94 protein-coding genes, 5 tRNA genes, 2 pseudogenes, 1 riboswitch and 1 other annotated feature (2 of these 103 cut by a window edge) are annotated in these 115343 nt (G+C 55.1%); of the genes and pseudogenes, 13 read left to right on the forward strand and 88 right to left on the reverse strand.

From position 1 onward, the window contains the following. On the forward strand, nt 1-106 hold the end of the coding sequence (aroD, locus tag DKB62_RS04110) for a type I 3-dehydroquinate dehydratase (RefSeq protein ID WP_107195771.1). 653 nt of this gene lie to the left of the window's left edge; only the last 106 of its 759 coding nucleotides appear in the window; its start codon lies beyond the left edge, outside the window; it ends in the stop codon at nt 104-106. On the opposite strand, the gene DKB62_RS04115 is transcribed toward aroD, so the two are convergent. The 5 genes from DKB62_RS04115 to DKB62_RS04135 form a co-directional block, all read right to left on the reverse strand. After that, entirely contained in the window at nt 101-1393 is a 1293-nt protein-coding gene (locus DKB62_RS04115; protein ID WP_232818764.1) for an MFS transporter, read from the reverse strand. The genes aroD and DKB62_RS04115 overlap by 6 nt on opposite strands. A gap of 184 nt (nt 1394-1577) precedes the next feature. Further along, nucleotides 1578-2801, reverse strand: coding sequence for an MFS transporter (locus DKB62_RS04120; RefSeq protein ID WP_107195773.1), 1224 nt, complete (start codon nt 2799-2801; stop codon nt 1578-1580). Between the two features lie 83 nt (nt 2802-2884). After that, nucleotides 2885-4813 carry an oxidoreductase gene (locus tag DKB62_RS04125; protein WP_107195774.1) on the reverse strand — a complete coding sequence of 643 codons (1929 nt, stop codon included), beginning with the start codon at nt 4811-4813 and terminating at the stop codon, nt 2885-2887. A 22-nt stretch (nt 4814-4835) separates the two neighbouring features. Further along, nucleotides 4836-5711: a shikimate dehydrogenase gene (gene aroE / locus DKB62_RS04130; protein ID WP_107195775.1), complete on the reverse strand. Its 876-nt coding sequence runs from the start codon at nt 5709-5711 to the stop codon at nt 4836-4838. Nucleotides 5712-5751: 40 nt separating this feature from the next. Next, nucleotides 5752-6594 carry a sugar phosphate isomerase/epimerase family protein gene (locus DKB62_RS04135; RefSeq protein ID WP_107195776.1) on the reverse strand — a complete coding sequence of 281 codons (843 nt, stop codon included), beginning with the start codon at nt 6592-6594 and terminating at the stop codon, nt 5752-5754. A gap of 197 nt (nt 6595-6791) precedes the next feature. On the opposite strand from DKB62_RS04135, the gene DKB62_RS04140 reads away from it, so the two are divergent. Then, on the forward strand, nt 6792-7676 hold the full coding sequence (locus tag DKB62_RS04140) for a LysR family transcriptional regulator (RefSeq protein ID WP_107195777.1): 885 nt from the start codon (nt 6792-6794) through the stop codon (nt 7674-7676). A 304-nt stretch (nt 7677-7980) separates the two neighbouring features. On the opposite strand, the gene DKB62_RS04145 is transcribed toward DKB62_RS04140, so the two are convergent. From DKB62_RS04145 to aroF, 8 genes are read right to left on the reverse strand one after another with little or no spacing between them, the layout of a single operon-like run. Then, complete coding sequence (locus DKB62_RS04145; RefSeq protein ID WP_107195778.1) at nt 7981-8484, reverse strand: shikimate kinase; 504 nt, start codon at nt 8482-8484, stop codon at nt 7981-7983. Continuing rightward, complete coding sequence (gene aroE, locus DKB62_RS04150) at nt 8474-9298, reverse strand: shikimate dehydrogenase (protein ID WP_107195779.1); 825 nt, start codon at nt 9296-9298, stop codon at nt 8474-8476. Before aroE (DKB62_RS04150) ends, DKB62_RS04145 begins: the two co-directional genes overlap by 11 nt. Further along, nucleotides 9276-10148, reverse strand: coding sequence for a prephenate dehydratase (gene pheA / locus DKB62_RS04155; protein WP_198643467.1), 873 nt, complete (start codon nt 10146-10148; stop codon nt 9276-9278). The genes aroE (DKB62_RS04150) and pheA overlap by 23 nt, the downstream gene beginning before the upstream one ends. 6 nt (nt 10149-10154) lie before the next feature. Further along, complete coding sequence (aroC, locus tag DKB62_RS04160; RefSeq protein ID WP_107195780.1) at nt 10155-11246, reverse strand: chorismate synthase; 1092 nt, start codon at nt 11244-11246, stop codon at nt 10155-10157. Nucleotides 11247-11249: 3 nt separating this feature from the next. Continuing rightward, entirely contained in the window at nt 11250-12533 is a 1284-nt protein-coding gene (aroA, locus tag DKB62_RS04165; protein ID WP_107195781.1) for a 3-phosphoshikimate 1-carboxyvinyltransferase, read from the reverse strand. 4 nt (nt 12534-12537) lie between these two features. Further along, nucleotides 12538-13605, reverse strand: a complete 1068-nt coding sequence (gene aroB, locus DKB62_RS04170; protein ID WP_107195782.1) for a 3-dehydroquinate synthase — start codon at nt 13603-13605, stop codon at nt 12538-12540. After that, nucleotides 13586-14476: a prephenate dehydrogenase gene (locus tag DKB62_RS04175; protein WP_232818765.1), complete on the reverse strand. Its 891-nt coding sequence runs from the start codon at nt 14474-14476 to the stop codon at nt 13586-13588. The genes aroB and DKB62_RS04175 overlap by 20 nt, the downstream gene beginning before the upstream one ends. 18 nt (nt 14477-14494) lie before the next feature. Continuing rightward, nucleotides 14495-15511, reverse strand: coding sequence for a 3-deoxy-7-phosphoheptulonate synthase (aroF, locus tag DKB62_RS04180; RefSeq protein WP_107195784.1), 1017 nt, complete (start codon nt 15509-15511; stop codon nt 14495-14497). Between the two features lie 493 nt (nt 15512-16004). Here aroF and DKB62_RS04185 point away from each other — a divergent pair, with 493 nt between their 5' ends. Further along, nucleotides 16005-17039 (forward strand): 3-deoxy-7-phosphoheptulonate synthase, encoded by a 1035-nt coding sequence (locus DKB62_RS04185; RefSeq protein ID WP_095629956.1) that lies wholly within the window; start codon nt 16005-16007, stop codon nt 17037-17039. 67 nt (nt 17040-17106) lie between these two features. On the opposite strand, the gene DKB62_RS04190 is transcribed toward DKB62_RS04185, so the two are convergent. The 5 genes from DKB62_RS04190 to DKB62_RS04210 form a co-directional block, all read right to left on the reverse strand. Continuing rightward, nucleotides 17107-17517, reverse strand: coding sequence for an amino acid-binding protein (locus tag DKB62_RS04190; protein ID WP_107195785.1), 411 nt, complete (start codon nt 17515-17517; stop codon nt 17107-17109). A 323-nt stretch (nt 17518-17840) separates the two neighbouring features. Next, nucleotides 17841-18728 (reverse strand): polysaccharide deacetylase family protein, encoded by an 888-nt coding sequence (locus DKB62_RS04195; RefSeq protein WP_107195786.1) that lies wholly within the window; start codon nt 18726-18728, stop codon nt 17841-17843. A gap of 20 nt (nt 18729-18748) precedes the next feature. Next, on the reverse strand, nt 18749-19522 hold the full coding sequence (gene yqeC / locus DKB62_RS04200; protein WP_087478540.1) for a selenium cofactor biosynthesis protein YqeC: 774 nt from the start codon (nt 19520-19522) through the stop codon (nt 18749-18751). Between the two features lie 30 nt (nt 19523-19552). Beyond that, a complete protein-coding gene (locus tag DKB62_RS04205) occupies nt 19553-20371 on the reverse strand; it encodes an FAD binding domain-containing protein (RefSeq protein ID WP_107195787.1) in 819 nt (272 codons plus the stop codon). A gap of 51 nt (nt 20372-20422) precedes the next feature. Continuing rightward, on the reverse strand, nt 20423-21145 hold the full coding sequence (locus DKB62_RS04210) for a suppressor of fused domain protein (RefSeq protein WP_232818766.1): 723 nt from the start codon (nt 21143-21145) through the stop codon (nt 20423-20425). A 170-nt stretch (nt 21146-21315) separates the two neighbouring features. Here DKB62_RS04210 and DKB62_RS04215 point away from each other — a divergent pair, with 170 nt between their 5' ends. Further along, nucleotides 21316-22248 (forward strand): carbon-nitrogen hydrolase family protein, encoded by a 933-nt coding sequence (locus DKB62_RS04215; RefSeq protein WP_107195788.1) that lies wholly within the window; start codon nt 21316-21318, stop codon nt 22246-22248. An 11-nt stretch (nt 22249-22259) separates the two neighbouring features. Here the strand turns inward: DKB62_RS04215 and crcB are convergent, their stop codons facing one another. Next, a complete protein-coding gene (crcB, locus tag DKB62_RS04220) occupies nt 22260-22640 on the reverse strand; it encodes a fluoride efflux transporter CrcB (protein WP_232818767.1) in 381 nt (126 codons plus the stop codon). A 196-nt stretch (nt 22641-22836) separates the two neighbouring features. Between crcB and DKB62_RS04225 the strand changes: the two genes are divergently transcribed. Together DKB62_RS04225 and DKB62_RS04230 are read left to right on the forward strand one after the other, a co-directional pair. Continuing rightward, entirely contained in the window at nt 22837-23043 is a 207-nt protein-coding gene (locus DKB62_RS04225) for a hypothetical protein (RefSeq protein WP_143747176.1), read from the forward strand. A 109-nt stretch (nt 23044-23152) separates the two neighbouring features. Continuing rightward, complete coding sequence (locus DKB62_RS04230; RefSeq protein WP_198643468.1) at nt 23153-23758, forward strand: GNAT family N-acetyltransferase; 606 nt, start codon at nt 23153-23155, stop codon at nt 23756-23758. A gap of 100 nt (nt 23759-23858) precedes the next feature. Here DKB62_RS04230 and sdaAA read toward each other — a convergent pair whose 3' ends face one another. The 7 genes and pseudogenes from sdaAA to DKB62_RS04265 all read right to left on the reverse strand — a co-directional run bounded on the left by sdaAA (nt 23859) and on the right by DKB62_RS04265 (nt 35756). After that, nucleotides 23859-24743, reverse strand: coding sequence for an L-serine ammonia-lyase, iron-sulfur-dependent, subunit alpha (sdaAA, locus tag DKB62_RS04235; RefSeq protein WP_107195789.1), 885 nt, complete (start codon nt 24741-24743; stop codon nt 23859-23861). A gap of 11 nt (nt 24744-24754) precedes the next feature. Beyond that, nucleotides 24755-25414 carry an L-serine ammonia-lyase, iron-sulfur-dependent subunit beta gene (gene sdaAB / locus DKB62_RS04240; protein WP_087478545.1) on the reverse strand — a complete coding sequence of 220 codons (660 nt, stop codon included), beginning with the start codon at nt 25412-25414 and terminating at the stop codon, nt 24755-24757. A 38-nt stretch (nt 25415-25452) separates the two neighbouring features. Beyond that, nucleotides 25453-29091 carry a helicase-exonuclease AddAB subunit AddA gene (gene addA / locus DKB62_RS04245; RefSeq protein WP_107195790.1) on the reverse strand — a complete coding sequence of 1213 codons (3639 nt, stop codon included), beginning with the start codon at nt 29089-29091 and terminating at the stop codon, nt 25453-25455. Next, on the reverse strand, nt 29057-32485 hold the full coding sequence (locus tag DKB62_RS04250; RefSeq protein WP_107195791.1) for a PD-(D/E)XK nuclease family protein: 3429 nt from the start codon (nt 32483-32485) through the stop codon (nt 29057-29059). The genes addA and DKB62_RS04250 overlap by 35 nt, the downstream gene beginning before the upstream one ends. A gap of 873 nt (nt 32486-33358) precedes the next feature. Continuing rightward, a pseudogene (locus DKB62_RS12950) lies at nt 33359-33604 on the reverse strand (hypothetical protein); the annotation flags it as partial. Nucleotides 33605-33826: 222 nt separating this feature from the next. Next, nucleotides 33827-34576: an IclR family transcriptional regulator gene (locus DKB62_RS04260; RefSeq protein ID WP_107195792.1), complete on the reverse strand. Its 750-nt coding sequence runs from the start codon at nt 34574-34576 to the stop codon at nt 33827-33829. Between the two features lie 115 nt (nt 34577-34691). Further along, a complete protein-coding gene (locus tag DKB62_RS04265; RefSeq protein WP_087478549.1) occupies nt 34692-35756 on the reverse strand; it encodes an ADP-ribosylglycohydrolase family protein in 1065 nt (354 codons plus the stop codon). Between the two features lie 270 nt (nt 35757-36026). Here DKB62_RS04265 and DKB62_RS04270 point away from each other — a divergent pair, with 270 nt between their 5' ends. Beyond that, the gene (locus DKB62_RS04270; RefSeq protein ID WP_107195793.1) at nt 36027-36914 is read left to right on the forward strand and encodes a mechanosensitive ion channel family protein; all 888 of its coding nucleotides are present in this window, start codon (nt 36027-36029) and stop codon (nt 36912-36914) included. Between the two features lie 63 nt (nt 36915-36977). On the opposite strand, the gene argH is transcribed toward DKB62_RS04270, so the two are convergent. From argH to DKB62_RS04310, 8 genes are all read right to left on the reverse strand, one after another. Then, nucleotides 36978-38411, reverse strand: coding sequence for an argininosuccinate lyase (argH, locus tag DKB62_RS04275; RefSeq protein WP_107195794.1), 1434 nt, complete (start codon nt 38409-38411; stop codon nt 36978-36980). A gap of 15 nt (nt 38412-38426) precedes the next feature. Further along, entirely contained in the window at nt 38427-39659 is a 1233-nt protein-coding gene (locus DKB62_RS04280; protein ID WP_107195795.1) for an argininosuccinate synthase, read from the reverse strand. Nucleotides 39660-39848: 189 nt separating this feature from the next. After that, nucleotides 39849-41036, reverse strand: coding sequence for an elongation factor Tu (gene tuf, locus DKB62_RS04285; protein ID WP_115759885.1), 1188 nt, complete (start codon nt 41034-41036; stop codon nt 39849-39851). Nucleotides 41037-41171: 135 nt separating this feature from the next. Then, nucleotides 41172-41248, reverse strand: a tRNA-Met gene (locus DKB62_RS04290). Nucleotides 41249-41253: 5 nt separating this feature from the next. Continuing rightward, nucleotides 41254-41329: transfer RNA gene (locus DKB62_RS04295), tRNA-Thr, on the reverse strand. 55 nt (nt 41330-41384) lie between these two features. Beyond that, nucleotides 41385-41460 (reverse strand) — tRNA-Met (locus tag DKB62_RS04300). A 6-nt stretch (nt 41461-41466) separates the two neighbouring features. Beyond that, a tRNA-Tyr gene (locus DKB62_RS04305) sits at nt 41467-41552 on the reverse strand. A 5-nt stretch (nt 41553-41557) separates the two neighbouring features. Then, nucleotides 41558-41633 (reverse strand) — tRNA-Thr (locus tag DKB62_RS04310). A gap of 194 nt (nt 41634-41827) precedes the next feature. Here DKB62_RS04310 and queG point away from each other — a divergent pair. Further along, nucleotides 41828-42748: a tRNA epoxyqueuosine(34) reductase QueG gene (queG, locus tag DKB62_RS04315; RefSeq protein ID WP_232818768.1), complete on the forward strand. Its 921-nt coding sequence runs from the start codon at nt 41828-41830 to the stop codon at nt 42746-42748. Here the strand turns inward: queG and DKB62_RS04320 are convergent. The 25 genes from DKB62_RS04320 to DKB62_RS04440 all read right to left on the reverse strand — a co-directional run bounded on the left by DKB62_RS04320 (nt 42710) and on the right by DKB62_RS04440 (nt 73354). Continuing rightward, the gene (locus tag DKB62_RS04320; protein ID WP_157949672.1) at nt 42710-43270 is read right to left on the reverse strand and encodes a YIP1 family protein; all 561 of its coding nucleotides are present in this window, start codon (nt 43268-43270) and stop codon (nt 42710-42712) included. The genes queG and DKB62_RS04320 overlap by 39 nt on opposite strands. Next, nucleotides 43267-44217: a signal peptide peptidase SppA gene (gene sppA / locus DKB62_RS04325; protein ID WP_107195797.1), complete on the reverse strand. Its 951-nt coding sequence runs from the start codon at nt 44215-44217 to the stop codon at nt 43267-43269. The genes DKB62_RS04320 and sppA overlap by 4 nt, the downstream gene beginning before the upstream one ends. Before the next feature lie 60 nt (nt 44218-44277). After that, nucleotides 44278-45612, reverse strand: a complete 1335-nt coding sequence (gene dnaB / locus DKB62_RS04330; protein WP_087477825.1) for a replicative DNA helicase — start codon at nt 45610-45612, stop codon at nt 44278-44280. Between the two features lie 15 nt (nt 45613-45627). Next, nucleotides 45628-47535 carry a Lon family ATP-dependent protease gene (gene lonC, locus DKB62_RS04335; protein ID WP_087477826.1) on the reverse strand — a complete coding sequence of 636 codons (1908 nt, stop codon included), beginning with the start codon at nt 47533-47535 and terminating at the stop codon, nt 45628-45630. 26 nt (nt 47536-47561) lie between these two features. Beyond that, on the reverse strand, nt 47562-48008 hold the full coding sequence (gene rplI, locus DKB62_RS04340; protein WP_087477827.1) for a 50S ribosomal protein L9: 447 nt from the start codon (nt 48006-48008) through the stop codon (nt 47562-47564). Further along, nucleotides 48005-50020, reverse strand: coding sequence for a DHH family phosphoesterase (locus DKB62_RS04345; RefSeq protein ID WP_107195798.1), 2016 nt, complete (start codon nt 50018-50020; stop codon nt 48005-48007). The genes rplI and DKB62_RS04345 overlap by 4 nt, the downstream gene beginning before the upstream one ends. Nucleotides 50021-50038: 18 nt before the next feature. Beyond that, on the reverse strand, nt 50039-50995 hold the full coding sequence (locus DKB62_RS04350; protein WP_107195799.1) for a YybS family protein: 957 nt from the start codon (nt 50993-50995) through the stop codon (nt 50039-50041). Between the two features lie 87 nt (nt 50996-51082). After that, on the reverse strand, nt 51083-52744 hold the full coding sequence (locus DKB62_RS04355; protein ID WP_107195800.1) for a ribonuclease J: 1662 nt from the start codon (nt 52742-52744) through the stop codon (nt 51083-51085). 383 nt (nt 52745-53127) lie between these two features. Then, nucleotides 53128-54033, reverse strand: coding sequence for a hypothetical protein (locus tag DKB62_RS04360; protein WP_107195801.1), 906 nt, complete (start codon nt 54031-54033; stop codon nt 53128-53130). A gap of 78 nt (nt 54034-54111) precedes the next feature. Continuing rightward, entirely contained in the window at nt 54112-54909 is a 798-nt protein-coding gene (gene thiD, locus DKB62_RS04365; protein ID WP_107195802.1) for a bifunctional hydroxymethylpyrimidine kinase/phosphomethylpyrimidine kinase, read from the reverse strand. Between the two features lie 26 nt (nt 54910-54935). Beyond that, nucleotides 54936-55421 (reverse strand): SixA phosphatase family protein, encoded by a 486-nt coding sequence (locus DKB62_RS04370; RefSeq protein ID WP_232818769.1) that lies wholly within the window; start codon nt 55419-55421, stop codon nt 54936-54938. 193 nt (nt 55422-55614) lie between these two features. Then, nucleotides 55615-56529, reverse strand: coding sequence for a lysophospholipid acyltransferase family protein (locus DKB62_RS04375; RefSeq protein WP_107195804.1), 915 nt, complete (start codon nt 56527-56529; stop codon nt 55615-55617). A gap of 10 nt (nt 56530-56539) precedes the next feature. Next, complete coding sequence (gene lpxD / locus DKB62_RS04380; protein ID WP_107195805.1) at nt 56540-57568, reverse strand: UDP-3-O-(3-hydroxymyristoyl)glucosamine N-acyltransferase; 1029 nt, start codon at nt 57566-57568, stop codon at nt 56540-56542. Between the two features lie 16 nt (nt 57569-57584). Beyond that, entirely contained in the window at nt 57585-58004 is a 420-nt protein-coding gene (locus DKB62_RS04385; protein ID WP_087477836.1) for an OmpH/Skp family outer membrane protein, read from the reverse strand. Between the two features lie 19 nt (nt 58005-58023). Then, nucleotides 58024-58953: a hypothetical protein gene (locus tag DKB62_RS04390; protein WP_087477837.1), complete on the reverse strand. Its 930-nt coding sequence runs from the start codon at nt 58951-58953 to the stop codon at nt 58024-58026. A gap of 9 nt (nt 58954-58962) precedes the next feature. Then, a complete protein-coding gene (locus DKB62_RS04395) occupies nt 58963-59448 on the reverse strand; it encodes an OmpH/Skp family outer membrane protein (RefSeq protein WP_087477838.1) in 486 nt (161 codons plus the stop codon). 22 nt (nt 59449-59470) lie between these two features. Then, a complete protein-coding gene (locus tag DKB62_RS04400; RefSeq protein WP_232818770.1) occupies nt 59471-60757 on the reverse strand; it encodes a hypothetical protein in 1287 nt (428 codons plus the stop codon). A gap of 13 nt (nt 60758-60770) precedes the next feature. Next, nucleotides 60771-63122, reverse strand: a complete 2352-nt coding sequence (locus DKB62_RS04405) for a BamA/OMP85 family outer membrane protein (protein WP_232818771.1) — start codon at nt 63120-63122, stop codon at nt 60771-60773. A 13-nt stretch (nt 63123-63135) separates the two neighbouring features. Continuing rightward, on the reverse strand, nt 63136-63711 hold the full coding sequence (locus tag DKB62_RS04410; protein WP_107195807.1) for a hypothetical protein: 576 nt from the start codon (nt 63709-63711) through the stop codon (nt 63136-63138). A gap of 139 nt (nt 63712-63850) precedes the next feature. Then, on the reverse strand, nt 63851-64489 hold the full coding sequence (locus tag DKB62_RS04415) for a sigma-70 family RNA polymerase sigma factor (RefSeq protein ID WP_107195808.1): 639 nt from the start codon (nt 64487-64489) through the stop codon (nt 63851-63853). Nucleotides 64490-64506: 17 nt separating this feature from the next. After that, entirely contained in the window at nt 64507-68808 is a 4302-nt protein-coding gene (locus DKB62_RS04420; protein WP_107195809.1) for a translocation/assembly module TamB domain-containing protein, read from the reverse strand. Nucleotides 68809-69015: 207 nt separating this feature from the next. Then, on the reverse strand, nt 69016-70542 hold the full coding sequence (locus tag DKB62_RS04425) for a TolC family protein (protein ID WP_087477844.1): 1527 nt from the start codon (nt 70540-70542) through the stop codon (nt 69016-69018). Between the two features lie 54 nt (nt 70543-70596). After that, a complete protein-coding gene (locus DKB62_RS04430; RefSeq protein WP_107195810.1) occupies nt 70597-71832 on the reverse strand; it encodes an MlaD family protein in 1236 nt (411 codons plus the stop codon). After that, entirely contained in the window at nt 71829-72581 is a 753-nt protein-coding gene (locus DKB62_RS04435) for an ABC transporter ATP-binding protein (RefSeq protein WP_087477846.1), read from the reverse strand. Before DKB62_RS04435 ends, DKB62_RS04430 begins: the two co-directional genes overlap by 4 nt. Before the next feature lie 8 nt (nt 72582-72589). Then, on the reverse strand, nt 72590-73354 hold the full coding sequence (locus tag DKB62_RS04440) for an MlaE family ABC transporter permease (RefSeq protein ID WP_087477847.1): 765 nt from the start codon (nt 73352-73354) through the stop codon (nt 72590-72592). A gap of 267 nt (nt 73355-73621) precedes the next feature. On the opposite strand from DKB62_RS04440, the gene DKB62_RS04445 reads away from it, so the two are divergent. Then, nucleotides 73622-74146 carry a nitroreductase family protein gene (locus DKB62_RS04445; RefSeq protein ID WP_087477848.1) on the forward strand — a complete coding sequence of 175 codons (525 nt, stop codon included), beginning with the start codon at nt 73622-73624 and terminating at the stop codon, nt 74144-74146. A 57-nt stretch (nt 74147-74203) separates the two neighbouring features. On the opposite strand, the gene DKB62_RS04450 is transcribed toward DKB62_RS04445, so the two are convergent. Genes DKB62_RS04450 through DKB62_RS04465 form a run of 4 tightly spaced genes read right to left on the reverse strand, consistent with a single transcriptional unit; the run spans nt 74204 to nt 76942 of the window. Beyond that, nucleotides 74204-74974 (reverse strand): serine hydrolase, encoded by a 771-nt coding sequence (locus DKB62_RS04450; protein ID WP_157949673.1) that lies wholly within the window; start codon nt 74972-74974, stop codon nt 74204-74206. 2 nt (nt 74975-74976) lie between these two features. After that, entirely contained in the window at nt 74977-75459 is a 483-nt protein-coding gene (locus DKB62_RS04455) for a Fur family transcriptional regulator (protein WP_107195812.1), read from the reverse strand. 12 nt (nt 75460-75471) lie between these two features. Continuing rightward, nucleotides 75472-76275: a metal ABC transporter permease gene (locus DKB62_RS04460; RefSeq protein WP_107195813.1), complete on the reverse strand. Its 804-nt coding sequence runs from the start codon at nt 76273-76275 to the stop codon at nt 75472-75474. Further along, nucleotides 76268-76942, reverse strand: a complete 675-nt coding sequence (locus DKB62_RS04465; RefSeq protein WP_087477852.1) for a metal ABC transporter ATP-binding protein — start codon at nt 76940-76942, stop codon at nt 76268-76270. Before DKB62_RS04465 ends, DKB62_RS04460 begins: the two co-directional genes overlap by 8 nt. Nucleotides 76943-77098: 156 nt before the next feature. Between DKB62_RS04465 and DKB62_RS04470 the strand changes: the two genes are divergently transcribed. Further along, nucleotides 77099-78007 (forward strand): metal ABC transporter substrate-binding protein, encoded by a 909-nt coding sequence (locus DKB62_RS04470; protein WP_107195814.1) that lies wholly within the window; start codon nt 77099-77101, stop codon nt 78005-78007. A gap of 46 nt (nt 78008-78053) precedes the next feature. Here the strand turns inward: DKB62_RS04470 and DKB62_RS04475 are convergent, their stop codons facing one another. From DKB62_RS04475 to recG, 16 genes and pseudogenes are all read right to left on the reverse strand, one after another. After that, nucleotides 78054-78692 (reverse strand): hypothetical protein, encoded by a 639-nt coding sequence (locus DKB62_RS04475; RefSeq protein ID WP_157949674.1) that lies wholly within the window; start codon nt 78690-78692, stop codon nt 78054-78056. Nucleotides 78693-78792: 100 nt separating this feature from the next. Beyond that, nucleotides 78793-80241 (reverse strand): sodium:solute symporter family protein, encoded by a 1449-nt coding sequence (locus tag DKB62_RS04480; protein ID WP_107195816.1) that lies wholly within the window; start codon nt 80239-80241, stop codon nt 78793-78795. Nucleotides 80242-80387: 146 nt separating this feature from the next. Next, nucleotides 80388-80604: a binding site (T-box leader), on the reverse strand. Nucleotides 80605-80703: 99 nt separating this feature from the next. Continuing rightward, a pseudogene (locus DKB62_RS04485) lies at nt 80704-81684 on the reverse strand (MFS transporter); the annotation flags it as partial. A gap of 18 nt (nt 81685-81702) precedes the next feature. Further along, on the reverse strand, nt 81703-81888 hold the full coding sequence (locus DKB62_RS04490; protein WP_157949675.1) for a hypothetical protein: 186 nt from the start codon (nt 81886-81888) through the stop codon (nt 81703-81705). A gap of 83 nt (nt 81889-81971) precedes the next feature. Next, nucleotides 81972-83057, reverse strand: a complete 1086-nt coding sequence (locus tag DKB62_RS04495) for a secretin N-terminal domain-containing protein (RefSeq protein ID WP_107195854.1) — start codon at nt 83055-83057, stop codon at nt 81972-81974. 38 nt (nt 83058-83095) lie between these two features. After that, entirely contained in the window at nt 83096-83548 is a 453-nt protein-coding gene (locus tag DKB62_RS04500; protein ID WP_107195819.1) for a hypothetical protein, read from the reverse strand. Nucleotides 83549-83633: 85 nt separating this feature from the next. Further along, the gene (galE, locus tag DKB62_RS04505; RefSeq protein WP_107195820.1) at nt 83634-84629 is read right to left on the reverse strand and encodes a UDP-glucose 4-epimerase GalE; all 996 of its coding nucleotides are present in this window, start codon (nt 84627-84629) and stop codon (nt 83634-83636) included. Between the two features lies 1 nt (nt 84630). Next, nucleotides 84631-86070: a glucose-6-phosphate isomerase gene (locus tag DKB62_RS04510; RefSeq protein ID WP_095629782.1), complete on the reverse strand. Its 1440-nt coding sequence runs from the start codon at nt 86068-86070 to the stop codon at nt 84631-84633. 235 nt (nt 86071-86305) lie between these two features. Next, on the reverse strand, nt 86306-87694 hold the full coding sequence (locus DKB62_RS04515) for an alanine/glycine:cation symporter family protein (protein WP_087477861.1): 1389 nt from the start codon (nt 87692-87694) through the stop codon (nt 86306-86308). Nucleotides 87695-87803: 109 nt separating this feature from the next. Continuing rightward, a riboswitch (glycine riboswitch) is annotated at nt 87804-87896 on the reverse strand. A 294-nt stretch (nt 87897-88190) separates the two neighbouring features. Continuing rightward, nucleotides 88191-88943 carry a 5'/3'-nucleotidase SurE gene (surE, locus tag DKB62_RS04520; protein ID WP_087477862.1) on the reverse strand — a complete coding sequence of 251 codons (753 nt, stop codon included), beginning with the start codon at nt 88941-88943 and terminating at the stop codon, nt 88191-88193. Then, complete coding sequence (locus tag DKB62_RS04525) at nt 88944-90194, reverse strand: glycosyltransferase family 2 protein (RefSeq protein WP_087477863.1); 1251 nt, start codon at nt 90192-90194, stop codon at nt 88944-88946. A gap of 19 nt (nt 90195-90213) precedes the next feature. Further along, nucleotides 90214-90888 carry a CDP-alcohol phosphatidyltransferase family protein gene (locus tag DKB62_RS04530; protein WP_095629784.1) on the reverse strand — a complete coding sequence of 225 codons (675 nt, stop codon included), beginning with the start codon at nt 90886-90888 and terminating at the stop codon, nt 90214-90216. Then, complete coding sequence (locus DKB62_RS04535) at nt 90885-91523, reverse strand: phosphatidylserine decarboxylase (RefSeq protein ID WP_087477865.1); 639 nt, start codon at nt 91521-91523, stop codon at nt 90885-90887. Before DKB62_RS04535 ends, DKB62_RS04530 begins: the two co-directional genes overlap by 4 nt. A 14-nt stretch (nt 91524-91537) precedes the next feature. After that, the gene (locus DKB62_RS04540) at nt 91538-92269 is read right to left on the reverse strand and encodes a WecB/TagA/CpsF family glycosyltransferase (RefSeq protein WP_107195821.1); all 732 of its coding nucleotides are present in this window, start codon (nt 92267-92269) and stop codon (nt 91538-91540) included. 21 nt (nt 92270-92290) lie between these two features. Further along, on the reverse strand, nt 92291-93748 hold the full coding sequence (gene guaB / locus DKB62_RS04545) for an IMP dehydrogenase (RefSeq protein ID WP_087477866.1): 1458 nt from the start codon (nt 93746-93748) through the stop codon (nt 92291-92293). Between the two features lie 111 nt (nt 93749-93859). Next, nucleotides 93860-95902, reverse strand: a complete 2043-nt coding sequence (gene recG / locus DKB62_RS04550; RefSeq protein ID WP_107195822.1) for an ATP-dependent DNA helicase RecG — start codon at nt 95900-95902, stop codon at nt 93860-93862. A gap of 135 nt (nt 95903-96037) precedes the next feature. Between recG and rpmB the strand changes: the two genes are divergently transcribed. Then, entirely contained in the window at nt 96038-96229 is a 192-nt protein-coding gene (gene rpmB, locus DKB62_RS04555) for a 50S ribosomal protein L28 (RefSeq protein WP_087477868.1), read from the forward strand. Between the two features lie 59 nt (nt 96230-96288). Here rpmB and DKB62_RS04560 read toward each other — a convergent pair whose 3' ends face one another. From DKB62_RS04560 to ccpN, 5 genes are all read right to left on the reverse strand, one after another. Next, nucleotides 96289-97371: a flavodoxin family protein gene (locus DKB62_RS04560; protein ID WP_107195823.1), complete on the reverse strand. Its 1083-nt coding sequence runs from the start codon at nt 97369-97371 to the stop codon at nt 96289-96291. 14 nt (nt 97372-97385) lie between these two features. After that, nucleotides 97386-98372, reverse strand: a complete 987-nt coding sequence (locus DKB62_RS04565) for a Rossmann-fold NAD(P)-binding domain-containing protein (protein WP_087477870.1) — start codon at nt 98370-98372, stop codon at nt 97386-97388. A gap of 1 nt (nt 98373) precedes the next feature. Further along, the gene (locus tag DKB62_RS04570) at nt 98374-103251 is read right to left on the reverse strand and encodes a nucleotidyl transferase family protein (RefSeq protein ID WP_107195824.1); all 4878 of its coding nucleotides are present in this window, start codon (nt 103249-103251) and stop codon (nt 98374-98376) included. Between the two features lie 65 nt (nt 103252-103316). Then, nucleotides 103317-104138, reverse strand: coding sequence for a pyruvate, water dikinase regulatory protein (locus DKB62_RS04575; protein WP_087477872.1), 822 nt, complete (start codon nt 104136-104138; stop codon nt 103317-103319). A gap of 1 nt (nt 104139) precedes the next feature. Next, nucleotides 104140-104781 (reverse strand): transcriptional regulator CcpN, encoded by a 642-nt coding sequence (ccpN, locus tag DKB62_RS04580; RefSeq protein ID WP_087477873.1) that lies wholly within the window; start codon nt 104779-104781, stop codon nt 104140-104142. Nucleotides 104782-104939: 158 nt separating this feature from the next. Between ccpN and DKB62_RS04585 the strand changes: the two genes are divergently transcribed. Then, nucleotides 104940-106016, forward strand: coding sequence for an IS30 family transposase (locus DKB62_RS04585; protein WP_115759886.1), 1077 nt, complete (start codon nt 104940-104942; stop codon nt 106014-106016). 123 nt (nt 106017-106139) lie between these two features. On the opposite strand, the gene ppsA is transcribed toward DKB62_RS04585, so the two are convergent. Then, on the reverse strand, nt 106140-108539 hold the full coding sequence (ppsA, locus tag DKB62_RS04590) for a phosphoenolpyruvate synthase (RefSeq protein ID WP_087477874.1): 2400 nt from the start codon (nt 108537-108539) through the stop codon (nt 106140-106142). A gap of 345 nt (nt 108540-108884) precedes the next feature. Here ppsA and DKB62_RS04595 point away from each other — a divergent pair, with 345 nt between their 5' ends. Then, complete coding sequence (locus DKB62_RS04595; protein ID WP_107195825.1) at nt 108885-110948, forward strand: transglycosylase domain-containing protein; 2064 nt, start codon at nt 108885-108887, stop codon at nt 110946-110948. A gap of 196 nt (nt 110949-111144) precedes the next feature. Here DKB62_RS04595 and pyk read toward each other — a convergent pair whose 3' ends face one another. From pyk to DKB62_RS04610, 3 genes are all read right to left on the reverse strand, one after another. Then, nucleotides 111145-112893: a pyruvate kinase gene (pyk, locus tag DKB62_RS04600; protein WP_107195826.1), complete on the reverse strand. Its 1749-nt coding sequence runs from the start codon at nt 112891-112893 to the stop codon at nt 111145-111147. A gap of 28 nt (nt 112894-112921) precedes the next feature. Continuing rightward, entirely contained in the window at nt 112922-113314 is a 393-nt protein-coding gene (gene mgsA, locus DKB62_RS04605; protein ID WP_232818773.1) for a methylglyoxal synthase, read from the reverse strand. A 202-nt stretch (nt 113315-113516) separates the two neighbouring features. After that, nucleotides 113517-115343, reverse strand: partial view of a M13 family metallopeptidase gene (locus DKB62_RS04610; protein WP_107195828.1) — the 3' portion only. 159 nt of this gene lie beyond the right edge of the window; the window shows 1827 of its 1986 coding nt (coding positions 160-1986); its start codon lies off the right edge, out of view; it ends in the stop codon at nt 113517-113519.

A 115343-nucleotide genomic window follows, 5' to 3' on the forward strand; every position in this document is an offset into this window, starting at 1 on the left:
CTCAGCCATGACATTCGGGTCTGCGAAAAAAGCCTCTGCACCAGGACAATTAGATATCACAGCTCTGCACTCCATATTGCATACCCTGCACGGCAGTAAATCATGAATGCTCTGATGCATCAATACGGTGAATATCGCCGACAATACAAAGGAGAGAAAAGACGCCGACAGCCGCCACGGCGCTGATAAATACCATAGCCCCGATGAATGAGTCTGTCACATGTACGATAAAGCCAATGACAATAGGCGTAATAATACCTGCCAAATTGCCGACAAAGCTGAAAACGCCGCCGGCAATACCCATGGACTCGGCAGGAGCTATATCACCGACAGTACTCCAAAGAATAGCCGCCATGCCTTGTCCAAAAAAAGAAACGGCCATAATAGCGATAATCACTGCAAGGGAATCGGCGTAATTTGCAGCCATGATCGACATGGAACAGATAAGGCCGCAGACAATAGGCGTTTTGCGTGCTTTCGACAAGGAAGAACCGCTGCGCAGCATATAATCAGACCAACGCCCGCCCAACAATACGCCGCACAGCGCTCCGGCATAAGGAATAACGGCATAAAACCCGGCCTGAATCATAGGAAGCTGCTTAGCCATAACCAAATACATAGGAAACCAGGTCAGGAAGAAATACATTGTACTCGTATTAGCAAATTGCCCTAAATAAATGCCCAATAACTGGCGATGTTTAAATAGCTCAAGGATCTGCGCTGCTGTAACCTTCTGTGCCGTGCCAGCCTTTTCAGCCTGCCCTCCGCCTTCCCGGATATAAGCTAGTTCGGCTTCATTGACGCCCTTGCAATCTTTAGGGTCACGATATAAAAGATACCAAAATAAACTGATAATAATGCCGACACAGCCTGTCACATAAAAAATTTCCCGCCAGCCGAAAGCCTGCAGAATCCAAAACAGCACTGGCGTCAAAAATGCCAATCCAATAAACTCGGCAGCAGTATAGATCGATGTCGCCGTAGCCCGTTCTCTATCAGGAAACCATGCAGATACGACGCGATTATTCGTCGGAAACGCCGGTGCTTCCGCAGCGCCAATGAGCATCCGTATGATAAACAGCGCGGTAAAACTGCTGCCCAAGCCCATAATCATCGTAAACAAGGACCAGAAAAACAAGGACAATGCATATGTAATACGCGGTCCAAGTCTTTCCAGTATATATCCGCCAGGAACCTGCATAAACGCATACGCCCAAGCAAACGCCGACAACAGCATGCCCATTGTTACAGCATTGAAACCAAGCTCAGCACTCATACTGGAAGCGGCAACAGCCATATTAGTCCGGTCCAAATAATTAATAGCCGTAAGAACAAAAATAAGCGACAACATAAACCAGCGTTTATTCGTCTTTCGGGGAATAGATTTTTCCACATGTTCCCATCTATTCATTATACTGCTCCTTTCTCTATCTCGGGGCCGTCTTTATTTGTTATATTTTTCACATTCTTAAGCAAAAAGAAAGTTACGCTGTACATCCTTGCACATATACAACCATATTGCCAGAAAATTAAAACAAGAATAATAGTAGGAGCTGAAGGCAGTTCCTACTATTATATTATGCGTGCCGTTTGCTGGAAATATTGACAAACAAGGCCAATAGTACACTCATCAACGTGACAGCACTATTAAAGAGGATCACGTATTCCGGCCCGTTATTTCCGCCCATAGAGGCAATAGAGCCGGCAGCAGATACGCCGACCCATGTCCCTATGCTGGACATGACCATGACGACACTGATAATCGTTCCTTTCAAATGGGGAAATAAGTCGCTGACAACAGCCGTTACCAGCTGCAGTACGCCGCCGGCTGCCGAATATCCAAGTACAAATCCGCCGATAATAGCAATAAGCGGATGATGGACAAAAAGCAAAACAATGAGCATCGTCAAGGCAATAGCCGGATACAGCAGCAATAGGCGAATAGACTTGATATACTTATCAACGACAGCGGCCGTGAGTAATACAGCAGCGACAATGCCAACAGAATAATAAGACTGGATAATCGCCGGATTCTCCATGCCTACCCATCGTCCAAATTCCTGATTGCAGTTAACCCATATCTGAAATGTCGCTGTCGTCGTAAAGCCCATGATGATGAGGGCAATGCTGGATGGCGTGAAATGAATCGCCTTTATTTCCTGCCAGAATGAGGGCTGGTCTTTCGAACTTTTGTCCGCTGCAGTCATTGCTGGAAAAGGCATGACAAAGGTCAATATCGTCAACACAGCACATAAGACAGGGAATACATAAAACAACGTCGTATACGGCATGTGATTCGAGGCGACGAACAAAATCAGCAGCGGTAAAATAAACTGACCGATGGCAACGAAAAGCTTCGTCAAAATGCTGGCGACAGCCGTCTTGCCGACGAAGATTTCCATAACTGCCGGCATTACGCCGCCGTTAGAAAAAGCATTAGCAATCCCGCCAATGAGACCGAATACGTATGCAGCCTGCAAATTAGTCGAAAATACCATGCCCAAAAAGAAAACTGCATAACAAATACTGCCGACAGCCGACACGATGCGCCGCCCTATCTTATCTGATAAGGGGCCTGATACGAAACTGCCAATCAGGCATCCTAACCCCAATGAAGCCGACACCCAGACGACGCCGCTGGCATCAAAGGCGCCATTCGCCAAAGTCGCCGCGCCCCACTGCGCGGCAAATTCCTGTTTGTACTGTCCCAAAATAGATGCGGCAACACCAAGAACCAGATAGTTAAGGTATAAGACGATAGCCGTCGGATATAGTCGTTTATGATTTTGTATAATTTCCATAAGGTACCTCCGGTCTATCCGGGCAGCTTTTCTTTTACCGAAAAGCTGCCTCTGAGACCTGCGTATATATACAGCAAAATACGTTAAATAGCTAATGCGGCATCGAACGCTTCGCCTGTAGCCAGCATAGCATTGCCCGGGGCCTTGACAGCTTCGCCGATGACGAAGACCTGCGGGATAACAGCGGAAAGTTCTTCTTCCAAGGGATTGTAGCTTCGTGAACCCATGGCCAGAACAATCGTGTCAAATCCGCGGATTTCACCTTCCGTACCATCAGCAGTCGTATAAGAAACGCCGTCAGCAAAGAACTGTTCAACTTTCGCACCAGGAAGGAGCTGCACATCATGCCGTTCGAAATCCTGGAAAATAAATAAACGGTTTTCAGCGCTTACATCACCGGCGATGGTATCCTTCATCTCAATTACAGTAACGTCATGATTGCGTTCCGCAAGGAATTCAGCAGCCTCACATCCAACCATGCCCCCGCCTACGACAAGAGCTTTTTTACCGACATGAACCTTGCCTTCCAGCATATCCTGAGCCGTTACATAGCCGCAGTCGGCAAGTCCGGAAATCGGCAGGATAAGCGGCTTAGACCCAGTAGCCAAGATGACGGCATCGGGAGCCATCTCCTTGATAAGCTCTGCCGTCGCTTCCGTATTCATCCGGATTTTTACGCCAGCGTCTTCACAGCTGACAATAAAGCTGCGGATAGCGCTCGTCAAGTCGCCCTTATCGGCCGGGAATGCCGCAATGTAGAAATTACCGCCCAACGTGCCGTTCTTTTCCAGCAAGGTAACGTCATGACCGCGAAGAGCGCAAACCTTAGCGGCATATAAACCGCCGGGACCGCCTCCAACAACGACGACCTTCTTCGGCACTGCAGCTTTCGTCAGCTCACCTTCCCGGCCCACAATCGGATTGACAGCACACGTAATCGGTTCGCCCTTAAACATTTTCGGCACGCAGCCCAACAGACAGCCAATACACGGAGTAATAAAATCGGAAGCACCGTGTTTCACTTTATTCGGCATATCCGGATCAGCAATGCTCTGACGGCCAAAGGCTACGATATCCGCGCGGCCTTCCCGTACCAGGAGTTCTGCATACTGCGGCTCCGTATATCTGCCCACTGTAATAACAGGTACTTCGACAGCCCGTTTGATTTCCGTAACCAATTCGGCACTAAAGCCGCCATGTACCGCACCGGGAGCCCACATAAATTCATCGTGGAGATGGACGGCGCGGCTGACGTGGAGCGCATCGACACCGCATTCCTCTGCTAAATACACTGCCACTGCAGCTGCGTCCTGCACGGTCTGGCCGCCTTCGACATCATCGCTGCCGTTAATCCGACACAAAATAGGCAATGTGCCGTTTGTCTTCTTGCGAATATTTTCAATGATCAGAGAAATGAGCCGCATGCGATTTTCAAAGCAGCCGCCGAATTCGTCAAGGCGATTGTTCGTCCGCGAGGAAATAAAAGTGCTGACTAAATAGCCGTGAGCACAATGCACCTCGACCATATCGATGCCGGCGCGCTGAGCGCGGGCTGCCGCGTCGCCGTAGCATTCGATGAGTTTGTAAATTTCTTCTCGGGAAATAGCCTGGGGGATTTCCCGGCCGCTCGACGGCGCAATAGCACTGGCAGCCTTCAGCGGATACCCTGTCAGCTTAGAATTGCCTTCCGGACCAGCATGCTGCAGCTGGATCGAAACTTTTGCGCCGTATTTATGACATTCGTCAGCGACAGCGCGGAAACTATCTATGGTATCGTCGGAATACAGGCAGGGCTTGCGGGGTCCGCCCTTAGCTTCTTTGTATACAACCGTCGATTCTATCGTAATAAGGCCGTAGCCGCCTTTGGCACGGGCACCGTAATATGCAACGGATTTACTGCTCAAGGAGCCGTCCGTATTGGCAAAATTATTGCCCATGGGCGGAACAGCGAAGCGGTTGGGAATCGTCACGCTGCCGATTGTAAGCGGCGAAAACATGGCTTTATACTTCATAGTTGTACCCTCTCCTTACCATTTATTCAGCAAAAAATTTTTCTTCTACTTCTTTGTAAGGCATATCCTGGCCCGTATACAATTTAAACGCCGCCACGCCCTGCCACAGCAGCATGCCGATACCGCCGATAGCAGCTTTACATCCTGCCTTCTGTGCTTCTTTGATTAAGATAGTTTCTCGAGGATTGTATACCGTATCGGCTACAACCAAATCGGGACGGAGATACTCAGGATGAATCAAGCTGTCATCATCGAGGGGCTTCATGCCCATTTTCGTCGCATTGACGAGAATATCCGCATCTGCAATGGCAGTCTTCAAAGCTTCAGCATTGGCCAAATCATCGACTTCGACATGGCAGGCCGGTACGGCTTCACTCAACTTAGCGGCAATATCTTCGGCATTGGCATAAAATTCATCTTTAATATTAAAAATCTTCAAATCAGCAGCTCCATCCAATGCTGTCTGTACGGCAATAGCCGTCGCAGCACCGCCGGCACCCAATAAGACAATTTTTTTCCCCTGTACGCCGACGCCGTGTTCCTGCAGATTTTTGACAAATCCGATACCGTCCGTATTATAAGCAACGAGCTTGCCTTCTTCTGTAATGACGACAGTATTGCTGGCTCCAATCAATTTCGCAGCCGGCGTGATTTCGTCAACATAATTCAGCACTTCCCGCTTGCAGGGCATGGTGACGTTAAAACCGCCGACGTTCAGCATTTTGAGAGCAGCAACGCCTTCGCCGACCTTATCGACGGGAATATCAAAGGCCAGGTATGCCGCATCAATACCCAGACGTGCGAAGGAATAATTGTACATAGCCGGCGAGCCGGAATGCCCTACAGGAGAACCGATCAATGCAAATAAACGAGTATGTCCAGAAATTCTTGTTTCCATGTTATATCACCTTTCATTTTAGAATATATTGTTTTATTCATTATTGGAGAGCTTCAGGCCAAACCGATTCCAATACGGTTTTTGTATGGTCATAATCATGAACAGCCGTTTCGGCAACGCCTTTTGCTAAAATATCATCGCTGATGACTTCAACGCCGATGACGGCCGGTTTAATGCCCTTATCCTTGATCATCTTGACAAAACCTGCCGTGTCGCCATATCCCGTGCCGGGCGCTACGCGGTCATGCATGGACTCATCGCGAAGAATAGCCGCTGCATATGGACGGGCCAGGACATCATTAATCTGAATGGACACGACCTTATCAGCAGGTACATCGGCAAGGATAGACGGATCATACGACTGGTTAGCCCGTACCCAGTGCCATGTATCAAGGATAAGCTTGGCATTATCACAACCAGACAGTTTTACTACATCCCAAGCTTTTTTGACATCGGGAAGACCGCTGTACGGCATAGGTTCTACACCGATGACCCATTTGCCGGCACGCTGGCATAATTCTTTCAATTTCTGCGCTGTATGCTCCACAGAATAATTCTCCATAAGACCGCAGTTGATATGCTGTACGCCGAACAATTCGCACATGTGGAAGCAAATTTGTTCTTTATACTTCTGCTCATACGAACGATGATTTTCGGCCCATTGTACAATGTATTCTACTTCCGTGACTTTCATATCATATTTTTTCAAAATTGCCAAAATATCTTCATCGTGAAGCCCTTCAGCTAACGCGTCGACATACGTTTCAGCACGAAGGCCGATTCCTTCAAAGCCGGCTTCTTTGGCAGCGCGCACGCGTTCTTCAAAGGTGCATTGGTCTCCTAATGACCAGGAACTAATCGTAATAGGGAATTTTTTTGACATCGTATATACATCTCCTTATATGATTTTCGTGAAAATTAGAACTATATATACTGCACAGATGCTATATGCATCACATGCATCACTAACTCTGTGAACATAGTAACATGTCAGTTCCCTATTAACAAATCAATCATTTTTATTTTTCCATAGATTACATCTATGTACTATGATATACTACAGCTAAGGAGGAATACGCTATGAATTTATCGCAACTTAGATACTTCGTAAAATTGGCCCACGAAAAGCATTATACAAAAGCAGCCGAGCAGCTCTGCATTACTCAACCCAGCCTGAGCCATGCTATTTCAACGCTGGAAAAAGAATTGGGAGTACAGCTATTTGAAAAGAAAAGCCGCAACACCGAGCTGACCTGCTGCGGCCGGCAATTTTTGACCGTTGCCGAGAATACGCTTAACGTACTGGATAACGGCATCCAAATGCTGTCCCGTGTCGCCAAAGGAGAGGGGCTGATTCGCGTCGGCTTTCTGAGAACGCTCGGCATTGAATACATTCCCGATATCATTTCCCACTATCGTGCGGCCCACCCGTCAGATAATGTCGAATTCACCTTTGAAGTCGACTTATCTCCGCAGCTGCTGCAGGATCTGCTGGCCCATAAACTCGATGTCGTCTTCGCCTCCAAGCCGGCAGCCGACACAGCATTTCACTGCACGGCTATCGAAAAGCAGGACCTCGTCCTCATCGTCCCTAAAAACCATCCTTTAGCCGGCCATTCTACCATCGACCTGAAAGACACGGCTGACTATCCGTACATTGTCTTCAATAAAAAATCAGGGCTGCGCCTCATCGTCGATACGATGCTGGAAAAAGCCGGCGTCACGCCCCGCATTGCCTATGAAATATCGGAAGATGAAGTCATCGGCGGCATGGTCGCTAAAAACTTTGGAATTGCCGTCGTTCCCTTTATGAATCTGCTCCTGCAGCTCGACGTAAAAATCCTGCCTATTTCCCATCCGCAGTATGAGCGCAAATTCTACATGATAACAAATAAGCAAATTTACCTGCCTCCTGTCGTTCAGCACTTTTGCGATTTTGTCATAGCGCACAGCAAAATTGACTAAAAACAAATATTTCTTTTGCCGAATTATTAAAAAATATCTATGTCAGTATAGATATTTTAAATAGAATCGACCAGACAATGTACCTATGCATTGTGAAAAAAACGCCGTAATCATCCCCCCTTTATTCCAACACAGCATTATATGAAACAAAAACCAGGCAGCGCCGTCTGTAAACGACGCTGCCTGGTCCGTTTATGGCTCCCCTATCTAGATTTCCGATACTGCGAAAACAAATTTATATCTGTCAATATAAAAAACAACAGTATCTGAATCCACTCCTATAAAACACTGCATCTTCTTCTATTTATATTGCCTTTATCAGCTCTTCTAACTCATTCAATACAAAAGAAAGTTCTTTATCATTTGCAATAGTATAGTCAGCCGCATTGCGGTATAAAGCAATGCGTTCATCGTACAAATCATAAACCTTCTGCTTCCCCTCTTTGAGAAGCGGACGGCTGGCTACATCGACGTCGGTGACGATGTCGTCTGGCGAGCGGTCGATAAAAACTACGACTCCCGACTGCTTAAATATCTGTATATTTACAGGACGCTTAATGACGCCGCCGCCGCAGGCAATAACCAGACCGCGCTTTGCAGCCAAGGCTTCAGCGGCTCTCGTCTCAGCGTCGCGGAAGTAGTCCTCGCTGATAGCAAACATATCCGGAATGGTCTTTCCTTCCAGCGCAACGACAAAATCGTCGGCGTCGATGAATTCCCGTCCCAGCCGGCTTGCCAAGGCTTTTCCGAAGGTTGTCTTGCCGCTGCCGGGCATGCCGATGATAACGATGTTTTTATCATTTTTCATATTGCTTTTCCATCTCCTTTGCTATCTCTTCAATGACAGCTGAATCAATACGCCGTTCCTGCCATATTTCTTCAGCACCTACAGCCTGAGCGACAAGCATATACATGCCATTCAGCGTCACTGCGCCATGCTTTGCTCCCCAGGCCAGGAGCTTCGTCGTCTTCGGATTGTAAATCAAATCGACGACGGCTTGGTATCCGACGACAACCGATTCCGGAACCGGCGACTCCTCTACATTCGGATACATACCGACAGGCGTACAGTTTACCAATATATCGCCACGGTGTTCTTCCAATTCATTATAACTAATAAGTTCAGCATGCAGCCCTGCCGCAAATGTTTCAAATTCCGTATCGTCTTGTATCCTCCGCGATACGATAGTCAGAGACGCCGCCTCCTTATCAGCCAAGCACTTCAAGATGGCCCGGGCCGCGCCGCCTGTACCGAGAACGACGCATTTTTTTCCCTGTACATCGATGCCGGCATGATCCAGCGAGCGGCCAAAGCCATGATAATCCGTATTATAGCCAAAATCGCCCTGGCTGGTCATATATATTGTATTGACAGCGCCAATGACATGGGCTTCCCTGGCAATATCATCCAGACACGGCATGACATCCCGTTTATAGGGAATCGTCACGTTGACGCCGGTATAGCCGCGCCGTTTCAGATCTTGCAGAGCCTTTGCCACTTCGCCTCGTTCTACTTCAATCAAATCATAGTCTCCATCTATGCCAAGGGCTTTGAAAATAAGCCTATGAATCGCCGGTGACTGGCTGTGTCCCAGCTTCTCACCAATGAGCCCGAGTTTCATGGCCAATTCCCTCCTTGTCTGACGGATAGTTTCCCAATATTTTAAAATATTTGCACGTTCTTTCCAGAGCCTGCAAGGTTCGGACAACGCCAGGATCTTTCATGCTGCCCATAACATCGATGTGAAAAAAATATTCAAATGGCCGACCTTCAATAGGCCGCGACTCCAGATGGGTCATATTCATATCGTTGTAGAAGAAATGCCCCAACACGTGATACAACGTACCCGGCGCATGATGAACAGTCAGGACAAGGGTAATCTTATCCGCCAGCCCCGACTCTTCCGAATGGGGGGCTATCACAAAAAATCGGGTAAAATTCGTCGGATTGTCGTTGACATCGCGCTCTAAAATAGTCAGGCCGTACATATCGGCAGCCGTACTGTTGGCAATGGCGGCAATATCATGACGCCGTTCCTTCTGTACAAATTGGGCGCTCTGCGACGTGCTGTAGTAAGGACACACCGTCCAGTCGGCATGCTTTGTCAAATACTTCCGGCACTGGGCCAATCCCTGCGGATGGGAATATACCGTCCGTATATCTTCTAATTTCGTGTCTCCATACGCCAGGAGATGATGCTCTACCTTCAAATATCGTTCGCCTACAATACGGCAGTCATACTTGTGTATCAAATCGTATACTTCCGTTATACCTCCTGTAGAGGAGTTTTCAATAGGCAGGACGCCGTAGCGCACCGTGCCGTCGGCCACGGCCTGCACTAAGTCAGCGAATTGCCCGTAGTATGTCGGCGTTATAGGCTTCCCGTCAAAATGTCCCATCATCGCCCGATAGCTGTATGAACCGGGAGTTCCGAAGCATCCGACAGGAATGGAATACTCGTCTGTCGCCATATATCTTCACATCCTTTTTTCTGTAGAAAGCCATACGTCCAATATTGCCCAGCTTGCCGCCGCCTCGACGACGGGCACGGCGCGCTGGACGATGCAGGGATCGTGCCGCCCCTTAATTTCCAGCGTGCAGTTTTCCTGTGTATCCGTATCTATTGTTTCCTGCAGGCGGCTGATGGACGGCGTAGGCTTGACAGCGACGCGGAACAGGACGGGCATGCCGTTGGTAATGCCGCCGTTGATGCCGCCGTTGCGGTTGGTCTTCGTCCTGACAGCGGCCCCGTCATAATAGAAGGCGTCGTTGGCCCCGGAGCCGCGCATGGAAGCCAGGGCAAAGCCGTCGCCGAATTCGATGCCCTTGACGGCCGGCACGGAAAACATCATATGGCTCAGAGCGCTTTCGACGGAATCGAAGAAGGGATTTCCCAATCCGGCAGGCAGGCCCGTAATCATGCATTCGATGACGCCGCCTACCGAGTCGAGGTCGCCCTTGGCTGCCATGATTTCCCCTTCCATTTCAGATTGCTTCGTCTTGTCCAATACGGGCAAAGTTTCTTGTTTCAGCGATTCAAACAGCGCTTCGTCTTCGCCCAGGGGATGAAAGGACGCGTCGCGGACCGAGCCGATTTGCAGGATATGCGCGCCGACGGCGACGCCGCGCCGCTTCAATATCTGCGAGGCCACTGCGCCGGCAAAGACCAGAGGCGCCGTCAGGCGGCCGGAAAAATGCCCTCCGCCGCGGAAATCGTTATATCCGCCGTAACGGATTTTGCCGCTGTAATCGGCATGACCGGGCCGCATGATATGGCGCAGCTGGTCGTAGTCCTTGGAGCGGTGGTCGCCGTTGCGGATGACGGCGCACAGGGGCGTCCCCGTCGTATAGCCGTTGAAAAAACCGCTCTGCACTTCAAAGGCGTCGGCTTCGGAACGAGCCGTCGACATAGCGTTTCGCCCCGGCGCGCGGCGGGCTATTTCCGTCCGCACAGCATCCCAGTCGATAGCTTCTCCTGCCGGCAGGCCGTCGAGGACGGCCCCGATAGATACGCCGTGGGATTCGCCGAATATGGTCAGGGCGGCGGACCGCCCGAATGTATTGTTCATGCCTTATTCCTCCACTCTGTATATCCCGCCGAGCTTGGCAAAATCCTGCCAGAAATCAGGATAGGATTTGCGCACGCATTCGGCGCCTTCGATGACCAGCTCGCCGCTGCAGCGCTGCGACGCAATGGCCAGGGCCATGGCGATGCGGTGGTCGTTCCAGCCGCTGACCCGGCCGCCGGTAAGGGCTCCTACACCGCAAATGATGAGGCCGTCCGGCTCTTCTTCTACGCAGCCGCCAATTTTATTGAGCTCCGTCGCAATGGCGTGAAGGCGGTCACACTCTTTCAGCCGCACGCGGGCTCCATGGATAATATGCGTCGTCCCCTGCCCGCAGGAGGCAGCCACAGCCAAAATCGGCACTAAATCGGGACAATCTTCCACGTCGATGACCTGACCCGTCAACTGCGACGGATGCGCCGCGATAGAATCCGTCTGCCCTATGACAGCGCCCATGCGCTGCAAAATGGAGACGATGACTTCGTCGCCCTGAGACGACGAATGGCGCAGGCCCAAGCATTCCACAGGGTGTCCCAGCGTCCCGGCTGCAAGCCAAAACGCCGCCTGCGAATAATCGCCTTCGACGGCGTATGTCCCGGCCATATACTGCTGATTTCCAGGAATATGAAACAGGCGGCCTCCATCCCATTGAACGTCAACGCCGTGACGGGCCATGCAGTCCAATGTCATGGTAACATAACTCAGCGATTCCAAGGGCGTCGTACTCTCCAGCACCGAGTCTCCGTCCAAAAGGGGAAGCATAACCAGCAGGCCTGTAAAAAACTGGGAGCTTACGTCGCCGGCCAGGGCGTATCGTCCTGGTTGAAGACAGCCTTCCACCGTCAGGGGAAGACCGCCTTCCGTCGGCTTGTAAGACACACCGTGTTCGTCGAATATGCGGTAGTACGGCTCCAAGGGCCGTTTGACAAGCTGGCCCCGTCCCGTATAGACGACGGTATTGCCGCTGTATAAGCCGATGGGAATCAAAAAGCGCAGGGTGGAGCCAGATTCGCCGCAATCAACAGTCAGCGCCTCCCCTTGTTTCGTCAGCCCGCCTTTGACGCGATACGCCGTCCGCCCTTCGTAGGCCGACGGGATTTCTTCAATCGAAGCGCCGAAGGCCTGCAGCAGCCGGCACGTCGCCTCAATATCCTGCGAGACGGAAATATTTTCTACGACGCTCTCTCCCTGAGCCAAGGCGGCACATATGAGCTCGCGATGTCCAATACTTTTCGACGACGGGACGACGACAGAACCGTGAAGACGCGTCGGCGTAATACGTATATTCATGAGGCTACTCTCCCTTGCGTATATATTTCGGCAGTTCGTCGGCCATTACCGGAAGAAGCTCACTTTGGCCGATAGCTTTAAGGATAATCAGCGTCATGCGGTTGCCCCGTTTCTTTTTGTCGTTGCCGATATAACGGAGCAAATCATCTGCCGAAGCCTGCACGTCTGTCGGCAGGCCATAGCGGCGCAGCACCTTGCAGAGCCGTTCAGTCGTTCCCGCTTCCGTCAAGCCCATGTGTTCCGTCACGCCGGTCAGCATAGCCATGCCGGCGGCAACGCCTTCGCCATGTGTATAATAGCCGTAGCCATAGCACCGCTCGATAGCGTGACCGATCGTATGACCGAAATTCAAAAGCATCCGTTCGCCCAAATCCAGCACATCTCGTTCAACAATGCGCCCTTTGGCCTCACAGCAGCGGCCGATGATATCTTCCCAATGACCGGATATCGTCTCGTCGTCTAAGGCTTCCAGCAAAGCGAACAGCTCTTCGTCGTGAATACAGCCGTATTTGATCACTTCGCCCATACCGTCGTGGATAAACCGCAGGGGCAGCGTCCGGAGCAGTTCCGGGTCGATGAGGACGCCTTTGGGCTGGTAGAAGCTGCCGGCCTGGTTTTTACCGCTGGGCAGGTCGATGCCGACCTTGCCGCCGACGCTGCTGTCTACCTGGGCGATAATCGTCGTCGGAATCTGGATAAAGGGCACGCCCCGCAGGAATGTAGCCGCGGCAAAGCCGCCCAGGTCGCCGACGACGCCGCCGCCGAAGGTGATGATATAGTCGCTGCGCGTAATGCCCGCGTCGGATAATTCCTGGTACAGCTGCAGGAGGGTCTCGGCGCATTTATATTTTTCCCCGGCGGGAAAGACGATGCGGCGCACGTTGTAATGCTCCTTGCGCAGGGCCTGTTCCAGCCGGTCGCCGTACAAGCCGTCGACCGTCGTGTCGCTGATGACGGCGAGGGTCTGCGATTTCGTCAAATTGCGGACGTACTCCCCGGCCCGGTCCAGCAGGCCGTTTTCGATATGAATATCGTAGGAATCTTTTCCTAAATCAATGTGTATGCTTTTCATGAACTAGTTCCCTTCTCCGCATGGCGGCTTGCTGCAAATACTGCGTAATGGCCGGCGTGTCTTCCCGGCGGAGCATGTCGGCAAAGGTCTGCAGGGCGTCGCCGAAGCGGTCGATTTCGTACAAGAGATTTTCTTTATTGGATAAAAACAATTTTGTCCACAGCGGCGCGTTGATATCGGCGACCCGCGTGCCGTCGCGGAAGCTGCCGGCCACGAAAAATTTGGTCATCGGGCTCATGGCCTCGCTGTTGACCAAGGCCGTAGCCAGCACGTGAGGCAGGCTGCTCGTGTAGGCGATGAGCTTGTCGTGCTCCTCCGGCGACACGGTGACGACGTGGGCGCAGCCTAAGGCGTAGGCCATCGCCCGCACCTTGCCGATGTGCTCCGCCTTATTGGCCGGGCTCGGCACGATGATGTAATTCGCGCCGTCAAAGATTTCCGCCTGCGCCATGCCGTAGCCCTTGCCTTCCCGGCCGGCCATGGGATGTCCCGATATGAAATCGACGCCTGCCGGCAACATCCCTTCGATGGTCCGGGCCATGTCGCCCTTGATGCCCGTCACGTCCGTCAGGATTGCGCCGTCCTTGAAATGGGCGGCGTTGCCGCGGATAAACTCCAGCATGGCGTCGGCGGCCATGCAGAAGATGAGCATGTCGGCCTGGGCCAGGAATTCCCCGCCGGCCTGATGGCCTTCGTCGATCACGCCGTCGGCGAGGGCCGCCTGCAGCGCCTCTTCGTCAACGTCGACGGCGATGAGCTTCGCCGTGCCCAAACGGCGCAGCCCTTTAGCGTAGGAGCCGCCGATGAGGCCTAAGCCGATAATTCCGATTGTCTGTTCCGTTGCAAAATTGCAGTCTCCCTGTTCCATCATATCCCCCTCGGTCTGCCGTTATAATTCCCGGCCTACGATAGGCGCCAGCTGGCGCAGCGAATCCATGAGCCGGGCAAACATATCCGGCGTAATGGACTGGGCCCCGTCGCACAAGGCCTTGTCCGGATTATTATGTACTTCTATCATGACGCCGTCCGCTCCGGCAGCGATGGCCGCCTTGGACAGCGCTTCTACCATCCACCGCTTGCCCGTCGCGTGGCTCGGGTCTACGACGATAGGCAGGTGGCTCTTATGCTTGACGGCCAGCACGGCGCTGAGGTCCAGCGTGTTGCGGGTGTACGTTTCAAAGGTGCGGATGCCCCGTTCGCAGAGGATGACGTTGCGGTTGCCGCCGGCCATGATGTATTCCGCCGACATGAGCCATTCTTCGATAGTCGCGCTGAGGCCGCGCTTGAGCAGGACGGGCTTGCGCGTCTTGCCGACGGCCTTGAGCAGCTCGAAGTTCTGCATGTTGCGGGCGCCGATCTGAATGATGTCGACGTCGTCTTTCAAGAATAAGTCGATTTTATCGGCCGACATGATTTCCGTAACGACGGGCAGATGGGCTTTCTTCCCTGCCTGGCAGAGCATGTCCAGCCCCTTGTCCTGGAGGCCCTGGAACGAGTAGGGCGACGTGCGGGGCTTGAAAGCGCCGCCGCGCAGCATCGTCGCGCCGGCGGCCTTGATGGCTTGGGCTACGCCTTCGATCTGCTCCGGCGTTTCTACGGAGCAGGGGCCGGCGATGACGGCCAGCTTCTTCCCGCCAATCTGTACACCGCCGACGTCGATGACCGTATCGGCCGGATGGAAGGTACGGCTGGCCCGCTTGTACGGCTCTTCTACGCGGATGACCTTGTCTACGTATTCATATCCTGCAATTTGCTCTCTATCGATAACCGACGTATTGCCGACTAATCCCAATATGGTTTTGCGCGCCCCCTTGCTGACGTCGATCTGAACGCCTTTGGCCTTGATGGAACTCATCAGCATATCGACGAATTCCTGCGGAGCATGTTGTTTCAATACGATAATCATAAATAAAAGACCCCCATTTCATCATAAAAAAAACAGGCTCACATGAGCCTGTCCCAAATGCAGTGTCAAAAGGTATATGCAGGTAGCTTATATTCCCCCTGCCGCTAAGCGATACGATTTGCCGAAGTTTCTTCTCATGCGGATGTCATGCCTATTCAATTCGTCGCAGCAAAAATAGCCAGCGCTAAAATAAAAATAGCCCCAGCTAAAGTATGTAAAGACGTATTCAATTGCATGGTTCACGAAGGATAGATTCTTCATGGCGATGCCGCTCCCTTTTGCAATATGCTGTATAATAATGCTATTATATACTCCGAAAAAGCCTCTTGTCAAGACGAGAGGCCTAATGTTTTTCACCTAGCAGGCTGTAAAATTGTCCTTTTGCCCTGAAAATATTTACAAAAGCTAAGTCTATGATATAATATGCTATAATTCGAGTATTAATCGCAAAAAGGCCGACCGGCCGAAACTGCTTACAGGAGGGAATAGTATTATGGCAATGCAAATTGAATTCATCAGAAAACTGCCGTCGCCGCAGGAGCTTATGGAACAGTTCCCCATTGACGACCGCATCCGCAGCATCAAAGCGCAGCGCGACGAGACGATCCGCCGCATCCTGACCGGCGAAGACGACCGCTTCTTGCTCATCATCGGGCCCTGCTCAGCCGACAACGAAGACGCCGTCGTCGACTACGCCCATCGCCTGGCCGCCGTGCAGGAAAAAGTCGCCGACACCATCTTCATCATTCCCCGCGTATACACCAACAAGCCGCGCACCATCGGCGTAGGCTACAAGGGCATGCTCCATCAGCCCGACCCGGAAGGCAAGGAAGACATGCTGGCCGGCATCATTGCCATCCGCGAAATGAACGCCCGCATCGTCCGAGAAACGGGATTCACCTGCGCGGAAGAAATCCTCTATCCGGAAATCTACCGCTACTTGTCGGACCTCCTGTCCTACGCCGCCGTCGGAGCCCGCTCCGTCGAAGACCAGCTCCACCGCATGATTGCCAGCGGCGTCGGCATTCCCGTCGGCATGAAAAACCCGCCGTCCGGCGATATCTCAGTCATGCTCAACTCCATCGCCGCCGCCCAGCACTCCCAGGAATTCCTGTTCCGCGGCTGGGAAGTCCGCACGAAAGGCAATCCCCTGGCCCACGCCATCCTGCGCGGCTACGTCGACAACTTCGGCAACAGCCTGCCGAACTACCATTACGAAGACCTGCACAACCTGCTGGAAGCGTACGCCGAACGGAAGCTGGCGAACCCGGCCGCCGTCATCGACACCAACCACGCCAATTCCGGCAAAAAATATCTGGAACAAATCCGCATTGCCAAGGACGTCATGCACAGCCGCCATATGTGCCCAGACATCCGCACCCTCGTCAAGGGCCTCATGATCGAAAGCTACATCGAAGACGGCAGCCAGAAAATCAGCGAAGGGACGTACGGAAAATCCATCACCGACCCCTGCCTGGGCTGGGAAAAGACGGAACGGCTCATCCTCGAGCTGGCCGACCTCGTATAACGTCAGACAGAAACATCCCCGCAATTCCTCGTGTCAGAGGAACTGCGGGGATGTTTTTTCATGCCTGTTAAATGGAATTGAGAAGGATATATCCCTTGCCGCGCAGAAACGTTTCCGTTTCGGGCTCGCTGGTCTTGAATACGGCTACGGGCGTCGACGTCTGGCGGTTGTACGAAATGTATAAGTAGTCGATCGATACGTTCGCTTCCTGCAAATTCGACAAAATGCCGTCCAGCGTGCCCGGCGCATCGGACATGTCAATGGCCAGCACCTTGTCCAGGCGGCACTGGTAGCCTGCATCCTGCAGGGCCTTCAGGGCCTTGTCCGGGTCCGTCACGATGAGGCGGATGATGCCGAATTCGGCGCTGTCGTTGGCCAGCATCGTATAAATATTGATGTGGGCCTGAGCCAAGACCGACGTGATGCAGCGCAGGGCGCCCTTCTTATTTTCGGCAAACAATGAAATTTGATTCAGCATGATAAGTCCTCCACTTCTCCACAAAAAAAGCAGGCTGCCATGAGCCTGCTCGAATCCATCTGTATGATGCTATACGCCGCTGAAAACGGGTTCCGCCGTCTTCCCTATGCCCATGTCCCCATTGTCTCTATTGTATTCTCCGTAGCCGAAATAGCCGGCGCTAAAAAAGCTCCAGCTAAAGTACGTAAAGACAGATGCAATTGTCATAGGCAAAGATGACAAAACCTTCATTTAGATGGTCTCCTTTGTGTAATAATTAAAATTTGTTGGTGCCATTGTATACCTAAACGAAGGTTGTTGTCAAGAAAAATTTAAACTATATCCTACCAGGCCGGCGGCGTCGACGGCGTAACGACGCGGAACGTATAGCCCTGCTGCTTCAGCATGGCGATGATGGGCGGCAGGGCCTTGACCGTCTCCTCATGGCCGGCAGCATCGTGCATTAATATGATAAGATGCGTATTTAAATACGGTCTGGCCGCCAGCTGGCTCCGCAGGTTTTCCACGGCCTTCGCCGCCGTTTTGCCCGTGCCGTCGGCATCGCCCGTCAAGGCGTTCCAGCCGACGTCGACGTAGCCTATATCCTGAATCGCCTGCCAGTATTCCTTCGTGAAGTGGCCGGCCGTACCGCCCGGCGCCCGGGAAATGACCGGCCGGACGCCGATGATATGGTAAATCATCTCTTCTGTTTTCAGCAGCTCGTCTATATAGGCCTGGGGAGAGCTGTACAATTTTTTGTAGTCGTGGCTGTACGAATGGACGCCGATGGCGTGGCCCGACTGATATATGCGGCGCACCACGTCGGGATAGCGGCCTACGTTCCGTCCGGTCAGGAAGAACGTCGCCCGTATATGCTCACGCTCTAAGATATCCAGTATTTTCTCCGTATTCGCCCGGTTCGGCCCGTCGTCAAAGGTCAGGTAGGCGACGTGGTCGCCGTAAAAGTAAGACCGCTTCGCGCCGTACGTCTGCGGCAATCCCTTGGCCCGGCGTTCCCGCGTCGTATACCGATCGTATACAGGCAGGTCGTTGTCCGCCGGCGGCAGGGAAAATTCATCTCCTACGTATACCTCCTTGGCCTGTCGTTCAAAGGGCAGGACGACGGACCGCACCCGGTCGAAGGAATGGCTCATGACGTGCATCGTAAGGCCGGCCGAAGCCAGGACGACGATGAGCACGCAGCCCAAGGCTAATTTCAATTTTGCTATCATATACTGTAAGCGCTTTCTTTCTATCTAGGTTCGTAGGAAACGTACTGGCGAATAGTGCAGGCTTCCCTGTAGCCGTCGGCCAATACGCTGGCGACCAGTCCGAAATCTTCCATTTCGTCCAGCAAGGCTTCCGTCATGCGGTGCTGCACGGCGTTATACCCCGTGCAGAATAAAATGCGGGCGCAGGGCATGCCGCGGAACATGCCGCGGGGATGCTTGATGAGCTTTGCCAGCATGGCCGGCGTAATGACGGCGCCCTGAGACCGGCCCATGATCATCGTCGCCGTTTCAATGCCTTCTACCTTTTCCGGAAGAAGCGAGTTTCCCAGCATTTGCAGGTTCAGCACGCCGATAATCGTATCGCAGTTTACCGGAACGGGCACGTCGTCGGGGAGAGGCGCTTTCAGCCATTTGCCCTTGGCTCCGTCTCCTTCAATGAGGATATACCAGGCCGGATGCCGTACCTTGAGCTGCTCGATGACCTTCGTCGGCAGGCCTGTGTAGCAGTCGTTGCCATCGAGGCCCCAAAACCAGGCCGGCACGCGGCCGTCGGCAATGCGGGCTGCGCAGAATGCTTCTCCTTTTTCGACGTCGGACGTGCAGATGACGTCGAAGGGCTCTACATTATCGATGTAAGCGCTGTCCATGGGGACGGTGCTGCTGATCATGATGGGCAGCTTGCTGTTGTGGCCGTATTTCCCCAGCCGTTCCAATACAGTCGTCTTGCCGCCGGCCCCGACGATTGCCGTAATGCCCGGCTTCAGCATGCGCAGCCACCGATTATCTTGATACATAGACGAATCTCCTCCTTTTGATGATGCCCTTTATCTTTTTCCGGCCTTCTGCAGCTGGGCGCTGCGGCCTTTCCACGCTTCCTTAATCAGCTTGCGGACCATGTCGACAGTCAGGCTCCGCCGTTCCTGCTCGGAGCAGGTACCGTAATTGGCAAAGTCCAATTCCTCGCTGGCCAGATGAGCCACGTTCTCCCGTACAGCCATCCCCTTTTCCGTCAGCTCCGCGCTGGCCGTTTCGGCAATGGCGGCGACGCCGGGACGGCCGCCCACGACGACGCGCCATTCATCGTCCAGGGCCGCTACGGCTCCCGTCAGGTACGGTTCGTCCGTCGGCAGCTTGCGATAGGCTGCAAAGGCCGTGTATACCTCTTCCTTCGCAATGACGACCTGCGAAACCATCTCCCGCATAGGCGGGCAGGGAATGTAGTCGGCAAGGTTCATGCGCCCCTTTCCTTCCAGGACGACGTCGACGCGCAGCGACATCAGCACGGGCAGCACGACGGAAAAGGGCGCCTTCACGGCGACGACTCCGCCAATCGTCGCTTTCTTCTCGTCGGAATTCTTGATATCCCGAATACACCGGCATATGGCGCCGCCGGCGATGGCCTGCACGACCGGCGATTTCTCCAAGTCGGCCAGCGTCGTCATGGCTCCGATAGCCACTTCGTCGCCGGCGTCGCGGATATACCGCAGCCCGGCCTTCGATAAGTCGACGATGAGGCCGTAATGGTCTTTCTTGTATTTTAAGCCCTGGGCTCCAGCCAAAAATACGGCGGAAGCGGCGTCGCGGTATACCTGGTACGCCTCTTCCGGGCTCTGCGGTACTGCAATCGTATCACTTGTAACCAAACTGGGTGCATCTCCTTTCTTGTTTATATATATTCGCTTTATCTTGTCTTTTTATTCATATGTGCCGCCGGCAGCCACATTGGCGCGGCGGACATCCAGGGCAAAGGAACCCCTGTTGCTTTCCAGAATTTCATCTATGACGGCGTCGACGCCGATTTCATCGCACAGATCCAGCTCTTCCTTATAGGCCAGGATCGGCATGAGCAGCTCGACCGTCGTGCCGTCGGCCATAGTCAGGGCCCCCAGCTCGCCTTCAAACTGGACGATGATGACGCCGGACAAGTCCGTCATCGGCGAAAAGGGCTCGCACGTCTCCGTATTGGGCAGGATAAACCCATAGGATATCCAGATTTGATGCACGTGGGGAAAGCGCCCCAGCTCCATGAGCATCCAAATCGGCCAGGCCGCGGCGTCGGTCAGGGCGACGTCCTTCCCCTTGCCGAAGGGCCAGTCTGCCGGCAAAATCATGCACAGCTCGCCGTACACCTCGTGGCCCATTTCCAGCCTGCCGGCGGGGTAATGCATGGGAACGGCGCTCATCCCTATCGTATGCAGGAGATAAAAGGGCTCCTCTACGGTCGGGTACAGCATTTCCACGCTGATGGGAATCGGGCTGGCCGTCGTGTCGGAAAAAACCTTCCATTCGCGGTGGGGAAACAGCTTATGAAAGTAGTCCTGCACCTGTTCGCCGTACTCGCCGTGACGAAGCGGCATGGGGCCGGCGTCGTTCATGGCGAAAAATCGCGAAGGTCGTTGTTGTATATCTATGCGCACTGTATCCCTCCTCACCAGTTCAGTCATATTATAGCATAAATGGCGGCTATATCCTATGTATAATATCCACATAGGAACGAGGCAATCGCGTCAAACTCGAAGGCCCCTCTTCGCAAACCGCCGTTTTATTGATACAATCAGATTATATTCATGCAAAGGAGGCCACACCTATGAAAATACTGAAAAAAAATCTGCGCGTCGCCGTCGTGCAGGCGTCGCCGGTCATGTTTGACAAGGACGCGACCCTCGATAAGGTCGTAAGCCAAATCGCCGAAGCAGGAACGCACGGTGCCGAACTCATCGTCTTTCCCGAATCCCTCGTCCCCTGCTATCCCTACGGGCTGACCTTCGGCTTCAACGTCGGCAGCCGGTCCGAAGACGGCCGCAAGGACTGGAAGATATACTACGATAATTCCGTCGTCGTCCCCAGCGCCGACACCGACCGCATCGGCAAGGCCGCCAAAGAAGCGGGGGCCTACGTCAGCATCGGCATTACGGAGCGGGACAGCACGAACTATTCCCTGTACTGCACAAACCTCGTCTTTTCTCCCGACGGCAAACTCGCCGCAAAGCACCGCAAGATAAAGCCGACGGGAGCGGAACGGTATATTTGGGCCGATTCGCACGACCCCGACACGTATTTTCCCATCACGGACACGCCGTGGGGCCCCATGGGCGCCCTTATCTGCTGGGAAAATTACATGCCCCTGGCCCGCGTCGCCTTGTATCAGCAGGGAGTCTCCCTGTATCTTGCTCCTAATACCAACGACAATCCCGAATGGCAGGACACGATCCGGCACATCGCCATCGAAGGCCACTGCTACGTCATCAACGCCGACCAGTACTTTACGAAGGCCATGTATCCTGACACGCTGTTGGCGAAAGACGAAATCGCCAGGCTGAAAGACGAAACGTGCATCGGCGGCAGCTGTATTATCGACCCCTACGGCCACTGCGTCACCGAGCCCGTATGGAATCAGGAGGCCATCATCTACGCCGACCTCGACATGGACGCCGTGCCGATGAGCCACATGGAGTTCGACGGCGTCGGCCACTATGCGCGGCCCGACATTTTAGAGCTTACCGTCCGCGACGGGAAATAAATCCGTTTCCCTTACCACAGCGCCGTCCCCGCCGCCAGGCCCAGCCAACAGAATAAAAACGCGCCGACAACATTCAGGCCGCCGTACAGCAGGGCAAAACCCATCTCGCCGGCCCGGATAAAGGTCAGCAATTCCATATTAAAGGTAGAAAAGGTCGTAAAGCCGCCGAGGACGCCCGTGACGGCAAAGAGCTTCACCGACGGCGGCAAGTCGGCCTGGGCCTGAAAATACATCATGAGCAGGCCGATGAGAAAAGAGCCTATGATATTGACCAAAACAGTCCCATAAGGGAAGGCGACGCCGCCGTGCGCGTTGGCAAGGAGCGTGACGGCATACCGCAGAGCGGCTCCGATGCCGCCGCCGACAGCCACGGCCAGTATATGCTGCATCATAAAAACCACTTCCTTAGTTTAGCGTATGACGTCCCTATTGTACCACGTTTTACTGCTCCATAAAATAGGAAAGGGCATAACAATACGCTGTGCCCAGCCCATAAATCCCTTGTAAAAGGGCAGGAAATATAGTAAAATGACAATGAATACATACGCCGCAGGCTAACAAAATTTATTTACGCAAAGGGATGACGCTATGAAAACACGATGTGTGGAGCTGAGTCAATTCGAATCTGAATTGCTTATCGCTTTTATGAACCAGCCTAAAGATACGCCGATTTCAGCAGGCTTGTGCCGTACGATTTACCGCCGCCTGGAAGGCCATCCGGCCTTCGCCCAAAGCCGCGTAAACGTATATGAAAAAAGCGGCGGCGCCGTTCGCGCCGCAATGGCTCAAAAATAAGTATACCCACGCTCATTCCCCCTCTGACGAGCTGCTGCACGTACGCCTTTGGCTGCTGCGGCAGCTCGTCTTATATTTAGATACCCCTTCAACAACACGGGAGGCCTTCATGAACCAAGACGACATCATCATCCGCGCGGCTTCGCCTGAAGACGGCGCAGCCCTTCTGGCGATTTACGCTCCTTATGTGCAGCATACCGCCATTACCTTCGAATACGCCGTTCCCAGCCTGGAAGAATTTACGGGCAGAATCGCCGCGACGCTGACTAAATATCCCTATCTCGTCGCCGAGCATCAGGGATGCCCTGCAGGCTACGCCTACACCGGGCCCTTTTCCGGCCGCGCCGCCTACGACTGGTCCGCCGAAACGTCGCTGTACATACGCCGGGACTGTCGCCGCCAAGGAATCGGCCGAAAGCTGTATGAAGCGCTCGAAGCCGTCTCGAAGGCGCAGCACATCGTCAATTTGAACGCCTGCATCACCTGTCCCGACGCCGACGACGAATACGTAACGCGAAACAGCGTCCAGTTCCACGCTCATATGGGATACGCCATGGTCGGGATCTTTCACAGCTGCGGCTACAAATTCAGCCGCTGGTACCACGTCGCCTGGATGGAAAAGTTTCTCGGCGATCATCCGGCCGTCCCCGAACCGGTCATCCCCTTTCCCGTCCTCCGTCCCAGGCTGCGCCGCATCCTGAACGGGCAAGAATAAAAAAAATCGTCCCTGCGCGATGGGCTTTCTCCTTGCCGGAATACCCAGTAAGGAAAAAACCTATCGCCGCGAGGACGATTTTTTTTATATCTCTATGCCGTTATTCGGCCATGGACCGTTCCAAGCGTTCGGCAATGGCCTTGCCTGTCGCCGTCTTAGCCAGGCCGCCGTCGGACGTTTCCTTCAGCGCGACGGGCATCATCCGGCCGATTTCGTTCATCGCTTCGATGACTTCGTCAGGCGGAATGACGCTGCGCACGCCGGCCAAGGCCATTTCGGCCGCCGTAATCGCCAGGATAGCGTAGCAGGCGTTGCGCTTGACGCAGGGAACTTCGACCAGTCCGGCTACGGGGTCACAGGCCAGTCCCAGCGTATTTTTCATGCAGAGGGCAAAGGCCTGCAGTATCTGGTCGTTCGTCCCGCCGGCCATTTCAGCGGCAGCAGCAGCGGCCATAGCGGCAGCCGTGCCGCATTCAGCCTGACAGCCGCCGACAGCGCCGGCCACGGAGGCGTTGCGCGATACGACGGCGCCGACGCCGGCAGCCGTAAACAGGGCGTTGACGCTCGTTTCCGTATCGACGTCCAGCTCTTCGGCCACGGCCGTCATGACGGCCGGCACGATGCCGCAGGACCCTGCCGTCGGGCAGGCGACGATTTTAAACATCTTGGCGTTAGCTTCGCTGACTGCCAGGGCGTAGACAGCCGCTTTCTTTGCCAGCGGCCCCAGCAGCTTCGGCGCCGCTTTCAGGAGCTTATCGGCGTCGCCGCCGACGAGGCCGCTTACGGATTTTTCCGTATCGTTCAAGCCGGCGTCGATAGATTCTTTAAATACGGCCAGCCGGCCTTCCATGCGGCTGCGTACGTCTTGTTCCGTCTGTTCCGACGTTTCCATTTCGTGGCGCACGACGACTTCCGACAACGACAGGTTGTGCGTTGCCGCCGCGTCCATCAGTTCGTGAAGGGTTTTGTATTCGTACTGGTACATATCCTAACCTCCTATAACGGCAGCAGCGTGACGACGCTTTCAATTCCGGAAATATTCTGAATCATGCTGACCATTTCCTGCGGAACCGGGCTGTCCGTGCAGACGATCATAACGGCCGACGCATTTTTAGCGCTGCGGAATACGCGCATGTTCGATACGTTGATGTGGCCGATAGCCAAAATCGTCGTAGCCTGGGCGATGACGCCGGGCTTATCGCGATGCACCGTAATCAGCGTATGCTCTTCGCCGCTGAGCAGGACGCCGGCGCCGTTGATCTCGCGGATTTCCATTTTGCCGCCGCCGAGGGACACGCCCAGCACTTCCATCTTCTTTCCCGTCTTGCCCGTCATGGCGATGCGCACCGTGTTGGGATGGTCTACCTCCGCTTCCGAGCGCTGAAATACGACGTTCATCCCCTGCTGGGCTGCCAGGTCAAAGGACGTGCGCAGGCGGACGTCGTCGGCTGAAAAGCCTAGTAATCCGGCGACCAGAGCCTTATCCGTGCCGTGGCCCTTATATGTCTTGGCAAAAGAGCCGTATAAGGTAATCACAGCTTCTACAGGCTCATCTTTCAGGATTTCCCGGGCCATGAGGCCGATACGGGCCGCGCCGGCGGTGTGAGAACTGGACGGACCGATCATGACCGGGCCGACTACATCAAAAACTCCCATACTATACCTCCTTGTACTCTTACCTATATGGATAAAATTTAAAATGGAAAGGCAATTTCTCTATCTAAATAAAAGCTGTATATGTACGCGCTGCCGACGGGAGCGCCGAGGACCTGCAAGGCAGCCTGGCGGTACAATGCCAGCTGCACGGCGTAGCGCCGCCGAAAGGCCTCTTCATCGGGCAGGCGGTCCGTCTTATAGTCGACGAGGACCCATTGGCCGTCCTGCCAAAACAGGCAGTCGACGACCCCCTGCACGAGGATTCGTTCCCCCTCTTCCAGGGCCGGCAAATACCCGCCGCCGGGCAGGAGCACGCTGAAAGGATATTCGCGCCGCACGTCGGAAGACAAGGCCATGCGCCGCCCCAGAGGGGAACTGCAGAAGCGCTGCACAGACGGCACGAAGACGAGCCGCAGCTCTTCTTCGGAAAACAGCCCGTCAGCCTGCCACGACGCCATCTGACGCCGTATATCCCCGTCGGTCATATCCGGCGTCAGCTGAATATACTGCATGACCTTATGCATAACCGTTCCTCGCCATGCGCCGCCGGCGCTGCCGTCTTGTTCCACAAGCCAGGGCGGCGTCGGGCCGAAGGCATCTTCGTCCTCGGCGATGCCGGCCAGTGGGGAAGCCGGCGGCTGTTCTTCCTCCATTGCTTCGGCGTAACGGAGGTTGTACTGCCGCTTGATTTCTGATACGGAAAATTTAGCCGCCGTCTCCGTCGCCGCCGGGTAGCCGTAAGTCCACGTCAGAGCTTGTTCCATCCACAGGGGCGCCGCCGTTCCCGTCGGCAGCCCCTCCTTCAGCCGGGCCAGGCGCGGTTCTTCCGCCGGTTCCCCTGCATCGGCCGCAGCCGCGCCGATACGGCTATGAATCGTTACCTGCCACAGCCCGCTCTGCCACGACGGCGCACCGCCCAAGAGCCAGGCCTCGCTTTCCGGCCGCGACGCGACGCCGGGAAGCACCCAGTCAAAATACGAACGGGCCCGGGCCGGATTGACCTGGCCGCGCCAGCGCTGCCAGTCCCGCTCCAAGTGAGACGTATGGCCCGTAAGGATTAATTTATCCCTGGCCCTCGTCATGGCTACGTAGAGAACCCGTTCTTCCTCCGCCGTGCTTTCCCAGCCGATCTGCGCGCAGATGCCGTTCCATAAAAGCGTCGGATAGGCCATGCGCCACTGGGCGTCGTACTGCTTCAGGCCGATTCCCAGGGTATTGTGAAACAAGATGAGGGAATGCATGTCCTGGCGGTTGAAGGCCTTGCCCATATCGGCGGCAATGACGACGGGAAATTCCAGTCCCTTGCTCTTGTGGATGCTCATGACGCGCACTACGTCTTCCCGTTCGCTCAGCACCTTGGCCGGAGCCAGGTCCAGCCCGTCTTCCTTCATCTTGTCGATGAGGCGCAGGTAGCGGAATATCCCGCGGAAGCCCGAAGTTTCATACTGCCGCGCCCTGTCGTACAGGGCCTGTAAATTAGCCTGCCGGACGGCGCCGCCGGGCATGCCGCCGACGTAGTCGTAGTAACCTGTATCACGATACAATTCCTGCAATGTTTCCGCCACGCCGTGCCGGCGGCTGTACGTCCGCCAGGCCTGCAGCTTGGCGCAGAAGCCCAGCAATCGTTCCTTTTCTTCTCCCTCTTCCAAGGATGCGGCGTATGCCGGCAGGTTCCGCCACAGGGACTGCTCTCCGGCCAGGCGCAGCTCAGCCAGCGACGGCTCGTCCATCGCCGCGATGGGAGAGCGCAGGACCGCCGCCATGGGCAAATCCTGTTCAGGATTGTCGATGCAGCGCAGAAGCGACAAGACGGTCTGTACCTCTATGGCCGCAAAATAGCCGCCGTTCTGCTCCGCATAGGCCGGGATGCTATGGGCCTGCAGGACGCGGAGCAGTACGTCCGCCTTCCCGGCCATGGACCGCAGGAGCACGACGATATGGCGATAGGCCAAAGGCTCCAGCGTACCGTCCTTGCAGGCGGCCATCTTTCCCTGTTCCTTCAGCCGGCAAATTGATTCGGCAATGACCTGGCATTCCTGCTCAAAGGCCGTCATGTCCCGTTCCGGCGTCTCTTCATCTGCCGGCGAGTCGTCCCGCGCCGTATCGACGATATGCACCTCGACAGGGCCGCCGACCCAGCGTTCGTCTTCCGGGGCGGTTCGTCCGGCATAGAGCCGTTCCCGTTCGCTATAGCCCATACCGGCGGCTTCTTCGGTCATCGTCCTGGCGAACACTTCGTTGACGGCGTCGAGGATATTCGGAGCGCTGCGGAAGTTCCTTCCCAAGTCGATACAGCGCTGCACGGCGTCGGCATCGCGGCTGAAAGACCTGTATTTTTCCAGAAACAGCGTCGGGTCCGCCAGGCGGAAGCGATAGATGCTCTGCTTGATATCGCCGACCATGAAGCGGTTGTCGCCGCGGGAAATCAAGGCCGTAATCAGTTCCTGCACGCCGTTCGTATCCTGATATTCGTCGATGAGCACTTCCTTATAGGTCTGGCGCAGTTCTTCCGCTGCCGCCGAAGGCACGGGATGATCCGGCTCCGACTGCGGCGACAGGAGAATCTGCAGGCAGAAATGTTCCAAATCGCTGAAATCGATCCAGCCCTTTTCCCTTTTCGCCGCCCCATAGGCCTCGGCGAAATCAGCCGTCAGCCGCACCAGCCCTTTCATGACCGGCGCCATCGCTCTCACGCCGTCCAGCCAGACGTCGGATGCAACGGAAAAATAAGGCGTCTGAAGGCCTTCGGCAATTTCCTTTTTCACGTCGCTGCGCACGGCCTTGCACTGTTCCCAGAAAACCTTATCTTCGTCAGACAGCTTGCGCAGCCCCTTTAAGCGGGGAAATTCTACGGCCATGACGGCTTTCCGCATATCGTCCCAGGCGGTGCGCTCCAGCACGCGCCGCAGTGAATCGGCTTCGGCGGCGAAATCGGCGTACGGGCCGGCAAAGGCCGGACGAGCCTTCATCTCGCCCAAGAGGCCTTCGTACCGTCCGAGCTGTTCCTCTACGCTGCTCCGCACCAGCTTTTTGACGGGATCGCACCAGGCCATTTCGTCGATAGACGCGCCGTCAGGCACGTCATAGGCTTCGGCCGCATCGTCCAGCCATTTCCGGGGCCAGGGCATGCTGCGCGAATAGTCGTACATGCGGCTGACCGTATCCATGAGTGCGTCGTCTCCCCGGTCATTGCCGAACATATCTGCCAGCGGATAGAGAAAGGGCGCTTTCTCTTCGTCTTCATAATAAGATAAAAACACGGCTTCCAGCACGCCCTTGCGCAGCAGGCGCAGCTCTTCCTCGCCGGCAATCGTCACGCGCGGGTCTATATCGATGGTATAGAAATACTTGCGTATGACGTCTTGGCAGAAGGAATGAAGCGTCGATATGTGGGCCGACGGCAGCAGCGCCAGCTGCCGCTCTACAGCCGCGTCGCCCGTATCGGCTAATACCTGGGCCAGGGCCGCGCCTACGCGTTCCCGCATTTCCGCCGCCGCCGCCTTCGTAAACGTCACGACCAGCAGCTCCGTAATGTCGACAGGATTGTCCTTGTCGAGAAGACGGCGGATAATGCGCTCTACGAGAACGGCCGTCTTGCCTGATCCGGCCGCGGCAGACAGCAGCAGCGTCTGCCCCCGGCTGTCAATGGCCGCCTGCTGTTCCGGTGTCCACGCCATGTTCGCTCCCTCCTTCGTCCAGTTTTTCCAGCAAATCCTCTTTCCGTATCGTCACGACGTCATAGCCGTTGTCGGGCAGCTGCGCGTCAAACCGGCAGACGGCGTGATAGGGGCAATAGCGGCACGGGCTGGCCTGCCCCAATAAAATAGGCCGCACGGCGATGTCGCCGCTGTCTATGCGGCCGGCGATTTCGCGAATCCGCGCAACGGCCAGCGTCAGCAGCTTCTGCCATCCCGCTTCATCGTACATCGTATGGGATACGTTGCTCAGGGTGCCGTCTTTTTTTAACCGCAAATTTAAAAATTCCGAATAGCCTTCCATCGACGTATCCAAGGCCGTCATGACCTGGCTGTTGTCGAGATAATATCCGCTGAGGCGGCTTTTTTTATCGTATAAGGTCTTCTTTTCCTCTTCGTCGGCTACGTGGTCCAGGGACGTCTTGTCGTTGCGGACGTAGCAGTACAAGATAGCCGCCGGCACGGCGTCTTCGCCCATGTTCAGAAGCGCTACGTACATGTATGTCAGGAGCTGCAGCTCCAGGCCGACAAATACCTGGCTCAAATCGAGCTGCTTCCGCCCCGATTTGTAGTCGATGACGACGACGTACTTGGCGTCGCCGTCCCGCATGGAATCGACGCGGTCGATCTGCCCGGTGACGATGACTTCCAAGCCGTCGGGCAAGGTAAAGCGCAGGGCCTCCCACGGGCTGCCCTTGCGGCCGAAGGCCTTTTCCAGCCCTTCCATATGAAACTGGGACGACTCGCTGAACTGGCAAAGACGCCGCACTGTCCGAGCCAGGGTTTGGATGAGTCGTTCCTTGATCTGCGCGAAATAGGCGTTGGACATGAGGATGTCGTGCTGTATATACGGGGCGAGCCGTTCCGTAGCCTGGCGGCATGCGGCCGGAATATCTTCCGCTCGGAGGTCGCGCCACTGCTTGTGTTCGCAAAGCAGGTCCTCGCCTAAGATGCGCAGCGCGCCGTGGACGAGCATCCCCAGATCGGGGGCGGAAAAGTGATACATTTGCCGTTCTTCCAGCAGCAGGCCGTAGCGGGCAAAATAGGCGAAGGGGCAGCTGCGGTACTGCTCAAATTTCGTAACGGAGCCCCGCAGGACGCCGTCGGGCGCGTACAGCCGCTTGACGAGCGTCGCCGGCAGCCGCAGGGGCTGATTGCGGTGAAACAATCCCTGCACGGACTGCGCCGCCCGCTCTTTCCAGCCGTGGCTGCAGGCCCAGTCGTACAAGGCCCACCAAACGTCGTCCGTCTCTTTGCCCTCTGCCGCAGGCCGCAGCATGACAGGCAGCCACGACAGGGCCGCCGGCAGGGACGTAATGAACTCGGCCTCACGTCCCCCTTCGATCATCCCCGTTTCATGGCCGACAGCATCGACATAGCCTTTTTCTTCTATCTGCCGAATCCACGACGACGGCTCCATCGCCCCGCCGTCGTCGCCGGCCAGAATATACGACAGGTGCAGCTGCTCTCCGGCCCGGCCGGCAGCCAGATAAAAGAGGAATTTTTCCTGGAACGAACGGAACCGGCTGTCCGGGCCGAGCCGGACGCCCAGGGCCTCCAGCTTCCGCCGTTCGGCGTCGTTCAGCATGCCTTCTTCGCTCGTGCGCTGGGGGAACACGCCGTCGTTCAGGCCGCAGAGGAAGACGACGCGGGCCTGCATGGTGTATCCCCGTTCGACCGACGTAAACGTAACGTGGTCCAGCGTCGGCGGAATCAAGCTGAATTTCAGCTGCTCCAGCCCGTCCTTTACGATCTGGGAAAACTCCTGCAGCGGCACGACGTCGTCGCCGCACACGCGGACGATTTCATGAAGGAAGGCGACGATGCGCTTCCAGACCTGCTCGTGTTCCTTTCCTTCAGCAGCCCGTCCGGCCCCTTCGTCATCGCGTTTCCACTGCTGCAGCGACTGGGGAACTCCCAGGTCGTACAGCCATCGGTACAGCAGCGTGCACCAATCTGCCAGGGAATGGTCTTCCTGCGCCTCTTCCCAGCACGGCCACAGGGCCTCCCATACGGCGCGGCGGATGCCATTGACATGCCGTATCGTTTCTTCTTCGCCTTCGTCTACGCCATGGCCTTCCTCGATATAGCGGCTTCTTCCGTACTGCCAGTCTTCGCCGGCCAGCCAATGATAGCCCCGGATACCGTAAGCCAGGCAATAGTTTTCCAAATCGTCGGCATCGCACCGACTGATAGGGAACAAGTCCGTCTTCAGCAGCTGAAACAACGGCTCGTGAGCCCATCGGGACGTAAACACGTCCAGCAGGGAGGAAATGGCCTCCGCCGCAGGATGGGACGTCATGGGACGCCGGTAATCGCTGAAAAAAGGAATGCCGTATTTGGCGAATATCTCCTCGGCAATATGGTAATAGGCCTCGCCGGTCCGCGCTAAAATAAGAAAATCGCGGTAGCGGTATCCCCGGCGGCACAAGGCCTGAATGCGGCGGGCCGCCGCGTCGAGCTCCAGTATCCTGTTTCCGCATTCCGTCAGTATCAAGCCCTTTACGGCCTCAGCCTGTACCGGCGGCACGGGACGGAAAAATTCATTCAAAAATACGGCCAGGCCCCCTTCGTCAGTCCCGGCGACGCGCCGTACCTCCAGGTGCGGGAATATGCGGCGCAGCTCCTGGTACACGGCATAGGGCCGGTGGAACAGGGCTGTTTCCCGACGCTGCGCCTCGACGCGGTCCGGGTCCATGGTCAGGGTAATCGTCACCTGCGCCGCCGTCTGCTCGATGGCCTGCAGCACTTCCAGCTGCCGCGGCGTAAACCACTGGAACCCGTCAACCCATACGTGAGCCCCCTGCAAAAAGGAATACGAAGGAATTTCCCTTGCCAGTACGGTCATCGTATCGTCGGCGCTGCCGAACCGTTCCTCTAAATAGGCCGTATACCCCTGATACAGCAGCGCGATATCCATGAGCTTGCGGCTCAAGGTCTGGCTGCCCAGCAGGGACGCGGCATGGCGCAGCATGTCAGGGCCAATGCAGAAGGAACGGCACTCGCCGATAAACCGGCCGGCCGTTTCTACGAAATTATCCTGCCGCGCCGCCGTCTGCAGCACCGTAAACTCGTCGGCGTGCCGCCGCAGCAGCCGCTGCAAGATGAGCTTCTGCGCCAATTCCGATACGAAGGCGCAGTCCTTGCCCTTTTCCTGAAATACGCGGTAGGCCAGCCGCGAAAACCCGACGATCTGCGTCCCCATAAAGCCCTTTTCCGGCAGCGACTCAGCAAACCGCCGCTCCGCGTTATACGACGCCTGATCGGGCACGATGAGCAGCGTGCGGCGGCCCTGGGCCGCTTCGGCCTTCATCTGCGAAAAGCAATATTCCGTTTTTCCGCTTCGGCCCTTGCCAAACAAAACAGTCAGCGCCACGGCAACTCCTCCCTTCCACTGTGCACTCTGAAATTACATTTTCAATTATTGTATCATATTTTCTGCACGCATAAAACCGAAATGCCCATGCAAAAAAAGTCCGGCAAAGCGATTCGCCTCTGCCGGATCTTCCAGTTTGTTATGCAATTATATAGCTGCGCAGGCCGATTTCAGAAACGGCGCGCGCCGCCGTTCTTCCCGATAGAGCCACTTCAAATCGTACGGTTCAAACACGACACGGCGGTATGCGTCTACGTCCATCATCGTTCCGTCCCAATCGGAGTGGATGTCGCCGTTCTGCTTGATCAGGATATCGTACAGGATATCGTAGGTCACGCCGTCTTTTTCATCCCGTTCCACAATGGTGCTGTACGGAAGGGTCTTGTGATAGGTCAGCTCCATCCCCTTGTAATCGAAATGGAAGCCGCAGCGCATACGGCAGCCGTCCAGCCCCGTATAGCGGGCGATGTACTTCAAATCGTGAAGGATCTTATCGTTCTTTTCGTCGTACAGGTTTTCCGGCGTCGTTTCCGTATAGTCGAAACGGAATTGGATTGACGCGCCGGGAATGGCATGGAATCGTTCCAAATAGGGGATTAAATCGCGGACCGGATAGTTTTTATACAGCACGCAGTTGATTCGGAACGGCACGGCCAGGCGCCCCAGCAATTCGTCGTTCGATTCTACGACATAATGCTGCATGTGGCGCGACACGTTGATGCAGGTAATCTTGTCCTTATTGCGCTGCGTAAAGGCGATGATATCGTCTTCGGTCTGAAACTCCGACACGGGCAGCGTCGTATTGATATATACCTTATGCGTACGGGGAATGCAGTCGAGCATATGCTGCAGCGAATCCAGGTCCGCGAAGGGCTCGCCCCCGGTAAACACAAAATCGCAGTACGGCGTAATGGCGTCCATGCGGGCGATGCTTTCGCAGATTTTTTCCGCCGAAAACCCTGTCATATCGGAATATTCTTCTTTATTAATGCAGAACGGGCAGTGATTGCGGCAGTTATACGGCACAAATACCGTCACCGTCGCCCCGCCTTCTCTTGTCTTGTACGGATGCCTGACGTGAACTGCCGGCTCCGCTGCTTCATGTATCATGCTGTTCATTTCTCTTTCGCCTCAACTCTTGAGCAGTCGCCGTCAATATGCTCCCACACCGCTTTGCCGCCGTAAGAATAAAAGGATTTTCATACGGCTCAAAGCAGACACACTGGCGCGGCTGCCCCTTTATCCACACTCCATTCTACCATAAAATTTCATTTCGTCCAATACATATTGCGTATTCTTTTATAGCATACATCGTATAGCAAATAATTCACATAACACATATTAGTGCAGGGCCTGGGTAATCTCGGCAGCCGTTTTCTTGACGGCCTGAATAATCTGCTCCTGCATGTCTTCCGTCACGCGGGATACCGGACCGGACACGCTGATAGCGGCGATGATTTCGTGATTTGAAAAAATAGGCGCGGCAATGCAGGTCATGCCCAGCTCGACTTCCTCCCGCTCGATGGCGTAGCCGTTGCGCCGAATGGCTTCCAGCTCCTTCAGCAGCTCGTCCCAGTCGGTAATCGTATATTCCGTAAACTTCTTCAATTTGCATCCTGCGTACCGGCGGCAGTATGATTCGGAAAAGGCCAGCAGGCATTTTCCCGACGCCGCGCAGTAACTGGGCCGGATCGCGCCGATAGGAGGCGCCATGTCGACGGTCTGGGGCGATTTGATTTTTTCCAGTATGACGTGCTGCGGATACGGCGCGTCGGACTGGACAAAGGTCGTCATGTGGACGCTCTCCTTGCATTGAAGGGACAGAGCCTTCGCATAGGGGTAGGCGACCTTTTGAAAGGATTCCTTTTCGCGGAACAGCATGCCCAGGGAGTACACCTGCAGGCCCAGCCAATACAGACCCGTTTCGCCGTCGCGGCGCACGAAGTCCCGCCCCTCCAGCGTATCCAGGGTCCGGCTCACAGTGCTCTTGTGCATTCCCATCTTCTTGCTGATCTGCGTAAGGCTCAAAGGCGCTTCTTCCTGTAAAAAGAGTTGAAGGATTGCCAGCGCCCGGTCAATTGATTCTATCATACGTTCCGCTCCTTCCTGCCAACAGCGTGCAGTTCCCGCCAACGCAATGGTTGTTGCGTCGGCGCAGTCTTACGTTTCATTATACGTACATTGGGAAGGATGTCAATATGTACGTTTACTCGTCCGTTTCCTTAGCTTCTGCCGCCGCAGAGCCGACGCCCTGTTCGTATAATCCCTTCGCCAGCCCCTGCAGGAGATCCAGGCATTCCATGTGGGTCAGCCAGTTCTTAGGCACGTCTTTCGCGCCGTACAACGCGCCGGCAATGCTGCCGCTGACGGCGCCGCACGTATCGCTGTCGCCGTCCTGATTGCAGGCCATGATGACGGCGTCCTTCAGAGAGGTCGTCTTCATGACGCAGTATAAGGACAAGGCCAGCGCTTCGTCGGCATTCCAGCCCAGGCCGAGCTTCTTCATGGACCGCACGGGGTTTCTGTCGCTCATAGCTTCGTCGACGGCTGCCTGCAAGGTCTTCCATAGTTCGACGCCGCCTTCTTCCTGCTGCAGACGCTCGAAAGCGCCAACAACGGCCTGCCCCAGCGTCTTTCCGGCGGCCAGCAGCGAAATGATGGCGCTGAACGTTCCCGCCGCTAAATAAGCCGTCGCGCCGCCGTGCGTCAGCAACGCCGCCCGGCAGCCCACGGCAAAGGCCGCGTCGGCATCGCCGGCATAAAACAATCCGACGGGCCCGGTCCGCAGGGCGGCGCTGCTCTTGCAGGCATTGGCTTTTTTCTCCTTCGTAAAGCGCAGCCCCGACGCCAGGGCAATCAAGCAGGCCTTGCCGGGGGCCCGGCGGGCAAACAGCAACGGTTCGCCCATGAGGTCGTATCCCAACGATTCTTCATGGGCCTGCTTTTTCATCCACCGCGCATGCTCGGGCCGGATAATCCGCTCGGTCTGGGTATAATACCAGCGCATGTAGGACCGGTACAGCCCTTCCTCCGGCGCAAGGCCGTCGTGCTTGGCCCAGAGCAGTCCGTCGGCCGTAAACAAGGCCAGCTGCGTGTCGTCGGAAATGATGCCCCGCTTGCCGTTCGCTTCCAATTTCAATACGGTCCGCAGCCCATAGGGGCCGTATTTCTTATGAATCGTCTTCAAATCGACATATTCGATGAGATACCCTAACGCATCGCCTGCCGCGCCGCCCAACATGCATCCTACAAACCGTTCCGCTCCGTCCATGGCTATACCTCCAAAAAAATCAAAAAAGACATTTACATTATCGCCATTATTAGATATAATATTAATTTTACACATATACAGTATACCAGATACTAGCGGTCATACGCAAATGATATCTTGACATAGACAGGCATCTCACTCGTACTTGCCTATTTTTGTATGATATATACCCCCATGGGATTACAAAAATCAGGCGAATCCTGTATAATGAACCGTAACGGCGTACTGCGGCGCCGTCAAAGGACTTTTGTTTTAAGAAAGGATCAAACTATGAATACATCTACTGCTACCGCGACGGCTGCCGTCGCCCAAGACGTAAAGGAACAGGTCGCCCAGGGCGTGACTATGCTGGACCGCATTACAAATCTGCTGATTGACCGCGGGCCGGACATTCTATTTGCTATCGTCATCTTCATCATTGGCCGGTATATTGCCAAGCTGCTGAAAAACATCGCCGTGCGCATGATGACCCACGCCAACTACGACCACACCGTCATCACCTTCGTCAGCCAGATCATTTATTACGCCGTCATGGCCCTCGTCGTCCTGTCCGCCGTCAACAAGCTCGGCGTACCGACGACATCCTTTATCGCCGTCTTCGGCGCCTTCGGCTTAGCCGTAGGCCTGGCCCTGCAGAACAACCTGTCAAACTTCGCCTCAGGCCTGCTCATCCTCATTTTTAAGCCCTTTAAGGCCGGGGACTGGGTCAATATCGGCGGCGTTGAAGGCAGCATCAAGGCCATTCAGGTGCTGAACACGGCCATCATCACCAAGGACAACAAAACCGTATTCATCCCCAACTCGCTCATCACCTCTTCCCAGGTCACGAACAGCTCCTACCTGGACGAACGGTTTATTCCCTTCCTCTTCGATATCAGCTACAATAACGACCATCACAAGGCAATCTCTGTCCTGAAGGATATATTCGCCAAAGACCCGCGCATCCTCAACAACGATACGATGGAAATCGGCATTAAAGAATTCGCCGACAACTCCGTCCGCATCGCCGCCTATCCCAAGGTGCGGCGCCAGGACGTCATTCCCACGACGTACGACATCATGTCGGCCGTAAAAGACGCCTTCGACGCCAACGGCATCGAAATCCCCTACCCGCAGCGCGTCGTATACGTACAAAAAGCGGAACAAAAAGACAATTGACATTCGCCGCACAGCAAAAAGGCCACCGCACCAAGCGATGGCCTTTTGTCATATCCTGTTTTACTATTTTAACAGTTCGTACACCGAGGCTACCGTATCGTTCCACAGCGCGGCTGTTTCTCCCTCGGCAGCGATAGCTCCGCGGCCGGCTTCGCACTGGCGCTTTACCGAGGCCGGCGACGTGCCGTTATACGTGTTGCGCTGGTTTACGCACGTTTCGATGTCCAAGAAATGGTGAATATCTTCGGCAAAGAGGGGGCTCATGGACTGCAGTTCGTCCAGCGTGAGCTGCTGCAGCACCTTTCCCTGCTCGATGCAGTAGTGGACGGCCTTGCCGACGACGGCGTGGGCTTCGCGGAAGGGCAGTCCCTTTTTGGCCAAATAGTCGGCCATGTCCGTCGCATTGGAAAAATCGCTTTCCAATACGTCACGCATATGCTGCCCGTTGACCGTCATCTTTTCGATCATGGCGGCGTAAATCGTAAGGGCAAATTTCAAGTTGTCGACGGCGTCAAACAGACCTTCCTTATCTTCCTGCATGTCTTTGTCGTAGGCCATGGGAATTCCCTTCATCATCGTCAGCACGCCCATGAGATGGCCGTAGAACCGGCCCGTCTTGCCGCGGACGAGTTCGCAGATATCGGGATTCTTCTTCTGCGGCATAATGGAGGATCCTGTGCAGTGAGAATCATCCAACTCAATAAACTTGAATTCCGACGACGACCAGAGGATGAATTCCTCCGACAGCCGGCTCAAATGCATCATGAGCTGGGCCGCAAATTCCAGGAAGGCGATGATGTAGTCGCGGTCGCTGACGGCGTCGAGGCTGTTGTCGTAAATCTTGCCAAAATGGAGCGTACGGGCCACGAAGGGCTGATCCAGGGGATACGTCGTGCCGGCCAGCGCGCCTGCGCCGAGAGGCATCATATCGGCCATATCCCAGGCGTATTTCAAATGAGCAAAATCACGGGACAGCATGGAGAAATAGGCCATCAGGTGATGACTGAACAAGATGGGCTGAGCCCGCTGCAGATGGGTATAGCCCGGCATGATGACATCGCCGTACTTCTCCGCCGCTTTGACGATGGATTCCTGCAGCTGGATCATCAACTTCGCAATCGCGGCGATTTCCCGGCGCACGTACATATGCGTGTCCAGCGCTACCTGGTCGTTGCGGCTCCGACCCGTATGAAGCCGTTTGCCCGCTTCGCCGATAGCGTCGGTCAGGCGCTTTTCGATATTCATATGAATATCTTCCAGCTCGACGGAAAATTCAAATTCACCTTGTTCAATTTGCCCGTAGATGGCCTTCAGCCCGGCTACGATGGCATCCTTATCTGCCGCAGAAATAATGCCCTGCCGTTCCAGCATCGTCGCGTGGGCGATGCTGCCGCAAATATCTTCTGCATACATGCGGCAGTCAAACTGGATGGAGGCGTTAAATTCTTCTACGCTTTTATCCGTGGCCTTCGTAAACCGGCCGCCCCATAATTTCATAGTACTAGTCTCTCCTTATTTTCCTGCTTTTTCTGCGTGCTGCTTCATGAGGGCCCGCATCTTGAGCGGCAGGCCGAAGAGGTTGATGAAGCCTTCCGCGTCGGTCTGATCGTATACGTCGTCTTCGCCGAAGGTGACGTATTCTTCGCTGTACAGGGAATACGGCGACGTAGAGCCGGCGCTCATGATGTTGCCCTTATAAAGTTTCAATTTAACCGTGCCCGTGACGGTTTCCTGCGTTTCGTTGACGAAGGCGTCCAGCGCTTCCCGCAGCGGCGAGAACCATTTGCCGTCGTATACGAGTTCGGCATATTTGTTGGCCACGAGTTCTTTATAATGGAACGTATCGCGGTCGAGGCAGAGGTATTCCAATTCTCTGTGCGCGTACATGATAATCGCTCCGCCGGGGTTTTCATAAATGCCGCGGCTCTTCATGCCGACCAGTCTGTTTTCTACGATATCGACGATGCCGACGCCGTTTTTCGCGCCGATTGCGTTGAGTTCCGTCAAAAGTTCGACGGCGCCCATCTTCTGGCCGTTGACGGCGACGGGAACGCCCTGTTCGAAATCAATCGTAACGTATTCGGGAACGTCGGGAGCTTTTTCCGGCGGCGTCGTGACCATGTATACCATATCCTTCGGCGCGTTGGCCGGATTTTCCAAATCGTCGCCTTCGTGGCTCAGATGCCAGATGTTCCAGTCCATGCTGTAGGGATAGGGATTTTCTTCCGATTTATAATCGATGGGCACGCCGTGTTTTTCAGCGTAAACCAATTCGTCTTCACGGGATTTCATATCCCACATTCTCCAGGGAGCGATGAGCTTGATTTCCGGAGCCAGGGCCTTTACGGTCAATTCGAACCGAACCTGGTCGTTGCCCTTGCCGGTCGCGCCGTGAGCGATGGCGTCGGCGCCTTCCTGCTTGGCGATTTCGACGAGTTTCTTGGAAATGAGGGGCCGGGCGAAGGACGTGCCTAAGAGATATTTGCCTTCGTATACGGCGCCGGCTTTTACCGTCGGCCAAACATATTCTTCCAGGAATTCCTTTTTAATATCCATGATGTATACTTTGGAAGCGCCGGAAGCGTAGGCTTTCTTTTCGATGGCTTCAAAGTCGTCGGGCTGACCTACGTCAGCGCAGGCCGCGATGACTTCCGCGCCGGCATAATTTTCTTTCAGCCAGGGAATAATAACGGACGTATCCAAACCACCGGAATAGGCTAAGACAATTTTTTTGATTTCACTCATGATAACTTCCTCCTCTATGCAACATACATGCTGTAACTGGTATTCTTGTCTACGGGTGTTAGTATACACCTATTTGAAATAATATGCAAGTATATTGCATAAATTTTTGTGAGATATTTAAAAAAAGAGCCGCAAGCCAATGCTTGCAGCTCTTTCTATGTCTTAATCTGCCCGTAATCTTACGGCGAATTACGCTTCGATTTCAGATACGACGCCTGCGCCTACCGTACGGCCGCCTTCGCGGATAGCGAAGCGGAGGCCCGGTTCAATAGCGATCGGCGTAATGAGTTCTACGTCCATCTTTACGTTATCGCCAGGCATGCACATTTCCGTGCCTTCCGGCAATTTGATAACGCCCGTTACGTCCGTCGTGCGGAAGTAGAACTGCGGACGATAGCCGTTGAAGAACGGCGTATGACGGCCGCCTTCGTCCTTCGTCAATACGTATACCTGCGCTTTGAACGTCGTGTGCGGATGAATCGTTCCCGGTTTTGCCAATACCTGGCCGCGTTCGATTTCCTTACGGTCGATGCCGCGGAGCAGTGCGCCGATGTTGTCGCCAGCTTCTGCCAAATCGAGGAGCTTACGGAACATTTCTACGCCCGTTACGACGGTCTGTTTCGGTTCGTCGGACAAGCCTACGATTTCGACTGCGTCGCCTACTTTAACCGTACCGCGTTCTACACGGCCCGTTGCTACGGTGCCGCGGCCCGTAATCGTGAATACGTCTTCGACAGGCATCAGGAACGGTTTGTCCGTCGGACGGTCCGGCGTCGGGATGTATTCGTCAACAGCGTCCATCAGTTTGAGGATAGACTGTTTTGCTTCTTCGTCGCCTTCGAGGGCTTTCAATGCGGAGCCTACGACGATAGGTACTTCGTCGCCGGGGAAATCGTAGGAGCTCAGGAGGTCGCGGACTTCCATTTCTACGAGTTCGATCAGTTCGGGGTCGTCAACCTGGTCGGCTTTGTTGAGGTATACGACGATAGCCGGTACGCCTACCTGGCGGGCCAACAGGATGTGTTCGCGAGTCTGAGGCATCGGGCCGTCAGCTGCGCTTACGACAAGGATTGCGCCGTCCATCTGAGCAGCGCCGGTGATCATGTTCTTAACATAGTCGGCGTGGCCCGGGCAGTCAACGTGAGCATAGTGACGGTTGTCCGTTTCATATTCAACGTGAGCCGTGTTGATCGTAATGCCGCGTTCACGTTCTTCCGGAGCCTTATCGATATCAGCATAGTCTTCGAATTTAGCATAGCCTTTTTCGGACAATACTTTCGTAATAGCAGCCGTCAACGTCGTTTTGCCATGGTCAACGTGACCAATCGTGCCGATGTTAACATGGGGTTTGGTTCTTTCGTAATGTTCTTTTGCCATTTTACTGATTTCCTCCTTTAGGAAAAAATTTACCATCTATATTGTATTCTATCACACAATACCTATTTTTGCTCTGTTTTCAGAAAAAAATAGTATTGCATATAGAAATAACCTCGTAAAACGAGGTTATAAATGTGGTGGCGGCTCGGAGATTCGAACTCTGGACACTGCGGGTATGAACCGCATGCTCTAGCCAACTGAGCTAAGCCGCCATGTTTGGAGCTATTGACCGGGATTGAACCGGTGACCTTATCCTTACCAAGGATACGCTCTACCGACTGAGCTACAACAGCTTACACCGTTCAAAGCACATATACAGTTTTTCTTTACTGCCTTGCAGTAAAAATTTGGTAGCGGGGGCAGGACTTGAACCTACGACCTTCGGGTTATGAGCCCGACGAGCTACCAACTGCTCCACCCCGCGATGATATGGTGGTGGGGGAAGGATTCGAACCTTCGAAGGCAGTCGCCGGCAGATTTACAGTCTGCTCCCTTTAGCCACTCGGGAACCCCACCATACCTGGAGCCGACAATAGGACTTGAACCTACAACCTACTGATTACAAGTCAGTTGCTCTGCCAATTGAGCTATGTCGGCGTGTCCTGTCTCACAGAACGTAATTGATTATACTTGATAATCTCGATTCTGTCAAGACATTTTTCAGAAGTTTTTTTCTTTCCTCAAAAGCTTTTCTTTTAAAGAAGTCTTTAAAACTGCTGACTTAGATAGTATACTATACTCTATAGAAAAAAGCAAGAGATAAATTCAAATTTTTTGGAGGATACTTCTATATGATAGACAGCACAGATATGAAACGGTTTGCCGCTGCCCTCGGCTTGGACTGCGTCGGCGTCGCCCCGGCCGATCTGCCCCGGCCGCCCTACGCCGAAGACCCGCCGTGCCCGCTGGCCGCCGGCACAGGAGACGAACGATACGAGCCGCGCCGCCTTCTCCCGTCGTGCCGTTCCGTCGTCGTCGTCTTAGTTCCCTATTATACGGCGCAGGCAGAACCAGGCAACCTCTCCCTCTATTGCCGGAGCGCAGATTATCATGTCGTCGTCCGTTCCTATTTAGAGCAAATCGCCGCGTACCTGCAGCGGCAATATCCCGGCAGCGAACAACGCTGCGTCGTCGATACGTCCCCGTTGTCGGACCGCTGGCTGGCCTATCAGGCCGGCCTGGGCTTTTTCGGAGACAATCGCTGCCTCATCAACGATACGTACGGCTCCTACGTCTTTATCGGCAGCGTCCTCACGTCCCTGCCCTTCGCGCCGGACCAGCCCCTGCAACAGGAATGCTCCCACTGCGGCGCTTGTCAGTCAGCCTGTCCGGGACAATGTTTTTCCGGCGGCGCTTACGATTACAGCCGCTGCAAATCGTATATTACGCAAAAAAAAGGCAGCTTTACGCTGCCTGAAATACAATGTATGGAAAAAACGCCGCTCATCTTCGGCTGCGACGTATGTCAGGAATCGTGTCCCCACAACGCCGGCGTCAAGGCAACGCCCCTTCCGGAATTTTATCGGAACCGCCTGTCACAGCTCTGCCCTTCGGATATCGAGTCGCTGTCCAACAAACAGTTCCAACAGGCCTTCGGCGACCGTGCCTTCGCCTGGCGCGGCAAAAAGGTGCTGCTCCGCAATCTGGAATACGCGGCTAACCCGGCCGCCGCGTCAGCTGAAAATCGAAACGACGGCAAAGACGACGTATAACAAGACGACGACAGCCAAGACGGCCACGGCGGCCAGGGGTAGCAGCAAGACGGCAATACTTCGTCCCGTTCCCATGGCGTACGTTTCTTTGACAGCCCATACGTCCAATACCAAAGCCCAGACCCCTGCCGCCAGCGACACGGCCTGCACCAGCAGCTCCGGCGCGACGAATACGAAGCTGCCGGCTAAGGTCGCCAGGTTGAGGGGGAGTTCCGTAAAGCAGAGGGCCGCCGCCAGGCTTTTCATAGACCCGTTTCGTCCGAGAAGGCGGGCGGCTCCATGATACAGCAAGATGCGCGCGGCAAAACAGAAGGCCGCACCGCCGTACATGGCTATGGCCGTCCACACTGCCGCATCCTGCCACTGCGCCCATACGGACACGACTGAAAGCATCACGGAAAGGGACCAGATGACGATTCCTTCGCGAAGGCGCTGCTCCGGAACGATGACGGCCAGCGTTTCCTTAGGCGATACGACGATGCCGTAGGCCAGGGCTAAGGCTTCTTCGATGTAATATCTCATTGCTGCCGCCCTCCTTTCCATATTATGAGGGGGAAGGGGATTCTCTGTCCGGCTTCATACAGCCCTTCGGCCAGAGAAGGCGCCGTGATCCGGCCGGACAGCAGCTGATCCCACGAAAAAGCGTCGTCGTACGTCACCGTCGCCACCTTGTCCGGATCGGCGTGAATCAGCGTCCCCGCATAGCCCAAGGCGTCGTAATAATTCCCCAGCTCGTCGACGAGGCCCGCCTCCTTTGCCTGCACGCCTGTAAACACCCGACCGTCGGCCAGGGAGCGCACCGTTTCGCCGTCCATATGGCGCTGCTCGGCCACGACGGCGACAAATTGCTCGTACATATCGTCGACCATATTCTGGGTCAGCCGCCGTTCCTCTTCGGTCATCGGGCGGAAGGGCGAGAAAATATCTTTATGGGGCCCCGATTTGATTTTTTCTTCCCGCACGCCCAGCTTTTCGCTCAGTCCCTGCACATCATAATACGACATATACACGCCAATGCTTCCCGTAATCGTCGAAGGATTGGCGTATATTTTATCTCCATAAGCCGCCAGCCAGTAGGCCCCCGACGCGGCCGTATCGCCCATGGATACGACGACAGGCTTGCCTGAATCCTTCAGCTTCTGCAGCTCTGCCGCCGCTTCCTGCGTCGCCGCCGCGCTGCCGCCGGGGCTGTTGACGCGCAGCAGTACAGCCTGTACGCTGTCGTCCTGCCTGGCCTTGCGGAACTGGCGCATCAGCGCGCCCGACGTCGTCGAAGACGGGCTTCCCCAAGCCATATCGGCGTCGTCGCCGCCGACAATGGGGCCATTGACGCGGATAACGGCTACGCGCGGCTCCTGATACAGCTTCCGCACGCTGTCCGAGCGGGACAGGGACCCGGCCGCGGCAACGGCAATAAACAGCACTGCCGCAACGACGCCGGCAATGCGGATTTTTTTCTTCTTTTCCATAGGGCCTCCTCTATACAAAAATAAGGGACGCAAGAGCGACGGCTCTCTATCCCTTACGTATTACAGACGGTCTTCATGGGTCGTATCCAAATTCAAGAATAAGGTATACTCGCCCTTGAAGTACAGCTTTACAGAACCGACGGGGCCGTTGCGGTGCTTGGCCAGTATGATTTCTGTAATGTGCTGATTTTCCGTTTCCTTATCATAATAATCTTCGCGATACAAGAACGACACGATATCGGCGTCCTGTTCCAGCGCGCCCGATTCGCGCAGGTCGCTGAGCATAGGCCGCTTATCCTGCCGGCTTTCTACGCTTCGGCTGAGCTGCGACAGGGCGATGAGGGGCACCTTGAGCTCCCGGGCCAGGGCCTTCAGCGAACGGGAAATTTCGGAAATTTCCTGCTGGCGGCTTTCGGAGTTGCGCCCCTGCATGAGCTGCAGGTAGTCGACGATGATCAGGTCCAGGCCGTGTTCCGCCTTGAGACGGCGAGCCTTGGAGCGCATCTCCGTCACGGAAATGCCCGGCGTGTCGTCGATATAAATGGGCGCCTGATACAATTTATCGCAGGCGTCGGTCAGCTTCGTCCACTCGTCGTCGCTGTTGAGCTGGCCTGTGCGCAGCTTCTGCGAATCGATGTGGGCGATCTGGCACAGCAGACGCTGTACGAGCTGTTCCTGAGACATTTCCAGGGAAAAGAAGGCCACGGTCTTATGCTGCTTTACGCCTACGTTCTGCGCGATATTCAAAGTAAAGGCCGTCTTCCCCATGCTCGGACGAGCCGCGACGAGGATTAAGTCCGACGGCTGCAGCCCCGACGTTAGGCGGTCTAAATCGCGAAATCCCGTAGGCAGGCCCGTAATACCCGCCTTATTTTCGTACAGCTTGGTGATCTTGTCCAGCGTTTCTTCGACGACGACGCCGACAGGCGCGAAGTCTCCCCGCCGCTTGCTCTCGGAAATCTGTAAGATACGCCGTTCGGCGTCGTCCAGCAAATCCTCCGGCTCTTTCTCGCCGTCGTAAGCCTCCGAGGTCAATTCGGTGCACGTCGTAATGATATTGCGGGCCAAGGCCTTTTCCGCCACGATATTGGCGTGATATTCGATATTCGCGGCCGTCGCGACCAAATTCGGCAGGCTGAGGATGTACTCCAGGCCGCCGACGTCGTCGAGCTTCTTCATGCGCCGCAGCTCTTCCGGCAGGGTGATGACGTCGACTTCCTTGTTGTCATGGTGCAGGTGCTCCATGGCTTCGAAAATCGTCCGATGCACTTCCCTGTAAAAATCGCCGGGCCGCAGCTTTTCCATGGCGGCTACGACGGCGTTATGCTCCAGCATCATCGCGCCGAGCACGGCCTGCTCCGCTTCTACGTTCTGCGGCGGAATCCGCTGCTCCATAGTATATGCACACTCCTACTTTACAAACATAACATCCAATACGTCCTGAATCGTTTCAGCGCAGCGTATATCCAAATCCAGATGGTGTTCCGGAATATCCTGCCCATTGTCCTTAGGAATGACGATGGCCTTCATGCCGGCCTGGCAGGCGCCGTAGGCCTTTTCAAATACGCCGCCGACGGGCTTTACCTGTCCCCGCACGGAAATTTCGCCCGTAACGGCCACATCCTGTCGGATCGGCGTCTGCGTAATAGCCGAGATGAGGGCCGTCGTAATCGCGCAGCCTGCCGACGGGCCGTCGATGTTCCCGCCGCCGACAAAATTGATATTGACGTCGTAATCGGACAGTTCCTTGCCCGTCACGCTGCGCACTACGGCGGCGGCGTTGAACATGGAGTCCTTGGCCATTGAGCCGGCCGTATCGTTGAAGCGGTAATAGCCCTTGCCGGCTTCACGGGCGGGAAAGGCGACGGCTTCGATTTCAATCGCCGAGCCTAAATATCCCGAAACTCCGAGGCCGAATATTTTCCCCACAGCCGGCACGTCGCTCGCCTTTTCCATGGCGTACGGCGTGAGGCGGCTGATCTGGGACACGCGGTGAATGTGATCCTTCGTGATGACGACGCCGTCCTTGCGGCCGGCCCGATATACGGCCAAGCCGTAAGCGTCGGCCAGAATATTGACGGCTTTGCGCCCTTCGATCGTAAAGGTGCTGATAAGGGCCGCCGCGCCGTCTTCCAAGACTGCGCCCAGCTCCTTTGCCGCGTTTTCTACGATAGTCTGTATATCCGACGGCACGAGGGGCTCGAAAAAGATTTCGGCGCAGCGCGAGCGAATCGCCGGATTGATTTCCCAGGGGCTCCGCGTCGTCGCCCCGATGAGGATAAAATCGGCCGGCGCGCCTTCGGCAAACAGTTTCTTAATATACTTAGGCACGTTCGGGTCTTCTTCGTCGTAATAGGCCGACTCGAACTTCACCCGTTTATCTTCCAATACCTTCAGCAGCTTGTTCAGCAGCATAGGGTCCATTTCGCCGATTTCGTCGATGAACAGGATGCCGCCGTGGGCCTCCGTCACCAGTCCCGGCTTGGGTTCGGGAATCCCCGTGTCGGCCAAATCGCGGCGCGCGCCCTGATAAATGGGATCGTGGACCGAGCCGATGAGGGGATTGGTCATATCGCGCGAATCCCAGCGCAGCGTCGTCCCGTCCGTTTCGACAAAGGGCGCGTCAGGTCCGAAGGGCGTAAAGGGAAGGCCTTTCGCCTCCTGCAGGACGATGCGGGCCGCCGTCGTCTTGCCTACGCCGGGAGGTCCGTACAGCAGAAGATGCTGCGGATACACGGAAGCCAGCTTGCTCTGCATCGCTTCTACGGCCCGTTCCTGGCCGACGACGGCGCTGAGCTTTTTCGGACGGACTTGCTCCATAATCGATTCGGACAGCTGTATCGTGTCGAGCTTCTGCAGCTCGGCCAGCTTGCGCTTCGTCTGCGGCGTCTCTACATCGTGCAGTTCTTCCTTGATAATCTGCATCTTGATTTCCTGCACGTATTCCTGCTGCTTTTCTTCCATCCGCTGGGAAATCTTCTTTTCCAGCCGCTCTTCCACAGCCTGGCGGGCCAGCATTTCAGCCAGTACGATTTCCAGCTCGTTCAATACGTCGATGACCTCGTCATCCTTCGGGATGCGGTCGTACGACGCGTTTTCATATACGAGGCGCTGCAGGCCGACCAGCCGCTGCCGCGGGTCTTCCGAATGAACATAGGACAGGGCGGCGTATTTACTGGCCCTGAGCACCATCTTTTCCGCCCCTATAAGACCAGTAAAAGCGCCGTAAAGCACGTTAACCTGACGGCGGAGCTCTTCCTCCGCCGTCGGTTCCAGATACTTATGGCGCTGTAACAGTTTATCAAGCAATTCTTTCATAGTATCCCCTTACAGTTTGTCGCAGCTTATCCTTCTACGACATGAACCTTGATGACGCTCGTAATGGTCGGATGAACGCGGATGACGACGTCGTACGTTCCCAGCGATTTAATGGGTTCCTTGATTTCGACTTTCTTCTTGTCGATGTCGATGTCGTACTGGGCCTTCGCCGCTTCGCTGATATTTTTGCCCGTAATCGCGCCGAATACCTTTCCGCCTTCACCGACCTTTACGGGAATCGTCAATTCTACCTTTTTCAGCTGGCTGGCCAGGACGACGGCTTCGTCGGACGCTACCTGGGCCTTATGCTTAGCCGCCGCCTGCTTCTGCTTCGCGTCGTTGATGTTTTCCGACGTGCCCGGCGCGGCTAATTTGCGGGGCAGCAGGAAATTGCGGCCGTAGCCTTCCGATACTTCTATGATTTCACCTTTTTTACCCAATTTTTTTACGTCTTGCAATAATATTACTTTCATTCTTTTTCAGTCTCCTTATTTTGATTGATTACGTCCCGCAGGGCCGTCATGACGTCCTGCTGCGCTTCTTCTACAGTACGCTCTTTGAGCTGCGCGCCGGCGACGGTGCGATGGCCGCCGCCGCCTAAGGCTTCCATGACGAGCTGTACGTTAATATCTCCCTTGGAGCGGGCGCTGACGCCGATATTGCCGTCAGGAAGCTCGCAGAACGTAAAGCTGGCGTTTACGTTGTCTATATTGATAAGCATATCGGCGATTTGCGCCGCTACAATGGTCGTGTTCTTTGTCCCCTTCGGGCAGGAAGCCATGGCCACGCCGTCTACGATGCGCGCCTCCGATAAGATGGCCGCCTTTTCCCGGACTGTCGTAAAGTCGGAGCTGAACAACTCCCGCACGATTTCCGGGTCGGCGCCGCTGCGGCGCAGGTAGGCTGCGGCGTCAAAGGTACGGACGCCGGTCTGGACGGCGAAGTTTTTCGTATCGACGATAATGCCGGCATACAGGGCCGTCGCTTCGATTTTTTCCAGCTCTACGTCTTCCTGATAATACTGGAGCAGTTCCGTGACGAGCTCGCTCGTCGAAGAGCTGGACGGCTCCGTATACGTCAGGAGGGGCTTCTTGATAAAGTCGGAGCTGCGGCGGTGATGGTCGATGACGACGCGCCGTTCCGTCTGTTCGATCAAGGCCGGCGCGACGGTCATGTCCGTCCGATGGGTATCGACGATAAACAGCAGCGTCTGGCTGTTGCACAGCTCTTCCGCCGTTTCCGCCGAAATGAGCAAGTCCTTAAAGGCCGGCACGTTGAGTATCTGCGTTTCCAGGCGTCGGATGGCGTCGGTCTGCTTGCTGATGACGATGTGGACGGGCTTGCCGATGATGCGGGCCATGTGAGCCACGCCGACGGCAGCTCCGATGCTGTCGTAATCTTCCCGTTCATGCCCCATGACCAGGACGAGATCGCTCGTGTCGATGAGTTCGCGTATCGCCTGGGCGACGACGCGGGCCCGGACGCGGGTATTCTTTTCGACAGACCGGGTCTTGCCGCCGTAAAAATGAGGCGAGCCGTCTTCTTCATATACGACGACCTGGTCGCCGCCCCGTCCCAAGGCCAGATCCAGCCCGGCCTGGGCCTTGTCGGCCAGCTCGTTGAAGTTGACCATGCCCTGGGTCACGACATCCTTCGGGCAAGCCGCCACGCCCATGCTGAGCGTAACGGGAATGCGGTTGACCGTATGGATCATGCGGATTTTTTCGAGAAAGGAAAAATTATCCTTCTTCAGTTCGTCGAGGGCCTCGCGGCTCAGGCAGGCGAAGTACTTTTCGTTGCCGTACGAACGGACGAAAGCTCCCAGCGACGTCAATTCGTCGATCAGGCAGTTGTTGACATTCGTCCACAGCGTCGTCTGCTGGACCGACGTCATGCCCTTGGCGACTTCTTCCATGTTGTCAATTTCAATATCGCACAGTACCGGCACGGAGGCAATACAGTTCATCTTCTGCGTTTCCGTGTCCGTAATATCTTCAAAATACAAGATGAGATAGTTGTCGTCTTCCGCCGCTTCCGTCTGCAAATACTTGTAGACGACGCGGTAATACCGCTTATCGATATGTTCGAAAAAGTAGCCGAATTTCCCCCAAAATTTATCGATATTTAAATTGGGCATAATATGATCCAGCTTCTGGTCGTTGTCGATATCGCCGATCCAGTCGCGGAACACGCTGTTAGCCCAGCAGAGGCTGGACTGCATATCGACGATGGCTATGCCGATGGGCAGATTCTGCACGGCGTAAGTCGACGCCTGGTCGACGCTTTGGGAAACGGCGTCGAAAAACTGACTGATTTCCCGATTGCGCTCGTTCGTATTTTTCCGCGTCAGCACGTAGGCCCCGATGATCAGTATCAGCGCCAGCAGCGCTATGACCCAATTATATACGGCGATAATAATCAGCAGCAAGACCGTAATGAGGAAAAAGGGCTCCTCGTTTCGTCTTGACAGCATTTCCTTCAGCATATGACTTCCCCCTGGGCATCACATCGTATTGCGTTTCTTGCGATAATTCAAAAGCATGTCCATCAATCCGGCGGCAAAGGCCGCGTAGGAAAACACGGGCATGACAAAAAACAAAATGATAATGAGCACCTGCAACCCCGTGCTGATATGAAACCGGCGGTCGAGGAAATAAAACAGGAAGGCCAGGCCCTGAATGCATATGAAGAAAAAGGCGACTTGATTCAAGTTGACGCCGGCGATGCTGAGCCACTCGATATCCCGCGTCGTCCCCCAATATTTCATGACCAATGCCAATACATATAAGTATATCACACTGCGCGAAATTTCCCAATAACGAATCGGCAAAAAGGGCTTAATGGAAAAACCTAAGCGAATGAGCACCAGCTGGGAAATCTTGACGTTGATATAGGCAATAACCGCCATGGCCAGGCATAAAAACATGGGAAGCATAGACGGCAGAAGACGCCGCACTTCTTCCAGCTGCATCCGCGCCTCGGCCAGCTGGATATCAGACATGCCGCTGGTTTTATACTGGGCGATCGTATCGGCGACGACCGTATCGAAGGCGCTGTAAATCGCCGCCAGCAAATTGATGTCGAGAACAATATACATAAGTGCGAGAAGAACGCCCGTGGCGGCAATGAGGGCCGCCGCTACGCAGGCCAGCATCTTGGCCGGCGCCCATTCATAGCGGAATCCGGCGCCGATAGCCAGGCCGACAGAGGCAAAGGTAATGAGCTGGGCAACTGCCGTCAGGGGATCGATGAAAATTCCCATGAGGATACCTACGACGACGCCGAGCAGCAGCGCCTGGCGCATGCCGTATTTCATATAGATAATCGTCATGGGAATAGGCATGATAAAGTACCCTACAAAGGAAAAGAAGGGCATAAAGGTGCTGAGAAGGGCCAGGATAAGCATGACAGCGGCAAAGCAGCCGGCAGTCGTAAGAGGCGTAATGCGCTTTTGTTCCACTGAATCATCTCCTTTCAAGAAAGGCATCTCTACCTGCATGGTAAACAGCGGAGGCGCGCTGGCCTCCGCTGTCTCCGCAGTATTGCATTATACTTCCATAATAATCGGCAAAATCATAGGCCGGCGTTTCGTCTTTTCATACAAGTACCGGCTCAGCGTATCGCGAACCTGCGACTTAATGACCGCCCATTCGCGGATGTTGCCGGCTTCGCACCGTTCGAGGACGGCGGCGACGCGGTCGTGAGCTTCGCTGATCAGCTCTTCCGAATCGCGGACGTAGACAAAGCCTCTCGATACGATATCCGGTCCGGCCAAAGCGTGGCTCGTCCCCTTCGCCAAGGTCATGACGACGATGACGACGCCTTCCATAGCTAATTGCTGGCGGTCGCGGATGACGATGTTGCCGACGTCGCCGACGCCGAGGCCGTCGACGAATACGCGGCCGGCGTTGACCCGGCCGGCTTTATTGCCGGAGCGGTTGGAAAATTCGAAAATCTGCCCGTTGTCGCCAATGAGGACGTGGCTCTTTTCGACGCCCATCTGCACTGCCAAATCGCCGTGCTGCTTCAGCATGCGGTATTCGCCGTGAACGGGAATAAAATACTTCGGCCGGATCAAATCCAGCATAAGCTTCAATTCTTCCTGGCTGGCATGGCCCGACACGTGAATTTTCTTATCCCGGCCGGCAACGACATTGGCGCCCAGCTTCATGAGGTTGTCGATAGTCCGGCTTACGCCCATTTCGTTGCCCGGAATCGGCGTCGCCGAAATGATGACCGTATCGCCCGGCATGATGCTGACGCTGCGGTGATTGTTGGAGGCCATGCGGGATAAGCCGGCCATAGGCTCGCCCTGGCTGCCCGTCGTCAGGATCAGGACCTGGTCGTCGGGATAACGTCCCAATTCGTCGGGCTCAATGAGCACGCCGTCAGGCACGTTCAGATACCCCAATTCGATGGCGATCTGCACGTTATTGACCATGCTGCGGCCTAATACGGTCACCTTGCGCTTAAACTGCACGGCCGTATTGATAGCCTGCTGAATACGGGAAATATTCGAAGCGAAGGTCGCTAAAATAATGCGTCCCGTCGCAGCCCGGAAGGCCTTGCGGAATGCGTGGCCTACAGTCGTTTCCGATTCGGTATAGCCCGGCCGTTCCGCGTTCGTGCTGTCCGACATGAGCAGCAGTACGCCGCGGCGGCCCAGGTCTGCAAACTTGTGGATGTCCATCGGCTGGCCGTCCACCGGGGTCAGGTCGATTTTAAAGTCGCCCGTATGGACGATCGTGCCTACAGGCGTCTTGAAATACAGGGCGCTGGCATCGGGAATAGAGTGATTGGTTCGGATAAAGCCCACTTTCATGCAGCCGATCTGTACTTCGTCGCCGTGCTGCACCTCGTTCAATTTGTAATTCGTAATGTGATTTTCCTTCAATTTGCCTTCAATGAGGCCGCATACTAATTTCGTCGCGTAAACGGGCACATTTACTTCATTGAGCAAATATGCCAAACTGCCGATATGGTCTTCGTGACCATGCGTAATGACGACAGCCCTCACCTTATCCCTGTTTTCAATCAAATAGCTCATATCAGGGATGACGAGGTCAATGCCAAACATATCGTCGTCAGGGAAAGACAGTCCGGCGTCAATTACGATGATGTCATTTCCGTATTGGATTACGGTCATATTCTTGCCGATTTCGCCCAAGCCGCCCAATGGAATGACCATCAGCTTTTCTTTCTTAGCCAATTTTTTTACCTCCTGTACTATGAAATTTTATCCGTTCTAACTGTGTATATTGGATTGCCCGTCGGCCTGCGCCGACCTATTCTCCCGTGCAGGCAATCGATGCCAACTGTCTTATCAAAGATGCTTGCGTTCAGATATAACGAACAATAATGGACTTACCCTTCTATCATATTTTCCGTTATTTCTCTTCCTATGTCAATAATATGACTGTAAAATTCTACAATTTAAGGAAAATTTTAGAGTCCCCTCGACTGCCCGTTCATATACTTGTCCCTATTCCATGCCGTGCCGCACCTGGTTTTATAAAAAAACAGCAGGACCGCAGCGACGATACCGCATGCGGCCCTGATGCCAAAACATATGTAGATGTCTTCCTGCCGCCCTTAGGCCGCTTCTGCCGCAGCACCGTCTTTATCGGATTCCGCCGCGTCGTCGGAGCCCGGAATCGTTCCCGGAACGGCCGCTTCCTTAACTTCTTTCGGAGCCGTCAAATCAGCGTCTTTCGGAAGGGGAGCACAGTCGATAGTCATGGATATTTCGCTGTACTTGATAAACTGTTCCATAATGGCTTTATTCGCGTCGGACGCGTCGCTTTCAGCCAACACTTCCTGCGCAACGGCGCGCATCTGCGGCGTCAAAGGCATCGTCACCTTGGAAATCCGCTTGGTCTTCGGATCGACGGTTACATTGACCGTTACGTCGCCCGTTTTCTGCAGGGCCTGAAGGACCTTTGCAAAGCCTTCGGCCTGTTCTTTCTTATAGCCGTCGGCAGCCCATTTTTCCTTGTCGCCTTCGCGGTACAGGCGGCTCGCGTCATATACGACATCGTACGAATTCTTGCCGGCTGCCGTTACGGATTTCACGCCGGCCAGTACGTTGTGGTCGCCATGGAAGCGCTTGGAAATGGGATCGGCGCTCTTCAATTTGCGGGTTGCCTTTTTCCACGCGTTGTCGGCCTTCGAATCTTCATAGTAGATGTGCAGTACGTCGCCGTCCTGTTCCACATAACTGTGGACGGTCTTCGTGTTGTTCAGGACCTTCGCTACAGCTTCGCTCTTCATCTGGAAGGGTTCAGCCTGCATATCGATGGTGTTGGTCAGGGACACATTGCCCAAAAAAGGCATTTCCATATTGACCTGCAGGACGTATTCGCCTGTCGGTTCAGCCATCATATTGCGGGCCGCTTCTTCGTATACCTGCGACGGAGACGCCGCGAATGCCGCGCCGCTGGCCATAGCCAGGGCCGCGACCGTACAAAGAGCCTTTTTTACACGCATTCTTAAATTCATATTTCATTCCTCCTTGCGCAATAATAACTATTCCCGGAAAAGCCGAGGGACTGCCGGGGAATAACCTGAACACAGAAGCTACATGCCCGCCTTGCGGTACAGGCTGTAGAAATGATGGATAGGCCCGTGGCCTTTGCCAATCGGTTCGGCGTGGCTGATGCCGTCGAAGACGTACTGCTTGGCCACCGCGACGGCGTCGGCCAGGTTCATGCCGTTCGCCAGATTGGAGGCGATGGCACTGGACAGGGAGCATCCCGTGCCGTGAGTGCTCGTGCTTTCGACGCGGCGGCCTTTGAAATAATGGAAGCCTTCGCCGTCGTATAAGATGTCCGTCGCATCTTCTACGCGGTGGCCGCCTTTGACCAGCACGGCCTTCGCTCCTAAGGCTGCGATGTCTTTGGCCGCCTGTTCCATAGACGCAAAATCATCGATATGACGTCCCGTCAGCACTTCTGCTTCGGGAATATTCGGCGTCAGTACGTCTGCCAGGGGAATCAACTCCTCCTTCAGCGTCTGTTCTGCTTCTTCGGCCAGCAGCCGATGGCCGCTCGTCGCCACCATGACTGGGTCGACAACGACAAAGGAAGGCTTGTACTGGCGCAGCTTGCCGGCAATGATGCGGATCGTCTCGGGAACGCTGACCATGCCGATTTTCACAGCGTCTACCTCTATATCTTCAAATACAGCGTCAATCTGCGATGCGATCATCTCCGGCGTCACGTTCATATATCCCCGCACGCCCTGCGTGTTCTGCGATACGACAGCCGTTATGACGTTCATGGCATAACAACCATGGGCGCAAAAGGTCTTGCAGTCCGCCGCCGCTCCGGCCCCGCCGGACGGGTCCGTCCCGGCAATCGATACTACGTGTTTCATAGGCTATACCTCCTAATTACTATCTATTATTTCTTTATCAGCTTTGCTGCCTTCGGGCTCATATACAGGAGCAGCGACGCCGTGCCCCCGTTGCTATCAAAGGGATCGTAATCAAACAAGGCCATGCTGCCCGTTTTGAACTGTATATCCAGACCGGTCCATGCCTTAGTCCATTGCTCTAAATAGGGCGAATGGCCGACAATGCACACGACCTCCCCGTCGCTCCCGCACAGAATATCCTTATAGACGGCGTCCAGATCACCGGCTGCAATGGCCGGATGGGTATGAAAAGCAGTATAGGGAATGCGCGTATCAAAAAACGCCGCCGTTTGACACGTGCGGATATACGGGCTGGCCCACAGGACGGTAGTCCCTTCGGGCCACCACAGCCGGGCGGCGTCGAGCATTGCCACAGCCTGCTTCTTGCCCTTTTCAATCAGTTCCCGCTTTTTATCGTCCATTCCGTCATGGTACGGCTCGGCTTTGCCATGACGCATCAAACAAACATACATGATTCGTCAATTCTCCTTTGCTCCCGCGTATTTCATTGTACATTGCTTTACGCGGCTACTTTGAGCTCCTGCGGCTCGCCTAATTTTTATTTATTATACCATAATTCAGCACGCATATATATTGTCCTGACCAAATTGTTAAAAAGCTGTAAAAATTGGCGCCGCCTACATTTCGGCAGCGCCAATGGATGAGCTAGTTCTGTTGTTCTTTCAGCTTTTGTTTCTCTTTATACCGTTTCGTCCATTTCCAGCGATTGTGAAGCCAGAACCATTCGTCGGGATACTTGCGGATATGCGCTTCCAGACGATCGTTCAGCTGCTGCGTAACGTCATATACGATCCGCTTCTTTTCTTCCTTCGACAGCGGCGCGTCAGACGTATAAGGCCGAATCGGCGGCAGCGCTTCTACGACGTAATGATAGGGCCTGTCTTCGTGAATGAAAATAGACAATATCGGATAGTTTTGTATGCCGGCCAGCTTCGCCGGCCCGTCGGCAGTCAAGGTGTCCCGGCCGAACAATTTGACCATGATGCCGGTATACCCCGGGTCCTGGTCCATGAGCAGACCGATATAATGCCCCTTGGCCAAAAACCGGACCATGTCGCGGATACCCGTCTTATACGTAACGTGCTGCTTCATCATCGCCCGGTATTCGTTGATGAACGTATCCGACCCCTTATTGTCCTGCTGCTGCGCCACCGATATGAGGGGATAACCGCTCATCGCCAAATACGCGCCGAGAAGCTCCCAGTTCCCTGCGTGAGAAGCCATAAAAATCGCGCCCTCGCCGCTCTCCTTGAGCTCGTCGAGATATTCTTTGCCATGAAATACGATTTTTTTATCGAGAATCTCTTTGTCGTACACAGGATAAGACAGCACCTCGATGATCATACGGCCGAAGCGCGTCGTGCTGGCTTTGGCAATCGCCATCGCTTCGCCGGCGTCTGTCGTAAGGCCGCATTCAAGGATTTGATCCCGCGCCAAGACCTTGCGCTTCTTCGGCACAAAGGTCCAGAAAAAGACGCCGAAAAACGAACCCAGGCCGCGGCGCATGAAAAAGGGAATATGGCAAATCAGAAAACTGAGGCATTTCATGAATGTATACATAGGCGTTCTCTTACACTCCCGCCTTCTTTTCTAATTCGGCAATTTTCTTTTCCAGCGCCTTGATCGTCTTGGCCATTTCAGGCAGGCGTTTGATGTAGGCCTGTGTACGGCTCCATTCGATGTGGGGACGGACGGGGAATCCGGCGTAGACCTTATTGCCTTCCATGTTGCCGGTAATCCCTGATTTTCCGGCAAATACGGCGTTGTCGCCAATCGTAACGTGCCCCGTGCAGCCCGTTTGCCCAGCAAAAATAACGTGGTGGCCGACCTTCGTGCTGCCGGCAATCCCCGTCTGAGCGATAATAAAGCAATCTTCGCCGATTTCTACGTTATGGCCCAGGTGGACGAGGTTGTCGATTTTAGTTCCCGCCGCTACCTTTGTCGAACCAAGCGTCGCGTTGTCAATACACGTGCAGGCGCCGATTTCGACGTCGTCTCCGATTTCGACGTTGCCGATTTGGGGAATGCGCGTATGCTTGCCGTCTTTCGTAGCAAAGCCGAATCCTTCGCCGCCGATGACGGCGTGGGCCCGGATAACGTCGCGTTCTCCCAGAACGCAGTTTTCATGGATAACGGCGCTGGGGAAAATCGTCGTACCGTTACCAATGGAAACGTTGTCGCCAATGAACACGTAGGGATAGATGATGCAGTCTTCGCCGATCTTGACGTTCTTTCCGATAACGGCGTACGCCATAATGGCGGCATTTGCCCCTACAGACGCGCTTTCATCGACAATCGCCGTAGGATGGACGCCCGATTGTACAGACTGGCGAGGATGAAACAGCACAAGGAGCTTGGAAAAAGCCAAGCGGGGATTTTCTACGATCACCAGGGTATTGTCGCCGGCAGGTACTTCTTTTTCAACCATAACGGCGCCGGCATGGACCTGGGGAAGATATTCCGTATAGGGATCGACGGCGAAGGTAATGTCCTGTTTCCCCGCTTCCGCCAACCCTTTAATATCCGAAATCACGGCGCTGCCGTCGCCAATCACAGTTCCGCCCAAAAATTCTGCTAATTCTTGCACTGTTTTTTCCACAATGTACACTCCTTTTTTACTGCAGCTTTGCAATTAACTCATCGGTCACGTCGATGCCGCCGTTAGGCACGGCTTCTTTCACCATGACGATGCCCACTTCTTTTTCTTTAGCTATTTCGCCCAAGTTCGTCTGAATATCCGACATAAACTGCCGCTGCATGCTGGCGGCAAAAATATTCAATTCCTGCTGCGACTGCTGCTGTTTCTTTTGGAAGTCTTCAGCCGACATCGTGCTCTGCGCCTTCTGCAATTCCTCCGTTACGGACTTTTGCTTTTCTTCCGTTTTTTCTTTATATTTCTGTACGAGCGGCGCTTCCTTCCGCACCCGTTCCAAGTCGACGACGCCGACCCGGTCTTCGCCGCCGCATCCGGCAAGCATGCCGACGCACAGGGTTAACAGCGCGGCAGCCGTCAGCCGCTTCCACATTGTTTTCATCGTACAAATCCTCCTACTATCAGCCTAATCTGGCAATAATATCGTCGGTAACATCCCGCGCCGTTCCCACGCCGGCATATTCGCAGAAAATCATCTCTATGCCCTGCTCGTGCGCGACGTCGGCGGCTCTTGTCCTGATATCTGCCAGGATGGCCTCTTTGACATCTTTCATTTTCTTTTCTTTAGCCTGCAGTTTTTCTTTCCACTGCCGGTTCCACTCTTCCGGCTCCGGCCGGTCCTGCAGCGCGCTCAGCTGTGACTGGAAGGCGCTGCGGCTGTCGTCGCGGCGTTTTTCCAAATCGCCTTTTACGGTCTTGGCGTATTCTTCCAGCTCTTTCTGCGCCTTTTCCCGATACGGAGCCATTTCCTTATCGATTTCCGCCGCCGTTTCGCCGCTGATTACTACGCTAGGTTCCGCCGATTTCAGCAGCTGCGCCAGCTCCGCTTCAGCGGCCTGCCGTTCTTCCTGGCTCAAGACCAGATTTTGCAACTTCAGCTGCAAATTGACGATTTTCAGCGAATCGGCATTCGAAATCATAGGCTGTGATTTCCTCTTTTCCTGCAGTATCCGGTCGTACTGCTGCTTCAGTCCGTTATTTAACTCCTGTTCCTTCAGCAGCACCTTGGCCTGCAGCTCCTGATTCAGCGCCGCCGTCCCGGCAGCATCCACAGCAGCAAACTGCTGCGACGCAATGCCTTCTGCCGCCGCCTTATGGGAGTAGTTCCACTGCTCAAACTGATATTGGGCAACCATGGCGTTGTATTCCAGCTCCAGCCGATGATATTCGCTGTATCTGGGATGACTCATAACCACGTGCTCCAGGTCGACATAGGCATACGACGGCCCTATCTCCGATACCTGATTTCGTTGTTCCATCGCACGCCAGCCTACGACTATGCAGGCGGCTATGACGACGGCGCCGATAACTGCCGCATATATCCGCTTCATGAGATCTCCTTATTTGGACTGAGAATCGTTCAGCTGCTTCGCTACTTGATCGGTAATGTCCGTACCGCCGTACAGGACGACGCGCTTATCTACGACGAGGCTGAGGCCCTTCGTGCTGGCGACGGAACCGATAGCCGTATCGACTTTATCCTTCATGCCCTTGAAGATTTCTTCCTGCTTCTGGTTCATTTCTTCCTGCATTTTCTGGAACAGCGCCTGTTTTTGTTCGTCCGTCATGTTCGCAGACTGTTCGTCAAACTGTTTCTGCATGTCTTCGCCGGCCTGCTGAAGCTGTTTCTGCGCTTCGACGGCGTCCTGATTATCCGGCGTGATGACTTTGCTCATATCGACGACGCCGATATTGCTCGACGGCGCGGCGTTTACGGGATTCCCCATCTGCATGACGGCTAAGCCGGCAATACTGAGAACGAAGACGACGGCGATTACGCCGGAAAAAATTTTAATATTTCGTTTTTTACCCATTTCTGACATCATAACGGCATGTACTCCTTTATGTTTACAAATATCCGATGACCCTGAGCCAATTGTCATGGTCGGATATGATATATTCTAACCCGATGTATTCGTGGACGCGGTAGGTCAGGCCGATTTCGTCCTCATGATTTGTCAAATCCCTGTCGAAGCGAAGCATCCATTTTTTGCCCAGGTACTGGCGCACCCATACGTGGCAGCTGTCGTCGTCCGTCTCGTACTGATAACCCAGACGGGTATATTTTCCCCAGCGGTAGAAGTAGCCGGGAATGATATTCCAATCGACGGAGCTGGGCATGAATTCCACCTGCGTATACACCTCGTGATGGCCGCCGATTTTGCGGCCAAAATGGGCTTTTAAAACCGTGTCGTCGCCGCTGTTGTCATCGCGGCCGACGTCGACGTAGGCCCCGGCCTGAACATCGTAAAAATCAGTTCGGGAACGCAGCTGGATCTTCATATTTTCCCCGATTTCCACGACAGGGTCAACTTTCAGCTTGTACTTGCGGATAACCCATTGGCTGTCTACGCTCCGGCGCAGGTCAGCCTGTATATCTCGTTCATGGCGGTGAACAAACGCCACGGGCAGGCCTTCCAGCCCGGCGTAGCGTTCTTCTATGTTCTTGCGGGCGCTGAGGAAAATCACCCTCGGCAGATGTTCCGCCTCGATCGCTACGTCTACGTTGCGCACTACGGGCAGCTTCGGCAGCAAGTAAATCTGCACCTCCGCCCTGCGCCCCGGCGTAATGGCGATATGGGGATAGAATTCCGGCAGCTGGCTTTCCAGCTCGCTTTCCATCACGGCTTTTATCGTGCCGTTCGCCCAGTCCAGGGCGTCGACAGGAAGGCCGACGAGGAGATTTTCCACGATAGACGAAGCATTGCGCAAATCACCGTCGGCCAGGCGGCGGCCCATATCGGGAAGGGCGCCGTAATCTACATGCATGGCAACAGACTGAATCGTCTCTCCCCACGGACGGATCTGCACGGCCAGCGTCGTGTCCTCGCCCGGCTGAATCTGAATCGACTCCACAGTGTATCCGATGAGGACCCGATTGACGATATCGTTGATAATCCGGTTATATTCCTCGCCGTTTGCCAGCACCTCGCCGCTGTCATGGGTCAGAAGCACGTGATTTCCTACGGTTTGAATACTGGCCGCTATGCGCTTCTGCACCAAGGGCGGCATTTTCTCCTGTACGGAGGAAACGCTGACGCTGACATGAGCGATGGGAGCCGCCCATGCGCCGCCAACACTGCAGCAGGCGCATACGGCTGCTCCCAAGCCCGCTCGAAGTATAGTCGCTTTCATTGGTCCGACAACATTAGAACTTGCCGCCGAAGCTGAAGTGGAACTTGCCGCCTTCATCGCCTACGCCGTAGTCAAGACGAATCGGGCCGATAGGCGTCGTGACGCGGAAGCCCAAGCCGCCGGCTACGTGCAGTTCGTCTTTATCATGGTACCAAGGAACCTTATCCGTGCCGCCCCAGGCGTTGCCGGCATCGACGAAGAATACGCCCTGTACTTTCTTAGCAATAGGATAGCGGTATTCGATCGTACCCAAATACATCTTATCGCCGCGGAATTCGTCGTCTTCATACCCGCGAAGGTTATCGGCGCCGCCCAGCGTGAACAAGTCGTTGTACGGCATGTCGCCATCGGCAATGCCGCCCATGAGGCGTACAGCGATGACGTGGGCATGGCCGACCTTGTAATACAGGCGATTTTCGACAATGAACTTAAAGTAGTCGAAATCGCCGCCCAAGCCGTTGCCGGCCCAAACGCCCGTAAAGGACAGGCGTTTGCCCCGCGTCGGGTCGAAGACGTTGTCGCGGTTATCGAATACATGAGACCAGCGCAGGCTGTTCGTACGACCGAAGTTGTCGTCCATGTAATCGTGATATTCCGGATGATCAGGATCCTTCGATAATTCAGGATAATTCAATCCACTGTTCCAGTCTTTGTACTTCGTTTCCTTCGTTTCCAAGGTTACGAAATCGCTGACGTATTCGCTGCGGACGCGGCCGTAGGTGATATTAAAGCCCCGGGTCTGGCGGTCATAGTCAGCCTTTTCATCACCATTTTCGTCGTAGTCGTTATAATCATTTTCGCGGTCGAACAAGCTGAAGCCGATGGAATCGCCCTGATCGTTGAGCCACGGATGGGTATAGGAGAAAATATAGTTCTTGTTGGAATTGGTTTCGCCGCCAAATTCCCACTGGATGCTGACCTTATCGCCTGTACCGCGCAGGTTCGTTTCGCTCAGACCCAGGATACCTACCAGGCCGTCCGAATCGGAATAGCCGGCGCCGATGGTAACGGTACCTGTTTTCTGTTCTACGACGTCGATTTCAACGATGACGTCCTGGGCGTTTTTCTGGCCCGGCAGAAGGCGGACGTTTACGTCTTCAAAGTAGCCCGTATTATAGACGCGCTGAATGCTTCGGCTGGCAACTTCGCGGTTAAATACGTCGCCCTTCTTGAAACGCAGTTCGCGGAGAATAACCTTATCACGGGTCTTCGTATTGCCCCGCAGGGAAATGTCTTCTACATGGACTTCGGAAATGCCGATGTGAAGAATCCCTTTTTCGTCGAGGCTGACTTCCGATACGCGGTTCAGCATGTAGCCAGCGTTATTGTACGTCGTATTGATAGCGGCAATGTCGCGGCTGACAATAGACGTATTGAGCACCGAGCCCGGCGTAATCGTAATGAGCTTTTTAATATCGCCGTCCGAAAGGGACTGATTCCCTGTGATTTCTATGCCGTTGACGACAGGATTCATCTGAACGGTGTAGTTCAGCATAACCCCTTCAGGCACGTTGGTAAAGGACGGCTTCACTGTAGAAAAAATACCTGTCGAGCCGATGACGTTCAAGTCATGGCGGATATAGGCCATATTGACGGCGTCGCCGACGCGCATAGCCAATCGCGGAAGGATGTTTTCTTCGATTTTTTCATCCGGCACCGGGCTGACCGTAACGGACGTAGCCGTCTTGTTGAGGTACGGCGCGACGTCGCTGTCCGATACGAGGCTGCCGTAGGGCAGGTTGACCCCGCCTTCCGGTGGAATGACAGCCATAGGATAATTGGGAACGCTCGTATCTACGACAAAATCGCCGATTCTGGCCGGAAACTGTACCGGCGTGCCCGGCAGTTTGGGAGCAGGCGCAGCAGGTGCAACCGGAGCTGCCGCAGGCTGAGCTGAAGCATCAGGCACTGCGGCCTGAGCCGTTCCAGCGGGAGCCGCTGTTTCCGCGGCCTGAGGCGCAGCTTCATATCCAGTACCTGGAACAGCAACAGGAGCAGCGCTTTCCTGGGAAGAAGCTTCGGCGGCCTTATGAATTTCTTCCGGCGTCTTGCCTTCAGCAATTGCTGCCAGCTCTTCCTCCGTTTCATACCCAGTCAGCCCCGATTGGGCTGCTGCCATCGTATCCTGCGTCGCCTTGTCGGCCCGCGCCGTTATCGTCGCGTTGACGGCCATCTTTTCAGTGCCCGACATTCCTGCGGCTGAAACGACATCAGCAGCGACGACGTCCTTGCCTACTGGTTCATATCCCGTCGCACCGGCAGCCGGAGCCGGCTGCGCCGCCGTTTCGTCGCTTGCCCATACCGGGCAGGTCATCATTGCGCTGGTCATCATCAAGACAAGAAGCTTCTTCTTCCGCGTATTCATACAAAACCTCCATTTATTTATTCTTTACGTCCGTACCGCGCAGGCTATGGCGCGCATCTCGTACGGCCTGCTGTATCTGCGCGTCTGTCAGCACCTCTTTCGGCGCCGGCGCGCTGCGTTGAATCGGCGCGGCAGCTTCTGATGCCGAAGCAGGCGCCGCTGCGTCATCGCGTTGTTCCTGCGAGGCTGTCGGCCTCGCCGCAGCGGCAGGCTCTGCCTGAGCCTGCCGTCCTGTATATGGTTCAGGCTGCGCCGCCGTCTTGGCCGGTACAGCCGGCAATTTTTCAGGAGACTGCTGGACTGCCGGTATGGCATCCCGCGCCGGCAACGCCGTCGAAGGGCTTTCCCTGGTCGCGGCATACCACAATCCGGCGGCCATGACGGCAATCCCCATGGCCGCTGCGACGCGAAGTTTAGCGCGCACCTTCAGGCCATGGCGTTTCCGCAGATTTTTCATCTCGGCTTCTGCCAGCATGAGATTCAGTTCTCCCTGGATTTCAGACTGGCGGTCAAAGGACTGCTCCGCTTTTTCCAGCCACATCTTAGCCGACCGGACATGTTCAGCTATATTATTGCCTGATTTTCCCATATACTGCTGACTCCTTTCTGAACATACCTATAGTATCCTGGCATAGGTCTTCGTTTGTAACAGAAAAAAATCAGCGAAATTTCTATATTACACGAAAAATACTCACTAAATCTTTATTTTTCTAAGGAAAACACCTCGGTTACTTCTTTTTGCAGTCGTGAATAAACTGACTGAGCATGCCGCGGATGCGGCGAATCCCCCGTTTCTGCAGGCGGTAGACATAAGGCAGGCTCACGTCCATGTCGCGGGCCAGGTATTTCTGCTGCTTATCCTGCAAATACACGCCCTCAAGGACGGCCTGCTCCTTCTGCGGCAGACGCTGCAGCGTCTTGGCTACGTGTTCAAACAGCAATCGGCGCCCCGTCTGCTCTGCAATATCTACGTCTTCGTCAGGAAGCATTTCCCGCAGCGTCAGTCCGTTTTCATCAGGCTCGTCGATGGACAAGGACGCCATGCTGCCTTCCTTATTCAGGTAGTCAACGATTTCTCCCCGAATGCGGTGTACGGCAAACAAAGGAAAAGCCACATTGCGCCGGTAGTCAAAGCGCTCGACGGCTTCGATGAGGCCGACCGTCCCTTCCTGCACGGCGTCAGGCAGCAAATCCGCCCGGATATGCCAGCGCATCGCCTCTTTGAATACGAGAGGCTGATATTGCTCGATGAGCTTTCTGCGGCTGGCCATATCGCCGTCGTCCTTGTACGCCTTCCATAAGGCCCGCTCTTCCTCCGGCGTCAAGAGGGAAATGCGCTTTAATTCTTCTAAATATCGTTCCAGCACGCTGTCCCCTCCTGTTCCTAATAGAATGAATAGCGGTACATGCCGCCGACAAAACTGTCGTCGTCGGACGTCCAGGCGTTGACGCTGAACCGGCTGCCCAAATCATACTGGGCGCCGAAACGGTTGTCGTCGTGATTTAACCCGAAAGCCGCCGTAAGCATGAAGTTATCAAACAGATATTTGCCCATTTCGATGTTGTAATAGTTGTTGCTTACATCGCTGTGCTTGTCGCTGAAATCCAAAGACCCGTTGGTAACGGTCAGCATGTCCAGATACAGCGCCTTTTCCAGCTCCTGCGTAATACCCAGGCTGTTCAGGGTCATGCGGATACCCGAACCGACGAGGGTACTCATGTCCTCGCTGTTCAGGGAGCTCTGCTGCTTACTGCTGCTGTTGCGCAGCGTAATCAAGGAAATGATCTGCTGCTTCGTAAGCGGCGGGTCCGACCGCAGCACCAGGTCCATATTTTCTACAGGACCTCGGAGCGTCAGCAAGACGCCGTACTGGCCGACGCGCGTGTTCCCTTCGATGTCGACAGACGGCAGGAACGAGCCGAACTGATTAAAGTCAGCCCGGGCTTTAGACAGGCGGAACGTCGTATTTAAGTAATAGACCGTCCCGCGCGACGCTTCGAACCGGCCCGACGGCATGGGCCATGTCGTCGATCCTCTGAAACGAGCAGAGCCATTTACCATTAAATCATATAATGCCGGATTATACAACCTTACTTTTTCCCCTAAGTTTACAGAAACGTCCAATTCCAACTCGGGAGCGCTGGAACTATCGGAAAAGCTCAGGGGTATATCCAGGGTCGTATTCGCTATATCGATAGAACCGCTTAGCTTAGGACCTCGCCGACCTTCGCCTAAGGTAAAGGTCCCGTTCAGCGGGCCTTTAAAGTAATCGCAGTCCAAGGCCAGGCGATTCAAAAACAGATTGCCTTCATACTTCGTCAAATGCCAGCCGTCCCAGGCGGCCTGGCCTTGGACGAAAACGCTGCCCGGATCCTTGGCGCCTTCTTTGTCCATCGTCGCCGAGGCGGTTACAGAGACGTTCTGGCCGCCAAATACGATATTGCCCGTAATGTGTTCCAGCGGATAGGTGACATCGCTGAACTGGATGGAACCGTCCTGCACGCTCACGCTGCCGTTTATCTGCGGCTCTGCCAGCGTGCCTCCCAGCTGCAGCTCCCCTTCGACGCCGCCCTGAGCCGACTCGACGGCAGGCGTCAGGACCGCTAAAATATCCAGCCCCGTGTTGTCGAGCTTGAGCGTCACATTCATCGGCTCGGCGCCCCGCCCGCCGTGAAGCGCGCTGACAGGTATGTCGCCGTAGGCCGCGACTTTATAGGGATCGCGGGCTAAATAGGCCTGATCGATATGTATATTTCCATCGCGGATGTTCAATAAGGCAAAGCCGTTGGTGAAGGATACGCCGTTAATAGCGCCGCCGTTCAGCTGCGCCGACACGTCGGCTTCCAAATCGTCGCCCGTACCGCCCAGGGCCGCGGCAAAATCAATGGGCGTATCGACGTCTACGTCAGTCTGCCCCAAAATATCCAGCAAGGCCCGGGACGGGAAATTGCGGGCCGCCACCTGCATATCGACGGGACCGTGGAAGGCATAAGTCCCCTTCGCGGCCAGCAGGCTGTCGCCGGTCTTCAGGGACAGCTTATTGACCTGTACCGTTCCCTTTTCCAGGCGAATATCTATATCTGCCGGTTCGACAGCTTGTCCGGCCAGCGACGCGTCCGTAATCTGCCCTATAATAGACGCTTTCGGATCAGACGCCGTCCCTTCCAAATCAATTTGGCCGTTTATATGCCCTTCTACCTTCTGTACAGGCACGGCGGCCAGCTTCAGGATGCTGGCGATGTCGCCGTTGCGAACGCCGGCCTGTCCGCGCATCCAACCGTCTTCCGTACGGTACAGCAGGTTCGCATCGTACGAGCCGCCGCTTTGGTCAAAGTGCAGATCCGTCAGGCGCACCAGCTTGTCATAATACGCAAAATCACCACGTACGTTCGTCAGCTCCATGCCGTTGATCGTAAGCGTATCAGCCCGCAGAGAGCCTCCGGCCGTCGGGTTGTCCGGCGTGCCGCCAATATGGGCGCTGACGTTGAACACGCCGCTCCGCGGCAGGCGGCTGCGCGGCATCATGCGGGAAATATCCAGTTTCTTTCCTTCAATATCCAGGTTCAAGGACTGGCCGACAGAGCCCTGTACGGATACAGACGCGTTGTACGACGAAATATCGCCGTTCGAAATATAAAGGACGCCCTGATCCAGGCGATAGTCGGCGCTGATATTTTTATATAAGTACCCGGCGTAGGAACCGCTGGTCAAGTGGAAGGTTCCCTCTGCGACCGGGTCGTCTATGGTTCCGCGAATCGACACGGTATTATCCGCCCAGCCCGTCATGGGCAAATCGCCCTGCCCAATCGCCGGCAGGAGTTTTTCCAGGCGCATGTGCTCCGTAGTCATCGTCCCGCTGACGGCTCGCGTATCTAAATCTACCGTTCCCGACAGTGTATGAACGCCGTCTTTATATCGCCAGTATGCAGCGGGGATTTCAATGCGACGGCCGACACCGCGAAGGGTTCCGTCGATAGAATCAAAGGCCAAGTGCTGAATCGAGCCGTTCCGCCCGCTGACAGACAGTTCCCACTGCAGGTCGGGGCCGTATACATGGCCTGCAGCCGACACAGAGCCGCTCATAGGCACGGAGGCGGCAGAGCTCAGCACGTCGAGGGACACGTTTTCTGCCGTAAAGGCAATGTTCGGCGCGCCCGTATGCATATCATAGGTACCGCCGCCCCGAATCGTGCCGCCGCCGACAGCCATGTCCAATTTCGACAGGGTAATAACTCCGTCGGTGTAGGAAAAATCGGCAGAACTGCGATCCGATTCTATGCCGTTGTATGAAAGGCCGTAGGCTTCCGCTCGGCCCAAGGCCTGCACCGTACCGCTCTGGAGATTGCCGGCCGCCTGGACTTCTGCCGAAACAGACCCCAATACAGAAACGGGGACCGCAGGAAGCTGCGACAAGTCGACAGACGCAGCCTTCGCCTCGGCGGTGAAATCGCCCGTATCGGCATGATAAGCGCCGCGGCCCGTAATCTCGCCTCCGGCGGCATGGGCTTTTAGATTTTCGATCTGCGCCACGTGGTCTGCGTAGGAAATATCCGCCACGCCGTCGTCGAGAAGCCAGCCGTCGTAAGCGACGTTCGAAGCGGTGAGCTTGCCCTTGCCGCTTACGTCGTCGGCCGTCCCCCACAGGGTTCCCTTAAATCCGACTGTACCGGAAACGGGAGCCGGTATAAATTCAGAAAAAGCGTCCAGCGCCGCACCCGGCACGTCGACGTCTATATTGAATACAGGAGACGCGCCGTTGGTCTTCACAATGCCGTCGGCCTGAAATTCCTGGCCGTTGATCGTCCCCGATACACCTTTCAGCAGCACATCGTCCGTCCCCAGGGAAACATGGCCCGTAAGCCCGTCTACGCTGAGGCCGTACGCGGCGGCTGCGCCGTCTGCAATGTCGGCCTGCCCCGATACGAAGAGGCCGTCTTTGCCGTCGGCTACCCGCGCTTTTACATTCTCGGCAGCGCCGCCGAGAATCGTCACGTCTACGTCCTTTGGAATAAAGGGAGCGGCATACGACGCGTCGATGCGTTCGGCCTGTATCGTCATATCATATTGCCGCGCCGACGTATACGTTCCCGAAAGAATCAGGTCGTAGCCGTCCAGCGAGGCATCGGCTGTCAAGGCGATGGCCTTGGGGTATTCGGCAAAGGACACAGAGCCATCTACGTCTTCCAAAGCCACCGTCCTGCCGCTTCCATCAGGCAGCAGCACGCGCACGACGCCGTCGCTCAGGCGCACGACGCCGTAAAAATCTGCGCCTCTTTCCGTATCACTCGGTTTAATAAGGGCAGCAACATTCCACGAGCCGTCTTCATTTTCCCAGAGATGCACTACGGGCTTGTCGACGGCTACTGTATCCAGCGACGCCAATACGTTCCCATCCCATAGAGAAGGCAGTATTTTGACGGGATTGACATACACGTCGATATCTTCGCTTTCCAGCACGATCCGCCCCTTCGCGTCGCGGATAACCGGACGGGATATGGTCACCTTCCCCGTCAGGGAAATATCCATCGACGCGAAGGATAAGGTTCCGTTTAGCTTGCTATTTGCTGTTGTCGTTACGATTTCGCTCAGCTGCTGCGTTAAAGCCGGTTTTTCCATCCAAAAAGCCGCCGTGGCCGACAGAAAAAAGGCCGATGCAGCGCAGCCGGCTATCCATTTTTTCTTCACGCCGAGTCTCCCGCATGTACATATAAAAAACAAAAGTGTATGAATCTCTTTTTATTCTACCTAGGCCGGTACATAAAATCAAGAAATATATGGCGTCCTTCAAAAATTGTTTAAAACTTGTGACACGCCGTCTGTATTGCAAAGAAGGTCATAAGCCGCCGTCCCGATGGACAGCGCTTATGACCTTGCAATACGCCTGTATATAATTTATTCCGTCATGGACGGGATGACGACGCCGGACCGAACGTCTACGCCCATCGCCTGTTCCAGCTGGGCAATGCCGACGTTATAGTCGTACAGCGCCTGAATGTAGTTCGTCTGCGCCTGATTCAGGTTTAACTGCGCGTCGAGAACGTCCAAGTTGATGCCGACGCCGGCCTGATAGCGGACGCGGGCAATCTTGAAGCTTTCTTCGGCTTCAGCGACGGCAGACTGGCTGGCTTCTACGCGCTGCGCGGCGCTGCGGATGTTCAGGTAAGCCTGCTTAACGGCCAGCTGAACGGCTTCGCGGGTCTGCTGTTCCGTTTCACGGGCAGCCAGCAGGGCCTGCTTGGCTTGTTTAACGCGGGCGTTCGTCGCGCCGCCGTCAAAGAAGCTGAACGTAATGCCGCCCGTTACGCGCCATGCACTGTTGCCCGAGCCGGGGAAATCTTCGTCGCTCCAGTCGTTGCCGGCTCCGATAGATACGCTTGGCATATTGCCGGCGTTGGCGATGCCGATATTTTCTTCAGCCTGACGGACGCTCAGCGCGGCCTGCAGGACTTCCGGCCGGTATTTCATGGCGTAGTCCAAGGCTTCCTGAAGGGAAATATCATACGATTCGAAGGGAAGATGATGGTCTACGAGCTCCAGCTTCGTCTGCAGCGGCAAGCCGAGGATGTTGTTCAGGTTCGCTTCGGCAACGGCGACGTTGTTGTCTGCCGTGACGGCGTTCGTCTTGGCGTCGGCCAGGGAGACGTTCGACGTGAGGACGTCGAGCTTGGCGACGGTGCCGACATTGTACTGGGCCGTGACGTTGTCGACGTGGCCCTGCATATTCGTGACCGCTTCATGGTATACGTCGCGCAGCTCTTCATATGCCAGCAGGCCGAAATAGCCCTGAACGGCCGAAAGCTTTGTCGCCTGTTCTACCCGCAGGATTTCTTCCTGGGCGCTGGTCTTGCCCAACTTAGCCACGGCAATCTGCCCTTCTACGCGGCCGCCCGTATAGAGGGGAATATTGACGCTCAGGCCGTGACCGAAGGAGTTGGTAATGCTGTCCCGGTTATTCATGCCGGAGCTGCCGCTGTTTTCACGGCGCGACGCGTCGAAGGTGTAGCTGAACTGAGGCATTTTGCCGGCCCGCGCTTCATCGATGTAGTATTCGGCGCTCTTCAAGTCATAATGGGCGACCTTGATATCGCGGTTATAATCCAAGGCCATCTGCACAGTCTTGGGCAGCGTCAGTTCGACGGCCTGATCCGGAGCTACCCGGCCGATGACGATAACCGGGTCCTGCTCTTTTTTAGCGGCGCGCTTCTGCGCTTTCTTTTCCGATTCCGCCGCAATCTGGCGGGCTAATTCTTCCCGCAGAGCCGGCGTCACGTCGACAGGACGCACTTTCGCGACGCTTACCGGCGCTTTCGGCGCCGCTTCAGCCGATGCCTGGGCAGTGTCTTCCGCAAAGGCCGACGCGCCTCCCAAAGTCGTTACCATCATGGCGATGATTATCTTTCTGTACAAATTCTTATTCATCTTGGGTACCCCCGTCAATTATTTTCTATCCTTTATCATAAAACTGGAAATATGCTAAAAAGCATAGTTGATGCCGTAATAATTGCCGCCGTCGCTCCTGTCCATGGGACGGGTAAACTGGCCGAATAAATAAATATCCGGCAAGATGCGGTACTGGGCCTTCACGCGGTACCGCCAGTCGTTGGGGTCGTACCCTTCCAGACTCAGGCGGAACGGCCCGTCGGCGAATAAATCGACGCCGACGCCCAAATCGCCGTTGATCAGGCCGAAGCGGCTGTCAAACCAGGAACTGCGGCGTCCAAACTGCAAGTTTAGATTCGTACCGTTGCCAATACTTTCAGCTCCGACCAAAGCGAAGGAATTGTTCCGGTACAACCTAAAATTTGCATGGGCCCCGCTTTCACTTTGCGTATCATTATACAGGAAGCCCGCTTCTCCTTCAAACTTCACGTCGCCGCTGCCGCCGAGGATATTGTTGACCTTCGTCGTGATCTCAGCCGTATTGTGCAGCGTCGTCTGAATGTCTGCCTGGCTCTGCGGATTGGTCGTCATCGTTTCCATAGAGCGGGCAATTGTATCGAAGCGTTCCGTAATATTTTTCATATTGGCGGCCATTTCCCGGACGTTGGCCGACGTGGCCCCGTCTCCGTCCAGCTGCTGCAGCGACGCGTTCATCTGCGCCGTCATCGCCGCCATATTGGCCGTAATCTGCTGAATATTCGCGGCGTTGGCCTCCATCATGGCGCTGGTCTGTCCCGTAATGGCTTCTACATTTTGAATAGAACCGCGCATCGCCGCCTGGGTCTTGGCGTCGCCGAGGATAGCGTTGATATTTTTTATCATATCGTTGGCGCCGCTGATCAGCGTGCCGGCGCTGTTCATCATGTCGTCCATGGTTTTGCCCTGATTGCTGTTCAGGGTATCGCCGTCGGCCAGGATATTGTTTTTATCATTGCCCGGCGTGATCGCTACGATTTTTTCGCCCAGCAGGCCGTCCGTCGTAATTGCCACCCGCGAATCCTTGGGAATTTCCGTCCCTTCATCAATCCGCAGCACGATATCCACGCCGTTCCGAAGGGGCGTGACCTTTTCTACCTTGCCGACATGGACGCCTACGTAGCGTACGGAATTCCCCTGCTGCAAGCCGTTGGCGTCATGAAATACGGTGTGAACCTCGAAGCCGGGATTGCCGAATATCTCGGCGTGGGCCAAGGTGATGATGACATATGTAAATACCAGGACGCCGACAATGGTTACGAGGCCGACCTTGGCTTCCGCACTCCATCTCATAGCATCGTCTCCCTTTCCTCGGGCAGCTCGCCGCCGTAAATAAACTGCAGTACTTCCCGATCTTCTGTATGTTTAAATTCTTCCTTCGGCGCGATCAGCCTGAACCTGCCGCCCTGCAGGAAGGCTATCCTGTCTGCGGCATAAAAGGCCGACCGCATATCGTGGGTAACGAGAATCGACGTGGCTTTCAAATGCCGCTGCATGCCGACAATAAGGCGGTTAATATCCATGCTCCGCAGCGGGTCGAGCCCGGCCGTCGGTTCGTCGTATAAAATAGTCTTCGGGTCCAGGGCGATTGCCCGGGCCAGGCTGACGCGCTTTTTCATGCCGCCGGACAAATCGTTGGGCATCATGTCCTCAATGCCCTCCAATCCGACGAGGCTGAGCTTTTCCCTGACGATTGCCTGTATTTCCTCCTCGCTGCAGCGCGTACGCTGCCGCGGGCCGAAAGCCACGTTCTCCCCTACGGTCATAGAGTCGAACAGCGCCGAGTATTGAAACACCATACCCATATTCCGGCGCATTTCATTGAGCTGCTCTTCATCATACGGCGTAATATCTGCGCCATCCACAAAAATGCGGCCCCTTGTCGGCTTCTGCAGGCCGATGATCAGCCGCAGGATCGTACTTTTCCCCGAACCGCTGGCCCCTAAAATGGCCAGCGTCTCCCCGTCGCAGATGTCGAGGTCGACGCCGTCCAGGACAACCTGGCTTCCATAGGCTACGGTTACATCGCGCAAACTAATCATAGGCTCTCCTAATACAAAATGACAGACAATAGATAATTACATATAAAGATAAAAATAATAGAGGTGACGACAGACTTTGTCGTCGCCTGGCCTACGCCCTCTGCGCCGCTCTTGGCGTGCATGCCTTCATAGCAGGCTATCAGGGCGATAATGCCGCCGAAAAACATGGCCTTGATCAGGCCGTATACGATGTCTCCTACCTCGGTAAACAGCTCGACGGAATTCATATACGTAAAATGAGTCAGGCCGGCGCCAAAGGTCGCTACGGCGTAGCCTCCGGCCGTACCGATGACATACCCGTAAAACGACAGGATCGGCACCATGATGACGCAGGCGACGAAACGGGGTACGACGAGGTAGGCAATCGGATTGACGGCCATGCAGCGCAGGGCGTCGATTTGCTCCGTAACCTTCATCGTGCCCAATTCGGCCGTCATGGCCGCACCTACGCGGCCGGCGACGACGACGCCGGTCAGAATCGGCCCCAGCTCGCGGCCCATGGCGATAGACATGACGCCGCCCAAGGTAGACTGGGCGCCGTACCGCAGCAGGATATCCACGATCTGCAGGGTCATGACCATGCCGGCAAAGAGAAGGGTCAGGCTGACGATGGGCAGGGAATTGACCCCCAGATGAGCCATCTGCGCGACCGTCAGGCCGCGCTGAATTTTGGGAAGCTGTCTCAGGGTTTGGATGAATAAAATAGCTAGAACGCCGACCTGTTCAAAGATATGAAGGGTAAAGCGCCCTACTCTCTCCAATGCCTCCTGCACCGACAACCACTCCTCTCCGGCTTTGATTTCTCCGTCTATTTTACTATACCATCAATAATGGGCCGCTGTAAAACGAGAAACGAGAATTGTTAAAAAATTGTTAGAAAACTGAAAAAACCTTTTGAGTTTTCTTATAAATAAGATAATAGCATTTTATCCTGCAAATGGCAAGAAAAAAGATGGCTCCGTCCCGTCCCGCCAAAAACAGATGTGGTATAATACATACAGACAAGTATAGTTATATTTCTATTAAAAGGAGCGATACGCATGAACGAAACGATACAAACCTTAATTTCCCGCCGCAGCATCCGCAAATACAAAGCGGAACAAATTCCCGAAAGCGACTTGCAGCAAATCCTGGAAGCAGGCATGTACGCCGCCAGCGGCATGGGCATCCAGCCCGTCACGATGGTCGTCGTGCAGGACAAGGAGACGATTGCTAAATTAACCGCCATGAACGCTAAAATCATGGGAACGGACAGCGATCCCATGTACGGCGCGCCAACCATTGTCGTCGTGTTGGCCGACATGGAAAAATCGGCCAACGCCTGGTCCGACGGCTGCCTGGTCATGGGCAACCTCATGAATGCCGCCGCTTCCTTAGGCATCGGCTCGTGCTGGATCAACCGGGCCAAGGAAGAATTTGAATCAGCCGAAGGCAAAGCGCTGCTCCGCCAGTGGAACCTGCCGGAACACCTCGTAGGCGTCGGCCACTGCATCCTCGGCTACGCCGACGGCCCTGTGCCGGCAGCAAAACCGCGCAAGGCCGACTTCGTAACTTACGTCCGCTAATTTCATACCGTTAAAAAAACTGCAGCAATGCCCTATGCGCCGGCACTGCTGCAGTTTTTATATTTCATCATATAGGAAGCGCGCCAAATACGACATATCGTAAATGGCCTGGGCTTCATGGACTATCCCGTCGGCCATGAGGCAGCACACATAGGGCCGGCCCTGCTTCCAGACGAGGCCGCAGTCATGATATATGCCGTCCAGCTCGCCTGTCTTATGCTCTACTGTTACGGTATGGGGAATCTGCGCCGGCAAAATGCAGTTATCCTCCTGCTGGGCCAGGATAGCCCGCATCGCCTCGTCGCGCCGCCCGTCGACGCAGGTCCCGGAGGCCAGGCGCAGAAACAAGCGCCCCATATCGCCGGGAGACGTTACGTTTTCTTTCCCCTGGCGGGCCGCTTCGAAATCCATCATCTTGCGCCGCAGCAGCGTATGCTCCATGCCCTGCCGCCGGATTTCCTCGTTAATGGCGTCGAAGCCCAGCACATCGATGAGCATATTCGTACACGTGTTGTCGCTTTCGACGATCATGTGAAACACCAGCGTACGAAGAGATACTTCCGTCCCCTCCGGCAGGCCGTAAAACGAACCGCCTTCGACGCCGCCGTAAACGGGATAAGTTGTATCAAAGGACAACTGTCCCTCTTTTTCCTGACGGAAGACGCAGGCCATGATGGGCACCTTGATCAAGCTGGCCGACGGCATGACCCGGTCGCGATAGAAAAAGTCGTCGCCTCCGTCCAGAGGACGGCAGTACACGGACACGGCGGCCTTGTCCTGCCAATGCGTTTCTATATAGTTCTCCAGCCGTTCTTTGCATAAGGCCACATCTACTCCTCCTTCACCGTCTTTATCGTTTTGTCTTCTCCGCAAGGCGCAAGGCCGCGGCATTCCGGGCAATACCCGTACCATTCCAAATTGTGCCCGACAATATCGAACTGGGTCTTCTCAGCTAATTCCGCTTCAAATCCCGCCAGGGGACAGTGGTCGATTTCCACGATGCGGCGGCATTTCAGGCAAATCAAGCGGTGCCGATGGCCCATTGCCCGCAGGGAAAAGCCGTATTTCCGGGAATCAGGCAGATAATGCTTTTCCGTCAGCTCCTTGGCCGTAAACATTTCCAGTATGCGGTACACCGTGGAAAAGTTGATGCCCTGTCCTTGGCCGATGAGCTCCTGATAAATATCTTCCGCCGTCAATACGCCGCCGTGCCGGTACAGCGCATCCAGGACCAGCTTTCGGGTCCGGGTGCTCTTTAATCCGCAGCGGTGAAGGCATTCTTCACGGGCCTCATTATGTATTATGTCGTCCATAGCTGTACCTCCTTACGGCCGCCGGGCCTGCGCCGTTTCTTTATATGCAATGACGGCCAGCAGCATGAGAACGGAAACAATCGCCGTCACGCCGCCTGGCGCGGCGTCGATTCCGTAGGCGATGCCCAGGCCCAGAATAATATCTAAAAAGCTGAACAGGACGGACCATACCATAGTCCGGCGAAATCCCTTCCGCAGCTGCAGCGCCGTAGCTACCGGCAATGCAATGAGCGAACTGATGACCAGGATGCCGACGATGCGGATGGACACGGAAATCGTCGCCGCGACGAGGACGGCAAAGACGTAGTTGATCAGACGGCTTTTTACGCCGGCGATCTTCGCCCCGTCTTCGTCAAAGGTCAGCATGACCAGCTGGGGGTACAGCTTGATAATCGTCAAAATCGACACGATGCTGAGCAGCAGGACCGCCCACACGTCTTCCCGCGTCACCGTCAGGATGCTGCCGAATAAAAAGGACTCCACGTTGGTATGCACCATGCCGGAGCTGATAATTGTAATGGCGATGCCGACGGATAAGGACAGGATAATCACCAGTATCAGCTCGGCGTACTGACGGAACCGCTGGCGCAGCACTTCGATGAGAATGCCGAAGACCGACGTAAGGCCGAAGGCGCTGAGGATGGGATTGGCGTCCAGCAAAAGGCCGATGGCTACACCGGCCAGGGACGCATGGGATAAGGCGTCGCCGATCATGGAATAGCGGCGCAGCACGAGGAATATGCCGATGAGAGGGCATACGATGGAAATCAGCACGGCCACGATAAAGGCGTTCTGCATAAAAGCGTACTCAAACATTGCCGTCCCTCCCCATGTTGTCCGATACGTATTCGCGGATATAGTCTTCCGGCGAGCAGAAATGGCCGCCGCCGTTGACGACGTGAAACATCTTCGTCGAATTCTTAGCGGCGAACTTCAGGTTATGCTCTACCGTCAGGACCGTTACGCCCCGGTCCTGATTCAAATGGCGGATAAAGGGATACAGCTCCATCTGGCTCTTGACGTCGATGCCCGTCGACGGCTCGTCAAAAATGAGCAGATCAGGCTCGCCCATGAGGGCCCGGGCAATGAGCACCTTCTGGCATTGGCCGCCTGACAAGTTGCCTATGAGCTGGTCCTTTAACTCATATACGTTCATTTGCTCCAGCGAGCGTCGGATAATATCCTTATCCTTATATCCCAATATTCTGCGCTGGCAGTTCAGCACCTCGTAGACTGTAATGGGAAACTGGCTGTTCAGCGTTTCAAACCGCTGGGGCACGTATGCGCAGCGGCGGAAGGTATTGGAAATCGTGCCGCGGCTCGGCGACAGCAGCCCCAATATCAGCTTTATGAGGGTGCTCTTGCCGCTGCCGTTTTCCCCGACGACGGAAATATAATCGCCGTCCTGCACGGTCATCGTAACATCCTGCAGTAAATAGGGCCCATGCTCATAGGCAAAGGACACCTTTTCTAATGAAATCATAGCAGCTCCTTCTTATCATATAAAATACCTGCTCTATTATATAGTCGTGAAAAGGAAAATGCAAGGCATTTGCATTTATTGACAAGGGACAACGGTTAGTGCTATGATACAGTTTATACTATACGTATATATTCCTATTTCAGAGGAGGATATGTTATGAAATCATGGCTTACAGCCTGTATCACAATGATAGCAGCGGCCGTGCTCCTTGCGGGCTGCGGCGCCCAATCCGACGGCTCCGTCCAGTCCGACGGCAAACTGAAAGTCGTCGCCTCTTTCAACGCGATGAAAGAATTTACCCAGGCCGTCGGCAAGGATAAGGTCGACGTCGTCACCTTGATTCCCGACGGCACGGAGCCCCACGATTTTCAGCCGACGACGAAAAATCTCAAGGAATTGAGCCATGCCCGCTTATTCGTGTACAACGGCCTGGGCATGGAGCCCTGGGCGGATAAAACGCTGGAAGTCGTAGACAATAAAAACCTCGTCGCCGTCGACGCTTCGAAAGGCGTCCAGGTAATCGCCAATACAGACAAGCACGATATACACGAACACGGCCGCGACGATCCCCACTGCTGGCTCAGCCTGCAGGCCGCTCAGACGGAAGTACAGAACATCGCCGCCGCCCTGGCTGAAGCCGACCCGGCCAACGCCGAATTTTACCGCGAAAACGCCGCCGCTTATAACGAACAGCTCCAGCAGGTGCTGGCGGAATATCAGGAAAAATTCCAATCCGTCCCGAACCGGCAGTTCGTCACAGGCCACGCCGCCTTCGCCTACTTGTGCCGCGATTTCGGCCTGACGCAGCGCAGCGTCGAGTCGGTCTTTGCCAGCGGCGAGCCGAGCCCTCAGCAGCTTGCCAGCCTGGCTGATTTCTGCAAGCAGCATAAGGTGAAGACAATTTTTTCCGAAACCATGGTCAGCCCCAAGATTTCGGAAACCCTGGCCAAGGAAGTAGGCGCGTCGGTCAAAACGATCCACACCATCGAAAGCGCCGAAGGAAAGGCAACCTATATAGACCGCATGCGCGACAATATCGAACAGATTTACCAAAGCCTGAAATAGAAGACGCGCCGGCAGACAGAAAAAGACTGTCTGCCGGCGCGTTTTATCATTTGGCGCTAGGCTTCCTCCATCGGCGCCGCTGCGCTTCAATGAGGGCCCAAACGGCGTCGACATCGTCGATAGCGGCGTATTCATATTCCCGTTCCCGTATGAGTTCATTAAAAAAAGTAAAATGAAAATCATGCCAGTCCACAGGCCTCTTGTCGAAAAGAATCGTCCCCGACCCGTCGCCATTCTCCCTCTTCTCCAAATACCGCAGGGTATGATAAAACCGGCAAACCAGGCGGCTGCGGTACACCGTAAGAATCCGCTCGCTCGTCAGCACGTAGGCAATCTGCCGCCGCTGCCAGCGGCGATGGACAAAGCGGCCGACGCTGCAATATGCTCCTGCCGCTATAAAAGGCAGGCCGAATAAGGGCGCGACGAGACCCCACAGGCCCGGAACAGACAAGGCTGCGCCTTCCCAACTCAGGGCAAACAGAAAAAACAATAGTCCTATAGGAACCTTCAGTATATCCGATGGTTTGACCAGGTTGCGCCACGAGCAGCCCGGCTTGCCCTGCCACAAAATCCGTTCTCCTTCGTACAGCGAAATCGCCGTTCCTTTCTCCATCGCCGACACCTCTTTATCTCCGCTGCGCCCGGCAGCTTTACCCTGCCGGAACCAGCATACAATCAGCTGCACAAAATCCCTGCAAAGGAATTTACTTTACAGGGATTTTTCATATGCAGGTTATTTAATTATACCATAGGATCTGCCGCGGGGAAACTCGCGAAGCCTACCGTCAATGCTGAGCCGGTACGGCCTTCGTCTTGCCTTCCTGTACGGCAGCCGGTTCGACGCCTTCCATGTGGATGGCGTTGCTGCGCGTCACGGCGCTGATGCCGACAAAGAGGACGCCGCAGACAATCCATTCGGCATAAATGACATGCGGCAGAACGCGGACGGCCGGTACGAACATCCAGGCTACGAGAACGACGACCGAAGCCAGAATCGTATAGAAGGCGGCTGCGCGGGAGCAGTATTTCGGCGCATACATCGTCATGAGAACGATGACGCTGAACGCCGTCATGAGGCTGAGGCCGGCCATGAGCGTGGAGATGATGCCGCTGATGGTCAAGGCAAAGCTCAGCGTAAGCAGGCCGAGGAGGAATACGGAAATACGGGTAACGTTGAGATACTTGCTGTCGGACATATTCGGGTCGACGAAGCGTTTGTGAATGTCATGGGAATACAGCGTCGCCGAGCTGAGCAGGAGATTGCAGGCGCAGCTGACGTCGGCTGCCCAAAGAGCCGCCAAGGTAATGCCGGCCAGCCACGGGTCGAGGGACATGATGACCTGGGGCAATGCAGCCGTAGCCGAAATGTTGGGATATAATTCCGAAGCGATGACGCCGAGGAGGGCGCTGACGAAACCAATCGGCAGCATGAGCAGTCCGCCGATGATGAAGCCTTTGCGGGCCGTGTGCACGTCTTTTGCACCAAGGGAAATCTGGATGATGCTCTGAAGGGACAGGTTGACCGTAATGAGGACGATAATCCACGTAACGATGGTCATGGGTCCTACGCCGTCGATGAAATCGAGGCCGTGAGGCATGGGCAGGTTCATCTGGATTTGATCCATGCCGCCGGCCATGCGCACTGCCAGTACGACGGCCATGAGGATGCCGGCGTATTTCAGGGACACGTTCATGAGGTTCGTAATGCTGGCCGACCACATGCCGCCGATCAGGGTTACACCGATGAAGACGACAGCGCTCATGAGCATCCCTGTCGTCGGCGTGAAGATTTCCGGCATAAGGGCGGCGAGAATCATGCCGCCGGCAACGTACTGCATGCTCATGACGACGAGCTGTACGATGATCTGGCAAATGATGCCGATAATCATGCTCTTCTTATCGTAATACCGTTCCAGCATTTCGGGAATCGTCGTGATGTTGAGGCTGCGGTATTTTTTAGCGACGGTCATGCCCATGACGATCGCGCCGATGCCCCAGGCCGTCGTGTACCAGCCGGCGGAAAGACCGGCTTTATAGGCCTGTTCGGCAACGCCGATAGTCGACGCGCCGCCGACGGCCAGGCCGACGATAGAAACCATGATAAGCGGCGTCGTGAGCTGACGGCCGGCCAGGATATAGTTTTCCGCCTTCCCGGCAGCGCGGTGCTTCGTGTACCAGCTGATTAAGAAAATCGTACAAATGTACAAACCTACGACAATAACTGAACTGTTCATTTGGGTTGCCTCCTAACGGATGATATAAAGAAATATAATAGCTAGATTCCCGTTTGATGTATAAAAAAATCGCCCCTCCATGAGGGACGATGAACTCGCGGTACCACCCTGCTTACCTGCATTCCAGAATACAAAAAGGGTGATACCCAAGGGACGAACATCTCCGCGGTACCACCCTAATAATCTCGAATCAGATCAACTCATAGCAATGTAACGGTCGCCATACCGGATCGGCCTACTGATTTCTGTTCAGCCTCACAGTTCAGGAAAGAACTTCACGCTGCATCACCTGCCGGTTTACACCGCCCACCGGCTCTCTGCGAGGGTATTTGCAGCCCTACTTTTTTCCGTCTATACCTTTATCGGGAACTTATATTGTGTCGTGATTTCATTATACGAAAAATAAGAGAATTGTCAATATGCTTTTCTGTAATTTTTCTTATCTCTCAAACGTTAAAGGTTTTACTTTGCATGAGCGGAAGACCGGGCGGAAAATACGCGCCGCCGGCCATACCAATAAATGGCCGCTGCCGCCGGCAGCGACGTCAGGAGAACGGGATAAAAGAAGGAAATCGGCAGCGCGCCGAACAGCAGGCCGCCGAACAAGGGCCCTAAGGCCATGCCTAAATCGATGCCGATATAATAGGTGCTGTTCGCCAACCCCCGCTTCCCTCCGACGGCCACGACGATAGCCAAGGCTTGGCACACGGAACACATCACGCCGTAGCTGCCGGCCATGAGCACCGCCGCCGCGATCATTTCCCAAAAGCTGTCCATGACAGCCAACAGGAGGATGCTGCCCGCCGTACAGAGGCAAGCCATGAGGAAGAAAAACTGAAAGGATAAGCGGTCGAACAGGTCGCGCATCGCCGTCCGCAGCAACAATAGGGCTACGGCATAAGCCGGAAAAAACATGCCGGCAGAAAAGGGCAGCCCCTTCGCCTGCACGTACTGTACCAGAAAGGACTGGGTAGCGCAATACGGAATGGTAAACACCATGATGAGGAACGATACGGGCAGGACGCCTGTATCGACAAACTGATCGGGCAGAAAGCCCTTGCCGGCCGGCGGCAACGGTTCGTTTTTATACGATACGAACTGGATAAGGACGATGATCGCTGCGGCAAAGGCCGTGGCGACACAGAACGCCGCCCGGTAGCCGAGATGATGATAGCAGTAAATCCCAATGGCCGGCGCCAGGGCCATGGCCAGGGCGTTCATCGTACCGTACACGCCCATGCCGGCGCCCATATGCTCTTTCGGCAGCAGCAGGGAAAACCATGTCGACAGGCTGATAGAGCACAGGGCAAAACCAAAGCCGTTGATAACGCGGGCCGCCATGACGACCTGCGGGCTCCAGGCGAAGACGTATCCGAGGCAGGACGCGATCAGGCACACTGCGCCGATACAGGATAATATGTATTTCCTCACCCTGTCGGAAAAAGCTCCTACAAAGGACCGTCAGCACAGGGAGCAAAGATTCATCAGGCCGCCGATAAGGCCCATCAGGGCCGCGCTCGCCCCCAACGAGCCGGAAAATCCGGTAATGATCGGCGTAACTGCCATGGGGCTGGAAAAATAAAAGAATCCCGCCGCCAACAAAAGAACTTGGTCTCTCCGCTTTCCATCACGCATATGCTCTTTCACTCTTTTCTCCGTCCGCCTGCTGCTGTCCATAGCAAGACAGGCCGTTTTTCTGCCTTTATCATATTCCTCCCCGCCGCCGGCTGTCAAGGAATCTCCTCCCGGACGAAGGAACGCAGCAGGATGACCACTTCCGTCTCCTTGGACGACGTATAATGGCTGCGGAATAATTTCCCCAGCAGCGGAATATCTCCCAATATCGGCACCTTGCGCAGGCTCTCCACGTCTTCCTTGCGGATGAGTCCGCCCAATACCAGCGTCCTTCCGGGCAGCATGCGAACGACCGTCTTGGCCTGACGCGTGGCGATGCGGTAGGCCTTCATTTCATTGACAAATACAGGCGTGCTGACTTCAGCCTCGATAGCCGCCGTCACCGTCCCGTCGTCGTGAATGCGCGGCACATAGCGGAGCTTCACGCCGACGTCCTTGTACTCCGTCGTCGCCGTTTTTTCACCGCCGCTCATGTATTCCGTCACGACGGGAATTTTATCGCCGATAAGGACGCTCGCCTCCCTGCCGTTCAGGGCAGCCATGCGAGGCCTGGCCAGTACGGAGGCCTGGCCCTTTTCTTCCAGCGCCTGTATTTGGGTGGCGAAGGAAAATCCCTCATGTCCGGCGCCGCCGCTCACGCTGGACCAATTCCATTCGACGCCGGCATGGCGCAGGGCGCTCCGATCAATAGAGGCAATCTCTACCTCGACGTCGACCTGCCGCGGCTTCGTATCCAGCGCCGTGACGAGGTCCTGCACGGCGCGATGCTCCCGCGGCGTCGCGCCGACGACGAGCGTATTCGTATCGTCGTAGCAGCGGACGTCTCCGTCGGGCACCATAGCCCGGACGGCCTCCTGCACGTCTGTCGGGACGGCGTAGCGGAGCCTCCACGTCCGCAGGGATTTCGCTCCATCCCGTTTCTTCCCGGCCGTCATGGTCCGCACAGGCCCCTCTTTTTCGTAATACAGGTTTTGACTTGCAGCGATAGCGTCCAGCGCGTCCTCAACGGTAACGTCGTTTATATGCATGGTCATCGTCCCCTGCACCGTATCGTCGACGATGAGGTTTATATTGCCGCTGCGGGCCAGCCCTTCCAGCACGGAGCGGATAGGAGCCTCGCGGACGTGAACGGACAAGGAACTGCCAGCCCAAACCGGCCCGTACCATGCGATAGCCATCATAATGAGGATATATCGGCAAACTTTCATAGTCATCTCCTTTACATGCTTACGGCCGCGCAGATTCCGTCTTTTTCCAGCTGCGCGCCGTCTTGATATACGCTGACGACGGTATATCCATCGAAACTGTCCCCTGCGGCGCAGACCAGCGTTTCCCCGCGATGGCGGAACAAAGCCAGATAGGCTCCGTTATGCTCCATCGTGCCGCAAAGGACGGGAAGCTCCGCAGCCGGAGCCGCCGCGACGGGCCGCGCCTTCTCTGCAGAATCGGCAGCGCTCTTCGGCGCGCTGCCGGCAAATATATCGGGCAGGGGCCTGCGCCGCAGAGACGGCGCAGTACCTTCGACCAGCCTGCCTTCAGGACGCTCCTCTTCTTCATCCCTGTCAGAGGAAGAAAAAACGGGAGGCGAAGAACTGATATCGTTCTTCGTCTCCCGTATGATTTCCTGCCGCCCTGACGGAACGCCATCCCAGCCCCACCAGATACCTGCCAAACAAAGCAGGATGACTCCATACGGGAGCCATGTGTTTCTGTGATGAGCTGCTGCGTTCCTTACCAGATGCCGAAGGGCCGACAGATTACGCTTTATCATCGTATCCGTTCGGATGGCCGCTGTGCCATTTCCAGGCGTCGGCAATAATCGTTTCAATTTGGCTGTACTGGGGCTGCCAGCCCGTCAGTCGGCGGATTTTTTCCGACGACGCGACGAGGGCCGCCGGATCGCCGGCACGGCGCGGGCCTTCTTCGACGGCAAAATCTCGTCCTGTCACGGCCTTCGCCGCCCTTATCATATCGCGCACGCTGAACCCGTGCTGCGAGCCCAGGTTGAAGGCCTGAGACTGCCCGCCTTCCGCCAGGTACTGGAGGACGCGGCAATGGGCGTCGGCTAAATCGACGACGTGAATGTAGTCGCGGATACAGGTGCCGTCTTCTGTAGGATAGTCCGTACCGAAAATAGTGATATGATCCCGTATCCCCTGGGCCGTCTGCAAAATAAGCGGAATGAGGTGCGTTTCCGGCGTATGGTCCTCGCCGATGCTACCGTCGCGGGACGCGCCGGCAGCGTTGAAATACCGCAGCGCCGCATACCGCAAGCCGTAGGCCCGGCTGAACTGCGCCAGCATCTGCTCGATCATGAGCTTCGTCTGGCCGTATACGTTCGTCGGGCAATAGGGCATATCTTCCGTAATCGGCGTCTGCTCCGGCTCGCCGTACACAGCTGCCGTCGAGGAAAATACAACATATTTCACTCCGGCCCGGCGTACGGCTTCCAGCAGGCAGTACGAACCGACGACGTTGTTGTCATAGTAAATCGTCGGTTTTTCCATCGATTCGCCGACCTGGCTGTGGGCGGCGAAATGCATGACCGCGTCGATGCCTTCTTCTGTCAAAAGAGCTCTCACGGCGTCGACGTGATGAATATCTTCGACGACGAGGCGCACGCCGTCGGGCACGGCGCCGCGATGGCCCCGCGATAAATTATCGAGGACGACGACGCGGCAGCCCCGTTCGAGCAAGGCCCGCACGGTATGGCTGCCAATGTACCCGGCGCCGCCTGTAACTAATACGTTCATATTAACCTTCCTGCAGTTTCTTCAAGCGGCCGCCGAGGAATTTCTTGTACACTTCCACGCCGGGCTGATTGAAAGCGTCGACGTTGGCAAATTCGCCTTCGTACGCAATGGACAAGCACAGCATAAACATGACTTCACCCAAATGATAGGGCGTCAGTTCGGGCAAAATGTAGTTGGCGTTGGGACGGCCGTCGCCGATCAGGGCTTCCGCATTCGAGCTGCGGGCCGCTTCCAAAATGCTGCTCAGGGGCAAACCGCTGAAGGCAGCCAGCTTCGGATATTCGTCGTACATGTGGGGAACGACGACGTCGTCCTTCCAGTTGGCGATGGAAACGAACTGGACGACCTTATCCTTCGGGCCTTCCTGGTGTTCCTGCGTCTGGGCGTGCATGTCCGTCGTGCCGACGGCGACGATAGGCGTGCGGCCGTAGTTGACGACGTTGCCCTGCTTGTCGAGGCGTTTGCCCAAAGATTCGGCCAGGAGCTGAATGTACCATTCCGACAGGGATTTCAGGCTGTCCGCATAGGGCATGAGAACTTCCAGGTCGCGGCCGTATTTTGCGCCGGAAATATATTTCAGCACGCTGTTCAGCAAGGCCGGATTCTGCCAAATATCGGGATTCTGGCAGGCCTTGTCCATATCCCTTGCGCCGGCTAAGAACTGGCGGATATCAAAGCCGACCAGAGCGCCGACGAGGAGGCCCACTTCGGAGAACACGCTGAACCGGCCGCCGACTCCATCGGGGACATAGAAAATAGGCCAGCCCGATTTTCTCGCCAATCCGTGCAGGAGCGTTTCTTTTTCGCCTTCATGGGGATCTGTCACGGCGACGGTTTCAAATTTGATGCCTGCGTCTTCCATCGCCTGGCGGACGACCATGTAATTGGACATCGGTTCGATAGTCGAGCCCGATTTGGAAATGACGACGCCCATGACGGTATACCCGGACTTCGCAGCGCTGTCCGCCTTGAGGAATTCGATGAGGCCGCTGACTTTATGGGAATCGACGTTGTTGCCGGCAAAGAAGGCCTTCGGATAGCCTTTGCGGGCTTCCGTGCTCTTGAGGTTCCAAAATTCGCCGCACTGCACGTCGAAGAGGACCTTGCCGCCTAAATAAGAACCGCCGATACCGAAGAATACGACTGCGTCGACGCGGTTGCGCACCTGGCGGGCCAATTCTTCCATTGCCATGATCCGTTCCGGATTGTTGATATTGCCTTCCACGATGTAGGGAAGCTGCGGGAACAGTACGGCTTCCGGTTCGCCGTCTTTAGATAAATGACCTGCCATGATGCCGGTCTTGCGCATTTCCATAACCGCTTCATGGGCTTTCGTATAGGCCGGCTCCATGGCCTTGACGTCTTCTTCCGTCACCTTGCCCGGGCCGTATAAATTTTCTACGTCAAATACAAAACCAGATTTTAAAGTAATCTTTGCCATACGTACTCACTGCCTTTCGAAAATATTGCTTCATAAAAAGTATTATACCATATATATAAGTAATCGTCATCATGACTAAAACGGTACTTACAGAAAACTTACAAAATATATGCATACTATTACGATAAAGCAAAGGCAAACAAACAGCGCCCCACAGGGACCCCTTTCCCCGTGAGGCGCGTAACTTCCTAATGCAGTTGTATCATACCCCTATGATAAAAGCCCTATCTTATATTTAGTGTCCCGCCGTTACCTTCTGGTCTACGAGAGCCGCCTTTTCTGCTTCCTTTTCAGCAGCTAAATGAGCGTAGTACCGTTTCGTTTCGGCTACGACGACGCCGCTGAGGCCGATGAGGGCGATCAGGTTCGGCACAGCCATCAGACCGTTGACGATATCAGCTAAAATCCAGATAACTTCCAATTTGATGAAGGCGCCGCAGGCTACGAGGGCGATGAAGATGATGCGGTACGGCATGATCCCCTTGACGCCGACTAAGTATTCCACGCACCGTTCGCCGTAATAATTCCAGCCCAGGATCGTCGTAAAGGCAAAGAGCGTCAAGCCGATGCAGAGGATGAAGCTGCCCCAAGTCGGATAAGCCTGCAGGAAGGCGGCGTTCGTCAGAGCCGTGCCGTTCAGGTCGCTCGTCCACAAGCCGCTGACAACGAGGACTAAGCCCGTCATCGTGCAGATGATAATCGTATCGATAAAGGTACCCGTCATGGATACGAAGCCCTGTTCAGCAGGCCATTTCGTCTTAGCCGCCGCCGCTACGATAGGCGCGCTGCCGAGGCCCGATTCGTTAGAGAAGACGCCGCGGGCAATCCCGTTGCGCATTGCCATCATGACCGTCGCGCCGAGGAAGCCGCCGGAAGCAGCCGTCGGCGTAAAGGCGCAGACGAGAATCTGTTCGATAGCCGCCGGAATCTGTTCGTAGAACATGATGAGGAAGCCAGCCGCCGAAACGACGTAGATGACGGCCATAGCCGGAACGATTTTCGACGCCGCCCGGGCGATGGACTGGAGGCCGCCGATGGTGACAGCCGCGACGACGATAGTCAGGACAATCGCCGTATATTCTACAGGAACGTCGGCCGTAAGGCGCGTAATTTCTACAATCGAATTGACCTGGGCGAAGGTGCCGATGCCAAAGAAGGCGACGAGAACGCCGAAGAAGGCGAAAATGCAGGCCAGCGGCTTGAATTTAGGTCCCAAGCCCTTTTCGATATAGTACATCGGGCCGCCGGAAATTTCGCCGTTTTTATCGACGGTGCGGTATTTGACGGCCAGCAGGCATTCGGCGTATTTCGTCGCCATGCCGACGAGCGCTGCCATCCACATCCAGAAAACGGCGCCCGGGCCGCCGGCATGGACGGCCGTAGCGACGCCGACGATGTTGCCGGTGCCGACAGTCGCCGCCAAGGCCGTGCACAGCGCCTTAAAGCTGTCGATATCGCCTTCGCCCTGATTCTTTGCCGTAAAGATCAGCTTCAGCGCATGAGGAAGGCGGAAAATCTGCAGCAGGCGCAGGCGGATCGTCAGCATGATGCCCGTGCCGATCAGCAGCACCAATAAAGGCGGTCCCCACACAAAGCTGTCAATTTGGTTCAAAATGTCTACCATAATACCATACTCCTTTACACTGTTATTTTAGGAATAAATACAAAAAACCTGTCGTCAGCATACCTCTGAAGACAGGTCAAAAACAGCATAAAGAAATAATGAAATAATTGCGCTATTCTCTGTCCTTTTGCCTGAGAGATTAGATATCGTCAAGATACCCTGCACCTTCGGCGCCCATACGGGACTCTCCAGAGTCGTGTCCATTCACGGTCCTGCCTCCCGGCACCTGAGAGTTTAACTCCTTCGGTAGGTCTGCGACCTTCTCCCGTAAACTTCATCCACTCACTATGTGACTTGCTTGTCATTATACGGCATACAAATGTATTTTGCAAGTACTAATTTGATAAAATAGGAAAATACACCTGTCTGCCGCCAATGTATCAAATTTAATATTTTAAATATACGCCACACAGTATTTAAAAGTATAATTATGTGTTTCCAAGTTATCAAAAAAATCCAAGAATCTGCAATAGAATTCTTGACTTTTTATGTTTTTTTATAAACAGCTCTTTACGTCGTCAATAGCCGCCATGGCCGTCTGCTGCCACCGCAGCGGCGTCACGGCGATGCGGCCGCTCCGTATGCAGGCCACGTCGCTGTTTTCCGGCGCGCCTTCCATGTCGATATCGCCTACGATATGATAGCACAGGCTGCCGTCCAAATCGCGTTTTTCTGCTACGACGTTGTGATAAATCTGTACGGTCTGCGGCACGACGCAGACGTTATCGAGGCTGATATCGCCAGCCGGCGGTACGTTGACGTTCAATATGCCGGGGAAACGGCCCCTTACGACGACCTTTTCCACTAATTCATGGACGAGACGGGCCGTCTGGGCGCACCGTTCTTCCTCCAGGGGATACATCGATACGGCCAGAGCTGGAACCTGGTAGTACGGCCCTTCCATAGCTGCCGACACCGTCCCGGAATACAAGACGTCGCTGCCCAGATTATAGCCGTTGTTGATGCCCGATATGATGAGCTGCGGCTTGTCCTCAGCCAAGAAGTATTCCATAGCCATTTTTACGCAGTCTACAGGCGTACCGGACACGGCGATTTCGCGAATCCCCGCTTCGTCGGTCTCTTCCCGGCAGTACAAGGCCTTATTGATCGTCATGGAATGGGACGCGGCGCTGCGCTGGCCGTTAGGCGCAACGACAGTCAGCCTGTACCCGCAGGCCGCCAGCTCGCGCTTCAGGATCTGCAGTCCCGGCGCGCGGAGGCCGTCGTCATTGGTCAACAGAATATGCATCTATTTTTTATTCTCCTTTCGCAGCAGCACGGCGCTGTCATAGGATACAGCCCTCGTATGTTCCGTATGGCTCCATTTCATCTTATGGCGGTCCTTAAAGCCGAGAAAATTGACGGGAATCCAGCTGTACATAAACAGGGGATATACGACGAGATAGGCCCATGATTTTAAGGGCACCTTAATCTGCAGCAGCACGATAACCGGAATAAGGTACTGGACGACGCCGATGACCGTCCACATCTGTACCGGCACGATTTGGTACAAGATGTTGGTGTACAAGGGAATGTACGAATTGATATACGCCATCAGGGCGTATATCGTCGACATCATCATGAAAAAGGGCTGGGACAAGGTAATGATGCCGTCGAGCATGCGGATATTCCCCGTCTTGATGCCGCGGACAAACAGCTTGGGAATAAAGCGCTCGCCGCAGTCGCACTGCCCCTGAGCCCACCGCTTGCGCTGCCGGCACGACTGCATGAACCCCAGAGCCTTTTCATCGTAAATGATCGCGTCGTGGGCCCAGCAGGTCCGCACGCCTTCCAGCAGCACTTTCATGGAAAATTCCATATCTTCCGTCAGGCAGTCGCATCCCCAGCCGTACTTCCGCACGATATCCGTCGCGATGCACATGCCCGTGCCGCCGAGGGCCGTAGACAAGCCGATATTATATTTTGCCAGGTGCCACATGTGGTTGATGAGCCAGAAGGCGATGGCAAAGGTCCCGGCCACCCAGGTATCGGTCGGATTTTTAGCGTCCATATACCCTTGTATGACCTGCTCGCCCTTGCACAAGTGGTTGTTCATTTCCCGCAAAAATTCCGGGTGGACGAGGTTGTCGGCATCGAAGACGACGAAGGCGTCGTACTGCTTTTCCTGAGCCAGCATCTGCGCAAACATCCAGTCCAAAGCGTAGCCCTTGCCGACTTCGTCCTTGTTCGTCCGCACCTTGACGATCGCGCCGTGTTCCCGGCAGATCTTTTCCGTATTGTCCGTACAGTTATCGGCCACGACGTATACGTCGTACATGTCCTTCGGATAATTCAGGTCTTTCAGGTTATCGATCAGCTGCCCGACGACGCGTTCCTCATTATGCGCGCAAATTACGGCAGCAAAGGTATTCTTAGGTGCTGCCGTAACGTGCTCTCTTCGCTTCATCAGGCCGAAAACAGCCAAGGTAACATAATACAGCGTATAAAATACAATGATAACTTGTATGGGTATCATAATGATATCCAATATATGTTCCATACGCGATCTCCCTAATATATCAACGCGCAGAAGCGGCGTTCATGGCCGTATTGACTAATCCAAATACGATATACAACAAGAAGGGCATCGTAAAGACGAGGTGCCAGTCGACGAAAACCAGCACGACGGCGCCGAAAATCAGAGAAATCGCCAATGCCGATTTATGGAGGACATCCGGGCTGGCCCCTTTGAAATCAGGATTATGGATCTTGCTTACCAGATGATACCCCAGGGCGACGACAAAAATGCCGATCAGCCACGCCGGCAGATGGACGCCGGAAATGACGTACGTAGCGATGAGGCAGCCGCCGTTAGGAATCGGCATGCCCTGGAAATAGCCGTGAATGACGCCGGTATTCAAGTTGAAGCGGGCCAGACGGATACCGCCCAAGGCCGCGTAAATAATAGCCGGCACGACGCCGATCCAGCCCAATTCCTGCAACGAATAGGTGTAAATCAAAAACGCCGACGCCGCGCCGAAGGAAACTACGTCGGACAAGGAGTCCAATTCTTTGCCGAACTCGCCGGCAACGCCCAGGGCGCGGGCCGAACGGCCGTCGCAGGCATCGCAGGCCATGGCCAGCAGGATGCATATGCCGGCGGCGGTAAACATGCCATGCAGCGTCATAATCATACTTAATACGCCGAACCCGAGGTTTCCCGACGTAAAAAGACATGGAATTATATTTTTCATTTGACAATCCTCCCAATGATAGTTTCTCCGCCGCGCACGCGATCGCCCTTTTGGACCAGAATTTCCACGTCGTCGCCGACGTATACTTCTGCGCAGGAGCCAAACTTGATCATTCCGTACAGCTGACCGTGAGACAAGGTGTCGCCCAGCGTTACCCAGGATACGATTCGCCGGGCCAATATGCCGGCGATAACTGTTACCAATATCCGCGTCCGATTGTTTTCAATCCCTACAGAATACCGTTCGTTTTCATACCCGACGCCGTCCTTATAGGCCGGCCGGAAGCCGCCGCACGTATACTGCTGAAAGTCGATCGTCCCGGCTAAGGGAGCCCGGTTGACGTGAACGTCGAAAACAGATAAGAAGATGACGATTTTTCTGCACTTCTTATCGAGGTATAAATCTTCGTACACTTCTTCGACGCTCATGACCTTGCCGTCGGCAGGCGACAGCAGCGCCGTATCGTCTTCCGGAATCGTACGATGAGGATTCCTGAAAAAATAGGCGAAATACAAGGCGAGCAGCGCCGGAACCGCCGCCGCGTAGGCGTTGACGAAATACCCTGCCAACACGGCCAGCAGCGCCGGAACTGCGATGAATATATAGCCATCTTCAATTATAAGCGGTTTATTCAAGACATCACCTCAAATCACTTTGCCTCTTTGTCCCGTTTTACGGCGGCGACAAACTGAGGCAAAGCCATCATGCGTTTGATTCTGGTCGGCTCCTTCAGCAGCCGGTAAAGCCATTCCAGGCGGTGCTCCTGCATCCACTTCGGAGCCCGGTCGAGACGGCCAGACAGCACGTCCAGGGAACCGCCGACGCCCATGCAGACGCAGGGTCCCAGCTCATACAGGTGGTCGCGTATCCATTTTTCCTGCTTGGGGACGCCCAGGGCGACAAACAGGAGCTGCGTGCCGCCTGAACGGATTTCCTCAATGATCTGCTTTTCTTCCTCGTCGGTAAAAAATCCCGAATGGGTGCCTACGATATGCAGCTTGCCTACCTGTTTTTCCAAATTGGCCGCCGCGTCCCTGGCGACGCCTTCGGCTCCGCCGAAAAAGTACACCGGCGTCTGCCGCAGCGCCGCTTCGCCGACGAGACGGCAGGCCAAATCGATGCCGGCGACCCGCTCCTTAAACTGCTTCCCTATCTGCTCGGCAGCCCACAGCACGCCGGCCCCGTCAGGAACGACTAAGTCCGCGTGCCGCAGGATATCTGCCAGTTCTTCATCTGACTGCGCTCTCATGACCATCTCCGCATTGGCCGTCGCGATAGAAGCCGCCCTGCCTTCTTCAATGCATTTAAAGGCAAAGGCGCAGGCTTCTTCCTTCGTGACGTTTCCAATGGGGACGGACAGGATATGTATCGTGCTAGTCAACGTATATCCTCCACCTTGCCCTTAGTTTACGCTGTAGTTCGGCGCTTCCTTCGTAATATTGACGTCGTGGGGATGGCTTTCGCGGAGACCGGCGCTGGTAATCTGAATGAACTGCGTGTTTTCGATCATTTCCTTGATGTTGTGGCATCCGCAGTAGCCCATGGAGGCTCTCAAGCCGCCGACCATCTGGAAAATCGTATCGGCAACGGCGCCTTTATACGGCACGCGGCCTTCGATGCCTTCGGGAACGAGCTTCTTGGCGTCTTCCTGGAAGTAGCGGTCCTTGCTGCCGTGTTCCATAGCGGCCAGGGAGCCCATGCCGCGGTATTCCTTATAGCTTCTGCCCTGATAGATAACCGTTTCGCCCGGGCTTTCTTCCGTGCCGGCCAGGAGGTTGCCCAGCATGACGACGTTGCCGCCGGCTGCAATCGCTTTGGCCATGTCGCCGGAGTATTTGATGCCGCCGTCGGCGATGATGGGAATGCCGTAGCGCTGTGCGACTTTAGCGCATTCGTATACGGCGGAAATCTGAGGAACGCCGATGCCGGCGATGATGCGGGTCGTGCAGATGGAGCCGGGCCCGATGCCAACTTTAACGGCGTCTACGCCGCATTCGATGAGGGCTTCCGTAGCGGCGCCCGTAGCGACGTTGCCAGCAATGACCGGGAGATGGGGGTAGGCTTTTTTAATTTCCTTCAGCGTCTTCAATACGCCTTCCGAATGGCCGTGAGCCGTATCGATGACGACGACGTCGACCTTCGCGGCTACGAGGGCATCCAGGCGGTCTATCATGTCGTGGGAAACGCCGACAGCTGCGGCGGCCAGCAGGCGGCCGTTGGAATCCTTCGCCGAATTCGGGTATTTCGTAGCTTTTTCAATATCTTTAATCGTGATCAGGCCCTGCAGATTGCCGTCCTTATCGACTAAAGGCAGCTTTTCAATGCGATGCTGGCGCAGGATGGCCTTCGCATCAGCCAAGGACGTGCCGACAGGAGCCGTGACCAGGTTTTCCTTCGTCATGATATCGCCGATGCGGCGGCTCATGTCTTCTTCAAAACGCATGTCGCGGTTGGTGATAATGCCGACTAATTTGCCGTCAACCGTAATAGGCACGCCGGAAATTTTGTACTTGCCCATCAATTCATTGGCGTCGGCCAGCAAATTATCGGGATGCAGGAAAATGGGGTCGATAATAATGCCGTGTTCGGAGCGCTTTACCTTGTCGACTTCGCGCGCCTGAGCGGCAATAGACATATTTTTATGGATAACGCCGATGCCGCCTTCACGGGCGATGGCAATCGCCATGGGGGCTTCCGTAACCGTATCCATGCCAGCGCTCATCATAGGGATATTCAGTTTGATATCTTTCGTCAGATTCGTCGATACGTCTACCTGGTACGGCAGCACGTCGGATTTCGCCGGTACCAGCAAAACATCATCAAAAGTTAAACCTTTCATACCAAATTTATCAGATCTCATCTTTGCACCTCTGTTTTGAAAAATATAAAAACCTAGGGAAATACCCCTAAATAGCTTATCCTTTATTATAGCCGATAAGATGTCATCTGTACATATTTTCATGACATTTTCTTAGTTATTTAGCAAACCTTGAAAACGCGTTCCGAACCGCCGCTCCAGAGCCGCGTAAATCGTCTCTTCGTCGACGGGGCCCTTCAAATAGTCTGCCGCCTTGTCCCTGGCGGCCGTCAGCAGCGAAATATCGCGGACGATATCGGCGGCCTTCAAATCGGGCAGCCCGTGCTGGGCGTACCCGAACAGCCGCCCTGCGCCGCGCAGGAGCAAATCCTTTTCCGCCAGCTCGAAGCCGTCGTGTATTTTTTCCATCCACTGCAGGCGCTGCCGCGTCTCTTCGCTTCCGCCTTTGGACAGCAGGATACAGTACGCCTGCTGGCTGCCGCGGCCGACGCGGCCCCGCAGCTGATGGAGCTGGGCCAGGCCGAACCGCTCCGCCCCGTCGATCAGCATGACCGTCGCGTTGGGCACGTTGACGCCCACTTCGATGACGCTCGTCGCGACGAGCAGGGATATACGGCCGTCCTGAAAGTCCTCCATAACGGCGGCCTTTTCCTTGCCGGTCATGCGGCCGTGGACGAGGCCGCACGGCCTGTTTTTAAAGACCGTCGCGCGCAGCTCTTCATACAAAGCCGTCGCCGCCTGCAAATCTACCGTTTCCGACTCTTCTACGAGGGGGCACACTACGTAGCACTGCTGCCCCTGGGCCATGAGCTTTTCCATAAAAGCGTATACGCGGCGGCGCATCGCCTCGCCGACGGCGTAGGTTTTGACAACCTTGCGGCCTGGAGGCATTTCCCGTATGGACGATACGTCCAAGTCGCCGTATACAGACAAGGCCAGGGTCCGCGGAATCGGCGTCGCCGTCATGAACAGCGCGTGGGGAGCCCGGCCCTTTCCCTGCAAGGCGGCCCGCTGCCGCACGCCGAAGCGGTGCTGCTCGTCCGTCACGACGAGGCCTAAGTCACAGAACGCGACGTCCTTCTGAATCAGCGCGTGCGTGCCGATAAGAATCTGAATGTTTCCACGGCGCAGGTCTTCCAGCAAGGCGTCCCGCTCCTTGGCCGTCGTACGGCCGGTCAGCACGGCGACGCGCACGGGAAGGCCGCGAAACAGCTTGAGAAATTCCTCGTAATGCTGGATTGCCAAAATCTCCGTCGGAGCCATCAAAGCGCCCTGATATCCGTTTTCGACGATTTTCGTCAGGGCCATGGCCGCTACGACGGTTTTCCCCGAGCCCACGTCGCCCTGTACCAGCCGCTGCATAGGCACTTCGCTTTCCATATCGGCCTGTATATCTAAAAAAGCCTGCGTCTGCCCCCTGGTCAAGGAAAAGGGAAGCTGGGATATAAACTGCTTGAGCAGGCTGCCGTTCGGCCCGCATTTAATCCCCATTTGTTTTCCTTCCTGACGGCGGCGCAGCAAAAGGCCCAGCTGCATGTCGAAGAGCTCCTCGAAGGCCAGCTGCTCCCGCGCCTTGCGGCGCACTTCCATAGACGGCGGAAAATGCATGGCCTCATACGCCTGCAGCTCCGGCATGAATCCGCCGCAGACGCTTCTGCCTCCGTCCCATCCCGGCAGCAGGGAGGGACAGCGCTCCGCCTCCGCCAAGGCTTCCCTCACGGCCTTGCGCACGTCGTTCTGCCGCAGGCCGTCCGTCAGGCCGTATACGGGAACGAAGCCCTGTTCCGGCGACAGGCCGCCCTGCTCCGTTTCAGGAGAATTCATCTGCCGCCTTCCGTAGGCCCATTCGATCTTGCCAAAGGCCGCTACGTCCATACCGACGTGAAATACTTTCTTTTTAAAGGGCTGGTTGAACCAGGTCAGCTCGACGGCGCCGCTGTCGTCGGCGATGAGCACCTTCAATATAGTCATGCCCCGCCGCGGTCGCAGCTCCTGTACGCTGCGGACCGTGCCGCAGACCAATACGGGCGTCGGCGACGGCGTCGGCGCGCTGCCAATAGGCCATATGCGGCTGCGGTCCTCGTACTCCCTCGGAAAATACTGCAGCAAATCGCTGATCGTCTGAATTCCCAGCCGGGCAAACAGCGCTTCTTTCCGCGCGCCGATGCCCTTCAGCCGGCGAAGTGTCCCATCCATAAAAAAACTCCTTGTCTTTTTCTCACATTTATTGTATCATATCTTGTAGACTTTTTATAAATAAAACTTGATTTACCTTATGTTTTATGATAGGATTTATATGTTGTACTGTGATGGTGCAGGGAGGTGTAACCAATGGCAAACTATTGCGAAATTTGCGGCAAAGGAATGATGACCGGCATGAACGTCAGCCATTCCCATTTGAAAACAAAAAGAACCTGGAAACCGAACATCCAGAGAGTACGCGCTATCGTAGACGGCGAAGTAAAACGTATCAACGTCTGCACTCGCTGCCTTCGTTCCGGCAAAGTACAGCGCAATGCTTAATTTCATATAAAAAAAGATGATTCCCTATCGAATCATCTTTTTTTATTGCCATTGTTCAGTTATACGCCGGCAATGCGCCCGGCCATGGCGGCTGCCCGTTCTTCCACGCCAGGACACTGCAGAATGCTGTTCGGGTCGTTTGCCGTTTCGATCTGGGCAAAGCGCGGCGGCAGGGCAAAATTCTTATTGCAGTTCATCGCGTCGATGACCTGCTCGGCTACGATGTCGCCGCCGCTGTATCCGGAAACGACGAGAGCATAGACCCTCTTCTGTGAAAAGGATGCGAAGTCCTTGCGGAACAAAGCCGTCAGGCGATTGAAAAAAGCCGTAATATTGGCGCTCACGGCGTCGTTGTAATTGGGGCAAATCAAGACGACGGCGTCGCCGGCGCGAATGGCCGGATAGACCCGCTCGACGATGACGCCGCCGTAAAAGCATTCGCCCTTTTCACCGAAATGGCGGCACGCTTCGTAGCTGCAGCCCCGGCAGTCGACGACGGCTCCGTTGCGCAGGGAAATTTCTTCGACATCTACGTCCGCAGGCAGCTTCTTCCGTATCATTTCCCACAGCAGCAGCGTATTCGACGTCTTGCGGCTGCTGGCGTGGAGCACGACGACGCGGCGCGCCGGACGGCCTCCTTGGGAAAGTTCCGCGGCAAAGGCCGCCGTCTTACGTACCAGACAGGCCGCGCTTTCTTTATAGGCCTGCAAGTTCGTCTCTCCCAGCAGCATGGCCTGCGTATTAAAATTATACAGAGAGCCCGTCGCTTCGACGAGAGGCTTCCCCGGAAAGGCGCAGCCAGCCTGATTTGCCATGAAAATCAGCTCGCGGCCTATTTTTTTTGTGAATAATTCGCCCGGCCCGTCGACGAGGACCGCGCCGGCCCAGCCGTCCAGACAGTCTGCCTGAAGGGCTAAGGCCGAAATCAGCTGCGCGTATTCGCAGCTGAAGCCGCCGGCAGGCAGGGCTACGGCAAACAACACGGCCCGTCCCGCCGGCAGGGCGGCGGAGCTGCAGGCCTCGGCAAAGGCTGCGCCGTCGACGGCACGGTATTCCCATCCATGCAAAGCATAGGTCAGCACGCTTTCTAGCCGACTCGTATCGGCGCATTCGCGCCAGCCGATCTTCACGACTGTCAACATGCTTCATTCCCCCTTTACACCAGACGGCACAGGTTGAGATACGCCGTTTTCAGCCGCTCGTACAGGGCGTCGCAGACTGCAGCGTCTTCATATACGACGCCGTCCCGGGTCATCTGATTCCGGATGCCGAAAAACGCGCCGGCCCCTTCGTCTCCCAAGTACACGGAGCCGTAATGCCACTGTTCCCGCAGGGTCAGGAGAATCGATAAGGCCGCCGACGACAAGGCCGGAGCAATGTACGGCTTATATCCCAATTCGCGGACAGCCATGTTGGCCCCGATGACCAAGTCGGTCAGGGCGCGGGAGCGCCCGTCGTCGTAGTCTGTCAGGCTGTCGGCCAGCACCAAGTCCCCGCCGTGAGGCCCGAAGGCCCGCCCTTCGGTCAGGTAGGAGCGGAATTCTTCGCGGCGTTCCGCATAGTAGCAGGCCCGGGCGTTCATGACGCCTAAGCCGTAGCCCTGTACCTGCGCCGGCCTGAGCCCCGACGCCATCCAAAAGGCCTTGCACAACGGGTCTACCGGGTCGGACACGATGCAGGCCAGGCCGGCAAATTTCGCCGCCTTGGCCAGCCCGGCAAAATGGCGTACCAATTCTGTATTCGCCGCCAGCTGGGCCATGCGCACGTCGCCCTGGGCGCCGACAGGCGGCACGCCCTTGCTGGCGCAGAAGACGAATACGTCGCAGTCAAACAGCGCTTCTTCCCCGACGGCGTACACGGGAGGCAGCGACGGCATGCCGCTTCCCTCCCAATCGGCGAAGGGATATCGAATCTGATTGATTTCCATTTCCAGCCGCCTGATATTTTGTTCATTAATATCGCAGATGCCGATGGATTCGACGACGCCGGCTCCCAGAAGGCGCAGGCCGATGAGCATGGTCATGCCCACGTCTCCCAAGGCTAAAATATGAACTCTATACGTTTGTTTCCCTAAGGGGCTGCCCGTCAGCGGCAAGGGCGACGTCACCGCCGCCTCGCCGGGCAATTCATGAATATACCGCACCTTATCGTCCTTCCCTTCCAGCGGCGCTCCGCATCAGATCTTCTTCCATAGAGCCTTCCTTCCACTGCATGCGCAGGAGCCGCTCAATATCGTTTTCAATGAACCGGGTCGGGTCCATGTTTTCATCGAATTTTACGCCCACGTCGATGTCGGGAATCCGGGGATACGTAAAGACCTCGCCGAGGCGTTTCAGCGTCAGGCGGCGTTCGTACGTTTCCTGATAGACGTCCTGCAATACCCGCATGATGTGGGCGGCGTTCTGCAGGCACGTCAGGGAATACCAGTAATGAGCCAGGAAATCGCCGCGGCTGACAAACTCGGGATTGACGTAGGGCAGGATCAGGTTGATAGCCGGGTTGCTGTCGTAGCCGCTGTAGTTGTGGGCGTTGTCGATGCTGTCGCCGCCGATATAAGGATAGCAGTCCTTTTCGTTGAGCCAGACTTCCAGCGTCGGCAGGAAATAGGCGCTTTCGGCCTTCATGTTCTTTTCGACCATCATGTCCATGGCCTGTCCGGTCATGACGCCGACGAGAACCTCCTTGACTTCGATGTCGCACTTGTCCAGGTACGGCGTGAGCATCCGCATGCGGTGGCCCTTGTGCAGCAAGTCGTCGATGAGGATGACCGGCCTGTCAAAGGACTTGATCGTCCGGACCTGATTTTCTACAGGCGAATAATGATGTGATTCGGCCAGGGTAAATTCCTTGACGTACCGGTCGAAGTACTTGCCGATGTGCAGGCTCTTCGTCACCGTATTCGGCACCAGGACGTTGCTCAGAGCCTTGCCGAAGGGCACGGACATATAGGGGCCGCGCCGCTTTTTCTTGTCCTCGACAGTGGAGACGCCGTTGATTTCAGCGACTTTGTTGATGATCTTGTTGTGGAAGGAGCTCATGTTAAAGGACAGGAGCAGCTTGCCCGGGTAAATCAGCTTGAGCACGGCCAGCAAGTTGTTGTGGGCTTCGTGCAGGGCTTCGCGGACGAGAGGATTCTTGTTGAAGGGGTTTTTGATGACCGTTTCGACGTCCTTAAACAAGACGATAGGCGACTTCATATCTACGACGTACAGGGGATGCTCGCTGCCTTCCGGCGCGATGTTGACGAAGCCCTGCAGCTCGAGGGCGTCGATGATTTCGGCATCGTAGCCCGCTTCGTCTACAGGACGGTACACGGCGTAGGCAAAGTCGCGGGAAATGAGCTCCGTCAGAATTTCCGTAATGGTAATCTGGGCCACGTTGTCGATAGTCGACGTGTCGTCGGCGTAGAAGAAGCCAATGCAGGCGATGCTGCCGCCGGCGGCGTTGCGGATATGCGAGGCCAGCTGGGAATCGCCGATTTCCTTCAGCAAATCCCGCGTGCCGATGCGGTGGGCCGCGGCATAGGCGATCATCGTCCGTTCCTGCCGGGCGTCGTCGACGTACAGAGTCCGCACGGTTTCCCGCTCGATGTACTTGTCGAGGATATCCATGTTGTACCCCTTATTCCACAGCTTGTTGCAGATCGGCCACAGGCTTTCGGCGCCGCGGGGCTTAAAGGCGCCGATGCCCAGCTCCCGCGCTTCCAGGACGTGCTTATAGGCCGGTTCGCGCAGGTACATGTTGTTGTCGTAAATGAAATTCTGGGCTACGGCGTCGATGAGGTTGGATATGTCGCGATTCAGGTCGATGTTTTCGCGGATCTTCGTCGAGCTGATATCTTCGTAGAATTTGTCGAGAGTCAAATACACGACCTTTCCCGTAATGCCGTGGCCGCCGTCGTCGTGGTCCCGCCCTTCATTTTCCCTCGTCTCGCGGGCGAAGGCGATATGGTTTACCGTATGGATGGAATCCTTCGTCGGCGCGGCCTTGTAAGCCGAAGCGTTTTCGATGACGTCGGTCCCGACGGCGATGTACAGGTCCTTCTTGGCAAAAATCGCCTTCAGCCGGGCTACGTCCTTCGGATTGGCAATGTTGACGGGAATATCGTCGGGGAAGGGATACATGTCCTCTTCGTCGGCGACGGACATATTCATGATCTTGCGCCGCATGAGGCGGGGCTGGGTATGCTTGGACCAGGAAAATTCATCGAGGGCCAGATATACGTCGAAGCCCAGGTCGCGAATCTTGCAGGCCACGGCCTTATGCCCCAGGCTGAAGGGGTCGAAGGTCCCCGGGTAGAAGCAGGCCTTGCGGGCCGGCGGGAAGGAAAAGGCGCCGTTCTGGAACTCATGATGGCCGATATAGCGGTAAATATGATTCAGGACGGCGGCGTTGCTGTAGAAATCCAGAACACCTTCGGGATTTTCGTCGAGCAGGACCAGGAGCTTTTTGTAGCAGTGCAGGAATAAAAAGTCCTTCTGCTCCATGGCCATGACCGGGCTGTGAAAGATAAACTTCCCGATATCGCGGAAGGCGTCACGGCTCAGCTCGTCGTCGTAGTGGGCGTAAGCCTTGATCATGATGTACAGCAGGCGGCGCTGACGCCGTTCGTTGACGTCCCCATCGTCGCCGAACTCCTCGGCAAATTCGGAGAAGTTTTCCAAAATGACGCCGACGGTGTTGACGATAGACGACGCCAGCTGGATGTTGACCGTCAAAATCTGCGACGAAATCGTATTGATAAATTCGTCAAATTCCTGCGGCGGCAGCTTCAGAATCATGCGGCCCAGGAATTCCGGCACGTACTTCGATATCTGGGGGTCGCCGATTTCCAGGCCGTTGAACAGTTCGACGGCCAGCTCATTGCGCTGCGAGTACGTCATGTTGGCAGCGATGCGCAGCAGGCTTTCCCCTGCCGCCTGGCGGACAAAGATGGACTCGCTGATTTTCAGAAGGTTCGTCAGATGCATGCCCAGATGCATGACGTCGCCCTTGTCGCACGTATCGTCCATATACCGCATCATCAGCTCTATATTGGCGACCTTGATGCCCCAGTGGGTCCCCATCTTCAAGTCGATGAGGAACAGGCTGCCTTCATGCTCGGAAAAGGCCTTTTTATCGGCGGGCAAATTCATCACCGACAGGAGGTCGTCGTAATATTGTTCCTCCGTATATCCGTCATAGAGGCAGCGCTTCGTGTTCAGGGCGGCGACGCGCAGGTTCTGGGAGGAAGACTGCAGGGCCGTTTCTATAAAGGGGCGGACTGCCGTCATAAATTCCTCAGGAATGTCGCTGCGCTTCATGTCGTCCAGGACCTTCAGGAGCATGATATACCGCTCTTCCGGATAATTGCGGCGCTCGAAATACTTGGCCATCACGCGGATGTAATCGCCGCGGTCCTTCGCCGGGCAGGAATCCAGTACGGCTTCGACGAAGCTGCTCAGGCAATAGCCGATCCACAGCTTGTGCTGCTCCGTAAACCGCATTTCCGGATAGATGATCATGTCCAGATACTGATCAAACAGGGACAGGCTCGTGACGACCTTATGGGGAAGGGACACGCCCTCAGGCAGCTCCTTTGTGTATTTTTCGTTGAAATTAGCGACAATGCGCCCCATGAGGGCCGCCGACTGGAAGCGGATGTCCCCTTCTTTATGAGACAGCAGCTCGTACAGGAATTTCAGCGTCATGACCTTTTGATGCTCTGTCATGTACGTCGAGTACTCTTCGAAAATGCCGATATAGGTGCGGACGTTTTTCCACAGCTGCTCGCTGCGGGCCGCTTCGATGAGGTTGCCGAAATCGCTGTCGTCGCGGAAGATACTCATGAGGCGGATGTTGTGGGCAATGGCCGCGTACTTCAGCTGTTCGACGACTTCTCCCTCCGCCAGGAGCACCATTTCCCGCGGCTCTGGAACGTCGGGCTGGACGTGGTCCCGCGAAAGGTCGGCCGGCAGCTCGACGACGCCCTTTTCCCGCATGAACGACTCGAAATCGGCCAGCTTGGCGTATACCTTCTGGTACCGGTGGCGCTTCGCCTCGTCTACGTTATCCAATTTTCCTAAAATGACGTCGAAGGCTTCCTTCAGAGTATAGAAATGAACGACTTCCCTGCCCTGGGCGTCGCGGCTGCTCTTGACCCGGAAATCGGCGTAGATGAGCAGCAGCGATTCGACGGAAAGATTTTCCAGCTCCAAATCCCAGACGGAATGGTTAGCCGCGATGTGTCCGATGCCGGACAAGCCGACGCGGCGGCAGCAGGCGTCGGTATAGTAATAGTGCAGGTAGGGCACGCGCTTTTCTTCGTTTTTCTTGCAGCCGTATTTCCCCAGGTCATGGCACAGAGCCGCGCCGGAAATGAGGGCCAGGTCGACGGGCTCGCCGAGGAAGGCCAGCTGACGCGCCGCATGCAGGGCGACGTAATGGACGCCGGCAATATGGCCCAGCGTGTTGAAGGGGGAAATTTCCGAGCCGATGCGCATGAATTCATAGATATACTGATCTTCCAGCATCTTGATCATGTGCAGGTATTCCCGCGTATAGCCCTGCTTCATAATTTCTTCATCGTCGAGAAAATCGAAATCGACGGTCGGGTCAAAGGGCAGCACGGCCCGTTCGTACTGATACAATCCGTGCAGCAGCTGCATGAGCACGAGGCGCCCCAGGCGGAATTCGCCGTCGCCGCTGTGCGCTACGGGCTTGCCGTCCCAGCCTTCCCACTGAGCCGCCGTAATCGGAAAGAGCCTCTCTAAGACGGCGCAGTAGCAATGGGCCAGCCAGCCGCCTTCCGGCTCTTCGGCCAAACAGGATATGTACCGCCACGCCGCCTCCAGCACTTTGGCGGAAACATACCGTCCCCGGCTGTCGCGGCACCCTTCCAATTCGCCGGCCAGCTTCATGACGCCGTTGGCCTTCATAAACGCCGGGCCGTCGCCGGGCTTCATGCCGGCAGCCTTTAAAAAGGCCGAATCAGACAAGGCCTTGTACAAAAAGGTCTTCAGGTCTAATTTTTTTTCTTCCATAACCTTCTCCTTGCTTGCAGATACGAAAAAAGACGCCGAAAATGGCGTCCTTTTTTCATGCCATTTTACTCGTGATACAACTCTTTATTGCGTTTGACGATTTCCATGACAAGATTTGCTGTTTCTTCAATTGCTTTCGACGACACGTCGATAATCGGGCAATGAAGACGGCGCATGACGTTGCGGGCATACGTCAGTTCTTCATTGATCCGCTCGATGTTGGCGTAGCTGGCGTTCGAATCGAGGCCCATGCTGCGCAGCCGTTCCGAACGGATAAAATTCAATTTAAAGGGATCGATAATGAGGCCGACGATTTTACGGGCCGGCACCTGGAATAATTCCGGAGGCAAGGCTACTTCCGGCACCAAGGGCAGGTTGGCAGCCTTGATCCGCTTATGAGCCAAATACATAGATAAGGGCGTCTTAGACGTACGGGATACGCCGACGATGACGATATCAGCCTTTAAGAAGCCCATCGGATTTTTGCCGTCGTCAAATTTGACGGCGAATTCAATCGCTTCGACGCGCTTGAAGTATTCTTCGTCGAGCTGATGAATCATGCCCGGCTTCATCGTCGGTTCCGTATGGGTCAGCGTGCCTACGCCGGCCAGCATCGGGCCGATGATGTCGACGAGGGTAACGTTCTGCGCGTTAGACAACTCCTGCAGCTTGCGCCGCAGCGTCGGGGATATAATAGTACAGCAGATCATCGCGCTGTGTTCTTTCGCCTTTTGTACGATTTCTTCGACCTGCTGTTCCGTACGAATATAGGGCATGCGCACGATATCAAATTCCTGTTTGTCGTACTGGCAGGCCGCCGCCCGGGCTACGCGTTCCGCCGTATCTCCCAGCGAGTCCGAGCAGGCGTAAATGATCGGTTTTGCCACCTTACGTTCTCCTTCCTAATCCACATTCAACAAATAACCGCGTAATGTTTGTTTTCGATATTCTTCCGACAATCTGTAAATCCTTCTTATCTTCCTCATCCGTATCGAGAACATGAACTACCGGCAGACAATCAATTTCATATTCTATCATGCGCTGCGCCGCTGCCAGCGCCTTTTCATCAGCCTGCACGTAAATGACCTTGCTGACCGGCGTCATGACCATACGCACCGGCAGAGCTCTCAAATCGTTGTTGCCCATAGCCGTCTTCAACAAATCCTTTCGGGATACGACACCGGCCAGAATATTATCCGTCGCGACAAATACCGTTCCCGCATCTTCCGTAAACATAGCGATGACCGCGTCGTAGGCGCTGGTGTGCTCGCCGACGATGACCGGCTGCGATAAGCACGACTCAATGCTGATATCCATGATCTTTTGAGACAGCAAGTCCTTTTCCTTATCGCCGATAAAGAAATATCCCAGCTTTGGCCGCGCGTCTATCAGTCCCAGCATCGTCAATATCGCCAGGTCGGAGCGCAGCGCTGCCCGCGTCACGTGCAGCTGGTCGGCAATGTGCTGTCCCGTAATCGGACTATGCTCCTTGACGATATTCAAAATCGTTCCCTGCCGTTCCGATAACATATTGTGGTTTCACCTCCTGATAATCGCTTATTATCATACCATATTTTACGGTTAATTGTAAAATGAATTTGAACAGGTAATCAAAAAAACAAAAATCCATAGTGAAGCTTCATGTTAAAATGGTTTTGCGAGAAATCATCAACAAAGGAGCAATCACTATGGATCACATCCATTCTAACACAATTGAGGACGTACGTACACCCGGCCGCCATCTTTCTTTGGAGGAACGTGGCATGATTCAGGCCCTGCATCGCCAGGGGCTTTCCCTTCGCAACATCGCTGCTGCAGTAGGATGTGCTCATACGACTGTTTTCTATGAACTTCGGCGTGGAACGCCGGATCGGAAAAGCAAGCACGGTCGTGCCCCTCAGTATATGGCAAAGCGCGGTCAGAAGGCTTATGCAGAGAATCGCAAGAACTCCAGGAAGCCTTGTAAAATCGATCATGACGACTGCGAGCTGTTTATCCAATGGATGGTGGAACGAGTCCGCCAGGAACGCTGGTCACTGGATGCCTGCGTTGGCTATGCTAGGCGAAATAAGCTATTTACTCCGGAACAGATTCCCTGTACCAAGACGCTCTACAACATGCTTTGGGCTAACAAACTTCCACTGTCACTCTTCGAGGTACCGCAGGTCTTGAAGCACAAACGCCGCCGCAAATGGGTGCGTAAGAACAAACGTATGAAGGGCCGCTCCATTGAGGAACGTCCTGCCGTCGTCGATGATGGTACCGAGATGGGCCACTGGGAAGTGGATACGGTCGTTGGTCGGCGCGCAGGTCGTGAAGCAGTAGTCTTCACCGCTGTTGAAAAGGTTACGCGCAACTACATCGCTATCCGAATTCCTGGACGTACCTGCGCCGGCGTTGAAGCTGCTCTTGCACAGTTGCAGGAGCGATATGGCGCAGAGTACTTCAGCCAGATCTTTAAGACGATGACGGCCGATAACGGTCCAGAGTTTGAGAACTTATCGCAGTTCGAGAGCCTCGGTACTAAGATATACTTTACACATCCGTACAGCTCATGGGAGCGGGCTCAGAACGAACGCCACAATGGCCTGCTGAGGGATTTCATCCCAAAGGGCATGTCCATGGAGCGGTTCTCTGATGAGGATATCCTGAACATGGCAGATACGCTGAACCAGCGCCCACGGCGTGTTTTGGGCTACCATACGCCGTCAGAGCTATTTGATGCATTCCTCGATGAAGTTTATGCTAGTGAGTGTGTTTCCTGATTATGGTTGTTCAAATTCAACTTGCAATTTACCTACCATATTTTACTCCAAGATGCATAAGAAAAAGGCGGACCAAAAGAAATAATTTACTCTTTTGGCGCCGCCTTTTCTCATATCATCGACTTACCATGTATAATCTTCTGTATCTGCGCGGCCTTTTCCGGTCAGGGAATCCATCAGCATACGCTGTTCGATCTGCGCGACGTTCTTGCGCGTCGATACAACGGCGTCGGGATTGACGGAAATAGAATCGATGCCGCTCTTAACGAGAAATTCCGTAAAATCAGGATATACGCTCGGCGCCTGGCCGCAGATGGAAACGGTCTTTCCATCCCGGTGAGCTACTTCGATCAAGTGGCGAATAGCCCGCTTAACGGCTAAGTTGCGTTCGTCAAACAGAGGAGCTACCGTTTCGTTATCGCGGTCGCAGCCCATGACGAGCATCGTCAGGTCGTTGGAACCGATGGAATACCCGTCGACAAACTTATTGAACTGATCCGCCAGGATGATGTTGGAAGGAATTTCAGCCATCAGCCATACTTTGAAGTCCGGTCCGCGGTGGAGTCCTTCTTCAGCCATGAGGCCGACGATCTTTTCCATTTCGTCGACGCGGCGGCAGAAGGGAACCATGACGTTCAGATTCTTGAAGCCGTATTCTTCGCGGACTTTGCGGACGGCCTGCAATTCCAGGCGGAAGGCTGCGACGTATTTCGGGTCGTAGTAGCGGGATGCGCCGCGCCAGCCTAAGAGAGCGCTGCTTTCCTGCGGTTCATACTTGTCGCCGCCCTTGAGGTTGCGGTATTCGCTGGATTTGAAATCGCTGAGGCGAAGCGTTACCGGGCGCGGAGCCAATGCCTGGCAAACCTTGCGCATGCCGTCGGCCAGCTGGTCGACGACGCGTTCGGGATGGCCGATTTCGATGAGATACAAGGGATGTTCGTGAATGAACGTCGTCCAGATGAATTCTTCGCGCATGAGGCCGATGCCGTCGCAGGGCAGCTTACCGTGTTTTTCCGCCAAGTCGGGGTTGCCCAGGTTCATGTAAATCTTCGTGCCCGTAATGGGAACCGGTTCGGACATGACGACTGTCGCCTGGCCGCCGGCCTGAGCTGCTTCTTCCTTCGGTTTTACGATATCGGCGACGGTGCCTTCGTATACGATGCCGTTCGTCGCGTCGACAGTAATATCCGCACCGTCGGGAATCGTCGTCGTCGCTTCAACGCTGCGGCTCTTCGTGCCGACGATGCAGGGGATGCCCAGCTCGCGGCTGACGATCGACGCGTGGCAGGTCATGCCGCCGGCGTCGGTGACGATGGCTCTGGCCTTCTTCATAGCCGGCACCCAGTCAGGGGCGGTCATCGTCGTAACGAGGATTTCCCCTTCCTTAAATTCTTCGATCTTCGACGGATCGAGGATGACGTGGGCTTTGCCGGCGGCGCTGCCCGGGCTGGCCGGCAGGCCCTTTACGATGACCTTGCGGTCCGTCGTCACGGCTGCAGGAGCCGCTTCGGCCTGTCCCTTTTCCTGATTTTTCTTGGACCATACCGTTTCGGGGCGGGCCTGGAGGAGCCATACCTTGTTATCCCGTTCGTCGACGCCCCATTCCATATCCATGTAGCAGCCGTAATGCTGTTCGATAGCCTTGGCGTACGTTGCCAGTTCTTTTACCTGTTCGTCCGTAATGACCTGCATCTTCTGTTCTTCTTCCGGCACGAGCTGTTCTTCGCAGTCGCCGCCGGGCTTGCGGACGAGCTTCACGGGCTTCGTATTGATCATCTTGTCCAGAATCGTCAAATCGTCCTTCTTGACGCGGAAGTTATCCGGCGTAACCGTACCCTGTACGACGTATTCGCCCAGGCCCCAGGCGCCTTCGATCGTAATCGTCGAATCGTCGCCCGTCACGAGGTCGACCGTAAACATAACGCCGGCAGCCTTGGAGAATACCATCATCTGGACGGCGGCGCTCAAGGCGACGGACAGATGGTCGAAGCCTTTCTTCGTCCGATAGTACGTAGCGCGGTCGGTAAACGTAGAGGCATAGCATTCCTTGACCTTCTGGATTACCATATCGGCGCCCTGGACGTTCAGATACGTATCCTGCTGTCCGGCAAAGCTGGCGTCGGGAAGGTCTTCTGCCGTAGCGCTGGAACGGACGGCGACAAAGGGATTGTCTTCGCCGACTTTTTTGCCCAGTTCTGCATAGCTGGCCCGAATCGCTTCGGCCAGGTCAGCCGGCATATCGGCAGCGCAAATTGCTTCGCGGACAGCTGCCGTGACGCTGCGGAGCTGAATGGGGTCTTCTACATCGGTCAGGCCCTGGAGAAGTTCTTTAATCTTTTCATCCAAGCCCGTTTCGCGCATAAAATGACGGTACCCTTCGGCCGTCGTAGCGAAGCCGTAAGGTACGGGTACGCTCGTCTGCGACGTCAGTTCGCCCAGCGAAGAAGATTTCCCGCCTACGAGAGCGACGTCCTCGCGGCGCAGTTCATCAAACCATAATACAAAAGCCTTATCTCTATCCATTCCCTCTTACCTCCTAGAACAAGCAGATATGCTATTTATTTGTTTCCTTTACATTTATGGTACTTTATTTGTTAGAAAAAGTCAACACATTTTCAGTATCTATTGTACATTTCTTTTATATATTATATACTATTTGTGCGGTATTGCTTATGTAACTATCTAAAAATAGTATAATGCCCCTTCCGGCAATGATTTTCGCCCCTTTCCGGCTTTTCCCGCCGCAAAAGTCCCTTCCGCATATAGGATAATGTATATAAATATGCTATAATAAGAAATTAGCAAAGATTCATTTCTGCTTATTGAAAGTTATATATTATATTTATGTTTTATAATATAGGAGGATCTATGTATACGCCTAGACGGAGAGCTAAACATGCTAAAAAATCATCAGGACCTATGCACCGTCTGCGACTCCTGATTATCTTATGCGTCGTCGTAATCGCCGGCCTGACCTTCGGCTACATTTTCGCCGCCTATCAAAGCCTGCCTACGGTAGGCAACAACATGCGGCCTGCCGTGTCGTCGCAGGTCTTCGATATTCACGGCCGCCTCGTGACGACCCTGCATTCCGACCAAAACCGCCTGCCTATCGACATCAACAAGGTGCCCCAGCATTTGCAGAACGCCTTTATCGCCGCGGAAGACAACCGCTTCTACGACCATATCGGTATCGACCCCATCGGCATCGGCCGGGCCATCGTGACGAACATTACCAGCGGCGGCATCGCCCAGGGCGGCAGCACCATTACGCAGCAGCTGGCGAAAAACGCCTTCCTGTCGCAGGAACAGACGCTGAAACGCAAAATCCAGGAAGCCATGCTGGCCCTGGAAATCGAACGGAAATACAGTAAAAAAGAAATTCTGGAAATGTACATGAACCAGATTTATTTCGGCCAGGGCGCGTACGGCATCCAGACGGCAGCCCGCACGTACTTCGACAAGGACGTCGACCAGCTGAACCTCAAGCAGTGCGCTATGCTGGCCGGTCTGCCCAAGAGCCCTAATTACTACTCGCCCTTCAATAATCTGGAAGAAGCGAAAAAACGCACGAACACCGTCTTAGACCAAATGGTGAAATACGGCTATATTTCTCAGGATGAATGTACGGAAGCGAAAAACGCCGACTTAGAATTGACGCAGATGAAGCAGACCGACGACAACGCCGATACGGCTTCCTTCGTCGACTATGTGTCGCAGCTCGTGGCCTCCAAATACGGCGACGACGCCCTGTACAAGGAAGGCCTGAAGATTTACACCACCATGGACTTGGAAAAACAGCGCGCCGCAGCAGAAGCCCTGCGCCAGCTGCCGGACAACTACAAGGACGAAAACGGCTTGACCCAGCCGCAGGGCGCCCTCGTCTCCATCGACCCGAGAAACGGCCACATCCTGGCTATGGTCGGCGGCCGCGGCCAGGACAGCTTCAACCGCGCCACCATGGCCGTCCGCCAGCCCGGTTCGGCTTTCAAGCCCTTCGTATACATGACGGCCCTGCAGCACGACATGTCGCCGTACTCGACAATGGAAGACAAGGCCATCTCGTACGGCTCGTGGAGCCCGCAGAACTCCGATATGACCTTCCGCGGCAAGATATCTCTGGCCGACGCCCTGGCCCTTTCGGTCAACACCGTCGCCGTCCAGCTGGCTGACGAAGTCGGTCCCTCCAATATCATCGCCAACGTCAAGAAAATGGGCATTACGACGATGGAAAAGGACGACGACAACCTGGCCATGGCCTTAGGCGGCCTGACCCGGGGCGTAACGCCGCTGGAAATGGCCAGCGCCTACGGCACCTTCGCCAACAGAGGCGTCCACGTCAAACCCGTCGCCATCGTCAAGATCCTGGACCGCAACGGCAACGTCCTGGAAAACGAATCCACCCTGAATCAGGATAAAAACAAGACCCAGGTCATGTCGGAAAAAGAAGCCTATGAAATGACCTATATGCTCGAAGGCGTCATCGATCACGGCACCGGCACAGGCGCCGCCATCGGCCGGCCCGCAGCCGGCAAGACCGGCACGACGGACAACAACGTCGACGCCTGGTTCGTCGGCTATACGCCGACCATTGTCACGGCCGTCTGGATCGGCGACGACTCGGGCTCGCACAGCCTGGGCGAAGTATACGGCGGTACGATTCCGGCAGCTATCTGGCGCGATTACATGACCGTCGCCACGCAGGACGAATCGTACGAAGGCTTCGCCATCCCGGCCGGCATGGAACCGATTGCGCCGCCGCCGAAAGAAGAACCTAAACCCAAAGCGGATGACAAAAAAGACGCGGCTAAGGACAAGGGGAATAAATCGCGCGAACCGGCAGCGCAAAACGACGAATCTTCTGATACCGGCGAACGAGCCGCCGAAGAACGGGCCGTCCAGCAGGCCGCGCGCAACAACAAGGAAGAATAACATACTGGCATGCAATGCCGAGGCTGCAAGCCCGTCCCTTCAGCAGATCTGCTCTGCCGAAGGGACGGGCTTATTTTATTTCACACACTATATACGACAAAAACGCCATAGGGCTTGGCCGAAACCAATGCCGCTATGGCGTTTATAATATACCTATGATATTGTCAGCCCTATGTGCTGGAGGGCGAAGAGGAGATTACCGCGCGTTGGCTTCGCCGCGGAAAATCGTGCCGCGGCTGGCATCTACCGTGACGACTTCGCCGTTTTCCAGCGCATCGGCAGCATGGGGAGCTCCGACGATCGTCGGGATGCCGAGGGTAATGGCAACGATGGCCGATTCGCTCGTAAGGCCGACTTCTTCCGATACGATAGCGCCGGCTTTCTTCATGTATTCTACCCATTCTGCTTTAGCCGAACGGACGACGAGGATGCAGCCCGGCGTAAAGTTCTTTTCCAGCGATTCCGTATCGGTTGCGATGCAGACCTTGCCGATAGCCGAATTGCGGCCGATGCCCGTGCCGCGGATGAGGATATCGCCTACGACCTGTACGCGAATCATATTCGTCGAGCCGGACTTGGCAACGGGAACGCCGGCCGTGAGGACGACGAGGTCGCCGGCCTTGATGAGGCCGCTGTCGAGAGCGGCAAAGATGCCGTTGTCGACGACTTCATCCGTATCGCTGGCTTCCTTGCCGACGATAGCCTGGACGCCCCAGTTCAGCTGGAGGCGGCGGACGACGCTTTCATGAGGGGATACGGCGACGACGGGACATTCCGGACGGAATTTGGAAATCGTCTGGGCTGTGCTGCCTCGTTCCGTCGACGCGATAATAGCTGCGGCGTGGAGGTCTTCAGCAATTTTTACGACGGCCTTGCCGATGGATTCCGTCGTCGTAGACGACGAAGCGTGTTCGTCCTGGTGGGACGGCGGCGTGAACTGGCTTTCCGTAAACATAGCTACGCGGGCCATCGTTTCTACGGCTTCGACAGGATACATGCCGCTGGCCGTTTCGCCGCTGAGCATAACGGCGTCCGTGCCGTCGAGAATGGCGTTGGCGACGTCGCTCGTTTCCGCACGGGTCGGGCGGGGATTGCTGCACATGGATTCCAGCATCTGCGTCGCCGTAATGACCGGCTTGCCTGCGGCCTGACATTTGTGAATGAGCATCTTCTGCAGCGTCGGTACTTCTTCTGCCGGCACTTCGACGCCCAAATCGCCGCGGGCAACCATGATGCCGTCGCTCATCTTAATGATTTCATCAATATTGTTGACGGCAGCCTGACATTCGATCTTGGAAATAATCTTCATCTGGCTGTTGTGCTTTTCCAAAATCTTGCGAATCGTCACGACGTCCTTACCGCGCTGAATAAAGGAAGCGGCAATCCAGTCCATATTCATGCGGATGCCGAATTCAATGTCTGCAGCGTCCGTTTCCGAAACGGCCGGCAGGTTGATGGCGATGCCCGGCACAGCGACGCGCTTGCGGTCGCTCATCTTGCCGCTGTTGAGGATTTTCGTATGGATATCCTGGTCTTCGACGCTGATGACTTCCAAGTTTACCAGTCCGTCGGACAAGAGGATATGGTCGCCGGCCTTTACGTCCTGGGGCAGTTCTTTATAATTTACGGAAACGATCGTTTCGTCGCCTTCGACGTCGCGGGCCGTCAAGGTAAATTTCTTGCCTTCTTCCATTTGGATGGAGCCGTTTTTAAACTTGCCGAGGCGGATTTCCGGGCCCTTCGTATCGAGAAGCAGGGCTACGGGAATGCCTACCTTTTTAGAAGCGGCGCGGACCATGTCCATGCGCGCCTTGTGTTCTTCGTGGGAACCGTGGGAAAAATTAAAGCGGGCAACGTTCATGCCAGCCAGAATCATCTGTTCGACGACTTCCTGGGAATTCGAGCTCGGGCCGAGCGTGCAGACAATTTTCGTTTTTTTCAACATGCGTAATCTCCTTTACACAATACCAAATCTATGACTGAAACAAATCTAATGATGTATCTAGCGAAGTTAATAAAATACGGGCGCTGGTTACATTCGTCGCCAGCGGAATACAGTGCACGTCGCACAGGCGAAGGAAGGCCGATACGTCCGGTTCGTGAGGCTGCGCCGTCAGCGGGTCCCGCAGGAATACAACGGCGACGACTTCGCCCGACGCGATCATGCCGCCGATCTGCTGGTCGCCTCCCAGCGGTCCAGGCTGCATTTTTCTGACGGATAATCCCGTCGCGTCTTCAATCCGCTTTCCCGTTTCCCCCGTTCCGACCAAAGGGAACTTCTGCAATACGTGTTTAAACTGACAGGCCAATCCTACCATATCCTGTTTCTTTGCATCATGGGCAATGAGCGCAACATACTTTTCCAAGGCTTTACCTCCTTTTTCTGTATCCGTAGCAATACTGTTCCAACTGGTACGTTTTTCGTCCCATGTGGGCAATATATACAGTGCCCGGCGTTGCTCGAGCACTGTTCGTCTTTGATTGTACCGTATCCCTTTCAATAATGCAAGTCCTAAATACGGCATTATCTCCAAAAACTATAGATTCTATGCAAGTATTACAAACCTATTACCAAAGCTTTACCCGCTCTTCCGGCGCGACGTACATGCCGTCGCCGTCCTCTACGTCATAGGCCTCGTAGAACGAATCTGTCGCCGAAAGAGCGCCGTTGACCCGGGCCTGCATGATGGGATGGGGGTCGGTCTGCACGCTTTGCAGGAGCAGCTGCGGCGTCATTTTGCTGGCAAAAATAGCGGCAAAATTGCGGTACAAATCGCGCAGTGCTGCTTCGTCGCCGCCGGCGATTTCCGTCGCGACGGACAAGCCGCCGCAGTCGGCAATGGCTTCGTTGGCGACGAGGGCCCCGTTTTCATATAGGCCTTCAGCTACCTCATAGCGGCTGTAATAGGGGGCGAAGGCCGCGGCTTTTTGCTGAAACATCGCATAATCGCCGGCAGTCCACCAGTTCTTCATATTGCCGTCCTTATCGTACTGGCTGCCGTTGGGGTCAAAGGCATGGGAAATTTCATGGCCGATGACCACGCCGATGCCGCCGAGATTCGCGCCGTACGAGGCGTCGGGACTGTAAAAGGGCGGATTTAAGATGCCGGCGGGAATCGTAATGCTGTTGTTCGCCGGGATATACGCGGCGTTGACGTCCTGCGGCTGGAAGGCGTACCATTTATCCGGGTCAAAATCAGTCCCAATAAGCCGATGTACCTGACCCTGTACCAGCACGGCGTTGTGCATGATATTGCGCAGCAAATCGCCGCCGTCCCCTTCGGATACGACGTCAGGCATATCCTCAATGATCGGCTTGTCGTCCGCCGCCGGACCGCCGACAAACACGCGCAGGGCGTCGAGCTTGCCTACGGCTTCTTTCTTCGTATCCTCATCGAGCCAGTCGTTTTTCAGCAAGCGCTCCCGATATACGCCGCGGATTTCGTCGATCATCGCCGTCACGTCCCGCACGGCGTCAGGAGAACAATGGTCCTTCATGTAGATTTGGCCAAATTCATAGGGAAGAAGCGCCTGAACCATGCGGCTCGCCGTCTCTTCGTCGCTGCGGCTCTTCTCGATGCCGAAGCGGTACTGCGTATAGCTCCGCTGCAAATCGCGAAGCCGCCTGTCGGCGTAAGGAGCGAAGCCGTCCATAATGCGGAACACGGCGTAGCTTTTCAACAGGGGCAGATTGTCCTGGACGTACGCCTCGTCTAGCTTCTGAAGATAGGCCGCGTCGGCCAGAAACAGCTTCTTCTCCTTTGTCAGCTTCCACGACGACAGCAGTCGGCGGCCGTCCATATGAGGCATGAAGGCTTCGATCTCTTTCCGCGTATACATCGTATTCAACACGGCAAAGTCATTGCGTTCTTCGCTGCTCAGCATGACCGGTGCCCAGCTCCGTTCCATGGCAAAAATAGCTTTGGCCTGCCGGACTGCTTCCTCTTCCGGGCACCCCGCCTCGGTTAGTACATCAGCAATATACTTCTTATAGGCCTGCCATGCGCCAGGCTGGGGCTCCTTTTCCAGCTCGTATTTGCTCAAAATCGTCCCCGCCGGCACGATGCGGGCGGCATAGCGCAGCGAATCGGGCATGCGGTCCGCCGTATAATCGACGAATACGGACGCGCCGGACACTTCCCTCACCTGGAGCAGGGCCTGGGTCAGCTCGTCCGTCGTTCCGGCCTGCCGCACGGGAGCCAGCACGTCCTGCAGATGCTGCCGCGCCGTCGCGTCGCGCCGTTCCATGTCGACAGCACAGCGATATAAATCGGCGATTTTCTGCTCCGGCGTCCCCTTCGCGTACGAGCCTTCCTTGGCAGCGATTTCATGCAGCTCCTGTTCTAAAATTTTCGTATTTTTCAGCGATTGTTCCTTAAACCAGGACCAGGATGG

Origin of the sequence: Megasphaera stantonii, assembly GCF_003367905.1 — a bacterium.
Classification (GTDB): domain Bacteria; phylum Bacillota; class Negativicutes; order Veillonellales; family Megasphaeraceae; genus Megasphaera; species Megasphaera stantonii.

Bases quoted from the DNA above. Each gene is read 5' to 3' on its own strand.
- queG (WP_232818768.1), top strand. From the start codon at position 41,828: ATGATAGACAGCACAGATATGAAACGGTTTGCCGCTGCCCTCGGCTTG.
- DKB62_RS04280 (WP_107195795.1), bottom strand. From the start codon at position 39,659: ATGAGTGAAATCAAAAAAATTGTCTTAGCCTATTCCGGTGGTTTGGAT.
- DKB62_RS04585 (WP_115759886.1), top strand. From the start codon at position 104,940: ATGGATCACATCCATTCTAACACAATTGAGGACGTACGTACACCCGGC.
- pyk (WP_107195826.1), bottom strand. From the start codon at position 112,893: ATGTTGAAAAAAACGAAAATTGTCTGCACGCTCGGCCCGAGCTCGAAT.
- guaB (WP_087477866.1), bottom strand. From the start codon at position 93,748: ATGAGATCTGATAAATTTGGTATGAAAGGTTTAACTTTTGATGATGTT.
- DKB62_RS04460 (WP_107195813.1), bottom strand. From the start codon at position 76,275: ATGTTTGAGTACGCTTTTATGCAGAACGCCTTTATCGTGGCCGTGCTG.
- DKB62_RS04400 (WP_232818770.1), bottom strand. From the start codon at position 60,757: ATGAAAGCGACTATACTTCGAGCGGGCTTGGGAGCAGCCGTATGCGCC.
- DKB62_RS04510 (WP_095629782.1), bottom strand. From the start codon at position 86,070: ATGGCAAAGATTACTTTAAAATCTGGTTTTGTATTTGACGTAGAAAAT.
- argH (WP_107195794.1), bottom strand. From the start codon at position 38,411: ATGAAATTATGGGGCGGCCGGTTTACGAAGGCCACGGATAAAAGCGTA.
- DKB62_RS04445 (WP_087477848.1), top strand. From the start codon at position 73,622: ATGAACGAAACGATACAAACCTTAATTTCCCGCCGCAGCATCCGCAAA.
- DKB62_RS04375 (WP_107195804.1), bottom strand. From the start codon at position 56,529: ATGTATACATTCATGAAATGCCTCAGTTTTCTGATTTGCCATATTCCC.
- aroB (WP_107195782.1), bottom strand. From the start codon at position 13,605: ATGAAAAGCATACACATTGATTTAGGAAAAGATTCCTACGATATTCAT.
- DKB62_RS04530 (WP_095629784.1), bottom strand. From the start codon at position 90,888: ATGAAAAATATAATTCCATGTCTTTTTACGTCGGGAAACCTCGGGTTC.
- galE (WP_107195820.1), bottom strand. From the start codon at position 84,629: ATGAACGTATTAGTTACAGGCGGCGCCGGGTACATTGGCAGCCATACC.
- DKB62_RS04270 (WP_107195793.1), top strand. From the start codon at position 36,027: ATGAATACATCTACTGCTACCGCGACGGCTGCCGTCGCCCAAGACGTA.
- aroC (WP_107195780.1), bottom strand. From the start codon at position 11,246: ATGAACAATACATTCGGGCGGTCCGCCGCCCTGACCATATTCGGCGAA.
- crcB (WP_232818767.1), bottom strand. From the start codon at position 22,640: ATGATGCAGCATATACTGGCCGTGGCTGTCGGCGGCGGCATCGGAGCC.
- aroE (WP_107195779.1), bottom strand. From the start codon at position 9,298: ATGAAACTCGGGCTCATTGGTGAGAAGCTGGGACACAGCCAGTCACCG.
- thiD (WP_107195802.1), bottom strand. From the start codon at position 54,909: ATGAAACACGTAGTATCGATTGCCGGGACGGACCCGTCCGGCGGGGCC.
- aroF (WP_107195784.1), bottom strand. From the start codon at position 15,511: ATGATTATCGTATTGAAACAACATGCTCCGCAGGAATTCGTCGATATG.
- surE (WP_087477862.1), bottom strand. From the start codon at position 88,943: ATGCATATTCTGTTGACCAATGACGACGGCCTCCGCGCGCCGGGACTG.
- DKB62_RS04120 (WP_107195773.1), bottom strand. From the start codon at position 2,801: ATGGAAATTATACAAAATCATAAACGACTATATCCGACGGCTATCGTC.
- DKB62_RS04140 (WP_107195777.1), top strand. From the start codon at position 6,792: ATGAATTTATCGCAACTTAGATACTTCGTAAAATTGGCCCACGAAAAG.
- DKB62_RS04525 (WP_087477863.1), bottom strand. From the start codon at position 90,194: ATGGAACATATATTGGATATCATTATGATACCCATACAAGTTATCATT.
- DKB62_RS04430 (WP_107195810.1), bottom strand. From the start codon at position 71,832: ATGAGATGGAGTGCGGAAGCCAAGGTCGGCCTCGTAACCATTGTCGGC.
- pheA (WP_198643467.1), bottom strand. From the start codon at position 10,148: ATGGCGACAGACGAGTATTCCATTCCTGTCGGATGCTTCGGAACTCCC.
- DKB62_RS04470 (WP_107195814.1), top strand. From the start codon at position 77,099: ATGAAATCATGGCTTACAGCCTGTATCACAATGATAGCAGCGGCCGTG.
- DKB62_RS04230 (WP_198643468.1), top strand. From the start codon at position 23,153: ATGAACCAAGACGACATCATCATCCGCGCGGCTTCGCCTGAAGACGGC.
- DKB62_RS04405 (WP_232818771.1), bottom strand. From the start codon at position 63,122: ATGAATACGCGGAAGAAGAAGCTTCTTGTCTTGATGATGACCAGCGCA.
- DKB62_RS04145 (WP_107195778.1), bottom strand. From the start codon at position 8,484: ATGAAAAATGATAAAAACATCGTTATCATCGGCATGCCCGGCAGCGGC.
- sdaAA (WP_107195789.1), bottom strand. From the start codon at position 24,743: ATGTACCAGTACGAATACAAAACCCTTCACGAACTGATGGACGCGGCG.
- tuf (WP_115759885.1), bottom strand. From the start codon at position 41,036: ATGGCAAAAGAACATTACGAAAGAACCAAACCCCATGTTAACATCGGC.
- dnaB (WP_087477825.1), bottom strand. From the start codon at position 45,612: ATGGAGCAGCGGATTCCGCCGCAGAACGTAGAAGCGGAGCAGGCCGTG.
- ppsA (WP_087477874.1), bottom strand. From the start codon at position 108,539: ATGGATAGAGATAAGGCTTTTGTATTATGGTTTGATGAACTGCGCCGC.
- DKB62_RS04260 (WP_107195792.1), bottom strand. From the start codon at position 34,576: ATGATAGAATCAATTGACCGGGCGCTGGCAATCCTTCAACTCTTTTTA.
- DKB62_RS04225 (WP_143747176.1), top strand. From the start codon at position 22,837: ATGAAAACACGATGTGTGGAGCTGAGTCAATTCGAATCTGAATTGCTT.
- DKB62_RS04595 (WP_107195825.1), top strand. From the start codon at position 108,885: ATGTATACGCCTAGACGGAGAGCTAAACATGCTAAAAAATCATCAGGA.
- DKB62_RS04465 (WP_087477852.1), bottom strand. From the start codon at position 76,942: ATGATTTCATTAGAAAAGGTGTCCTTTGCCTATGAGCATGGGCCCTAT.
- DKB62_RS04370 (WP_232818769.1), bottom strand. From the start codon at position 55,421: ATGTATGTTTGTTTGATGCGTCATGGCAAAGCCGAGCCGTACCATGAC.
- sdaAB (WP_087478545.1), bottom strand. From the start codon at position 25,414: ATGGGAGTTTTTGATGTAGTCGGCCCGGTCATGATCGGTCCGTCCAGT.
- DKB62_RS04560 (WP_107195823.1), bottom strand. From the start codon at position 97,371: ATGTTGACAGTCGTGAAGATCGGCTGGCGCGAATGCGCCGATACGAGT.
- lonC (WP_087477826.1), bottom strand. From the start codon at position 47,535: ATGAAAGAATTGCTTGATAAACTGTTACAGCGCCATAAGTATCTGGAA.
- DKB62_RS04345 (WP_107195798.1), bottom strand. From the start codon at position 50,020: ATGCTGAAGGAAATGCTGTCAAGACGAAACGAGGAGCCCTTTTTCCTC.
- DKB62_RS04435 (WP_087477846.1), bottom strand. From the start codon at position 72,581: ATGATTAGTTTGCGCGATGTAACCGTAGCCTATGGAAGCCAGGTTGTC.
- sppA (WP_107195797.1), bottom strand. From the start codon at position 44,217: ATGGAAAAGAAGAAAAAAATCCGCATTGCCGGCGTCGTTGCGGCAGTG.
- DKB62_RS04385 (WP_087477836.1), bottom strand. From the start codon at position 58,004: ATGAAAACAATGTGGAAGCGGCTGACGGCTGCCGCGCTGTTAACCCTG.
- DKB62_RS04175 (WP_232818765.1), bottom strand. From the start codon at position 14,476: ATGATGGAACAGGGAGACTGCAATTTTGCAACGGAACAGACAATCGGA.
- DKB62_RS04195 (WP_107195786.1), bottom strand. From the start codon at position 18,728: ATGATAGCAAAATTGAAATTAGCCTTGGGCTGCGTGCTCATCGTCGTC.
- DKB62_RS04265 (WP_087478549.1), bottom strand. From the start codon at position 35,756: ATGGACGGAGCGGAACGGTTTGTAGGATGCATGTTGGGCGGCGCGGCA.
- DKB62_RS04495 (WP_107195854.1), bottom strand. From the start codon at position 83,057: ATGATGGCTATCGCATGGTACGGGCCGGTTTGGGCTGGCAGTTCCTTG.
- DKB62_RS04215 (WP_107195788.1), top strand. From the start codon at position 21,316: ATGAAAATACTGAAAAAAAATCTGCGCGTCGCCGTCGTGCAGGCGTCG.
- DKB62_RS04135 (WP_107195776.1), bottom strand. From the start codon at position 6,594: ATGTCAAAAAAATTCCCTATTACGATTAGTTCCTGGTCATTAGGAGAC.
- DKB62_RS04190 (WP_107195785.1), bottom strand. From the start codon at position 17,517: ATGCTGAATCAAATTTCATTGTTTGCCGAAAATAAGAAGGGCGCCCTG.
- ccpN (WP_087477873.1), bottom strand. From the start codon at position 104,781: ATGTTATCGGAACGGCAGGGAACGATTTTGAATATCGTCAAGGAGCAT.
- DKB62_RS04410 (WP_107195807.1), bottom strand. From the start codon at position 63,711: ATGGGAAAATCAGGCAATAATATAGCTGAACATGTCCGGTCGGCTAAG.
- rplI (WP_087477827.1), bottom strand. From the start codon at position 48,008: ATGAAAGTAATATTATTGCAAGACGTAAAAAAATTGGGTAAAAAAGGT.
- DKB62_RS04125 (WP_107195774.1), bottom strand. From the start codon at position 4,813: ATGAAGTATAAAGCCATGTTTTCGCCGCTTACAATCGGCAGCGTGACG.
- aroA (WP_107195781.1), bottom strand. From the start codon at position 12,533: ATGAATATACGTATTACGCCGACGCGTCTTCACGGTTCTGTCGTCGTC.
- addA (WP_107195790.1), bottom strand. From the start codon at position 29,091: ATGGCGTGGACACCGGAACAGCAGGCGGCCATTGACAGCCGGGGGCAG.
- DKB62_RS04395 (WP_087477838.1), bottom strand. From the start codon at position 59,448: ATGATGTCAGAAATGGGTAAAAAACGAAATATTAAAATTTTTTCCGGC.
- DKB62_RS04455 (WP_107195812.1), bottom strand. From the start codon at position 75,459: ATGGACGACATAATACATAATGAGGCCCGTGAAGAATGCCTTCACCGC.
- DKB62_RS04425 (WP_087477844.1), bottom strand. From the start codon at position 70,542: ATGAATAAGAATTTGTACAGAAAGATAATCATCGCCATGATGGTAACG.
- DKB62_RS04480 (WP_107195816.1), bottom strand. From the start codon at position 80,241: ATGAACAGTTCAGTTATTGTCGTAGGTTTGTACATTTGTACGATTTTC.
- DKB62_RS04515 (WP_087477861.1), bottom strand. From the start codon at position 87,694: ATGGTAGACATTTTGAACCAAATTGACAGCTTTGTGTGGGGACCGCCT.
- rpmB (WP_087477868.1), top strand. From the start codon at position 96,038: ATGGCAAACTATTGCGAAATTTGCGGCAAAGGAATGATGACCGGCATG.
- DKB62_RS04360 (WP_107195801.1), bottom strand. From the start codon at position 54,033: ATGAATTTAAGAATGCGTGTAAAAAAGGCTCTTTGTACGGTCGCGGCC.
- DKB62_RS04570 (WP_107195824.1), bottom strand. From the start codon at position 103,251: ATGGAAGAAAAAAAATTAGACCTGAAGACCTTTTTGTACAAGGCCTTG.
- recG (WP_107195822.1), bottom strand. From the start codon at position 95,902: ATGGATGGGACACTTCGCCGGCTGAAGGGCATCGGCGCGCGGAAAGAA.
- DKB62_RS04185 (WP_095629956.1), top strand. From the start codon at position 16,005: ATGGCAATGCAAATTGAATTCATCAGAAAACTGCCGTCGCCGCAGGAG.
- DKB62_RS04390 (WP_087477837.1), bottom strand. From the start codon at position 58,953: ATGAAGCGGATATATGCGGCAGTTATCGGCGCCGTCGTCATAGCCGCC.
- DKB62_RS04320 (WP_157949672.1), bottom strand. From the start codon at position 43,270: ATGAGATATTACATCGAAGAAGCCTTAGCCCTGGCCTACGGCATCGTC.
- aroE (WP_107195775.1), bottom strand. From the start codon at position 5,711: ATGGAAACAAGAATTTCTGGACATACTCGTTTATTTGCATTGATCGGT.
- yqeC (WP_087478540.1), bottom strand. From the start codon at position 19,522: ATGTATCAAGATAATCGGTGGCTGCGCATGCTGAAGCCGGGCATTACG.